Source organism: Pseudomonas shirazensis, from assembly GCF_014268785.2.
Lineage (GTDB): Bacteria > Pseudomonadota > Gammaproteobacteria > Pseudomonadales > Pseudomonadaceae > Aquipseudomonas > Aquipseudomonas shirazensis.
In genome coordinates this window covers 1-112107 of record NZ_JABWRD020000002.1, presented here as the reverse complement: position 1 = coordinate 112107, position 112107 = coordinate 1, and the positions used below count along the sequence as shown (strand labels likewise).

The window sequence follows — 112107 nt, the reverse complement described above, 5'->3', positions numbered from 1 at the left end:
CCTCGGCGGCAGCTACTGGCTGCCGGAGCAGGGCTTCCAGGTGTTGATGATCGACTATCGCGGTTATGGCCTGTCCGAAGGCAAGCCAAGCCTGCCTGAGGTGTACGAAGACATAGCTGCGGCCATGAGCTGGCTTGAACGGGCGCCTGAGGTGCAGGGCAAACCACTGGTGCTGCTGGGGCAGAGCCTGGGCGGAGCGATGGCGATTCATTACCTGGCGGGCCACCCTGAGCAGCGTCAGCGCTTCAGTGCGCTGGTGTTCGATGGTGTGCCGGCCAGTTATCGCTCGGTCGGGCGATACGCGCTGGGTACCGGTTGGCTGACCTGGCCGCTGCAGGTGCCGCTGTCATGGCTGGTGCCCGACGGCGACAGCGCGATCCGTTCGATCGAGCGCCTGGACAGCCCGCCGAAGTTGTTTTTCCACAGCATCGACGATGCCCTGGTGCCGCTGGAAAACGGTCTGGATTTGTACCGTCATGCGCCACCACCACGGGTGTTGCAACTGACCCGCGGCGGCCACGTGCAGACCTTTGCCGACCCGACCTGGCGCCAGGTGATGATCCGCTTCCTGGATGATCCGACCCATTTCAACGGCCTGCGGCGCTTGGCCGAAGTGCCTAATTTCCCTGATGAGAAGAACAAGCAATGAGTGAAGAACGCAACGCCATCCCGCTGATTCTGACCGGCGTCGGTAGCATCATCGTGACGGTAGGGGCCCTCTGGTATTACGGCTACCTGCATTTTGCCAAGCCTGAGGATGCCCTGTTGCTGCAGGACTTCACCATGCTCAAGACGGTGCCGGGCGAGGATTACAAGGTCTCGCTGGAGCCTGCGGCGCAGGTGGCGCAGTGCATGGATGGGGTGTTGGTATTGATCGATATGCAGCAGAAGGGCCTGACCGGTGTGCTGGTCGACAACCGCAAGCGTGCGGTGCGCTGTGTTGGCGAGGAGACGCCGCAGCAAGTGCAGTGAATCGCATTGGGGCCGCTGCTCGGCCCCAGCAACTCTGTCCCCGCCAAAGCAGGGCACAAAAAAACCGCGTGAGCCCAAAGGCTTCACGCGGTTTTTGTTTGTCGCGACGGGGCTGACACGCAGCCCCGCTCACAACCCTTACTGGTTGGCAGCAGTACGCGGCGCAACCGGCTGGTTGTCGTTGGAAATGGTTACTTCCACACGACGGTTCTGGGCACGGCCGGAGTTGCTGGTGTTGTCAGCAACCGGGTATTCCTTGCCATAGCCCTGCGAGACGATACGCGCTGGATCTACACCGGCACGTACCAGGGCCATGCGCACAGCGCCAGCACGACGCTCGGACAGGCTCTGGTTGTAGCTGGCCGAACCGACGCTGTCGGTGTAGCCCTCGACAATCACTTTACGCTCTGGGTTTTCAGCCAGGAACTGCGCCAGCTTGGTCACGTTCGGCAGGGCGCTGCTCTTCAGTTCAGCCTTGTTGAAGTCAAACAGCACGTCGCCGAAGGTCACCAGGGTGCCACGGTCGGTCTGTTTGGCGTTGAGGCTGTCCTGCAGCTTCTTGATCTGGGCGTCACGGGCATCCAGGCGAGCCTGGGCACGTTGCGCCGAAGCGTTTTTCAGCTCGCCTTCAGCAGCGCGCAGGGCGATGGTCTGCTTGGCGACTTCAACGCGCTGGCTGGTCAGGTAGGCCAGCTGGTCGACTTTCTTGGTGTCTTCGCGATCCATGTAGGCCTTGTCGGCCTTGTTCAGCCAATCCTGCGCGTCCTTGGTCTCAAGGGCGGCCAGTTTGGTCGACTGTGGATCGCTCTGCAGCGCCGAGAAGCTGGTGCGAGCAGACTCGAGGTTGGCGTTTGGATCATGCGAGCAAGCAGCAAGGCCAACACTCAGGGCCAGCAGGGCGGGGATCATGACGTAGTTGCGCATAGTGTTCTTCCTTTAATCAGTAACGAAGGCTGGGGGAGGCGGGCAGGCTTATTCAGCGCTGCGCAGGCCTTCCTCACGCAGTTCCTGGACGCCTTGGCGGGAGTCCTGCACGGCTTTTTGCGCTTTGGCAGCCTGTGCCTTGCGCTCTGCTACGCGGGCGTCCCACTCAGCCTGCTCGGCGAGCACCTTGGCTTCTTCGTACTTTTTGTCGTGCATGGCAATTTCAGCTTTCTTGAACTTGTCCTGCGCCGCTTTCATTTCCACTGCAGCGAACTCGGTACCGCCGGAGCTCACCGCCGCGTTGACCGCAGATTGGGTCACGGCGTACTGCTCGGTTGGCGGCTTGCCGGCGCAACCAGCGAGGACAAACGTGCTGCCCAGGGCCAGCGCGGCCAGTTTCAGGCCATGCATGCGGGTGAAGGATGTTGGCATAGTGCGGCTCTTCATGTTGGTCAGCTCCATTGGATCACTCCTGATGACAATGTCCGTGGCAGTCCATCGCTCGTTCCCTGACAGTGCGCGCTTCAGCTGAACTGTGCACTACCACTGTGTGCAGGGTTTTAGCGTGATGGCTATTGGCTCGGACTGGAGTGTTTTTCGAATAGTTCCGAAAAAAATAGCAAGCCGTTACAAGTATTTTCTGACTGAACGGTCAGCGAGAAACTGCGGAACTTTCAGCTCGCGAAGGGGTAGGGCAGGGTAACTGCGGCGGGGCGCACGGGCCCCCCCGCGGTCGTCAGCGCGTTATTTGGCAGGGTCTTGATCGGTGCTTGCGAGCGTCTGCAGATGCTGCCGCGACAGGGCCAGAAAGCGCGGCGTAGAGCCTACGTCTTCATACATGGGGTCGCCTTGCTCATCGGTGGCAATGACCTGCCGGCCCTGCACATAGGGAAAGCTCGCTTCAAGCTCTTCAAGGGCCGAGGCGACCAGTTCGCCGAGCAGTTCTTCGGCGGTGCGTTTGGGGAACATATCGATCAGCGCGGCCAGGCGCGCCTCCGATTCCAGGTCCAGATGCAGGATGTGGCTGGTTGGGCTCAGGCTGCCTGCGGCGTTCTGTTCCCAGTGTTGGGCGAGTTCGCGGATTTTCATGTTGACCTCTGTGCAGCTTGGATAGGGCGTGATGCCATGCACTGATTGGGAGTGACACTGCTCAACTTTAGTTGCTTTGGCTGTGCCAGGCTTGCCTTGAGCGCGCGGCTGTGGGCACTCTTGGGGCTGCTGGTTCCTGAATGGATGCGCGGAAGAGCCGCGCTGGAGAAAGGCCTGATGACCGATATCGATGTACGCTTGCGTGAGGATGTCCATCTGTTGGGGGAACTGCTGGGTGAAACCATTCGCCAGCAGCATGGCGATGCGTTTTTGCAGAAGATCGAAGCCATCCGCCACAGCGCCAAGGCTGACCGCCGCGGCGCGGCCGAGCAGCTCAGCTCGACCCTCGACGACCTCGCCGATGACGAGCTGTTGCCGGTGGCGCGGGCATTCAACCAGTTTCTCAACCTGGCCAACATCGCCGAGCAGTATCAGCTCATCCACCGCCGCGCTGCCGACCAGCCCGAGCCGTTCGAGAGCCGGGTTTTGCCCGAGCTGCTGGCCCGCCTGAAGCAGGAAGGGCACAGCGACGATGCCCTCGCCCGGCAATTGGCCAAGCTCGATATCCAACTGGTGCTGACCGCGCACCCAACCGAGGTCGCGCGGCGCACCCTGATCCAGAAATACGACGCCATCGCCGCGCAATTGGCCGTGCAGGATCACCGCGACCTGACCCCCGCCGAGCGCGAGCAGGTGCGCGACAAGCTGCGCCGATTGATCGCCGAGGCCTGGCACACCGAGGAAATCCGCCGCACCCGGCCGACCCCGGTGGACGAAGCCAAATGGGGCTTCGCAGTCATCGAACATTCACTGTGGCAGGCCGTGCCCAGCCATCTGCGCAAAGTCGACAAGGCGCTGTTTGAGGCAACCGGACTGCGCCTGCCGCTGGAGTCGGCGCCGGTCCGTTTCGCCTCGTGGATGGGCGGTGATCGTGATGGCAACCCCAACGTCACCGCCGCCGTGACCCGCGAGGTGCTGCTGCTGGCGCGCTGGATGGCAGCGGACCTGTTCCTGCGTGATATCGACAGCCTGGCCGCTGAACTGTCGATGCAGCAGGCCAGTGCTGAACTGCTCGAACAGGCAGGCGAGGGCGCTGAACCCTATCGCAGTGTTCTCAAGCAGCTACGCGAGCGCCTGCGTGCGACTCGCAGCTGGGCCCAGGCCGCACTGACCAGCAACCAACCACCTGGTGCCCAGGTGCTCAGCGACAACCGCCAACTGCTCGACCCGCTCGAGCTGTGCTACCGCTCGCTGCACGAGTGCGGCATGGGTGTGATTGCCGATGGCCCGCTGCTCGACTGCCTGCGCCGCGCCGTCACCTTTGGCTTGTTCCTGGTGCGCCTGGACGTGCGCCAGGACGCCGCTCGCCATCGCGATGCGATGAGCGAGATCACCGACTACCTCGGCCTTGGCCGTTATGCCGACTGGGATGAAGAGCAGCGCATCGAATTCCTCCAGGCTGAACTGAAAAATCGCCGGCCGTTGCTCCCGGCCCATTTCAAGCCCCAGGCCGAGACCGCCGAGGTCCTCGATACCTGCCGCGAGGTGGCCGCCGCGCCGGCTGCGTCACTTGGCTCTTACGTCATTTCCATGGCCGGCGCGGCGTCTGATGTGCTGGCCGTGCAACTGCTGCTCAAGGAAGCCGGCCTGACCCGGCCAATGCGCGTGGTGCCGTTGTTCGAGACCCTGGCCGACCTGGACAACGCCGGGCCGGTCATGCAGCGCCTGCTCGGCCTGCCGGGTTACCGCAGCGGCCTGCGCGGCCCTCAGGAAGTGATGATCGGTTACTCCGACTCGGCCAAGGACGCAGGCACCACGGCCGCGGCCTGGGCGCAGTATCGCGCCCAGGAAACCCTGGTGCAGATCTGCCGCGAGCATCAGGTCGAACTGCTGCTGTTCCACGGCCGAGGCGGCACCGTCGGCCGCGGCGGTGGCCCGGCCCATGCGGCGATCCTGTCGCAGCCACCCGGCTCGGTCGCCGGGCGCTTCCGTACCACTGAGCAGGGCGAGATGATCCGCTTCAAGTTCGGCTTGCCGGGCATCGCCGAGCAGAACCTCAACCTGTACCTGGCCGCCGTGCTCGAAGCCACCCTGCTGCCGCCACCGCCGCCTGAGCCGGCCTGGCGCGAGGTGATGGACCAACTCGCCGCCGATGGCGTCAAGGCCTACCGCGGGGTGGTGCGCGAGAACCCTGACTTCGTCGAGTACTTTCGCCAGTCGACTCCCGAGCAGGAGCTGGGCCGTCTGCCGCTGGGCAGTCGCCCGGCCAAGCGCCGCGCGGGCGGTATCGAAAGTCTACGGGCAATCCCATGGATCTTCGGTTGGACGCAGACACGGCTGATGCTGCCGGCCTGGCTCGGTTGGGAAAGCGCCCTGAACAACGCCTTGGCGCGCGGCCAGGGTGAGCTATTGGCGCAGATGCGCGAGCAGTGGCCGTTCTTCCGCACCCGTATCGACATGCTCGAGATGGTCCTGGCCAAGGCCGACGCGCAAATTGCCGAGGCCTACGACCAACGTCTAGTGCAACCCGAGCTGCTGCCATTGGGTGCGCACCTGCGCGACCTATTGTCGCAGTCATGCCAGGTGGTATTGGGCCTGACCGGGCAGCCGGTGCTACTCGCACACAGCCCTGAGACCCTCGAGTTCATTAGCCTGCGCAACACCTATCTGGACCCGCTGCATCGCCTTCAGGCCGAGCTGCTGGCGCGCTCACGCAGCCGTGAAGCCGCTCTGGACAGCCCGCTGGAGCAGGCGCTGCTGGTCACTGTGGCAGGGATTGCCGCCGGCCTGCGCAACACCGGTTAGGGCGCCACCAAAGGAGGCTCAGGTGGGCGGGGGCGGGCTATGATAGTGCACGGCGGAACAGGGTTGCACCGAGGGCAACCCTTGCCACGGCAGGTCGCAAGTGGCGGTTTATCGCAACTTTGGGACGCTTGTCTGGTCGCCGGGCGCTGTGTATCTTGATCAGCCTTTTGACCGATTTTCTGGTCGACACCTGATTTTCCGGACTTGGCCCTGACGCCGACTCCGTTGATTTGCATAAAAAAATATGAGGAGCACAAGATGCGCGTAATTCTGCTGGGAGCTCCCGGGGCCGGTAAAGGTACTCAGGCAAAATTCATCACCGAAAAGTTCTCGATCCCACAGATCTCCACCGGCGACATGTTGCGTGCCGCAGTGAAGGCTGGCACCCCTCTGGGCATCGAAGCCAAGGCGATCATGGACGCTGGCAAGCTGGTCTCCGACGAGCTGATCATCAACCTGGTCAAGGACCGTATCGCCCAGCCAGACTGCGCCAACGGTTTCCTCTTCGACGGCTTCCCGCGCACCATCCCGCAGGCTGAAGCGCTGGTCACTGCCGGCGTCGAGCTGGACGCTGTGGTCGAGATCGCCGTGGAAGACGAAGAGATCGTTCAGCGCATTGCTGGCCGTCGCGTCCATGAGGGCTCGGGTCGCGTCTACCACGTGGTCTACAACCCGCCGAAGGTTGCCGGCAAAGACGACGTGACTGGCGAAGATCTGGTCCAGCGTAAAGACGACACCGAAGAAACCGTGCGTCATCGCCTGTCGGTCTACCACGACCAGACCAAGCCATTGGTCAACTTCTACCAGAAGCTTGGTGCTGCCAATGGCAAGCCGAAGTACAGCCACATCGAAGGTGTCGGCTCGGTTGAAGCAATCACTGCCAAGGTCCTCGCAGCCCTGAGCTGATCGTTACCTTGCATAAGACAACGGCCCGCTTGCGGGCCGTTGTCGTTTATACTGGCGCTCTTTTTCTTGCGTCTGGAAACCCGTTCGATGACCACCTTGCTGGCCCTGGATACCGCCACCGAAGCCTGTTCCGTTGCATTGCTGCATGACGGCAAGGTCACCAGCCACTATGAGGTCATCCCGCGTCTGCACGCGCAAAAGCTGCTGCCGATGATCAAGCAGTTGCTGGCCGACGCGGGCGTGGCGCTGAGCGCTGTCGACGCCATCGCCTTCGGTCGCGGCCCTGGCGCCTTCACCGGCGTGCGCATTGCCATTGGCGTTGTCCAGGGCCTGGCCTTCGCTCTGGAGCGGCCGGTGCTGCCGGTTTCCAACCTCGCCGCGCTGGCCCAAGGCGTGTTGCGTGAGCGTGGCATCGCCCAGGTTGCCGCAGCGATCGATGCGCGCATGGATGAAGTCTACTGGGGCTGCTATCAGGCCACTGCTGGCGAGATGCGCCTGGTTGGCCGCGAAGCGGTGCTGCCGCCGGAGCGTGTAGCGCTGCCGGATGGCAGCAGCGGCGACTGGTTCGGCGCCGGCACTGGCTGGGCTTACCACGAGCGCCTGGCGGTACCGGTCAGCGCCATGGACACCAGCCTGCTGCCCAGCGCGCTCGATGTGCTGAGCCTGGCCGGATTTGCCTGGGCCCGCGGTGAAGCGGTCGCCGCCGACCAGGCGCAACCGGTTTATCTGCGCGATAACGTGGCCACGCCCAAGGCGGTTTAAGCGGCTGTTCGTCGGCTGCTTGCTTCTGCGCTAAACCTTTGGTGAGAACTGTGGTCCAGTTATCACAAGGGCATTAGCGATGGATCTCTGATGCTGCTAAATTGCCATCATTGATCCTGAGTGTTCATTTCATGCGTATCGACGGCTTTTCACCGCAGTCCTATCCGATCAAGCGCGCACCGCGCAAGGCACCGGTGCGTGACGAAGCAGTCGAAGATGCCGAGCTGATCGAAGAGTCCGAGGTCGCGCAGGAAACCCGCACTCGCCGCAGCGCGGGTGGCTTGCCCGCCCGCCAGCAGGACATGGTCTTCCCCCGCGCCCGCGACCGGCGCACTGCAACCGCTCTGGCCAGCTACATGGCGACTGCAGGATTCACCGATTGGGATATGGAAGTGTTGGGGCTTGATCTGTACATTTGATGGATGAAGCGATCGCCCCTACCGTACTTTCTTGGTTGCCCGTCCTGGAGCGAAAGCGCCTGGCGCGACTATCTCTACCCCGCCGATGCCCGCGTTACTGATTACCTCGCGCTGTACAGCCAGGTCTTCAACGCCGTCGAAGGCAATACCACCTTTTATGCCAGCCCGGCACTGTCCACGGTAGAACGCTGGGCGCAGATCATGCCGCCCGGCTTTCGCTTCACCGCCAAATTCCCGCGTGAAGTCAGCCATGGCGGTGATCTGCGTGAGCAACTTGAGGCAGCGTTGGCCTTTACTCGGCTGATGGCGCCGCTGGGTGGGCGGGTCGCGCCGTACTGGCTGCAGTTGCCGGCCACGTTTGGCCCTTCGCGGTTGCCCGAGCTTGCGTACTTTCTGCAAGAGATCGGCGTGCCGGTTGCAGTCGAGGTGCGTAACGACGCCTTTTTCGCTCGCGGCGAAGAGGAGCGGTCGCTCAATCGTCTGCTGCATGGCATGGGTGTCGAGCGCATTTGCCTGGACTCGCGTGCGTTGTTCAGCTGCGCCTCACGCGCGCCTGCCGTGTTGCATGCGCAGAGCAAGAAGCCTCGCGTACCGGCGCGTCCGGCTGCTTTCAGCCAGCACCCACAGGTGCGCTTCATCGGCCAGCCTGAAGTGATTGGCAACGAGCCGTTCCTGACGCCATGGGTGAGCAAGGTCGCCGAGTGGATCGAAGCCGGCCTGAGCCCTTATGTGTTTCTGCATACCTCCGACAACCAGCAGGCGGCGGCCTTGGCTCAGCATTTTCACCAGCGCTTGAGCGAGCGTCTGCCGGGGTTGCCAGCACTGGCGGAATTGCCACGAGCGCCTGAGGTCGAACAGCTGGGTCTACTCTGACCACTCGTCAATCTGCCGGAGCCTGTGATCATGGATGTACAAACCCTGCGAGCTGAGGCCTTCAAGGCGCTGCATGAGCGTGACGGTGCCTTTATCATGGCCAATCCCTGGGACGCCGGCTCGGCCAAACTCCTGGCCAGCATGGGCTTCGAAGCGCTGGCGAGCACCAGTGCCGGCCTTGCCTTCAGCCTCGGCCGCGCCGATGCCGAGGGTGCGCTGAGCCTGGACGATACCTTGCATAACGCCCGCGCCATCGTCGATGCGACCGCCTTGCCAGTCGCCGCCGACCTGGAAAACGGCTTTGGCGACTTGCCTGAAGACTGCGCCCAGGCGATCCTGCGCGCGGCCGAGGCGGGCCTGGTGGGCGGCTCGATCGAAGACGCCACTACCCGCAGCGATGCCCCCATCTATGACATGGGCCTGGCCGTGGAGCGGATCCGTGCCGCCGCCCAGGCCGCGCGTAGCCTGCCGTTCACCTTCACCCTGTGCGCCCGCGCGGAAAACCTGCTGCATGAGCGGATGGACCTCGACGACACCATCCTGCGCTTGCAGGCCTACGCCGAAGCGGGGGCCGATGTGCTCTACGCACCAGGCCTGCGCAGCGCCGACGAAGTGCGCGCGGTGGTGCAGGCGCTGGCACCCAAGCCGGTCAACGTGCTGATGGGCCTGGCTGGCGTGCCATTGAGCGTCAACCAGCTGCAGGACCTCGGCGTGCGCCGCATCAGCGTCGGCTCGTCACTGGCCCGCGCGGCCTTTGGCGCGCTGCAGCGGGCAGCGCTGGAAATCCGCGAGCAGGGCACCTTCAGCTACGCCGAGCAGAGCATGCCGTTTGCTCAGCTCAACGATCTGTTCCGTCGCTAAGTCTTGATGCGCTGGCTCGGTTGGCTGCTGTTCATCCTCTCTCTGGCGGCGGCGCAAGCCTGGTACCTGGGCTGGCGCCCGCCTGCCGCCTGGAACCCATGGGCAGCGCTCGACGTACGCCAGCCGCCGAACTGGTTGACCGCATACAAGCTGTCGCGGCTGCGCCAGGATCCAGTCCTGTGCGAACAAGCCCTGCAAAGCTCCGGCCTGCGTTATCGCGCCCAGGCCGACAGCCCAGCCAGCGCGCGCTGCCCGTTGAGCAATGTGTGGCGGGTTGAGGCAGGCCAGGCCCGCCTGAGTAGCAGTTTCCTCGCCACCTGCCCGCTGGCGGTGGCCTATGCCTTGTTCGAGACCCATGGCTTGCAGCCGGCCGCGCAGCGCGTGTTTGGCCAGCCGGTGACAAGGGTCGAGCACCTTGGCAGCTTTGCCTGTCGCAATGTGTACAACCGCAAGGAAGGGCGCCTGAGCCAGCATGCGACGGCCAACGCCCTCGATATCAGCGCTTTTCAGCTCAAGGATGGCCAGCGCATCGTGCTGGCGCAGGACTGGCAGGTTGGCGGGCAAAAGGCTGAGTTTCTGCGCGAGGTGCGCAAGGCTGCATGTGCCAGCTTCAGTACGGTACTAGGGCCGGATTACAACGCCGCTCACCACAATCACTTCCACTTTGATATGGGCGTCTGGCAGGTCTGCCGTTAGGCGTGTACGCGCACGTTGTTCAGCACCACCGGGCGTGCCCAGTGCATGTCGAACTCAAGGTCGTGCTGCTGCAGTGTCAGGGTCGGCTGATCGAACGGCTCCGGCGCCGGGTCGAGCAAGTCCATGTCGAATTCGGCAATCGGCAGGTACAGCGGGCGCGGCGCGGGTGCAGCGCCAGGCGTTGGCAGCAGCTGGCCCTGGTGCATGACGACCGGGCGTAACCAGCTGTTGTTGAGGTCCAGATCGCGCTGCTGCTCGATCATCTCAGCGGCGCTGAAAGGCTCGGGCGCAGGTTCGAGCAGTGCGGCTTCAAGCTCCGCCTTGGGCAGAAACAGCGGCTCGGGTGGCTTGACCTCGGTGTCGCTGACCTGACAGCTACGCTGTAGGTCGATCAATGCCAGGGCGCGGGCGCCGCCGGTGGGCTCACCACTGACTTGGTCATGCTGCTGCAACGCCTGGCTGACCGGGTCCACTTCGACAGCACTTTGGTCGGCCATCGCTCGGGCGAAGAAATCCTGCCACAGATGGCTGACGCCACCGAGTGCCTGGGTATTCTGCCGACCGTAGTTGCCGACAGGCGACAGGTAGGTCAAGCCGATGGGAAGAGTGTCTGTCATGGCAGTCGCGGCGGTTCAGCTCTGGCACAATAGCGGATACTGCGTGTATCGGCCGTGGCCGGGGTTTCATTAATTTTTTCGGGTGCAGGATCGGATGGTAGAGCAAGAGCAGGGCACGGGCATCACAGTCGAGGCGTTGGCGCCCGAGTACCAGGCCCAGGCGCAGCAGTGGGCTGCGCAACTGGGATTGCCGCTGAACGATGACAGCGCCGCGGTGGCGCTGCAGATCGGCGCCGGCGGCCTGCAACTGCAGCAGCTCGGGGCGCAGGCGCCAGGGCCGGTACGGGTCGACTTCGTCGAAGGTCAAGCCGCGCACCGGCGCCTGTTTGGCGGCGGCAGCGGGCAGATGATCGCCAAGGCGGTCGGAGTGGCCCAGGGCGTGCGCCCGCAGGTACTGGATGCCACTGCCGGCCTGGGCAAGGACGCCTTCGTGCTCGCCAGCCTCGGTTGCCAGCTGACCCTGATCGAGCGCCAGCCGCTGGTAGCCGCGTTGCTCGCCGACGGCCTGCAGCGCGCCCGCGACGACCATGAGGTCGGGCCCATCGTCGAGCGCATGCGCTTGCTGGTCGGCAACGCCATCGACACCATGCACGCCTGGCAAGGGGAGCCACCCCAGGTGATCTACCTCGACCCGATGTTTCCCCATCGAGAGAAGACCGCGCTGGTGAAAAAAGAGATGCGTGTGTTCCGCCCGCTGGTGGGCGACGACCTCGATGCTCCGGCGTTATTGGCTGCCGCGCTGGCACTGGCCAGCCATCGCGTAGTGGTCAAGCGCCCGCGCAAGGCGCCGATCATTGACGGGCCCAAGCCCAGCCACAGCCTGGAAGGCAAATCGAGCCGCTACGACATCTACCCGAAAAAAGCCCTCAAGGCCTAAGGCGCGTACGCCCGCACAAACAGCTCGACTACCTCGCGCACGTGCGCCTCGGCCTCTGCGCCTACCAACGGCGGCGCGCAACCGAGCAGCAAGCGGTAATCCGGCGCGCCCTTGATCAGGCAGAAGAAGTGCTCGGCGGCCCGCAACGGGCTGCCGATCGCGAGCAGGCCGCGCTCGGCGGCATTGCGCAGCAGCGCTTCCATCTCGGCAAGGATCAACTTCGGCCCGGCTTCATAGAAGTACTGGCCAAAGCCTGGGTCCTGGCTGCCCAGCGCCATGATCAGGCGGCTCAGCTTGACCGACTCGTCACTGCTGATCAGCGCATGGAAGTTACGCGCGATATTCAGCAGCACCTGGTCAATCGGCACTCCGGCGGGCAACTCGAAGATAAGCTCTGGCAGTTGGCTTTGGCAGGTCGCCATCACCGCCGAACCGAACAGGGTCTGCTTGTCGGTGAAATGGCTGTAGACCGTCAGTTTTGAAACACCTGCCGCCGTGGCGACCGCATCCATGCTGGTGTTGGCGTAGCCAAGGCTCAGGAATAGCGCTTTGGCAGCTTCAAGGATGGCCTCGCGTTTGGCCAGGTCCTTCGGCCGGCCAGGGCCGATGGGTGCGTCGTTTGGCATCAGGGTCTGCATCTTGGTGAACAGGAAGCCATCTTACCGGTTCAAAGGCGCTACGGCTGTAGCGGGCGATTAATCGTTGCTGGCCGAGCAAGCTCCGTTCGTCGATTCCATTGACCGACGCACAGATGAAGGTCTCTGAACAGATACCCATCGCTGGGAGCGAGGTACTGGTCCGGTCTGCCAATCCTGACGCCGAAGCCAAGCGCTAGGGTGCAGCGCCGCGCCGGTTCAACACCGGCGCGGGGCACAGTTCGGCTTTGGATTGGCGCATGACTGCCCGTTGTTCTGTAGGCGGCGCTCAAGTCACGCGCGATGAGGTGTACCGCAAGTCAAAGGGGGTTGGGATGGCGCGGCTGCCGATAATCGGGGTGACTGCCTGTAGCTACACAGTCGGCCCACATGCGGTGCAACTGAATGATGACAAAAATGCCCGTGCAGTGATAACAGCTGCCCAGGGGCTGCCGTTGATCCTGCCAATGTTTCCGGAGCTGCTGAACATCCCGGATATTCTCGATGCTGTGGATGGTCTGCTCTTTACCGGCTCACCGTCCAACATCGAACCCCATCATTATGACGGCCCCCCATGCCCACCCGGCACTCAGCTTGATGCTGCGCGCGACCATCTGACCCTGCGACTCTGGCCCGCCGCAGTCGAGGCAGGGGTGCCTGTGCTCGGCGTGTGTAGAGGGTTCCAGGAAATGAACGTGGCTTATGGCGGCACACTTGTTCAACAACTTCATCAGCCTGGTGTGGAGCACGAACCGCCGAGCAACGAACCGATCGAAAACCAGTATGCGCCGGCCCATCAGCTTACGGTAAGGCCGGGAGGTTTGCTGGAGGGGTTGGGATTCCCCGAAGTGATCGAGGTCAATTCGGTGCACGGACAGGGTATCGAGAGGGTCGGTAATGGACTGCGTATCGAAGCCGTGGCCAGAGATGGTCTGGTGGAGGCGTTGTCAGTACAGGGCAGTCGTTCGTTTGCTCTCGGCGTGCAGTGGCACCCAGAATGGCAGGTCATGTTCTATCCGCACTATCTTGCAATTTTCAAGGCATTCGGTATGGCCTGCCAGGCTCGCGTGGCACAACGACTCCGGCGATCGTAGTCGACCGTTTTTCGCTTTCGATCAATTTACCTACCGAACAGAGTTGAACAACGATGAATCGGCCGCTTGAAGCGTCGTCCAGGAGCAAGGGCTGCGCACGCAGCTATATACGCAAAGCCTGCTATCTGGGTGGCCCGGGTGAAGATTACGTCTGTGTGCGGTGCGGTGAGAGCCGACCAGTAGCTGATTGGCCAGACTTCTGGAAACGAAGCGCGCCCAGACTGACATCGCTCTGAACCTCGACGGTTGGCTATCGGTCACAGCGCCATGGCTATTCGGCACCTGGAGTAAGACATCATCGCAAGCGAATCCTCCTCACTCAAGCGAGTCATCAGCACACGGTTGTTGGTGTTTTTCATCCTCGGCGATGTGCTGGGGGCTGGCGTGTATGCACTTGCAGGCGCGATTGCTGACAGAGCCGGGGGAGCCATCTGGGCACCGCTGGGCATGGCGCTGTTTTTTGCCCTGCTAACGGCCGCGTCCTATGCCGAACTGGTCAGTAAATATCCTCGCGCTGGCGGTGCGGCTCTGTTCGCGCGGCAGGCGTTCGGATCACCGTTGCTGGCCTTTCTGGTCGGCTTCGCCATGCTGGCCGCCGGGGTCACCAGCGCTGCGGGCCTGGCGCTGGCGTTTGCTGGAGAGTACCTGCGGGTGTTCATAGACTGGCCAGCAGCAGTGCTTGCGCCCTTGTTTTTGTTGCTGATTGGGGTGCTGAACGCACGCGGTATCAAGGAGTCGCTGGGGGCCAACCTGGTCATGACCGTGGTTGAACTGAGTGGCCTTGTGCTGGTGATCGTTGCCGTCGCAGTGCTGGCCGGTCGGGGGCAGAGCGAGCCGGCCCGGTTGATCGATTTCGGCGGTAATGGGCCAGCGGGTGCGGTGCTGGGCGGAGCGTTGCTGGCGTTCTATTCCTATGTTGGTTTCGAAACGTCTGCCAACCTTGCTGAAGAGATCAAGGACGTAAGGCGCACGTATCCACGTGCCTTGTTCGCCGCACTGTTATTGGCCGGCGTGATTTATCTGGCCATCGGCGCCGGCGCTGCGCTGGTGATGCCGGTTCAGCAGCTGGTCGCGGCCAGCACGCCGTTGCTGGACATCGTTCACAGTGCCGAGCTGGGCGTGCCCGATGGGGTCTTCGCCCTGATAGCATTGGTGGCAGTGGCCAATGGCGCCTTGCTGACGATGATCATGGCCAGCCGACTGACCTTGGGCATGGCGCGTGATGGTTTGATACCGGGCCTGTTCGGCCGTGTACTGCACCGTCGCCGTACGCCGGGATATGCGATTGCGGCGACTACCGGACTGGCCGTCCTGCTGACGTTCACGGGTTCGCTGCAGGTCCTGGCGGAAACGGTCGTACTGTTGCTGTTGCTGGTGTTTCTGAGCACCAACGTGGCGGTTCTGGTGCTGAAGAAAGACAAAGTCGATGCGGAGCATTACGCGGTGCAACCGCTTGTGCCCGTACTGGCTATATTTTCTTGCTTGCTGCTGATGAGTCAGCAGCCTTGGCAGAACTGGCTCCGGGCAGGTGCATTGTTGGCGCTCGGTGCTGTGCTGTATGGCTTGACGAGTTTTGTGCGGCAGGCAGGTCGCGCGCGCATAGACGATCCAGAGGGCGGAATGCGGTGACCGACCAGCTTCCTTCGCACCGGTCTTGCTCCCGGAGGACCGCGCTGTACGGCCCATTCTGGGCCGCAGCTGCTGCCGCCCATCCAAGGCCGTCACCTCCCTTCGCAAGACCTGCGTTCGGCTCCTGAGTCGCCGGCGGATCAAGATCAAGAGTGGGGCCGCTATGCGGCCCCTGCTTTTGACTTTCGCTTTCGATCTTGATCTGCCTGCGTTCAGGGGCAAGACCGGAGTGAGGGACCCCCGTAGCGCAGCGAAGGGCCCGGAACCATCTACAAATAAACCGGCCAAGATCACCCTCTCCTGGTCGCAGACACGCGCTCCACCACAACAACTTTCTACCTTTCCCCGACTTCCCGCCATCGCACAGCTGATTTAATATACTCGCCAGTATAAATATTAGAAGCGCCTTACACGGACGGTCCCCCATCATGTTGCGTCATGCCTGGTCAATTGCTTTGCCCGCCGCTGCAGCCTTGCTGCTGGCCGCCTGTGGTCAGGAGACCGCGCCGCCTGCCGCGCCGCGTCCGGCCCTGGTGGTGCAGCCGCAGCCCGCCAGCGCTGTCGCCGACAGCTACCCTGGGGAAGTGCGCGCCCGCTTCGAGCCTGAGCTGGCCTTCCGCATTGGCGGCAAAGTCAGCAAGCGCCTGGTGGAAGAGGGCCAGCGGGTCAAGGCCGATCAGCCACTGGCCGAGCTCGACCCACAGGATGTACGCCTGCAATTGCAAGCCAACCGTGCCCAGCTTGCCGCCGCGCAGGCCAACCTGGCGCTGGTGCAGACCGAACGTGAGCGTTATCAGAAATTGCTCGACCGGCAGATGGTTAGCCGCTCGCAGTTCGACAACGCCGAAAACCTCTACCGCGCAGGCCTTGCCCGCCTCAAGCAGGCTCAGGCCGAAGCTGATGTGGCCGGCAACCAGGCCGACTATGCAGTGCTGCGTGCGCCGCAGGCGGGAGTGATTTCCAAGCGTCAGGTCGAGGTCGGCCAGGTCGTTGCAGCAGGGCAGACGGTGTTTACCCTGGCAGCAGATGGCGAACGTGAAGTGGTCATCGGCCTGCCTGAGCAGCAGTTCGCGCGCTTTGCCGTCGGCCAGCCCGTCAGTGTCGAACTGTGGTCGCAGCCCAATCAGCGTTACCCCGCGCGCATCCGCGAACTGTCCCCGGCAGCCGACCCGCGCTCGCGGACCTTTGCCGCACGCATCGCTTTTGGCTCGAGCAAGGCGCCGGCTGAGCTGGGCCAAAGCGCCCGAGTGTTCGTCGCCCATGAAGGCCAGCCGGCATTGGCGCTGCCGTTGTCGGCGGTGACCGCCGAGCAGGGCCAGGCCTACGTGTGGCGAGTTGACAAGGACAAACGCCTGCAGCGCGTTGCGGTGCGCCTGGGTGCCTATGGCGCCGACAGCGTGCCGGTGCTTGACGGGTTGGTCCCGGGCGACTGGATCGTCGCTGCCGGTGGTCATGTATTGCGCGAGGGCCAGCAGGTGCGGCCGGTCGACCGCAGTAATCGTGATGTGGATCTGGCGGCCAAGGAGTAAGTCCCGATGGGTTTCAACCTTTCCGCCTGGGCGCTGCGCAATCGCCAGATCGTACTGTTCCTGATGATCCTGCTGGCCGCGATTGGTGCGATGTCCTACACCAAGCTGGGGCAGAGCGAGGATCCGCCGTTTACCTTCAAGGCCATGGTCATCCGTACCATCTGGCCGGGTGCGAGCGCCGAAGAGGTGTCGCGCCAGGTTACCGAGCGCATCGAAAAGAAGCTGATGGAAACTGGCGAGTACGAAAAGATCGTGTCGTTCTCGCGCCCAGGCGAGTCGCAGGTCACCTTCATGGCGCGCGACTCGTTGCACTCCAAGGACATCCCCGAGCTGTGGTACCAGATCCGCAAGAAGGTCGCGGATATCCGCCATACCTTGCCGCCGGAGATCCAGGGGCCTTTCTTCAATGACGAGTTCGGTACAACCTTCGGCAATATCTATGCGTTGTCTGGCGAAGGCTTTGACTACGCCGTGCTCAAGGATTACGCCGACCGCATCCAGATCCAGCTGCAACGGGTCAAGGATGTGGGCAAGGTCGAGCTGATCGGTCTGCAGGATGAAAAGATCTGGATCGAGCTGTCCAACCTCAAGCTGGCTACCCTTGGCGTGCCGCTGGCCGCCGTGCAGCAGGCGCTGCAAGAGCAGAATGCGGTGAGCAGCGCGGGCTTCTTCGAGACCCCGAGCGAGCGCCTGCAACTGCGCGTCAGTGGCCGCTTCGACAGTGTCGAGCAGATCCGCCAATTCCCGATCCGGGTCGGCGAGCGCACCTTCCGTATCGGCGATGTCGCCGAGGTGCACCGTGGCTTCAATGACCCACCGGCGCCGCGCATGCGCTTCATGGGTGAAGACGCCATCGGCCTGGCCGTGGCGATGAAGGACGGCGGCGATATCCTGGTGCTGGGCAAGGCGCTGGAGGTCGAGTTCGCTCGGCTGGCGCACAACCTGCCGGCCGGCATGGAGCTGCGCAAGGTGTCCGACCAGCCGGCGGCGGTCAAGGCCGGGGTCGGCGAGTTCGTGCAAGTGCTGGTCGAAGCGTTGGTGATCGTGCTGCTGGTGAGCTTCTTCTCGCTCGGCCTGCGTACCGGGCTGGTGGTGGCGCTGGCGATTCCGCTGGTGCTGGCGATGACTTTTGCTGCCATGCACTACTTCGGCATCGGCTTGCACAAGATTTCCCTCGGCGCGCTGGTATTGGCCCTGGGTCTGTTGGTCGACGACGCGATCATTGCCGTGGAGATGATGGCGATCAAGATGGAGCAGGGCTACGACCGGCTCAAGGCGGCCAGTTACGCCTGGACCAGCACGGCGTTCCCAATGCTCACAGGCACCCTGATTACCGCGGCGGGCTTTTTGCCAATTGCCACCGCGGCCTCCAGTACAGGCGAATACACTCGCTCGATTTTCCAGGTGGTGACCATTGCCCTGCTGACCTCCTGGGTAGCAGCGGTACTGTTCGTGCCGTACCTGGGCGAGCGCTTGCTGCCAGATCTGGCCAAGCTGCATGCCGCTCGCGGCCACACTGACCCCTATGCGACGCCTTTTTACCAACGTGTGCGGCGAGTGGTGGAATGGTGCGTGCGCCGGCGCAAGACGGTGATCCTGCTGACCATCGCCGCGTTCGTCGGCAGCATCCTGCTGTTCCGTTTCGTGCCGCAGCAGTTCTTCCCGGCCTCGGGTCGGCCGGAGCTGATGATTGACCTCAAGCTGGCCGAAGGCGCCTCGCTGAGTAATTCCGCCGAACAGGTCAAGCGCCTCGAAGGCCTGCTCAAGAACCAGGACGGCATCGACAACTATGTGGCCTACATCGGCACCGGCTCGCCGCGCTTCTACCTGCCGCTGGACCAGCAGTTGCCGGCGGCCAGTTTTGCCCAGTTCGTGGTGCTGGCCAAATCCCTGGAAGATCGCGAGGCGCTGCGTAGCTGGTTGATCGCGACCCTGGATGAGCAGTTCCCGCAATTGCGCTCCCGCGTCACGCGCCTGGAAAACGGCCCGCCGGTAGGTTACCCGGTGCAGTTCCGGGTCACCGGCGAGCACATCGAGAAGGTCCGTGCGCTGGCTCGGGAAGTGGCGAGCAAGGTGCTGGAGAACCCGCACGTGGTCAACGTGCACCTGGACTGGGAAGAGCCGAGCAAGGCGGTGTTTCTGCAAATCGACCAGGAACGTGCGCGGGCGCTGGGGGTGAGCACTGCCCAGTTGGCGAGCTTCCTGCGCAGCTCGCTGACCGGCAGCTCGGTCAGCCAGTTCCGCGAAGACAACGAGCTGATCGAGATTCTGGTGCGGGGCACGGCCGAGGCGCGTGGCGACCTGGGTAACCTGGCAAGCCTCGCAGTGCCGACCGATAACGGCCAGAGCGTGGCGCTGTCGCAGGTGGCGACTCTTGAGTACGGCTTCGAGGAAGGCATTATCTGGCATCGCAATCGCCTGCCAACGGTAACCGTGCGCGCCGATATCTACGACAAGCAGCAGCCGGCGACGCTGGTCAAGCAGATCGAGCCATCGTTGCAGCAGCTGCGTGCCAGCTTGCCGGACGGCTATCTGCTTGAGGTCGGCGGCACTGTCGAGGACTCCGAGCGCGGGCAGAAGTCGGTCAATGCCGGCATGCCGCTGTTCATCGTGGTGGTGTTGAGCCTGTTGATGATCCAGCTGCGCAGCTTCTCGCGCACGGTGATGGTGTTCCTCACCGCACCGCTGGGGTTGATCGGGGTGACGTTGTTCCTGCTGATCTTCCGCCAGCCGTTCGGCTTCGTGGCCATGCTCGGCACCATTGCCCTGGCCGGGATGATCATGCGCAATTCGGTGATCCTGATCGATCAGATCGAGCAGGACATCGCCGCGGGCATGCAGCGCTGGCAAGCAATTATCGAGGCCACGGTGCGGCGCTTCCGGCCAATCGTTCTGACTGCACTGGCCGCCGTGCTGGCGATGATTCCGCTGTCACGCAGCGTGTTCTACGGGCCGATGGCGGTGGCGATCATGGGCGGTCTGATCGTCGCCACGGTGCTGACGCTGCTGTTCCTGCCGGCGCTATATGCGGCATGGTTCAAGGTCAGGAAGGAAGCGTAAGGGGCGCTGGGCGCACCTGCTGCCAATCTGCAGCAGGCGCGCCAGCGATGGGCCTCAGAGGGCGCCGAAGACCTTTTTGGCCAGGCTGGTAGCAGCCTGCGCCGGATTCTGGCGAATGCTCTGCTCTTGCTTGGCAATCATTTCGAACAGGCCATCAAGGGCCTTCTCGGTGACGTAGCTTTCGACGTTGGCGCTCTTGCTGCTGCCAAGGCCCAGGGCCGAGGCTTGACCGGCGAAGCTGTTGTACTGCTGGACCACGCCGACCTTGTCGGTGGCGGCCTTGACGATCGGCAGGAACTTGGCGCGGATCTGCTCGCGGCTGCTCTTGTTCAGGTACTGCGTGGCGGAGTCTTCACCGCCACTGAGGATGCCCTTGGCATCGGTGACGGTCATCTTCTTCACTGCATCGACGAGGATCGCCTGAGCCTGCGGCACGGCGGCTTCGGCGGCCTTGTTCATGCTGTCTTCCAGCGCTTGCACCTGGTCGCCCTTGCCAAACATCTTCATCGCCTTGGCGGCTTTGCCGAGGTTGCCTGGCAGCTCGATGCGCACGTCGGGATTGTTGCTGAAGCCACCGGGGGTGCCGAGTTGCTTGATCGCCACTTGGGCGCCTTGGGTGAGGGCGTCTTTCAGGCCGCCGGCAGCGTCCTGCTGGCTGAGGTCGCCGAGCGACAGGGCCAGCGCACTGGCGGACAACAGCAGGCCAGCGCAGAGGCCGCCGAAGCGCAGGGAGGAGCGAATCATGGATTATTCCTTATGACAGTGAATAGGTGCAGGGCTCAGCGAGCCGGGTCGACTTTGATCCGCAGCGGCTGCTGGTCGCTGCCGTCGAGCGCGACGCTGTGCTGTTCGGTGCTGATGAACAATAGTTGGCCTTGATACTCGATGCGGGCACTGACCGCGTAGCGGTGTCCCGGTTTGACCTGAGCCGGGTCGTAGCTCAGGTGGAACGGCAGCGGCACGTTGCCTTTGATCGGGCCGGCCTGGCTGGCCAGGGTCACGGCTGGGGCGTCCATCAGCGACACATCCTGCAAGCTGACGCTGAGAGTAGCGGCTGGCGGCAGGGCAATGCGCTGCAGGTACAACACTTCGCCATCAAGGCTGGCCTGTGGTGCCGGGCTGTTGCTGGAGCAGGCTGCAAGCAGAGAGGCGCAGCACAGCATAAAGAGCTTTTTCATGGATTCTCCGTAGTCCTGGGGTCGGCTTGTGACCAACCCCGGGGACTGTAGCGGATTTTCCTGCCAAGGTCGCGGCAGTCGCGGCCAAGAGTTTGCACTCAGGTGGGGATTTGCTCCACACCTTCTATTTCGCGGTGCAGCGCCACCTGGCGAATCGACAGGCGCAGCTCGGCCGACAGCACGCGCTTGGCCACACCCTCGGCCAGTTCGCCGAGCTTGTCGTGATGGCTGAGCTTGCCGTTGCCGGCGGGCCGCAGCACGCCTTGCTGGAGCAAGGTCTGGATGAAGTGGCGGAACAGGCTCTTGTCGAAGAACTCCGGTGCATTCAGGCCATGCAGGATCGACAGCCGCTGGGCCATTATCACACAGAGGTCTTCCAGTTCCTCGGCGGTCAGGGTCTGCTGGCCATTGTTGACCAAGAGCGAGGTCGCCATGTAATAGCGCTGCAGGGCCTGGGTGATGGTTCGCGAAAGCAGCGTCAGCAATACGAACGCACGCGAACTCGGTGCCGGGCGCAGGTAGACGCCGTTTTCCACCCGCAGCAGGCCTTGGGCAACCAGCGCGTCGAGCCAGTGATCGATGGTTTCGTCGAGTTGCTCGGGCGTCCAGCGCAGGAACAGCTCAGCTTGCAGGTACGGATACAGCGCCTTGACGTACTGGCCGATCAGCTCGCGGCTGATCCGTGAGCTGCTCTGGAAGAAGCTCGCCAGCAGCGCCGGCAGGGCAAAGATGTGCAGTACGTTGTTGCGGTAATAGGTCATCAGCACCGCGTTGGCTTCATCCAGATAGAGGATGCGGCCCATGGCATCGTTCTGCTCGGACAGCAGGTTCATGCCTTTGACGTGGCTGATCAAGGCCATGCCATCGCCCTCAGGCAGGGTGGTATGCGCCGAATAGGGCACTTCACGCAGCAAGCTCAGGTACAGGTCGAGCACCCGCACCAGCGCGCTTTCGTCGAGCGCGTGACGGCTGGTCGAGAGCAATGCCAGCGCGACCAGGTTGACCGGATTGACCGCCGCGGCTTCGTTGAGGTGGCGGGCCACGGTTTCGCCCAGGCGGTGGGTGGTGTCGTTCAACCAGGCCGGACGAAACTGCTCGCCGTGATCCTCTTCGCGCCAGCCTGGGCGCTGCTCATCGAGGAAGCCGGCCAGGCGGATCGGCTCGCCGAAGTTAACCGACACCTGGCCGTAGCGCTGCTTGAGCGCGCCGATGACCTTGAAGATGTCGAAGATGGATTCTTTTTTCTTGCTCGCCCCACGCAGCTCGCCCAGGTAGGTGCGGCCTTCAAGCACCCGCTCATAGCCGATGTACACCGGCACGAACACGATCGGTGTGCGCGACGAGCGCAGGAAACTGCGCAGAGTAATCGCCAGCATGCCGGTGCGTGGCTGCAGCATGCGCCCGGTGCGCGAGCGGCCGCCTTCGACGAAGTATTCGACCGGGAAGCCCTTGCTGAACAGTGTGTGCAAGTATTCGTTGAACACCGCGGTGTACAGCGGGTTGCCCTTGAACGTACGGCGCATGAAGAACGCCCCGCCACGGCGCAGCAGGCTGCCGATGACCGGCATGTTGAGGTTGATGCCCGCGGCTACGTGGGGTGGCGTCAGGCCGTTGCGAAACAGCAGGTAGGACAGCAGCAGGTAGTCGATGTGGCTGCGGTGGCAGGGCACATAGATCACCTCGTGGCCGGGAGCGATGCCTTGCACCTGCTCGATGTTGTTGACCTTGATGCCGTCGTAGATCTTGTTCCAGAACCAGCTCAGCACCACTTCAAGAAAGCGGATCGCGGTGTAGGTGTAGTCCGAGGCAATTTCGTTGCCGTAGCGCAGCGCTCGCGCCTCGGCTTTCGCCAGCGGAATCTGCTCGCGTTCTGCCTCCTCGGCGATGGCTTGACGCACCTGCTGGTCGTGGATCAGGCCTTTGACCAGGTTGCGCCGGTGCGAAATGTCCGGGCCGATGACCGCGCTCTTGAGGTTGCGAAAGTGCACGCGCATCAGGCGCTGGGCCATGCGTACGGTACGCGCATGGCCCTTGTTGTGCTCGACCAGCTCGCGCAGGTGGATCGGCGCCGAGAACTGCACGCGGGTCTTGCGCCCGAGCATGATGATAGTGAGCAAGCGACGCAGGCGTCCGGTTACCGCCCAGCTGTCGGCAAACAGCAGCTTCCATGGGCTCGATTCACTGGCCGGGGTCTGCCCCCAGAACACGCTGACCGGGATGATCTGTGCGTCTTCTTCGGCATGCTGGCTGACTGCTTCGACCAGCCGCTCCAGGGTCGGTGGCGCGCCGCGTTTGTCGTGGCGGCCGAGCCAGTCCGGCTCAGGGGTCAGATAGAAAAACGCCGCAGGCTCGTGCAGCGGGCCAACCACAACGGGCAACACTGGTCGCGGCAGCCCCGCTTTGGTGCATTCGCGGTCGAGCACCGCTAGGTCGGTCAGCGACGGCGAGGGCAGGGCATAGAACACCGGGCGGCTGCGGTCGAGCTTTAGGGTCAGCGATGACTGATTGATGGTCTCGGAGCGTACCCACAGGTAAAGCACGCGGCGCAGGGCGCCGAAGATCAGGCGGCGCAGGGGGGAACGGGTCATGTGATGTGTGGGCCCTGGGAAGAATTTCGGATCGATTTGCAGTCAGTGAGTCTGCCGTATCTGCGCAAGTTCAGCAAAAAACCGCATTCAACAGGCCTGTCATGAATTTTCTTTGTTCTCTGTCATATACTCGGTCCGCCCCTTGCAGGATATTTCAGCAAGCGGCGTCGGCACGGGGAAAACCCAGTGCCTGCAAGGCGATCTTCACAATAAAAAAACTGGAGTAGTTCAGATGTCGTCTCGTGAGACTGGGAATGTAAAGTGGTTCAACGATGCCAAGGGTTATGGCTTCATTCAGCGCGAAGATGGGGCCGATGTATTCGTCCACTATCGGGCGATTCGTGGTGAAGGGCATCGCTCGCTGGTCGAAGGGCAACAGGTTGAATACAACCTCACCCAAGGCCAGAAAGGTCTCCAGGCCGAGGATGTAGTGGGCCTGTAAGCGCTGGTTGGCAAGCCTCAAGCTGCAAGTTGACCGTGGAACTTGCAGCCTGATGCGATTGCTCCTGTTACATCCCTCTCGCAGTATTACTGCGTGCGCCAGGTGATTTCCTCTTCACCATCGGCGCTGATGCGGACCCAACGGTCGGCATCCTCTTCCCCGTGTTCTTCGCTCCAGCTGCCCGGTGCACAACGCACTTCGACGTTGAGTGCGGCAAAGGCTGCGCGTGCGCAGGCAATGTCGTCTTCCCACGGGGTCTGGTCGCTTTCCAGGTAGAGGCTGTTCCATTTCCCTACAGCCTTCGGTAACCAGGTCACCGGGATGTTACCGGCCTGGCATTTCCAGGTCAGGCCTTTCTGGGTCCATTCGGTGCACGGGCCCAAGGCCTCGACCAACCACTGGGCAATCTGCTTGTGGTCGACGTCGGTGTCCTTCAGGTAGATCTCGATATCAGGTTGACGCATAAAGGGCTCCGGTGTGCTCAGGATTGGCGCAGGAAATAGTCATAACGCATGGAAACGGTCACCTCGAACGGCGCGGCCTGGTCGATCACCAGCGCGCGCTTTTCAGCGCTTGCTCGCCAGCCGTGCGGGGTCATCGCCAGCAGGTCGGCGCGAGCCTTGGGTGCGGCCAGGCTGAGGCGAAACTCGAGGGTTTCGCTGTGAGCATGGACCATTCCCGCTGGCACCAGTGCCAGGTGTTTGTCGTCAGCATACGGACGCACTTCATCGTAAAGCACCTCGCGCAGTTCCATCAGGTGACCGCTGGTCGGGCCGACCCGCATCAGGCCGCCGCCGGGGCTGAGCAGGCGCAAGGCCTCCTGCCAGTCGAGCGGGCTGAAAACGCTGGCGATGAACTGGCAGCTGGCATCGGCCAGGGGTACGCGGGCCATGCTGGCGACCATCCAGGTCACCTGCGGCGCGCGCTTGCAGGCGCGTTTAACCGCTTCACGGGAAATATCCAGGGCGTAACCCTGGGCCGCCGGCAGGGCATTGGCGAGCTGCGCGGTGTAATAGCCTTCGCCGCAGCCGATATCCAGCCAGGCGCCGGGCTGGCGCTCGGCAGCCAGCTGCGCCAGGCGCTCGGCGACCGGTGCATAGTGGCCACCGTCGAGAAAGTCACGGCGGGCCTCGACCATCGCCTGATTGTCACCTGGATCACGGCTGTTCTTGTGCTGCACCGGCAACAGGTTCAGATAACCCTGGCGAGCACGGTCGAAGCGATGGCCGGCGCTGCACGCGACACCGTTTTCCAGCGCTGCCAGGGCCGCCTGGCAAAGAGGGCAGATGAGCATCAGGCGAGCAACCGCACCAGGGTCTGGTAGTAGATCTCGGTCAGCAGGTCGAGATCGCTGGCCAGGATGCGCTCGTCGACCTGGTGGATAGTGGCGTTGACCGGGCCGAGCTCGACCACCTGAGTACCCATGGTGGCGATGAAGCGGCCGTCGGAGGTGCCGCCGCTGGTCGATGGCTGGGTGTCGCGGTCGGTGACGGCCTTGATGCTGGCCGCTACCGCGTCGAGCAGTTCACCCGGCTCGGTGAGGAACGGCAGGCCCGACAGCGCCCAATCGATCGACCAGTCCAGCTGGTGCTTGTCGAGAATCGCCGCCACCCGCGCCTGCAGGCGTTCGACGGTCGACTCGGTGGAGAAACGGAAGTTGAACAGCGCAGTCAGGTCGCCAGGCACGACGTTGGTCGCGCCGGTGCCGGAATTGAGGTTGGAGATCTGGAAGCTGGTCGGCGGGAAGAACGCATTGCCTTCGTCCCAATGCTCTGCTGCCAGTTCGGCCAGCGCTGGCGCCGCCAGGTGGATCGGGTTGCGCGCCAGGTGCGGATAGGCAACGTGGCCCTGCTTGCCGCGTACGGTCAGCTTGGCACCGAGCGAGCCGCGGCGGCCGTTCTTGACCACGTCACCGAGCAAATTGGTGCTCGATGGCTCGCCGACGATGCACCAGTCGAGGCGCTCGTTGCGTGCGACCAGGCGCTCGACGACGGCTTTGGTGCCGTGATGGGCGGGGCCTTCTTCGTCGCTGGTGATGAGAAAGGCGACCTTGCCGCGGTGGTTGGGGTAGTCGTGCACAAAACGCTCGCTGGCCACCACCATCGATGCCAGGCTGCCCTTCATGTCGGCAGCGCCGCGGCCGCAGAGCATGCCGTCGGCATCGATCAGTGCCTGGAACGGCTCATGTTGCCACTGCTGCACCGGGCCGGTCGGGACCACGTCGGTGTGGCCGGCAAAACACAACACCGGGCCGTCCTTACTGCCATGGGTGGCCCAGAAGTTGTCGACGTCTTCGATGCGCATCGGTTCAAGCTGGAAGCCGACAGCGCCCAGGCGGTTCATCATCTGGGTCTGGCAGTCGGCATCGACCGGGGTCACCGAGGGACGACGGATCAGGTCGCAGGCCAGTTGAAGGGTAGGCGAGAGCTCGGCGGGGGCCGTCATGGGGAACTCCGGGGGCAAGGCAAGGACGAAAAAACAGGCGCGTTATCTTATATCAAATGCGCCCGCCGGGCACCTTCAGGGTGCCGGCGGGTGGCCTTTGTGGTCAGGCAGTCGAGGCTTGTGCGGCATTGCTTGCCGGTTTGGGCAGCGACGACAGGAAGGCCATGATCAGCGCGGCCAGATACGGCAGCGATTGCACCAGCAGCATGGCCACCCAGAAGCGCATGTCCGAACTCGGCAAGCCCTGCACCAGGTAGATGCCACCGGCAGCGCCCCACAGCAAGAGCATGATGAACAGCTCTTCGCGCGCCTCGGAAATCGCCACCAGCAAACCATGGCTGTCGGCGTTCTTCGGCGTGCGGAAGAACGGCATGCTGCTGGTGAAGAAACCGTACAGCACGGCCTTGGCAATCGTATGCGACAGCGCCAGCCCGGCCAGGGCAGCAGCGAAGGCGTCCTTGAGGTTAACGCCCACCGCACGACGGTAGAGGAACAGGATCTTGCCGACCTTGAAGAAGAACAGCGCCAGCGGCGGGATGGCAAAGATCATCAGCGGTGGATCGACCCGGTGCGGGACGATGATCATTGCTGCCGACCACAGCAGCGCACCGACGGTGAAGAAGATGTTCATGCCATCGGCGACCCACGGCAACCAGCCGGCGAGGAAGTGATAGCGCTGGCCGCGGGTCAGTTCACTGCCCTTGCCCTGCAGCAGGGCGCGGGCGTGGTGCTTGATGATCTGGATCGCGCCGTAGGCCCAGCGGAAGCGCTGCTTCTTGAAGTCGATGAAGGTGTCGGGCATCAGGCCCTTGCCGTAGCTGTTGTGCGCGTAGGCGGCAGACAAGCCTTTTTCGAACACGCGCAAGCCCAGCTCGGCGTCTTCGCAGATGCACCAGTCGGCCCAGCCGAGTTCTTCCAGCACCGAACGCCGGGTCATGGTCATGGTGCCGTGCTGGATGATCGCGTCACGGTCGTTGCGGGTGACCATGCCGATGTGGAAGAAGCCTTTGTATTCGCTGTAGCAGAGCTTCTTGAAGGCGCTTTCGTGCTGGTCGCGGTAGTCCTGCGGCGACTGCACCACGGCGATCTTCGGGTCGGCGAAGTGCGGCACCATGTGCTTGAGCCAGTTGCGGTCGACGCAGTAGTCCGAGTCGATCACGGCGATCACTTCGGCGTCCTTGGCCGTGTGCGGCAGCAGGTAGTTCAGCGCGCCGCCCTTGAAGCCGGCCAGCGGCGCAACGTGGAAGAACTTGAAGCGCTCACCGAGCAGTTCGCAGTGGGCCTTGAGCGGCTCCCACACGGCCGGGTCCTTTGTGTTGTTGTCGATCACCAGCACTTCATAGTCGGGGTAGTCGAGCGCGGCGAGGGCGTCGAGGGTCTGTTTGACCATCTCCGGTGGCTCGTTATAGCAGGGCACGTGCACCGACACTTTCGGCCGGTAGGCGCTGTCGCCCTGCACCGGCAGGAATTCGCGACGGCGCTTGGCCGTCCACACCGTTTCGGCCAGTTCATGGGCTTCGGTCATCAACACGATGAACACACCAATCGCCCCCAGCGCCAGCAGGAAACCGACGATCAGGCTGAACCAGGTGCTGTATTGCTGGCTGTAGTCGTAGGCGATCCACACCAGCACCGAGCCACAGAGGAAGGTAATGAAGGTGAGGAAGGTGCGCCCGCGTTGGCGTAGCGCCGAGCCATCGATCAGCAGGATGGTCAGGGCGAGCATCGCCAGCACCACCGAAGCGACCGCAAGGGCACGCCACTGCGGAATCGCCACCACCGGCCCTTCGAAGTTGAATTTCTGCTGGCGCTCGGCGTTGAACACGCCCCAGTAGGCGCCCACCGAGCCTTCATCGCTGGCCTTCCACGGTTGGTCGTAGGCTTCGATGACGAAGTAGTTGTAACCACGCCGGTTTAGGGTGTTGACCAGCGTGCGCAGGTAGATGGCCTGGTCGGCCTGGGTAGCATCGGCGCCGCCGCGCATGCGGCCGTTGCTCGGCCAGCCAACCTCCGACAGCAGCAGCGGTTTGCGCGGGAACTGCTGCTTGAGCTCACGGGCGCGATCAAGCACGAACTCGACCGAATCCTGCATTGGCACAAACTCCCAGTACGGCAGGATGTGCGCGGCGATCAGGTCGACGTGGGGTGCAAGCTCCGGGTTTTCTTTCCAGATATGCCACTGCTCACTGGTGGTCACCGGCACCTTGACCGCCGCGCGGACCCGATCCAGGTACTGAATCAGCGCCTCGGGGGTGACCTCCTTGCGGAACAGCGCCTCGTTGCCAACCACCACCCGCACCACGCTGCGCGAGCTGTTGGCCAGCTCGATGGCCTTGCTGATCTCGCGCTCGTTGCGCTCAAGGTCCGGACTGATCCAGATACCCAGGGTGACGCGCAGGCCGAATTCCTCAGCCAGCCGCGGGACTTCGGCCTGGGTGCCTTCGACGGTATAGATACGGATACTGTCGGTCAGTTTGCTCAACTGCTCGAGGTCCTGGCGCATCTCCTGCTCGCTCGGGTACTGGCCCTTTTGCGGGCTTTCACCCAGGCGAAACGGCGAGTAGGAGAAGCCGGAAATCTGCTCCGGCCAGGCCGGCGCGGACACCGGGCGGTTGATCAGCGCCCAGAACCCGGTGAACAGCGCGGCGATGACCAGCACCACTACCAGGTTGAGGCCGAATTTGCGTGATGACATAAGCGATTGTAGGTTCCGAAGAGGGGAGTGGGCGGGTGCCAGCTGGTGCTGCGTTCTACGCTTGGACAAGAAAGCAGCAGTGCCATTCGGCGCAGAGGATGTAGCTCTGGTCCCACTCGGTTGTCGTCCAAGTCTGACTCTCTGATCGGACATTAAAGCAGGATTGGCAGGTTTTTTACCAACTAACAGCGCCGTGCGGCCCGGCAACCCGCCAGCTGGCATATAATGCGCGCCGGTTTTTTGCGGATAGCGAGCATGAGCACAGAAGATCCACGCTTCGCCGGCGTTGCCCGTTTGTACGGCGACCAAGGCCTGCAACGCCTGCGCGACGCCCATGTGGCGGTGGTCGGCATCGGCGGGGTCGGCTCATGGGTGGCAGAGGCGCTGGCGCGCAGCGGTGTTGGCGAAATCAGCCTGTTTGACCTTGATGATGTCTGCGTGAGCAACACCAACCGCCAGGCGCATGCGCTGGAAGGCCAGGTAGGGCGGGCTAAAGTCGAGGTCATGGCCGAGCGTCTGCGGGCAATCAACCCGGCCTGCACAGTCCATGCAGTGGCAGACTTCGTCACCCGTGACAGCATGGTTGAGCACATCACCGAGCAGATGGACTGCGTCATCGATTGCATCGACAGCGTGATGGCCAAGGCGGCGTTGATTGCCTGGTGCCGGCGGCGCAAGATCGCCGTGGTCACCACCGGTGGCGCCGGCGGCCAGATTGACCCCACGCAGATCCAGATCGGCGACCTGAACAAGACCTTCAACGACCCGTTGGCCTCACGCGTGCGCTCGACCCTGCGCCGCGACTACAACTTCTCGCGCAACACCTCGCGCAATTACGGCGTGCCGTGCGTGTTCTCCAGCGAGCAGCTGCGTTATCCCAAGGGTGACGGCAGCGTTTGCCTGCAAAAGAGCTTTGTCGGTGAGGGCGTGCGCCTGGATTGTTCCGGCGGCTTTGGCGCGGTGATGATGGTCACCGCCACGTTCGGCATGGTGGCGGCGAGCAAAGCCATCGAAAAACTGGTGGCCGGTGCGCGCCGGCCGTCGGAGCGGGTGGTCGCGCCGGCGGCTGATCTGTAAGTAGCGGTCAGCGCTTCAGGCTTCGCTGGCGAGCTGCGCCATACGCTGCAGTACCGCATGCAGACCGTTGCTGCGCGACGGCGACAACTGGCGCTCAAGCCCCAGCTCGCTGAACCAGCCGCGTAGGTCGAGCTGGGCCAGCTCGGCGCTGGCCAGCCCTTGTACCCGCACCAGCAACAACGCCAGCAAACCGCGTAACAGACGCGCATCGCTAGTGGCCTTGAAACGCCATTGGCCGTCATCGACTACGGCCACCAACCAGACCAGGCTTTCACAGCCGTGGACACGGTTGCTTTCGGTTTTCTCGGCGTCATCCAGTGGCGCCAGGCGCTCCCCCCACTGCATCAGCAAGCGTGCGCGCTGTTCCCAGCCACGGGCTTCGGTGAAACACGCCAATGCCTCGCGGGCTTGTTCGGGCAGGCTCATCGCAGCAGCTCCAGGCCTTGATCCAGCGCTTCGAACAGGCGCGCCAGATCGTCACTGTCGTTATACAGCCCCAGCGACACGCGGATCGCGCCCTCAAGGCCGAGGCCTTTGAGCAGGGGCATTGCACAGTGATGACCGGCGCGCACGGCGATGCCTTGCTCGGTCAGCACATGGGCGATGTCGGCATTGTGTACGCCGTCGACGACAAAGCTGACCAGCGCGGTCTGTGGTGCGCCCAGTACGCGAACGCCCTCGCGCTCGGCCAGACCGCGCAGCAGGTGCTGGTGCAGGCTGGCTTCGTGGCGCTCGACTGCGTTGGCATCAAGGCTGGCCAGATAGTCCAGCGTGGCGCCCAGGCCAATCACGCCGGCAATCGGCGGCGTGCCGGCTTCGAAGCCGAGCGGCGCAGGACGAAAACTGGCGCTGTGGTAATCCGCCAGTTGGACCATCTCGCCGCCAAACTGCCAATGGCGCAACTGCTGCAGCGCGCGATGGCGGCCGTAGAGCACGCCGACGCCTTCCGGGCCGTACAGCTTGTGGCTGGAGAACACGTAGAAGTCGCAGCCCAGTTGTTGCACGTCGTGGCGTCCATGCACCACGCCCTGGGCGCCATCGACCACGGTCAACGCGCCTTGGGCGCGGGCATGGGCGAGCAGGGCTGGCAGCGGTTGCCAGGTGCCGAGCACATTCGACAGCTGGCTGACCGCCAGCAAGCGTGTACGCGGGCCGATCAGCTGCAGTGCCTGGTCAAGGTCAATCTGGCCTTGCGAGTTCACCGGCAATATCACCAGGCGCAGATTGCGCCGCTGCGCCAGCTGCTGCCAGGGCAACAGGTTGGCGTGGTGCTCCAGAGTACTGATGGCGATCTCGTCGCCGGCATTGAAGCCGTGCTCAAGGCCATAGGCGAGCAGGTTCAGCGCTGAGGTCGCGCCGTGGGTGAAAATGATCTGTTGCGCATCAGCGGCATTCAGCCAGGCAGCCACCTTGTCACGGCTGGCCTCGAACGCTTGTGTGGCCAACGCGCCCGGCAGGTGTTGCGCGCGGTGCACATTGGCGGCGCCATGGCCGTAGTAATGGCTCAAGGCATCCAGCAGGGCCTGCGGCTTTTGGGTGGTGGCGGCGCTGTCCAGGTAGGTCTGGTGCTGGCGTTGCAACGCGGCGATCGCGGGGAAGTCGGCGCGCCAGGGGGAGGGCTGAAACATGTTTGCGGGACCTGCAATGAAAATCGGGCCTGGCTTTACGCCAGACCCGATCTTATCACTTCGAACCTGATGGTTCTCAGTTGTGCGCGTGCAGCGCCTCGTTCAGCTCGATTGCCGACTTGTGCGTCTTGCACTCGACTGCGCCGTTGAGCGAGTTGCGACGGAACAGCAGGTCGGTCTGGCCGGCCAGATCACGGGCCTTGACAACCTTGACCAGTTCGTTGTTCTCGTCGAGCAGGTTCACCTTGGTGCCGGCCGTGATGTACAGGCCAGCTTCAACGGTGTTGCGGTCGCCCAGCGGGATACCGATACCGGCGTTGGCGCCGATCAAGCAGCCTTCGCCGACCTTGATGACGATGTTGCCGCCACCGGACAAGGTGCCCATGGTCGAGCAACCGCCGCCCAGGTCCGAACCCTTGCCGACGAAGACGCCCGCCGAGACGCGGCCTTCGATCATGCCCGGGCCTTCGGTGCCGGCGTTAAAGTTGACGAAGCCTTCGTGCATGATGGTGGTGCTTTCGCCAACATAGGCGCCCAGACGCACGCGCGCCGCATCGGCGATACGCACGCCGGCCGGGACCACGTAGTCGGTCATTTTCGGGAACTTGTCGACCGAGAACACTTCCAGCAGCTCGCCCTTCAGGCGTGCTTCCAGTTGCAGTTCGGCAAGCTCTGCCAGGTCGACCGCGCCACGGTTGGTCCAGGCTACGTTCGGCAGCAGCGGGAAAATGCCGGCCAGGCTCAGGCCGTGCGGCTTGACCAGGCGATGCGAGAGCAGGTGCAGCTTGAGGTAGGCCTCAGGCGTCGAGGTCAGTGCGCTGTCTTCGGCCAACAGGGTGGCGACCAGCGGCTTGTGGCTTTCTGCCAGGCGGGTCAGCAGCGCGTACTGGGTAGCGTCGACCGACTTGACCGCATCGGCCAGCTGGCCGGCCTGGGCATTGCTGAACGTGATGGCCTGGTTGCCGCCTTCATAGCCCAGCACCGGGGCGATGGCAGCGATCAGTTCGGCGCTCGGGTTGAGCAGTGGTTGTGCGTAGAACACTTCCAGCCAGGTGCCCTGACGGTTTTGGGTGCCGACACCGAAGGCCAGGCTGAACAAAGTAGTGGACATGCGATTACCTCTTGCGAATAGGTGGTGGCAGCGCTGTTGGGCTCAGCCCAGCGCAGCGGCGTACAGATCCGGCTTGAAGCCGACCAGGGTGCGTTCGCCAAGGTCGAGCACCGGGCGCTTGATCATCGACGGCTGGGCCAGCATCAATTCGACGGCCTTGGCCTGGTCAATGTCGGCTTTGCTGGCATCGTCGAGTTTGCGGAACGTGGTGCCGGCGCGGTTGAGCACAACCTGCCAGCCGTGCTCGTTGCACCAGCGGATCAGGCTGTCACGGTCGATGCCTTGGCTTTTATAGTCATGAAAGGCGTAGTCGATGGCGTGTTCTTCAAGCCAGCTACGGGCCTTTTTCATGGTGTCGCAGGCCTTGATGCCGTAGAGAGTGTAAGCCATTGAATTCAAAGGGTCCGGCGGGTTCACCCAAAACCTCCCCAATATCTCCCGTTGTTTAGTCGGCGGATTATGCGACATCGCTGGGGCTGGCGCCACGGCTGGCTGCCGAATGCCTGCGGTTAAGCGCGTTGAGTAGCATGCTGTTACATATTCTGCGGCAGCCTGCGACTATTGTGCAGCGGCAGATGGCCTTAACTCCCCGCTAACATATTGTTTCAATTGCGGTCCTAGCGCTGTGAGCGTTTCTCCAATTTGACAGGATTTTTTACCGATGCAGTCAGCCTATACCGTCCTCATCCTGCTGACGCTGGTAAGCGTGTCCAAGCTGGTCGGGCGCTTGATCCCGCTGCCGTTGCCGTTGGTACAGATCGCAGCAGGCGCATTATTGGCGTGGCCCAGCCTGGGCTTGCATGTGGCATTGGAGCCGGAGCTGTTCCTGTTTCTGTTCCTGCCGCCGCTGCTGTTCGCCGATGGCTGGCGTATCCCCAAGCGGGAGCTGTGGCGCATGCGCGGCCCGGTCATCGCCCTGGCCGTGGGGCTGGTGCTGTTTACCGTGGTCGGCGCCGGTTACTTCATTCATTGGCTGCTGCCGAGCATTCCGCTGCCGGTGGCGTTTGCCCTCGCCGCCGTGCTGTCGCCGACCGATGCAGTGGCCGTCTCGGCCATTGCCCAGGACCGACTGCCGACGCCGTTGATGCACATGCTTCAGGGCGAAGCCTTGCTCAATGATGCCTCGGGCCTGGTGACCTTCAAGTTCGCCCTGGCAGCGGCCATTACCGGGGTGTTTTCGCTCACCGACGCGAGCTTGTCGTTCGTACTGGTGGCCTTGGGAGGGCTGGCCGTTGGCGTGGCGTTGAGCTGGCTGGTCGGGCGGCTACGCGCGTGGATGATCACCCGCGGCTGGGATGATCCGGCTACCCATGTGGTGTTCATGCTGTTGCTGCCGTTCGCGGCCTATGTGCTGGCCGAGCGTCTTGGTGTGTCGGGCATCCTTTCGGCGGTAGCCGCAGGCATGATGCAGAGCTGGCTGGATCTGCTGCCGCGCCAGACCAGCACTCGGCTACTCAATCGCAGCGTCTGGTCTTTGCTTGAGTTCGCCTTCAACGGTTTGATCTTCTTGCTGCTGGGCCTGCAGTTGCCGGACATCATCAAGGCAGTGGTCAGCCACGAAACATCGCTGTGGCCGGCGCTCGCCTTCCGCTGCCTGGAAGTGCTGGCGATCTTTGCGGCGCTGATCGTGCTCCGGTTCATCTGGGTACAGAGCATCTGGCGGGCGATTGGCGTGGTACGCCGCTGGCGCGGCAAGCCTGAACTGGTGTTGCTGCCGACTGCACGTTCCTGCTGGCTGTTGACCTTGGGCGGCGTGCGCGGTGCGGTGACCTTGGCGGGCGTGATGTCGGTGCCGTTGTTGATCGGTGCCGGGGAGGCGTTCCCGCAACGCGACTTGCTGATCTTTATTGCCGCCGGGGTGATTCTGTTGTCGTTGCTCAGTGCATGCATTGCTTTGCCGCTGCTCTTGCGCGGCATTACCCAGAGCCCGGATGAGCGCTTGCAGCAGGAAGTGCGGGAGGCGTGGCGGCTTACCGCAGAGGCAGCGATCCATGCCCTCGAAGCCGAGGAGGTGGTCGATGCCAACGCTGCTCAGGATGCGGCTCAGGCAACCTTGGCGGTCGAGCTCAAGGCGCGGCTGATGGCCGAGTATCGCGATGAACTGGCCAGCTACAATGACAGCGCCGAAGCCCGTGAGCTGGCGCACCAGATGGACTTGCTCGAGCGGCGCCTGCGTTTGCGTGCGCTGCGTGCCCAGCGCCTGGAACTCTATAGCCTGCATCGCCAGCACCTGGTAGGTGATGAGGTCGTGCGCCAGGTGCTGGGCGATCTGGACATGAGCGAGGCCAACCTTGGACAGGTTCGCTAGGTTCAGTCGTGCGGGTAGGCCAGGCGCATCAGCTCAAGGTCCTTTTCGCTGAGCTGGTGGTTGCGTGCGATTTCAAAATCGCCAATGGTCTGCCATTGCGCGACGGCATAATGCATGATCGACAACGGGTCGTAAGCGGTTTTTATCATGGCTGTATCAGTCTGCACCTCCAGATACTGCTGGTACACATCCTGTGCAGTCCAGCCAGCGCCTTGGAGCGTGGCGATGAGCGCCTGTTCGTTCCACGGGATATTGGCATCAGGGTGGGTGTGTTCGTGCTGTAGTCCGAGGGCGTGGCCGAACTCATGCAGCACTGTACATTCAAACCACTCTTCGCCGGGAGCGACGTTCAGGCACATGGTCTCATCGGTATGGGCCAGCGCATCGGTGCCGAAGTCTGATTCATTGTGCAGGACATCCTTGCCGGTCAGAACCCTGATCTGGGCATTGGCATCGTTGTCTTCGGCCAGATCCAATTCCAGATTCGCCTCGGACAGGTCAGTCCACTGGCTCGCCAGCTCGAAAATTGCCATTTTCAGGCTTCGATCAGGTGAGCCCATGAAAGAGATCCACAGCGTGCGGCCCGGCTCCCACAAGTGCGTGTGTTTGACGAGGCCGCGTTTGTGTCGCCCGCCACTACTTACGCCTCTGTTGCGTGGGTTTTCGGCGATCGCCAGGTCGTAGGAGAGCTGCTCTGGGATGCGGTTGCGGCAACAAGGCCGGGAATCGATGATCATCGGGAAAGCTCCTGGTCAATTGATGGACCACGAGCTTCGCCGATCGGCTATGCAGCTGTGCCTTACATATATCAGCTTGTAACTGGCTCAGCGGCGTTCAAGGAAGCGCTGGATACGCGACGCCGCCTCGATGCACTCATCCAATGGTGCGACCAAGGCCATGCGCACACGGCCTGCGCCTGGGTTGACGCCGTCGACTTCGCGGGACAGGTATGAACCCGGCACCACGGTGACATGTTCAGCTTCGAACAGATCGCGTGTGAAGTCAGCATCGCAACCCGGCACCTTGGCCCACAGGTAGAAGCTGCCGTCGGGCCGCTGCACGTTCATAACGGGCTGGAGAATCTCCAGCACGGCGTCGTACTTGGCCCGGTACTGGTCGCGGTTGGCCCGCACGTGGGTTTCGTCCTGCCAGGCGGCCACGCTGGCCAGCTGGGTTTGTACGGGCATGGCGCAGCCGTGATAGGTGCGGTACAGCAAAAACGGCTTGATGATCTGCGCATCGCCCGCGACAAAGCCTGAGCGCAGGCCGGGCAGGTTGGAGCGCTTGGACAGGCTGTGGAACACCACGCAGCGCTTGAAGTCGCTGCGACCCAGCTCGGCGCAGGCGGTGAGCAGGCCCGGCGGCGGGTTTTCTTCGTCGAAGTACAGCTCGCTGTAGCATTCGTCGGAGGCAATCACGAAGTCATGCTCGTCGGCCAGGGCGATCAGCTTTTTCAGCGTGTCCAGCGGCACCAGCGCGCCGGTCGGGTTGCCTGGCGAGCACAGGAACAGGATCTGGCAGCGTTGCCAGGTCTCGGCCGACACTGCGTCGAAGTCAGGGTTGAAACCGTTGTCTTCCAGGCACGGCAGGTAGTGCGGGGTGGCACCGGCCAGCAGCGCTGCACCTTCGTAGATCTGGTAGAACGGGTTGGGGCTGATCACCAGGCCATCGTCGGCGCGGTTGACCACCGCCTGGGTGAATGCAAACAGGGCCTCGCGGGTACCGTTGACCGGCAGGATGTGACGGTCAGCGTCAAGCCAGCCGCCGGGCACATTGAAGCGGCGCTGGCACCACTGGCCAATCGCCTGGCGCAGGGCCGGCAAGCCCAGCGTGCTTGGATACACCGCCAGCTTGTCAAGGTTGTCTGCCAGGGCCTTGGCTACAAAGGCCGGCGACTCGTGCTTGGGTTCGCCGATCGACAGGGCAATGGCACGTTTGTCAGCGGCGGGCTGCACGCTGCCGAGCAGGGCGCGCAGCTTCTCGAACGGGTAGGGCTGCAGCTGGGTCATGGCTTGGTTCATCGGCACGAGGTCTCGTCAATCATCTAGATAGTCAGGCGGGCAGGGCTGTTGTCGCTGCCTTGGCTGGGCTGCAACTGCTGGACCAGCGCTTCTTGCAGGCGGCTGCACAGTTGCGGGTCGGACAGCGGCTGGTTGTTGGCGTCGGTAATGAAGAACACGTCTTCGACCCGCTCGCCGAGAGTGGCGATCTTGGCGTTTTGCAGCGACAGGTCGAACTCGAGGAAGATCCGCCCGATCCGTGCCAGCAGGCCAGGCCGGTCGGGAGCCGTGATCTCGAGAATGGTCACCGCGCGCTGGGCATCATTGAGGATGGTCACCTGCGGCGCAAAGGTGAAGTGCTTGAGCTGACGCGGGACTCGCCGCTGGATGATGGTCGGGTAGTCTTCCGGGTTGCGCAAGGCTTCGGTCAAACCGTCGCGAATCTGCTTGACCCGCTGCGGATTGTCGCCGATCGAGCCGCCGTCGTTGTCCAGCACGATGTAGGTGTCGAGGGTGAACTGGCTGCTCGAAGTGATGATGCGCGCGTCGTGGATGTTCAGGTTCAGCTGCGACATCGCCGCCACTGTCACGGCAAAGAAGTCGTGCTGGTCGGGCGCATAGATGAAGATCTGCGTGCCACCTTCGAATTCGCGCTGGGTGGTTTCCTTGATCAGCACCAGCGGGCCGCCGTCAGCCGGCTGCTGCAGGATTGCATCGCTGTGCCAGGCGACGTCGGCGGCGGTGTGCTTGAGGAAGTAGTCGTCACCCAGTTGCGACCAGAGCTGCTCGACGTCGTCCGGGTCGGTGCCTTCGCGGATCAGGATGTCCAGCGCAGCGCTTTGTGTCTGGCGGATCTGCTCTTCGCGGTCTAGCGGGTTTTCCAGGCCGCGGCGCAGGGCACGCTTGGTCTCGCTGTAAAGCTGGCGCAGCAGGCTGGCGCGCCAGGAGTTCCACAGCGTCGGGTTGGTCGCGTTGATGTCGGCAACGGTCAGTACGTAGAGATAGTCGAGGCGCGTTTCATCGCCGACGTGCAGGGCAAAATCATTGATCACCTGCGGGTCGGAGAGGTCCTTGCGCTGGGCCGTGGTCGACATCATCAGGTGGTTGCGCACCAGCCAGACGATCAGCCGAGTGTCCCAGGTTGGCAGCTGGTGGCGTTCGCCGAACGCCTGCGCATCGACTGCGCCGAGCTCGGAGTGGTCGCCCTGACGGCCCTTGCCGATGTCGTGATAGAGCCCGGCCAGGTAGATCAGCTCGGGTTTGGGCAGACGGCCCATGAGCTTGCTGGCCAGCGGGAATTTCTCTGATACCGGGGTGTACTGCAATTTGCGCAGGTGCTTGATTAGGTTGAGCGTATGCGCATCGACCGTATAGATGTGGAACAGGTCATGCTGCATCTGCCCGACGATCAGGCCGAACTCGGGCAGGTAACGGCCAAGAATGCCGTAGCGGTTCATCCGGCGCAGGTTTCTGTGGATGCCGATCTCGCACTTGAACAGCTCGATGAACAGGCTGGTGTTGCGGATATCGTTGCGAAAGTCATCGTCGATCAAGTGCCGATGGGCGCGCAGCATGCGCACGGTATCGGCGCGCACGCCCTTGATTTCGGGGTGCTGGGCCATCAGCACGAACATCTCGAGCATGGCAAACGGGGTGCGCTTGAACACGTTCTGATGGGCGGCCTCGATGTAGCCATCATGCAGCCGGAAGCGGGCGTTGAGCGGCTGGGTGGTGCCGCTGTCTTCGTCCGCCAGAATCACTTCTTCGAAATGCTGGATGATCAGGTCGCAGAGCTGGCTGATGCTCATCACCACCCGATAGTACTGCTGCATGAACTGCTCGATGGCACGCTTGGGATTTTCGTCGCTGAAGCCGAGCAAGGCGGCGATGCTGCGCTGGTGATCGAACAGCAGGCGGTCTTCGGCGCGGCCGGCGAGCATGTGCAGGGCATAGCGCACCCGCCAGACAAAGGCCTGGGACGATGCCAACAGTTCGTTTTCGCTCTCCAGCAAAAAGCCTTCGCCGGCCAGGGCGTGCAGGTTCAAGGTGCCGTACTGGCGGCGCGCGACCCAAAGCACGGTCTGGATATCACGCAGGCCGCCGGGCGATCCCTTGACGTTGGGTTCGAGGTTGTATTCGGTGTCGTTGTACTTGTGGTGGCGGGCCTTGAGTTCGGCGCGCTTGGCCAGGAAGAACTCCTTGCTCGGCCACAAGTGCGAGGTACTGGTGGCCTCGAGCATGCGCTGACGCAGGGCTTCGGGGCCGCAAATGGTGCGGCTTTCCATCAGGTTGGTGATCACCGTCAGGTCGGCGCGGGCCTGCTCGACGCACTCGTCGACACTGCGCACGCTCTGGCCGACTTCAAGGCCGATGTCCCAGAGCAGGGTCAGTAGCTGTTCGATGGCGTCGCGATACTGCTCGTGCTGGGCGCCGTCGAGCAGAATCAGCAGGTCGATGTCCGAGTACGGGTGCAGTTCGCCGCGGCCATAGCCGCCCACTGCGATCAGGGCGATCGTTTCGGGTGGTTGCCAGTCGAACTGGCTCCAGGCCTGTTGCAGGATGTTGTCGACGAACCAGGCGCGATCTTCGATCAGCCGGCGGATGTCACGGCCTTCGCGAAAGCGCCGATCGAGTACCTCGCGGGCCAGGCGGATAGCCTTCTTGAAGGCTGCGATGGGGCTTGCCTTGAGCGCCAGTTCCGCCTGGAACTGGCCGCGGTCGAACAGCTCGGGATCCACCTGGGGCATCGAGTCGCTTTCCTGAAAGTGTTAGGCCGACGTGCGGGGGATGGTGTCGTCTTTGCGCAGGGTGAAGATCTCGTAACCGGTCGCGGTAACCACCAGGGTGTGCTCCCACTGCGCCGACAGCTTGCGGTCCTTGGTGATGGCCGTCCAGCCGTCGCCCAGTACCTTGGTGTCGGCCTTGCCCTGGTTGATCATCGGCTCGATGGTGAAGGTCATGCCTTCCTTGAGCTCCATGCCAGTGCCGGCTCGGCCGTAGTGCAGGATCTGCGGTTCTTCATGGAAAACCTTGCCGATGCCGTGACCGCAGAACTCGCGCACCACCGAAAAACCGTTCTTCTCGGCGTGCTTCTGGATCACTTCGCCGATGTCGCCCAGGCGGCAGCCCGGCTTGACCAGCTCGATTGCCTTGTACATGCATTCCTGGGTGACCTTGGACAGGCGCTCGGCCCACACCGGCACGGTGCCGACATGGAACATGCGGCTGGTATCGCCATGGTAGCCGTCCTTGATCACGGTCACGTCGATGTTCAGCGTGTCGCCATCCTTCAATGGCTTGTCGTTGGGGATGCCATGGCAGACCACGTGATTGATCGAGGTGCAGATCGACTTCGGGTAGCCTTTATAGTTGAGCGGGGCCGGGATGGCCTGCTGAATGTTGACGATGTAGTCGTGGCACAGGCGGTCGAGCGCTTCGGTGGTAACGCCGGGCTTGACGTGTGGCTCGATCATCTCCAGTACTTCAGCGGCCAGGCGGCCGGCGATGCGCATCTTTTCGATGTCTTCTGCAGTCTTGATGGTAACGGTCATTGACAGGCTCTCTACGGCGCCGTGCAGGGCGCGAACAAACGGGAAAGGCCGGATTCTACCAGAGCGAGGCGCCCATCTGTCGGCAGAAAGGCCCGCTGGCGGCTCTCTATATGAGGCATTTTGGCGCGATTGCGGGCCCGCTGCAAAAAGCACTGACGGACGCGATAGGATTGCAGTTCCGTCAGCGCCGAGTCTGTGGTATAAAGTGCGCCGCTTTCGGGGACGACCTCGACTGCCTTAACCCACACACGTGTCGACACGATGACCTGGGTGCCCCGACCGCTTCGGCGACGTGGGTTGGTCATTGGGATACGTGGAGGCCCAACCCGACTTATCAAGGAACAATCATGTCCCAAGTCAATATGCGCGATATGCTGAAGGCCGGTGTGCACTTCGGTCACCAGACCCGTTACTGGAACCCGAAAATGGGTAAATACATTTTCGGCGCGCGTAACAAGATTCACATCATCAACCTGGAAAAAACCCTGCCGATGTTCAACGACGCTCTGTCGTTCGTCGAGCGCCTGGCCCAGGGCAAAAACAAGATCCTGTTCGTCGGCACCAAGCGTTCCGCCGGCAAACTGGTCGCCGAGCACGCTGCTCGCAGTGGTTCGCCATACGTCGACCACCGCTGGTTGGGCGGCATGCTGACCAACTACAAGACCATCCGCGCTTCGATCAAGCGTCTGCGTGATCTTGAAGTCCAGGCTGAAGACGGTACCTTCGCCAAGCTGACCAAGAAAGAAGCTCTGATGCGTTCGCGCGATCTGGAGAAACTGGACCGCAGCCTGGGTGGTATCAAGGACATGGGCGGTCTGCCTGACGCACTGTTCGTCATCGACGTTGATCACGAGCGCATCGCGATCACCGAAGCCAACAAGCTGGGCATCCCGGTTATCGGCGTTGTCGATACCAACAGCAGCCCGGAAGGTGTTGATTACATCATCCCAGGCAACGATGACGCCATCCGCGCAATCGAGCTGTACATGGCTTCGATGGCTGACGCTATCATCCGCGGCCGCAACCATGTTGCTGGCGGCACCGAAGTCTATGTTGAAGAAGCGGCGGCACCAGCTGCTGAGTAATTGACGCCTGGCGTCTACTTGGCACGCGAAAAGGGGGCTTGGCCCCCTTTTTGCCACCTGAAATCCTCCTGTCAGCAATACCGCCGCATGATGACCTCCTGCTGGCAACAAGACAGTGGATTAGCAGAATTGAACGCCCGTGAAGAGCGGGTGGAATGGTTGAAAAACTTTCCAAGAGGATTTTGAAATGGCAGCAATTACTGCAGCGCTGGTCAAAGAACTGCGCGAGCGTACCGGCGAAGGCATGATGGATTGCAAGAAAGCCCTGGAAAAGGCTGACGGCGATATCGAAAAAGCCATTGACGACATGCGTGCCTCCGGCGCCATCAAGGCCGCCAAAAAGGCTGGCAACGTTGCCGCTGAAGGCGCTATCGCCATCAAGGCCGACGACAAGTCCGCCGTCCTGCTGGAAGTGAACTCGCAGACCGACTTCCTGGCTCTGCAAGATGACTTCAAAAACTTCGTTGCTGAAAGCGTGGAACAGGCTTTCAACGACAAGCTGACCGACGCTGCCCCGCTGATCGCTGCGCGCGAATCGGCGCGTGAAGCACTGGTCGCCAAGGTTGGTGAGAACGTCAACATCCGTCGCCTGGTGCGCGTTGAGGGTGACGTTGTTGGTGCCTACCTGCACGGCAACAAGATCGGTGTTGCGGTTGTTCTGAAGGGCGGCGATGTTCAGCTGGCCAAAGAAATCGCCATGCACGTTGCTGCGTCGAACCCTGAGTTCCTCGATTCGTCGGAAATCTCCGCCGAGGCCATCGAGCGCGAGAAGGCTGTCTTCCTGCAGCTGAACGCTGACAAGATCGCCGGCAAGCCGGAAAACATCGTTGAGAACATGATCAACGGTCGTATCACCAAGTTCAAAGCCGAAGCCTCGCTGAAAGAGCAAGCTTTCGTCATGAACCCGGAGATCAAAGTCGGCGAACTGGCCAAGAAGGCCGGTGCTGAAATCGTTTCCTTCACCTACTTCAAAGTAGGCGAAGGCATCGAGAAGCCGGTCGACAACTTCGCTGAAGAAGTTGCCGCCCAGCTGGCTGCTGCCAAGCAGTAAGACAGCCTCGTCTGTCGCCCCAAAGAGGCTGCCCGCTCACGCGCGCAGCCTCTTTGTCAAACCGGCACCAGGTTTATCCGGCCTGGTACCGCTGGCGCTGAAGCAGCGCCACGCTACAGTTAGCTGGCTGTAACCCAGCCCGCGCAGAATTTTCTTAAAAACGCCGCAGGAGAGACTCGCAATGGCTCAGCAGGTGAGTGGTCGCCAACCTCGCTATAAACGCATTTTGCTCAAACTTAGCGGCGAGGCCCTGATGGGCTCGGAAGAGTTCGGGATCGACCCGAAAGTGTTGGACCGCATGGCCCTCGAAGTGGGTCAGCTGGTCGGCATCGGTGTCCAGGTGGGTCTGGTCATCGGCGGCGGCAACCTGTTCCGCGGTGCAGCGCTCAGCGCCGCCGGCATGGATCGGGTTACCGGCGACCACATGGGCATGCTCGCCACGGTGATGAATGGCCTGGCCATGCGCGACGCCCTTGAGCGTTCGAACATCCCGGCACTGGTCATGTCGGCCATCTCCATGGTCGGCGTCACCGACCATTACGATCGTCGCAAAGCTATTCGCCACCTCAACTCCGGGGATGTGGTAATTTTCTCCGCCGGTACCGGCAACCCGTTCTTCACCACCGACTCCGCAGCCTGCCTGCGCGGCATCGAAATCGATGCAGATGTGGTGCTGAAGGCGACCAAGGTCGACGGTGTGTACACTGCCGATCCATTCAAGGACCCGCACGCCGAGAAGTTCGATCGCCTCACCTATGATGAGGTTCTGGATCGCAAGCTGGGTGTGATGGACCTGACCGCAATCTGTCTGTGCCGCGACCACAAGATGCCATTGCGTGTATTCAACATGAACAAGCCTGGCGCCCTGCTGAATATCGTGGTGGGTGGCGCTGAAGGTACTTTGATCGAGGAAGGCCAAGCATGATCAACGAAATCAAGAAAGATGCTCAGGAACGTATGACCAAGTCGCTGGAATCGCTCCAGCATGCGTTCAGCCGCATCCGCACCGGTGTTGCTCACCCAAGCATTCTCGAAGGCGTGATGGTGCCGTACTACGGCGCGGATACGCCGATCAAGCAAGTGGCCAGCATCACAGTCAAGGATTCGCGCACCCTGCAGGTCGTTGCTTTCGAGCGCAACATGCTCAGCGCGGTCGACAAGGCTATCGGTAGCGCAGGCCTCAACCTGAACCCGACCAACCTGGGCGAGCTGCTGCTGATCACCATGCCAGCGCTTACCGAAGAAACCCGCAAGGGCTTCACCAAGCAGGCCCGTGAAGCTGCTGAAGATGGCCGTGTCGCCGTGCGCAACATCCGTCGTGATGCGCTCAGCCAGCTCAAGGACCTGGTCAAAGAAAAGGAAATCAGCGAAGACGAAGAGCGTCGTGCGGCTGATGACATCCAGAAGCTGACCGACAAGTTCGTCGCGGATATCGAAACTGCCGTGAAGGCGAAGGAAAAGGACCTGATGGCCGTCTGAGGCCAGGTTTCTCTTCATGGAAAAGACCAAGCAAGCGGCGCCGTCAGGGGTGCCGCGCCACGTCGCGATCATCATGGACGGCAACAATCGCTGGGCGAAGAAGCGTCTGCTGCCCGGTGTTGCCGGGCATAAAGCTGGCGTGGATGCTGTGCGCGCGGTGATTGAGGTATGTGCCGAGGCGGGTGTCGAAGTCCTGACCCTGTTCGCATTCTCCAGTGAAAACTGGCAGCGCCCGGCCGATGAGGTCGGCGCGTTGATGGAGTTGTTTTTCACAGCCTTGCGCCGCGAGGCCCGGCGCCTCAATGACAATAACATCAGCCTGCGCATCATCGGTGATCGCAGCCGCTTTCATCCGGAGCTGCAGGCCGCCATGCGCGAGGCCGAAGCGGCAACCGCCGGCAGCAATCGCTTCATCCTGCAGGTCGCTGCCAATTATGGTGGTCAGTGGGATATCGCCCAGGCAGCGCAACGGCTGGCCCGTGAGGTTCAGGCTGGGCATCTGCGCCCGGACGACATCACTCCGGGGTTGCTGCAGGCCTGTCTGTCGACCGGCGACCTGCCGCTGCCTGACTTGTGTATTCGTACCGGCGGCGAGCATCGCATCAGCAACTTCCTGCTGTGGCAGCTGGCTTACGCCGAGCTGTATTTCTCCGACCTGTTCTGGCCGGACTTCAAACACGAGGCCATGCGTACCGCGCTGGCCGATTTCGCTTCGCGCCAACGCCGCTTTGGGAAAACCAGCGAGCAGGTCGAGGCTGGAGCTCGTGCTTAATGCTTAAACAACGCATCATTACTGCGCTGATCCTGCTGCCGATTGCACTGGCTGGATTCTTTCTTCTGCAGGGCGGCGACTTCGCCCTGTTCATCGGCTGTGTGGTCACCTTGGGCGCCTGGGAATGGGCGCGTCTGGCCGGCTTGATGGCTCAATCAATGCGCATCGCTTATGCCGCTGTGGTGGCTGCGGCGTTGATGCTGCTGTACCTGTTGCCCGAACTGGCGCCTTGGGTGCTCGGCGCAGCGGTGATCTGGTGGGGGTTGGCGACCTGGCTGGTGCTGACCTACCCGCGCAGTAGCGAACTGTGGTCGAGTGCCGCCTGCCGCCTGCTGATCGGCTTGCTGGTGCTGCTGCCGGCCTGGCAAGGCCTGGTGTTGCTCAAGCACTGGCCGCTGGGTAACTTCCTGATTCTCTCGGTGATGGTGCTGGTGTGGTCTGCCGACATCGGTGCGTACTTCTCCGGTCGCGCGTTCGGCAAGCGCAAGCTGGCCCCTCACGTCAGCCCCGGCAAGAGCTGGGAAGGCGTGTATGGCGGCCTTGGCGTCAGCCTGCTGATCGCCTTGGGCGTAGGCCTGGTGCGTGACTGGAGCATCGGCCAACTGCTGCTGGGCCTGCTGGGTGCGGTAGTGGTGGTGATGGCTTCGGTGGTGGGTGACCTCACTGAAAGCATGTTCAAACGCCGCGAAGGCATCAAGGACAGCAGCAACCTGCTGCCGGGCCATGGCGGTGTGCTTGACCGCATCGACAGCCTGACCGCTGCCATCCCGATGTTCGCCGTGCTGCTGTGGGCCGCTGAATGGGGTGTCATGTGAGCCGTAGGCAACGGATCACGGTGCTTGGCGCTACCGGTTCGATTGGTCTGAGCACGCTTGACGTGATTGGCCGTCACCCAGAGCGCTACCAAGTATTTGCTCTCAGCGGTTATTCCCAGGTCGAGCAGCTGCTGGCGCTGTGTTTGCGCCATAGCCCAGCGTTTGCTGTGGTACCAAGCGCTGACGCTGCGCTGCGCCTGCGTGCGGATCTGGCGGCGGCGGGCAGTGCTACCGAGGTGCTCGAAGGCGAGGCCGGCCTTTGTCAGGTGGCTGCAGCCAGCGAAGTCGACGCGGTAATGGCTGCGATCGTCGGTGCTGCTGGCTTGCGTCCAACCCTGGCGGCGGTTGAGGCCGGCAAGAAGGTTCTGCTCGCCAACAAGGAAGCGCTGGTTATGTCCGGCGCGTTGTTCATGGACGCAGTACGGCGCAGTGGCGCGGTGTTGCTGCCGATCGACAGCGAGCACAATGCCATTTTCCAATGTTTGCCCGGCGATTATGCGCGTGGTCTGGGTGCAGTTGGCGTGCGCCGCATCTTGCTGACGGCCTCCGGCGGGCCGTTCCGCGAAACGCCATCGGCGCAGCTTGAAGCAGTCACGCCCGAGCAGGCCTGTGCCCATCCCAACTGGTCGATGGGGCGCAAGATTTCGGTCGACTCGGCGAGCATGATGAACAAGGGCCTCGAGCTGATCGAGGCTTGCTGGCTGTTCGATGCTGCTCCAGCTCAGGTCGAAGTCGTGGTGCATCCGCAAAGCGTGATCCACTCATTGGTGGATTACGTCGATGGTTCGGTGCTCGCCCAATTGGGTAATCCGGACATGCGCACGCCGATTGCCAATGCGCTGGCCTGGCCAGAGCGGATCGACTCCGGCGTTGCCCCGCTTGACCTGTTTGCCATCGCCCGGCTGGATTTTCAGGCGCCCGATCCGCAACGCTTCCCCTGCCTGCGTCTGGCGCGTCAGGCGGCAGAAGCCGGCCACAGCGCACCTGCGGTACTCAATGCGGCCAATGAAGTGGCAGTTGAGGCATTCTTGCAGCGGCGTATCCGCTTCCCGGAGATCGCGGGTATGATCGAGCAGGTGCTCGAACAGGAGCCAGTTGTGCCACTGACGTCGCTGGATGCGGTGTTTGCTGCCGACCAGCGCGCGCGGGAGCTGTCCCGGGAATGGCTGCGGCGGAACGGCCGCTGATGCGTGCTCGCTCCAGGGTTGTCCTGAACGTCTTTCGGAGATGGATATGACTGCGCTCTACATGATCATCGGTACCCTGGTTGCGTTGGGCGTGCTGGTCACCTTCCACGAATTTGGTCATTTCTGGGTTGCGCGCCGTTGCGGGGTCAAGGTGCTGCGTTTCTCGGTAGGCTTCGGCACCCCGCTGCTGCGCTGGCACGACCGGCATGGCACGGAATTCGTGGTTGCGGCCATTCCGCTGGGCGGTTACGTGAAGATGCTCGACGAACGCGAGGGCGAAGTGCCGCCGGCGCTGATCGAGCAGTCGTTCAATCGCAAGCCGGTCGGCCAGCGCATCGCCATTGTCGCCGCGGGGCCGATCGCCAACTTCCTCCTGGCAATCGTGTTCTTCTGGCTGCTGGCCATGCTTGGCACCCAGCAGGTACGGCCGGTCATCGGTGCGGTCGAGGCGGGTAGCCTGGCCGCCAGTGCCGGCCTCGCTGCTGGCCAGGAAATCGTCTCGGTGGACGGCAAGGCGACCAATGGCTGGTCTGCGGTCAACCTGCAACTGGTGCGCCGCCTTGGCGAGAGCGGCACCCTGCGCGTGGGTGTGCTGGCCGAGGGCAGCACTGCCGAGAGGCAACACGAGATCAACTTGAACCAGTGGCTGCGCGGGGCGGATGAACCCGACCCGATCCAGTCGCTGGGTCTGCGCCCGTGGCGCCCGGTGATTGCCCCGGTACTGGCCGAAATCGACCCGAACGGGCCGGCGGCGGCAGCGGGGCTGAAAACCGGTGACAAGCTGCTGAGCCTGGATGGCATTGCCCTCAACGACTGGCAACAAGTGGTCGATAGCGTGCGTGCCCGCCCAGAGGCCAAGGTGCAGCTGCGGATCGAGCGCGATGCTGCAGTGCTGGATGTTGCGGTAACCCTGGCGCGCAAAGGCGAAGGCCAGGCCTCCGGTGGTTACCTCGGGGCAGGGGTCAAAGGTGGCGAATGGCCGGCGACGATGCTGCGCGAAGTCAGCTATGGGCCGCTGGCCGCGATGGGCGAAGGCCTGACGCGGACCTGGAACATGAGCATTCTGACCCTTGAGTCGTTGAAGAAAATGCTGTTCGGCGAGCTCTCGGTAAAAAACTTGAGCGGACCGATAACCATTGCTAAAGTGGCGGGCGCTTCAGCCCAGTCGGGCGTTGGGGATTTCCTGAATTTCCTGGCCTACCTGAGCATAAGCCTGGGGGTTCTGAACCTGCTGCCCATTCCAGTACTGGATGGGGGGCATCTGTTGTTCTACCTGATCGAGTTGGCACGCGGCCGTCCGCTGTCGGATCGGGTGCAAGGTTGGGGGGTCCAGATCGGTATAAGTTTGGTCATAGGGGTGATGTTGCTCGCCCTGATCAACGATCTGGGTCGACTATAAAGCTTCGCTCAATTGCAAACCTGCCGCCTTTTTGCGGCGGGTTGTTTATTGCCAGTTGGAATAAAAGGACTTCATGAAACGTCTGCTGCTAACTGCGGTCCTCTCCGCACTGATGATCGCTGAAGTTCACGCTGAGTCCTTCACCATCTCCGATATCCGCGTCAACGGCCTGCAGCGGGTTTCCGCCGGCAGCGTGTTCGGCGCACTGCCTCTGAACGTGGGCGATCAGGCTGACGACCGTCGCCTGGTGGATTCCACCCGCTCGCTGTTCAAGACTGGCTTCTTCCAGGATATCCAGCTGAGCCGCGACGGCAACGTCTTGATCATCAATGTGGTCGAGCGTCCGTCGGTAGCCAGCATCGAGATCGAAGGCAACAAGGCGATCAGCACTGAAGACCTGATGAAAGGTCTAAAGCAGTCTGGTCTGGCCGAAGGCGAGATCTTCCAGCGCGCCACCCTCGAGGGTGTGCGTAACGAACTGCAACGTCAGTACGTGGCCCAGGGCCGCTACTCGGCCGAGGTCGAAGCTGAAGTCGTGCCACAGCCGCGTAACCGGGTTGGCCTGAAGATCAACATCAACGAAGGCACGGTTGCCGCGATCCAGCACATCAACGTGGTGGGCAACACCGTGTTCGATGATGACGAGCTCGGCCAGCTGTTCGAGCTGAAAACCACCAACTGGTTGTCGTTCTTCAAGAACGACGACAAGTATGCCCGCGAAAAACTCTCCGGTGACCTCGAGCGTCTGCGCTCCTACTACCTGGACCGCGGCTACATCAACATGGACATCGCTTCTACCCAGGTGTCGATCACCCCGGACAAGAAGCACGTCTACATCACCGTCAACATCAATGAAGGTGAGAAGTACACCGTTCGTGACGTGAAGCTGTCCGGTGACCTCAAGGTTCCGGAAGACCAGGTCCAGTCGCTGCTGCTGGTGCAGCCAGGCCAGGTCTTCTCGCGCAAAGTGATGACCACCACGTCCGACCTGATCACCCGTCGTCTGGGTAACGAAGGCTATACCTTCGCCAACGTCAACGGCGTGCCGCAGGCGCACGATGAAGACCACACCGTCGACATCATGTTCGTGGTCGATCCGGGCAAGCGTGCCTACGTCAACCGCATCAACTACCGCGGCAACACCAAGACCGAAGATGAAGTGCTGCGTCGCGAAATGCGCCAGATGGAAGGCGGCTGGGCTTCGACCTACCTGATCGACCAGTCCAAGACTCGCCTTGAGCGTCTGGGCTTCTTCAAGGAAGTCAACGTCGAGACCCCGCCTGTGCCGGGTACCGATGACCAGGTCGACGTCAACTACAGCGTTGAAGAGCAGGCCTCCGGTTCGATCACCGCCAGCGTCGGTTTCGCCCAGAGCGCCGGCCTGATCCTCGGTGGTTCGATCAGCCAGACCAACTTCCTCGGTACCGGTAACAAGGTTTCGATCGGCCTGACCCGCAGCGAATACCAGACCCGCTACAACTTTGGCTTCGTTGACCCCTACTGGACTGCCGATGGCGTCAGCCTGGGTTACAACGCCTTCTACCGCAGCACCGACTACGACGACCTCGACGTCGACGTGGCCAGCTATGCAGTAGACAGCCTGGGTGCCGGTGTCAGCGTCGGTTACCCGATCAGCGAGACATCGCGTCTGACCTACGGCCTGAGCGTGCAGCAGGACAAGCTGAAGACCGGTCGCTACACCGTTGACGAGATCTTCGACTTCGTCGACAAAGAGGGCGACAACTTCCTTAACTTCAAGGCGTCTGTCGGCTGGTCCGAATCGACCCTGAACAAAGGTGTACTGGCTACCCGTGGTCATTCCCAGAGCCTGACCCTGGAAAGCACCGTGCCGGGCAGCGACCTGTCGTTCTACAAACTGGACTACCGTGGCCAGCTGTTCAAGCCGCTGTCCAACGATTACACCCTGCGTCTGCACACTGAGCTGGGTTACGGTGACGGTTATGGCAGCACCTCTGGTCTGCCGTTCTACGAGAACTACTACGCCGGTGGTTTCAACTCGGTACGTGGCTTCAAGGACAACACCCTCGGCCCGCGCAGTACGCCGAGCAAGGGTAACCGTCCGGGTACCGCGGCTGACCCCGATCAGGATCCGTTGGCCTTCGGTGGCAACGTGCTGGTGCAGGGTGGTGTCGAGTTGCTGTTCCCGCTGCCGTTCGTCAAGGACCAGCGCTCGCTGCGCACCTCCGTGTTCTGGGACGTGGGTAACGTGTTCGACACCAACTGCGGTTCCAAGCCTGATTGCACCAAGGTCGGCTTCTCGGACATGGCCAGTTCGGTTGGCCTGGGCGTAACCTGGATCACTGCGCTGGGCCCGTTGAGCTTCAGTTTGGCAATGCCGATCAAGAAGCCGGCAGAAGCCGAAACCCAGGTGTTCCAATTCTCTCTGGGGCAGACCTTCTAAGGTCGGCCCCGTGCTAAACGACAACGGATTCTCCAGGAGTGCATCGTGCGTAAGTTGACCCAACTGGCCTTCGTGGCTGCGGCGCTGGTCGCCACCCCCGCTTTCGCCGAAATGAAAGTGGCTGTGCTGAACTATCAGATGGCACTGCTCGAGTCGGACGCCGCCAAGCGTTACGCCGTCGATGCCGAGAAGAAGTTCGGCCCGCAACTGACCAAGCTCAAGGGCCTGGAAAGCAGCGCCAAAGGCATCCAGGACCGTCTGCTCAAAGGCGGCGACAAGATGCAGCAGCAAGAGCGTGAGCGTCTTGAGCTCGAGTTCAAGCAAAAAGCCCGTGACTTCCAGTTCCAGTCCAAGGAACTCAACGAAGCCAAGGCCGTTGCCGACCGTGACATGCTCAAGCAGCTCAAGCCGAAGCTGGACGGTGCTGTTGAAGAAGTGATCAAGAAAGGCGGCTTTGACCTGGTGCTCGAGCGCGGCGCAGTGATCGATGTCAAACCGCAGTACGACATCACTCGCCAAGTCATCGAGCGCATGAACCAAGCCCGTTGATATGACCGTGACCATGACGCTCGGCCAATTGGCCGAGGCGCTCGGCGCTACCCTCAAGGGGCCCGAGGCGCTGCAGATTACCGGGCTGGCCACCTTGCAGGAGGCCGGTCCCGGGCAATTGAGCTTTCTCGCCAACCCGCAGTACCGCAAGTACCTGGACAATTCCCAGGCTTCTGCGGTTCTGCTCAAGGCAGCAGACGCCGAAGGCTTCGCCGGCAACGCCCTGATCGTCGCCGACCCGTATCTGGCTTACGCGCGCATCTCTCACCTGTTTGATCCAAAGCCCAAGGCTGTAGCGGGGATTCACCCCAGCGCCGTGGTTGCTGATGACGCTCAGGTCGATGCCGATGCCAGCATTGGGCCGTTTGCGGTGATCGAGAGCGGTGCGCGCATCGCTGCCAATGTCACCGTGGGTGCGCACTGCTTCATTGGTGCGCGCTGTGTGATTGGCGAAGGCGGCTGGCTGGCCCCGCGGGTCACGCTGTATCACGACGTGACCATTGGTGCGCGGGTGACGATTCAGTCCGGTGCGGTAATCGGCGGCGAGGGCTTCGGCTTTGCCAACGAGAAGGGCGTCTGGCGCAAGATTGCCCAGATCGGCGGTGTGAGCATCGGTGATGATGTCGAGATCGGCGTCAATACTGCGGTAGACCGCGGTGCATTGGCGGATACCCAGATCGGCAACGGGGTCAAGCTCGACAACCAGATCCAGATCGCGCACAACGTGCAGATTGGCGATCACACGGCTATGGCCGCGTGTGTCGGCATCTCTGGCAGCACCCGCATTGGCAAGCATTGCACCATTGCTGGCGGTGTCGGCATGGTTGGCCATATCGATGTCTGCGACAACGTGTTCGTCTCCGGCATGACCATGGTTACCCGTTCGATCACCGAGCCGGGTGCCTATTCTTCCGGCACGGCCATGCAGCCGCTGGGCGATTGGCGCAAAAGTGCGGCGCGGATTCGCCAGCTCGACGATATGGCCAAGCGCCTGCAGCAGATGGAAAAACGCTTCGAGACCGTGACCTCAGGTGGCCAGCCGACATCAGAAGGCTGATACCATTTCCTGAGCCAAGAGTGATCCGTTGCTAGCTGGCTCCTCTATTGGATTGCTAAAGGAGCGTGTGGTCAGCACCTGCGCTCCCTATTCTTACTACAGGCTTCCCCCCGAAATGATGGACATCAACGAGATTCGCGAATACCTGCCTCACCGTTACCCGTTCCTGCTGGTGGACCGGGTCACGGAGCTGGACTTCGAGGCCCAGAGCATTCGTGCCTACAAGAATGTCAGCATCAACGAGCCGTTCTTCAATGGCCACTTCCCGGCCCACCCGATCATGCCAGGCGTGCTGATCATCGAAGCCATGGCCCAGGCGGCCGGGATTCTCGGGTTCAAGATGCTCGATGCCAAGCCGGCAGACGGCACGCTGTACTACTTTGTTGGCTCCGACAAGCTACGCTTCCGTCAGCCAGTGTTGCCAGGCGACCAGTTGGTCCTCGAAGCCAAGTTCCTCAGCCGCAAGAGCATGATCTGGAAGTTTGAGTGCCGTGCCCTGGTTGACGGCAAGCCGGTATGCTCGGCGCAGATTACCTGTGCGGAACGCTCCCTATGAATTCAATTGATCCGCGGGCTATCGTCGATCCTTCTGCCAGACTGGCGGACGGTGTCGAGGTGGGCCCCTGGTCGATCATTGGTCCCGATGTCGAAATCGGGGAGGGCACAGTAATCGGCCCACATGTGGTACTCAAAGGGCCGACCCGGATCGGCAAGAACAACCGTATCTACCAGTTTTCCTCGATTGGCGAAGACACCCCTGACCTCAAGTACAAGGGTGAAGCGACGCGTCTGGTGATCGGCGACCACAACGTGATCCGCGAAGGCGTGACCATTCACCGCGGGACCGTTCAGGACCGTGCCGAAACCACCCTCGGCGATCACAATTTGATCATGGCCTATGCCCACATTGGCCATGACAGCGTGATCGGCAACAATTGCATTCTGGTCAACAACACTGCGCTGGCTGGCCATGTGCATGTGGGCGACTGGGCAATTCTGTCTGGTTACACCCTGGTTCATCAGTACTGCCATATCGGCGCTCACGCGTTTTCGGGCATGGGCACCGCGATCGGCAAGGATGTACCCGCGTTTGTCACTGTATTTGGCAGCCCGGCCGAAGCCCGCAGCATGAACTTCGAAGGCATGCGTCGGCGTGGATTCAGCGATGAAGTCATCCTCGCGCTGCGCAAGGCCTACAAAATGGTCTATCGCCAGGGCCTGACGGCTGACGAGGCTATTAACGAGTTGCAGGAGTTAGCTGCATTGCACCCTGAGGTCGAGCTGTTCCGTGCCTCCATCCAGAGCTCCGCTCGCGGCATCACCCGCTGATATGAGTGAGCTTTGTGTAGCGTTGGTCGCAGGTGAGGCCAGCGGCGATATCCTTGGCTCCGGTTTGATGCGCGCACTCAAGGCGCGCCATCCCGGTGTGCGCTTTATCGGTGTCGGCGGCCCGTTGATGGAGGCTGAGGGCATGCAGTCCTACTTCCCTATGGAGCGCCTGGCAGTGATGGGTCTGGTTGAGGTGCTCGGGCGTCTGCGTGAGCTGCTCAAGCGACGCAAACTGCTGATCGAGACCCTGCTTGACGAGAAGCCCGATGTGTTCATCGGCATCGATGCACCCGACTTCACCCTCAATATCGAACTGAAACTGCGCCAGCACGGCATCAAGACCGTGCACTACGTCAGCCCGTCGGTCTGGGCCTGGCGGCAGAAGCGGGTGCTGAAGATCCGCGAAGGCTGCGACCTGATGCTGACCCTGCTGCCATTCGAGGCGCGCTTCTATGAAGAGCAGGGTGTACCGGTGCGCTTTGTCGGCCATCCGCTGGCCGATACGATTCCGCTGGAGGCTGACCGTCAAGCCGCTCGTGCCGAGCTGGGCCTGCCCGCCGGGCCGCTGGTGGCATTGATGCCCGGCAGCCGCGGCGGCGAAGTCGGCCGGCTGGGTGCGCTGTTCCTGGAGGCCGCCGAGCGTTTGCAGCAGTTGATCCCGGGTGTGCGGTTCGTCTTGCCTTGCGCCAACCAGACCCGCCGTGAGCAGATCGAGCAGATGCTGGCAGGTCGCGACCTGCCGCTGACTCTGCTCGATGGTCAGTCGCATCAGGCACTGGCCGCCTGCGATGCAGTGCTGATTGCGTCGGGTACCGCTACGCTGGAAGCGATGCTGTACAAGCGGCCAATGGTTGTCGCCTATCGCCTGGCGCCGCTGACCTACTGGATTCTCAAGCGCATGGTCAAAAGCCCCTACGTGTCGCTGCCCAATCTGTTGGCGCAGCGCATGTTGGTGCCGGAACTGCTGCAGGACGCCGCCACCAGCGAGGCCCTGGCGCAGACCCTGGCACCGTTGCTTGCCGATGGCCAGCATCAGACTGACAGCTTTGATCAGATTCACCGCACCCTCCGTCGTGACGCCTCGAACCAGGCAGCGGACGCAGTGCTGGCCTTGTTGGAGCAACGCTAGATGCAGCTGGGACTGGATTTCAACTTGGTCGAAGAACTCGTCGCAGGCGTCGATGAAGTTGGCCGCGGGCCACTCTGCGGTGCGGTGGTCACGGCAGCGGTGATCCTCGATCCACGGCGGCCGATCCTCGGCTTGAACGACTCCAAGAAGCTCACCGAAGCCAGGCGCGAAGCGTTGTTCGACGAAATCTGCGAAAAAGCCCTGAGCTTTTGCATTGCGCGAGCTGAGGTTGATGAAATCGACCGGTTGAACATTCTCCATGCCACCATGCTGGCCATGCAGCGCGCGGTCGAGGGCTTGAGCATCACGCCCAAGCTTGCCTTGATCGACGGCAATCGCTGCCCGGTGCTGGCTGTACCATCCGCCCCAGTGGTGCAGGGCGACGCCAAGGTGCCTGCGATCGCTGCCGCGTCGATCCTGGCCAAGGTCACCCGCGACCGCGAGATGAGCGCCTTCGAGTTGATCTACCCCGGCTACGGCATGGGTGGTCACAAAGGCTATCCGACCCCCGTGCACCTTGAGGCACTTGCCCGGCTTGGGCCTACGCCGATCCACCGGCGCTCCTTCGCGCCGGTGCGGGTGGCCTGGGAAGCCCGCGCGGGCGTGCCTACCTCACTGATCTGATCGCCTGCGCGGGTCGCGCTGCGACCCTGCAGGCCGTCACGTGGCGCCGCAGCCGTTCACATTTGCGGTACAATCCCGCGCTTGTCCGCTGCTCTGCTATAGGCCCTTACATGTCGGTTTCTTTCGTTCACCTTCGTGTGCACTCCGAATTCTCCCTGGTCGATGGCCTGGTGCGGATCAAGCCGCTGGCCAAGGCCTTGGCCGGACTGAACATGCCGGCAGTGGCGATTACCGACCAGAGCAACATGTGCTCGTTGGTGAAGTTCTACAAGAACGCGATGGGCAACGGCATCAAGCCGATTTGCGGCGCCGATTTGTGGCTGGCCGGGGCTGATCCGGAAGCGCCATTGTCGCGTATCTGCTTCCTGGCGATGAACCCCAAGGGTTATCGCAACCTCACCGAATTGATTTCGCGCGGCTGGGTCGACGGCCAGCGCAATGGCTTGGTGGTCATCCAGCGCGACTGGATAGCCCCGGCCAGCGAAGGCTTGATCGCGCTGTCTGCCGCCCGCGAAGGGGATATCGGCATGGCCCTGCTCAGCGGCCGCAGCGCAGAGGCCGAAGCCTTGCTGCGCGACTGGCTGGGCATGTTCCCCGGGCGCTTCTACGTCGAGCTGCAGCGCACCAATCGCCCTGGCGATGAAGACTACCTGCACGCCGCTGTAGCCCTGGCTGACCGGGTTGGCGCGCCGCTGGTCGCGACCAACGATGTGCGCTTCATCAAGCAGACCGATTTTGACGCCCACGAAACCCGCGTCTGCATCGGTGAGGGCTGGACCCTCGACGACCCGCGCCGACCGCGCCTGTACAGTGATCAGCAATACCTGAAAAGCCAGGAAGAGATGGTCGAGCTGTTCAGCGACCTGCCCGACGCCGTGGCCAACACGGTGGAAATCGCCAAGCGCTGCAACATCGAGGTGCAACTGGGCAAGCACTTCCTGCCCGACTTCCCGACGCCCAATGGCATGGGCATCGATGACTACCTGCGCCACGTTTCCCACGAGGGCCTGGAAGAACGCCTGACGGTGATCCTGCCCAAGGACACTACCGAGGACTACGAGGCCAAGCGTCAGGTCTATCTGGACCGGCTCAAGTTCGAGCTGGATATCATTATCCAAATGGGCTTCCCCGGTTACTTCCTGATCGTTATGGACTTCATCAAGTGGGCCAAGAACAACGGCGTACCGGTCGGCCCTGGCCGTGGTTCGGGTGCCGGTTCGCTGGTCGCCTACGTGTTGAAGATCACCGACCTGGACCCGCTGGCCTACGACCTGCTGTTCGAGCGCTTCCTCAACCCTGAGCGGGTATCGATGCCCGACTTCGACGTCGACTTCTGCATGGATGGCCGCGATCGAGTCATCGAGTACGTCGCCGACGCCTACGGGCGTAACGCGGTAAGCCAGATCATCACCTTTGGCACCATGGCTGCGAAAGCGGTGGTGCGCGATGTGGCGCGGGTGCAGGGCAAGTCCTACGGGCTGGCTGATCGTCTGTCTAAGATGATCCCGTTCGAAGTCGGCATGACCCTGGAAAAGGCCTACGAGCAGGAGGAGGTGCTGCGCGACTTCCTCAAGAGCGATGAGGATGGCCGCGAGATCTGGGACATGGCCCTCAAGCTCGAGGGCGTCTGTCGCGGTACCGGCAAGCACGCGGGTGGTGTGGTTATCGCACCGACCAAGCTCACCGACTTTTCGCCGATCGCCTGTGACGAAGAGGGCGGCGGCCTGGTAACCCAGTTCGACAAGGACGACGTCGAGGCGGCGGGGCTGGTCAAGTTCGACTTCCTCGGCCTGCGCACCCTGACCATCATCAAGTGGGCGATGGAGACCATCAACCGCGAGCAGGCCAAGGAAGGCTTGCCCGATCTGAACATCGACTTCATCCCGCTGGACGACAAGAAAACCTACGAGCTGCTGCAGAAGGCCGAGACCACTGCGGTATTCCAGCTCGAGTCGCGCGGTATGAAAGAGCTGATCAAAAAGCTCAAGCCCGACTGCCTGGAAGACCTTATCGCATTGGTGGCGTTGTTCCGCCCAGGCCCACTGCAGTCGGGCATGGTTGATGACTTCATCAACCGTAAACACGGCCGCGCCGAGCTGGCCTACCCACACCCGGACTACCAGTACGAAGGCCTGCAGCCTGTATTGGCACCGACCTACGGCATCATCCTGTATCAGGAACAGGTGATGCAGATCGCCCAGGTCATGGCCGGCTACACCCTCGGCGGTGCTGACATGCTGCGCCGGGCGATGGGTAAGAAAAAGCCCGAAGAGATGGCCAAGCAGCGTGGCGGCTTCATCGAGGGGTGTGCCAACAACGGCATCAGTGCGGATCTGGCCGGTAACATCTTCGACCTGGTAGAAAAATTCGCCGGCTACGGCTTCAACAAGTCGCACTCGGCCGCCTACGGCCTGGTTTCTTATCAGACCGCCTGGCTCAAGACGCACTACCCGGCGCCGTTCATGGCGGCGGTGCTTTCTGCGGATATGCACAACACCGACAAGGTGGTGGTGCTCATCGAAGAAGTGCGCACCATGAAACTGCGCCTTGACGCCCCGGATGTGAACGCCTCCGAGTTCAAGTTCACAGTCGACGACGATGGCCGCATCATTTATGGCCTGGGCGCGATCAAAGGTGTAGGTGAAGGGCCAGTGGAGGCCATTGTCGAGGCGCGCAGTGCCGGTGGGCCGTTCAAGGATCTGTTCGACTTCTGTGAGCGCATCGACCTCAAGCGGGTCAACAAGCGTACTCTCGATGCACTGATCCGCAGCGGTGCGCTGGATCGCCTCGGGCCGCACTTTCACGACGAGATCAAGGCCTACCAGGCCAACATCGACCGCAACCGGGCAGCGCTGATGTCGGCGCTCGAAGAGGCAGTGAAGTCGGCCGAGCAGACCGCGCGGACCGCCGATAGCGGCCACATCGACCTGTTTGGCGGGCTGTTCGTCGAAGCGGATGTCGACGTTTATGCCAACCACCGCAAGGCGCGCGAGCTGACCCTCAAAGAGCGCTTGAAAGGTGAAAAGGACACGCTGGGGCTGTACCTGACCGGCCACCCGATCGACGAGTACGAAGGCGAAATCCGCCGCTTCGCCCGCCAGCGGATCATCGACCTGAAACCGTCGCGCGAAGTGCAGACGGTGGCCGGGATGATCATTGCCTTGCGCGTGATGAAGAACAAGAAGGGTGACAAGATGGGCTTCGTCACCCTCGATGACCGCTCCGGACGCATCGAAGCCTCGCTGTTCGCAGACTCGTTCATGGCCGCCCAGGCACTGTTGCAGAACGATGCCATGGTCGTGGTCGAGGGCGAGGTCAGTAACGATGATTTCTCTGGCGGTCTGCGCCTGCGCGTCAAGCAGGTGATGACCATGGAAGATGCGCGCACGCGGCTGGCCGAGAGTCTGCGCCTGAAGGTCGCCCATGATGCACTCAAGGGTGACCGCCTGCGCTGGCTGGGTGAGCTGATCACCCGCCACCGTGGCGGGTGCCCGATCACCCTTGAATACACCGGTAACGACGCCAAGGCCATGCTGCAGTTTGGTAATGACTGGGCGATCGACCCGGCGGACGGGCTGATTCAAGCCCTGCGTGACCAGTTCGGGCGTGAGAACGTCTTCCTGCAATACCGCTAATGCGATGAATTTTTAATCTCGACCTGAATGCGCCTGATCCTTTAAGGTAGGGCGCCAAACGGATCAACCGGCCGGCCGCCTGGCCGTAGACCCAAGACGGATGCCTATGAACCCGAATTTCCTCGATTTCGAACAGCCGATTGCCGACCTGCAAGCCAAGATTGAAGAGCTGCGTCTGGTTGGCAATGACAACTCGCTGAACATCAGCGATGAGATTGCCCGTCTGCAAGACAAGAGCAGCACCCTCACCGAAAGCATCTTCAGCAATCTGACCAGCTGGCAGATCGCGCGTCTGGCACGTCACCCGCGCCGGCCGTACACATTGGACTACCTGCAGCACATCTTCACCGAGTTCGAAGAGCTGCACGGCGACCGCCACTTCTCCGACGACGCCGCCATTGTTGGCGGTACTGCGCGTCTGGACGGCAAGCCAGTGATGGTCATCGGTCACCAGAAAGGCCGCGAAGTGCGCGAGAAGGTGCGTCGCAACTTCGGCATGCCGCGTCCGGAAGGCTACCGCAAGGCCTGCCGTCTGATGGAAATGGCCGAGCGCTTCAAGATGCCGATCCTGACCTTCATCGATACCCCGGGTGCCTACCCAGGCATCGACGCCGAAGAGCGCAACCAGAGCGAGGCTATTGCCTGGAACCTGCGTGTCATGGCGCGGCTGAAAACCCCGATCATCGCCACCGTGATTGGCGAAGGTGGTTCGGGCGGCGCGCTGGCCATTGGTGTCTGTGACCAGTTGAACATGCTGCAGTACTCGACCTATGCGGTGATCTCGCCGGAAGGTTGTGCTTCGATCCTGTGGAAAACCGCCGACAAGGCTGCCGATGCAGCCGAAGCGATGGGCATCACTGCCGAGCGCCTGAAGAGCCTGAATATCGTCGACAAAGTGATCGAGGAGCCGCTGGGCGGCGCCCATCGTGATCCAGTCAAGGTTTCGCAAACCATTCGTGGCGAGCTGATTCAGCAGCTGGATATGCTCAGTGGACTGGACCATGACACACTGCTCAAGCGTCGTTATGACCGCCTGATGAGCTACGGTCTCTGATCTGAGTTGATGCCGTCGGGGTCGCGTAGCGACCCCAGCTTCTCAGTGAGGCATACATGATCGACCTCACCCACAGCCTTTCCCCCTGGCAGCACGCTCCCGTGTGGTATGTCGCCCTCTCCGGCGGCCTCGACTCCAGCGTCCTCCTGCACCTTCTCGCTGACTACACTCGCCACCACCACACGCCCCCCCTGCGTGCCATCCACATCCACCACGGCCTGCAAGCCGCCGCCGACAGCTGGCCAGCCCATTGCCAATCCCTGTGCGACAAGCTCGCCATCGAACTGCAGGTCATCCACGTCACGGTCGCGCCCGGCGCCAGCCTCGAGCAAGCCGCGCGCAATGCTCGCTATCACGCCTTTGCCGACATTCTGCGCCCCGGTGAGGTCCTGTTCACCGGACAGCACCGCGACGATCAGGCTGAAACCCTTCTGTTCAGGCTATTGCGCGGCGCCGGCTTGCGTGGCCTGGCGGCAATGCCAGCAGCCAGGCCGCTTGGCCAGGGGCAGCTGGTCAGGCCATTGCTGGCCCTGTCGCGGCAACAATTGCACAGCTATGCCGAGCAGTCCCAACTGCGCTGGATAGAAGACCCGAGCAATGCCGACACCCACTACGCCCGTAATTTTCTGCGCGGCGAGGTTTTTCCGCTGCTGCACCAGCGCTGGCCGCAAGCCAGCCAAAGCCTGGCGCGCAGTGCCGATCATCTGGGCGAAGCGCTGAGCCTGCTCAACGAGCTGGCCGCTGACGACCTGGCGCTGGCAGGGCAGGGCGCTCCAAGCCAATGGGCCGGGCTGGACTCACTCGCTCTGGAAGCGCTCAAGGCACTCTCGCCCGCCCGTCAGCGCAATGCTTTGCAGTACTGGTTAAGCACTCGCACGCGGTTGCCGGATAGCCGCCATTGGGTCGGTTGGGAAGCGTTACGCGACGCCGCCGATGACGCGCAACCCATCTGGCGCCTGGCCGACGGCCAGTTGCAACGCAGCCACGGCCGCATCTGGTGGCTCAGCGGCGATTGGCTGGCCGCCCCTTCAGGCGAGCATGCCTGGCCGGATCATGGCCGGCCGCTAGAGTTGCCGGGCAACGGCCGCGTATGCCTGTGCGGTACGTTGCCGCAGGCAGCTCTGCGGATTGCCTATCGTCAGGGCGGTGAACGGCTGGCGCTGCCTGGCCGCGGCCACCGCGACCTCAAGCGCTTGCTCAACGAACATCAGGTGCCACACTTCATTCGACCAAGGCTGCCGCTGCTGTGGCAGGGCGAGCGCCTGCTGGCGGTGGCCACCCTGCCGCAACTGGCCCAGGGCGACTGTACCTTGGAGTGGCAGATGCCGAGCAACGCGCAAGGTTTGAGCTGAGGATTAGATTCCGGTAGACTACCCTCCCTTCTTGATACAACTTCTGTGGCTTCATCGAAAACACAGCAGTTGCCGATTACCAAGCAGTTTTTTGCTGGGCTGATTTCCTAAAATGACGAGCGAGCTCCATGCCGGGTATGCACCTGGTCTGTACAGACGCGGCAGTTTTTCGAGATGCACTGTGATTGACGCAGGTGATCGGGGGCTTCGGCCTTCCTTCGCTTTCTCCGGCGGCGCTAGCCGCTTTAACGCAGACTTCTAGGGTTTTTCATGACGCGCTACATATTCGTCACGGGCGGTGTTGTTTCTTCATTGGGGAAAGGCATTGCCTCGGCTTCCCTGGCGGCCATCCTGGAAGCGCGGGGGCTTAAGGTCACCATGCTCAAACTGGATCCGTACATCAACGTCGATCCAGGCACCATGAGCCCGTTCCAGCATGGTGAGGTGTTCGTCACCCATGACGGCGCCGAAACCGACCTTGATCTGGGCCATTATGAGCGGTTCATCCGCACCACAATGACCCAGAACAACAACTTCACCACTGGCCGTGTCTACGAGCACGTGCTGCGCAAAGAGCGCCGTGGTGATTACCTGGGCGCGACCATTCAGGTCATCCCGCACATCACCGACGAAATCAAGCGCCGCATCATCAAAGGGGCTGGCGACGCTGACGTGGCCCTGGTCGAAATCGGCGGCACGGTCGGCGACATCGAGTCGCAGCCGTTCCTCGAGGCGATCCGCCAGTTGCGCTTCGAAGTCGGCGCCAAGCGCGCGATGCTGATGCACCTGACGCTGGTGCCGTACATCGCCACCGCTGGCGAGACCAAGACCAAGCCAACCCAGCACTCGGTCAAGGAACTGCGCTCGATCGGCCTGCAGCCTGACGTGCTGGTGTGCCGCTCCGATCACCCGATCGACAACTCGTCGCGCCGCAAGATCGCCCAGTTCACCAACGTTGAAGAACGAGCGGTGATCGCGCTGGAAGACGCCGACACTATCTACAAGATCCCGGGCATCCTGCATGCACAGGGTCTGGACGACTTCGTTACCGAGCGCTTTGGCCTGCAGTGCGACAGCGCTGACCTGTCCGAGTGGGACAAGGTGGTCGACGCCAAGCTCAACCCTGAGCATGAAGTCACCATCGCCATGGTCGGCAAGTACATGGAGTTGCTGGATGCGTACAAGTCGCTGATCGAAGCGATGAGCCACGCCGGTATCCAGAATCGCACCAAGGTCAACCTGCGTTACATCGACTCCGAAGACATCGAGAACCAGGGCACCAGCCTGCTCGAAGGTGCTGATGCCATTCTGGTCCCGGGCGGCTTCGGTCTGCGCGGTGTCGAAGGCAAGATCAAGGCGGTCCAGTTCGCTCGCGAGAACAAGGTGCCGTACCTGGGTATCTGCCTGGGCATGCAGGTTGCCGTGATCGAGTTCGCCCGTAACGTAATGGGCTGGGCTGACGCCAACTCCACCGAGTTCGACCGCAACAGCGAGCACCCGGTGGTGGGTCTGATCACAGAGTGGGCCGACAACACCGGTTCCGTCGAAACCCGTACCGAAGCCTCCGATCTGGGCGGCACCATGCGTCTGGGCGCCCAGGAATGCCAGCTGATCGGCAACTCCAAGGTCCACGATTGCTATGGCAAGGACGTGATCGTCGAGCGTCACCGCCACCGCTACGAGGTCAACAACAACCTGCTGCCGCAGATGATTGAAGCTGGCCTGCAGATTTCCGGGCGTTCCGGTGACGGCGCGTTGGTCGAAGTGGTCGAGTCGAAGGACCATCCGTGGTTCGTTGCTTGCCAGTTCCACCCCGAGTTCACTTCCACCCCGCGTGACGGTCATCCGCTGTTCAGCGGCTTCGTCAAGGCGGCACTGGTCCAGAAGAACAAGGCCTGATCCATGACCCAGAAGATCATTCGCGTCGGTAACATCGAGATCGCCAACGACAAGCCGTTCGTTCTGTTCGGTGGCATGAACGTGCTGGAATCGCGCGATCTTGCCATGAAGGTTTGCGAAGAGTACGTGCGGGTTACCGAAAAGCTCGGTATCCCTTACGTGTTCAAGGCCAGTTTCGACAAGGCCAACCGCTCTTCGGTCAGCTCCTACCGCGGCCCGGGCATGGAAGCAGGGCTGAAGATCTTTGAAGAGATCAAACAGACCTTCAACGTGCCGGTCATCACCGACGTGCACGAGCCGTATCAGGCTGCACCGGTTGCCGAAGTCTGCGACATCATCCAGTTGCCGGCCTTCCTCTCGCGTCAGACCGATCTGGTCGTGGCGATGGCCAAGACCGGCGCAGTGATCAACATCAAGAAAGCCCAGTTCCTTGCACCTCAGGAGATGAAACACATCCTGGCCAAGTGCGTCGAGGCGGGTAACGATCAGTTGATCCTGTGCGAACGTGGCTCGAGCTTCGGCTACAACAACCTGGTTGTGGACATGCTCGGCTTTGGCCTGATGAAGCAGTTCGAGTACCCGGTGTTTTTCGACGTGACCCATGCCCTGCAGATGCCGGGCGGTCGTTCCGATTCCGCCGGCGGCCGCCGTGCCCAGGTCACCGACCTGGCCAAGGCTGGCATGAGCCAGGGTCTGGCCGGGTTGTTCCTGGAAGCACACCCGGACCCGGACAATGCCAAATGCGATGGTCCATGCGCCCTGCGCCTGGACAAACTGGAGCCATTCCTGGCCCAGCTCAAGCAATTGGACGACCTGGTGAAAAGTTTTCCGACGGTAGAAACCGCGTAACACTCATTTCTCGGGTAAAGTACCGCCCGTTCTACCCCTGACCCTCGGGTCAGGGGCTCCCCTTCGCCAGGTCTGCCCTCTGCATGTTCGCCTGGTGAAAGGCTCGAATTCCCTAAGCTGCGTTGTTTTCGTCAATTCTGGAGTGCTTACAACAATGGCAAAGATCGTCGACATCAAAGGTCGTGAAGTTCTCGATTCGCGTGGCAACCCCACCGTGGAAGCCGATGTACTGCTCGACAACGGCATCATCGGCAGCGCTTGCGCGCCGTCCGGTGCTTCCACCGGCTCGCGCGAAGCGCTGGAGCTGCGTGATGGCGACAAGAGCCGTTACATGGGCAAGGGCGTACTCAAAGCCGTTGCCAACATCAACGGCCCGATCCGCGACCTGCTGCTGGGCAAGGACCCGGTTGACCAGAAAGCCCTCGACCGCGCCATGATCGAACTGGACGGCACCGAGAACAAGGCCAAGCTGGGCGCCAACGCTATCCTCGCCGTGTCGCTGGCAGCTGCCAAAGCCGCCGCACAGGACCAGGACCTGCCGCTGTACGCGCACATTGCCAACCTCAATGGCACTCCAGGCCAGTACTCCATGCCGGTACCGATGATGAACATCATCAACGGCGGCGAGCACGCCGACAACAACGTCGACATTCAAGAGTTCATGGTCCAGCCGGTTGGCGCCAAGACTTTCTCCGACGGCCTGCGCATGGGCACCGAAATCTTCCATCACCTCAAAGCAGTGCTCAAGGCCCGTGGCCTGAACACCGCGGTCGGTGACGAAGGTGGTTTCGCACCAAACCTGGCCTCCAACGAAGACGCTCTGGCAGCCATCGCCGAAGCCGTTGCCAACGCTGGCTACAAGCTGGGCACCGATGTCACCCTGGCCCTGGACTGCGCTGCCAGCGAATTCTACGAAGACGGCAAGTACAACTTGTCCGGTGAAGGCAAGTCGTTCGACTCCGAAGGCTTTGCCGAGTACCTCAAAGGCCTGACCGAGCGCTTCCCGATCATCTCCATCGAAGACGGTCTGGACGAGTCCGACTGGGCTGGCTGGAAGATCCTCACCGACAAGATCGGCGAGAAGATCCAGCTGGTTGGCGACGACCTTTTCGTCACCAACACCAAGATCCTCAAGGAAGGCATCGACAAGAGCATCGGTAACTCGATCCTGATCAAGTTCAACCAGATCGGCTCGCTGACCGAAACCCTCGAAGCCATCCAGATGGCCAAGGCTGCCGGCTACACCGCAGTGATTTCGCATCGCTCCGGCGAAACCGAAGACTCGACCATCGCTGACCTGGCTGTCGGCACTGCCGCTGGCCAGATCAAGACTGGCTCGCTGTGCCGTTCCGACCGCGTCTCCAAGTACAACCAGCTGCTGCGCATCGAAGAGCAACTGGGCGCCAAGGCGGTGTACCGTGGTCGCGACGAGTTTCGCGGCTAAGCAAGAGATGGTAAAAAGGCAGCTGCCGAGGCTGTCTGAGCGTTCTTACTGAGCTTTCAGACACCTCCTACGGGTTTCTGTCAACGAAGCCTGGCCTCGGCCAGGCTTCGTGCTATCGGAAGCCCCGCAGCGGCGGCCTTTTAATCCTGGATACTTTGATGCGCAGTCCTTATTGGTTGTTTCTCATCTTGCTCCTGTTGCTGGGTGGCCTGCAGTACCGCCTTTGGGTGGGCAGTGGCAGCCTGGCGCAAGTGACCGAGCTCAAGCAGCAGATCGACGAACAGCACGCCGAAAACGAACGGCTGCTGGAGCGTAATCGTGTGCTCGACGCAGAAGTCATGGAGTTGAAGAAAGGTATGGAGACCGTCGAGGAACGGGCCCGTCACGAATTGGGCATGGTCAAAGAGGGCGAAACCCTCTTCCAGTTGCCACAGAAATGACCGCGCCACTTCCGGCCTTCTGGGCCGTGATCCCCGCTGCCGGGGTCGGTGCGCGCATGGCTGCCGACCGTCCCAAGCAATACCTGCAGTTGGGCGGGCGGACGATTATCGAGCATAGCCTCGACTGTTTTCTAGGCCATCCCACGCTCAAAGGGGTGGTGGTCAGCATTGCTGCCGACGATCCGTACTGGCCAGGCCTGGCCTGCGCCAACGATGCGCGTATCCAGCGTGCTGCCGGCGGGCGCGAGCGGGCCGACTCAGTGCTCAATGCCTTGTTGCTGCTGCACGCTCAAGGCGCGGCAGATGGCGACTGGGTGCTGGTACACGACGCCGCACGGCCGAACCTGGCTCGCAGTGACCTCGACCGGTTGCTGGCGGAACTGGCTGACGATGCGGTGGGCGGCTTGCTTGCAGTGCCGGCCCGCGACACCCTCAAGCGAGCCGACAGCAATGGCCGGGTCAGCGCCACGGTTGACCGCAGCACCATCTGGCAAGCCTTCACGCCGCAGATGTTCCGCCTCGGTGCCCTGCACCGGGCACTGGCCGAATGCCTGGTGTCCGATGTGACGGTGACCGACGAGGCGTCGGCGATGGAGTGGTCGGGATTGGCCCCGCGCCTGGTGGAAGGGCGCAGCGACAACATCAAGGTTACCCGCCCCGAAGATCTGGAGTGGCTACGCCAGCGTTGGTCAGCACGCGGCTGACACCTCAGGCACTGCCTGCGTATTCCGGCAACTGTCCAAGCTCCGCCTTCAAGTAATCCACCAGCCTTCTGACCTTGGGCGAGAGATGCCGTTGTTGCGGATACAGCGCCCACACCGCGGTATTGGGCGGCTGATGCGTTTCGAGCAGCGATACCAGTGCGCCGCTACGCAAGTGCTCCTGCACGTAATAGTCCGGCAACTGACACAATCCAATCCCTTGCAGTGCGGCATCCAGTACTGCCTGACCACTGTTGCAGCGCCAGTTGCCCTGCACCCGCTGGCTCAGTTCACGACCTTCCTGTTTCAACGCCCAGACATCACTGCTGCCAATCAGGCAGTTGTGCCGGGCAAGCTCCGACAGACTGTGCGGCCGACCATAACGCTCCAGATAAGCCGGCGAGGCGCACAGGTACATCTGTCGTGGTGCCAGGCGCGTGGCGATCAGCCGTGAGTCCTGCAGGCGGCCCAGGCGGATCGCCAGGTCCATGCCCTCGTGGAGCAGGTCCAGGGTGCGATTGCTCAACTCGACCTCGACCCGCAGCTGCGGGTACTGGGTCATGAAGCGCGTCACCAGTGGCACGATGAAGCGCTCGCCATAGGCCACCGCGCAGGTCATGCGCAGCAGCCCCTTGGGCTCGCTGGCAAGGTCGCCCATCGCCCGCAGCGCCTCCTCGTGGCCATCCTGCAAGCGCTGGCAGTGCTGCAGGAAAGTCTGCCCGGCCTCGCTCAAGGTTACCCGGCGGGTGCTGCGGTAGAGCAAGCGGGTCTGCAAGCGTTCTTCGAGGCGAGCGATTTGGCGGCTGACATGCGAGGACGATACGCCCAGGCGCTCCGCCGCGGCGGTGAATTGGCCAAGCTCGGCCACGGCCACGAATTCATCGATGCCTTCCCAGCGATTGATCATCGATTATCCCTGTATGGCAATAATGTTTTGTCTTGGTCAGGATTATTAATCAAAGTGCGCTGAATTACACTGGATGGATTGCCCACCACTCGCTGGAGATCCCTGATGATCAAGTCCCGTGCTGCCGTAGCCTTCGAGGCCAACAAACCGCTGGAAATCGTTGAAGTCGATGTCGCCATGCCCAAGGCCGGTGAAGTGCTGGTGCGCATCGTTGCCAGCGGTGTCTGCCATACCGACGCCTACACCCTGTCGGGCGCTGATCCGGAAGGCATCTTCCCGTCGATTCTCGGCCATGAAGGTGGCGGTATTGTCGAGGCAGTAGGCGAGGGCGTGACCTCGGTTGCCGTAGGCGATCATGTGATCCCGCTGTACACCCCCGAGTGTGGCCAGTGCAAGTTCTGCCGTTCTGGCAAGACCAACCTGTGCCAGGCAATCCGTGCGACCCAGGGTAAAGGCCTGATGCCTGATGGCACTACGCGCTTCTCCTACAAGGGCCAGCAACTGTTCCACTACATGGGCACCTCGACGTTCTCCGAGTACACCGTGTTGCCGGAAATATCCGTGGCCAAGATCCAGAAAGAAGCGCCATTGGAAAAAGTCTGCCTGCTCGGCTGTGGCGTGACCACCGGCATCGGCGCCGTGCTCAATACCGCCAAGGTCAAAGAAGGCGACACCGTGGCCATCTTCGGCCTGGGCGGTATCGGCCTGTCGGCGATCATCGGTGCGGCCAAGGCCAAGGCCGGGCGCATCATCGCCGTCGATATCAATCCGAGCAAATTCGAGATCGCCCGCCAGTTGGGTGCCACCGACTGCATCAATCCGAAGGACTATGACCGGCCTATCCAGGAAGTCATCGTCGACCTCACCGATGGCGGTGTGGATTACTCGTTCGAGTGCGTCGGCAACGTGCAACTGATGCGAGCGGCGCTGGAATGCTGCCACAAGGGCTGGGGCGAGTCGGTGATCATCGGCGTGGCCGGTGCCGGCCAGGAAATCGCCACCCGTCCGTTCCAACTGGTGACCGGGCGCGTCTGGCGCGGTTCGGCGTTCGGTGGCGTGCGTGGTCGCAGCGAACTGCCAAGCTACGTCGAAATGTCGCAGCAGGGCGAGATCCCGCTGGATACCTTCATCACCCACACCATGGGCCTGGAAGACATCAACAAAGCCTTCGACCTGATGCACGAAGGTAAAAGCATCCGCAGCGTGATCCACTTCTGAGGTCAGCCATGAGCCTGGAAAACATCTCCTGCCAGAAAAGCTTCGGCGGCTGGCACAAGCGTTACCGGCATCAGTCCAAGGTGCTCGGCTGCGACATGGTATTTGCCGTTTACCTGCCGCCGCAGGCCGAACAGGGTGCCAAGCTGCCGGTGCTGTACTGGCTGAGCGGCCTGACCTGCAACGACGAGAACTTCATGCAAAAAGCTGGCGCCCAACGCCTGGCTGCCGAGCTGGGGCTGATCATCGTTGCACCCGACACCAGCCCGCGGGGCGAGCAGGTGCCGGCTGATCCGGACGGCGCATGGGATTTCGGCCTCGGCGCAGGTTTCTACCTGAATGCCACTCAGCAGCCCTGGGCGCAGCATTACCGCATGCATGATTACGTAGTCGAGGAGCTGCCCGCGCTGGTCGAGGCGCACTTCCCGGCGTCGGGTCAACGCAGCATCAGCGGCCACTCCATGGGCGGCCACGGTGCGCTGGTGTGCGCCTTGCGCAACCCTGGCCGCTATCAGTCGGTGTCGGCGTTTTCGCCGATCTGCAACCCGATGGACTGCCCGTGGGGCGAGAAGGCGTTCTCCCGTTATCTGGGCGAAGACCGCGCCCGCTGGCGCGAGTGGGATGCCAGCTTGCTGTTGGCCGAAACCCCGGTCGGGCAATGCCCGCCGTTGCTGATCGAGCAGGGTGATCGGGATGATTTCCTCGCCACCCAGCTCAAACCCGAGGCGCTCGAGCAGGCCGCACGCAAGGCTGGCCATACGCTGACCTTGCGCCTGCAGCCTGGCTACGATCACAGCTACTACTTCATTGCCAGCTTCATCGATGACCACCTGCGCCACCACGCCGCTGCGCTGGGCAGCCTGTAACTGTGGTCAGGGCCGCACTGCGGCCCAACAACTGCGCCCAAGCCTGTGCAAAGCAGGTAGAATCCCGCCCTGACTTTATCAGGGCGTTTTTCTATGCGTATTGGCCATGGCTACGATGTGCACCGGTTTACCGACGGTGATTTCATTACCTTGGGTGGGGTGCAGATTCCTCACAAATACGGCCTGCTGGCCCATTCCGATGGCGACGTAGTGCTGCATGCACTGAGCGACGCCTTGCTCGGCGCCGCTGCGCTGGGTGACATCGGCAAGCACTTTCCGGATACCGACCCGCAGTTCAAGGGCGCCGACAGCCGCGTGCTGTTGCGCCACGTGCTGGCAGTGGTCCATGCCAAAGGCTGGAAGGTCGGCAACGTCGACGCCACCATTGTTGCCCAGGCGCCGAAAATGGCCCCGCATATCGAAACCATGCGCCAGTTGATCGCCGCCGACCTGCAAGTCGAGCTCGACCAGGTCAACGTCAAGGCTACCACCACCGAGAAGCTCGGTTTCACTGGCCGTGAGGAAGGGATCGCCGTGCATGCGGTAGCCCTGCTGCTGGCGCTATGACCGAATTGGAACTGCTCGGGCCACGCGCTTCGGGTGAAGCGCTGGGCAGTGCTGTGCTCAAGGCAGTCGCGGAAGACTTCCAGGTCGATGAAGTGCTCGACATTCCGCTGACCGGGCAGGGTGAACACCTCTGGCTGTGGGTCGAGAAGCGCGACCTCAACACCGAAGAAGCCGCCCGCCGCTTGGCCCGCGCCGCCGGTGTGCCGCTGCGCGCGATCAGCTATGCCGGCCTCAAGGACCGTCAGGCGTTGACCCGTCAGTGGTTCAGCCTGCACCTGCCGGGCAAGGCCGACCCTGACCTGAGTCGCGCCGAAGACGACACCCTGCGCATCCTCAAGCGCGACCGGCACCTGCGCAAACTGCAGCGCGGCGCGCATTCGGCCAACGGTTTCACTCTGCGCCTGACAGCGCTGACGGCTGACCATGCCGCGCTGGATGCGCGCTTGCAGCAGCTCAAGGCCCAGGGCGTGCCCAACTACTTCGGTAGCCAGCGCTTCGGCCATGGCGGCGGCAATGTCCAGGATGCGCAGAGCTGGGCCGAGCGTGCCGCCCTGCCCGAGCAGCGTAATGTGCGTTCGCGGCTGCTCTCGGCCGGGCGCAGCTACGTGTTCAATAGGGTGTTGGCAGCGCGGGTCGCCGACGGCAGCTGGCAGCGTGCCCAGATCGGCGACCTGCTGGCGTTCACCGACAGCCGCAGCTTCTTCCCGGCAGGCGAGGCCGAGTGCACCGACCCGCGCCTGGCCATTCTCGACCTGCACCCGACCGGTCCGCTGTGGGGGGAGGGGCCTACGCCAACCACCGGCGCCACCGCCGAACTGGAGTCCGCTGTCGGTGCACAACATGCTGCATTGGGACATTGGCTGGCGCGGGCGGGCATGAGTCACGAACGGCGCATCCTGCGGCTCCCTATTGGCGGCCTGACGTGGCATTATCCCGAGCCTGATATCCTGCAACTGGAATTCGTCCTGCCGGCCGGATGCTTCGCCACCGTTGTGGTGCGCGAGCTAGTCGATCTGGTGCCGGTAGGGCAGACGGACAGCCCATGCGTATTCTGATTTCCAACGACGACGGTGTTACAGCCCCGGGCCTCGCCGCGCTGCATGCAGCGCTGGCGGACTATGCCGAGTGCGCGGTGATCGCCCCGGACCAAGACAAGAGTGGCGCCGGCAGTTCGCTGACGCTGGACCGGCCACTGCATCCGCAGGTTCTGGCCAATGGCTTCATCAGCCTCAATGGCACGCCCACCGATTGTGTCCACCTGGGGCTCAACGGGCTGTTGCCGCAAACGCCGGAGATGGTCGTCTCGGGGATCAACCTGGGCGCCAATCTGGGCGATGACGTGCTGTATTCCGGCACCGTCGCCGCTGCGCTGGAAGGGCGTTTTCTAGGTGGCACCTCGCTGGCGTTCTCGCTGGTGTCGCGCCAGCCCGACAACCTGCCCGCTGCCGCCCATATTGCCCGGCGCCTGGTCGAGGCGCAGTCGCGCCTGCAGTTGCCGCCGCGCACCGTGCTCAACGTCAATATCCCCAACCTGCCGCTGGAGCATATCCGCGGTATTCAGGTCACCCGGCTCGGCCATCGTGCACGTGCGGCGGCGCCCACCAAGATGGTCAACCCGCGCGGCAAGGAAGGCTACTGGATCGCCGTGGCCGGGGACGCCGAGGATGGCGGCCCGGGTACCGACTTCCATGCCGTGATGCAGGGCTATGTGTCGATCACCCCGCTTCAGCTTGACCGCACCTTCAACGATGCTTTCGACCAGCTCAGCGGCTGGCTGGAGGGCGTGCTCTGATGCGCGAACAGGACGATCTGCAACGCCGCGGAATTGGCATGACCTCGCAACGTACCCGCGAACGGCTGATCCAGCGTCTGACCGAAGAAGGCGTATCCAACCCCAAGGTGCTTGACGTGATCCGCCGTACGCCGCGCCATCTGTTCGTCGATGAAGCGTTGGCGCACCGCGCCTACGAAGACACGGCGCTGCCGATCGGGCACAACCAGACCATTTCCCAGCCGTTCATGGTTGCGCACATGAGCGAGCTGCTGCTCGAGGCCGGCCCTTTGGACAAGGTGCTGGAAATCGGCACTGGCTCGGGATACCAGACGGCGGTGCTGGCGCAGTTGGTCGAGAGAGTGTTCTCGGTAGAGCGGATCAAGGTCCTGCAGGACCGAGCCAAGGAGCGGCTGCTCGAACTCAACCTGCGCAACGTCGTGTTCCGCTGGGGTGACGGCTGCGATGGCTGGCAGGCGCTGGCGCCTTACAACGGCATCATCGTGACGGCCGTGGCGCCAGAGGTGCCGCAAGCGCTGCTCGATCAACTGGCGCCTGGCGGGCGCCTGGTGATCCCGGTTGGCCCCGCTGGCGAGCAACAGCAGCTGTTGATGATCGTCCGTGAAGAGCATGGCTTCTCTCGACGAGTCATGGGTACGGTACGCTTTGTGCCGCTGCTCAATGGCCCGCTGGCCTGAGTCACAGGGAATATTTGCAGCTGCAACGAATTCCTGTGGCGTGGACCTGTCTATGTGGCGGGCGAGTGCTGAAAAAACCGCGCACGTCCTGAAAGACTTTTGATGTTTTGCCTGCGCGCCCACACTTCAGTGGGCTCGGTTATAATTGCAACATTATTGCATTTTGTTTAGTCGGTTTTCGGCACCATGAGGGGAGCGCGGGTGGGTCACACAATCAGTCTGCAGCGCAAGGATCGGTCGTTTTTCAAGCTCCTGATGGTGGCACTGGCCATGGGCACGCTGCTGACGGGCTGTTCCAGTACCGGCTCGAGCAGCGCCCGGGTGGTGGACCGCAACAACGCAGCGCCCAAGCGGCCGACCGTGACCACTGGTCAATACATCGTCAAACCGGGCGACACGATGTTCTCGATCGCCTTCCGCTACGGCTGGGACTACAAGGAGCTGGCCGCGCGCAACAACATTCCGGCGCCTTACACCATTCGCCCTGGTCAGCCGATCCGCTTCAACAGTGGTTCGACCGGTAGTACCACCGTGGTTTCCAGCCCTTCGTCTTCGAGCAAGACCACCGTTACCCGGCGCCCGGTGGGCACACCTGTACCGTCCGTCAGTGGTGGCAAGGTGATAACCAGCGCTCCATCGAGCACCACCACGACCGTCACCACAGTCCCCGCCGCAGAGCGTACGGCTGGCGGCTGGACATGGCCCGCCAACGGCGTATTAATTGGAAAATTTGCTTCAAACGGTAGTTTGAATAAAGGCATTGATATCGCCGGTGATTTGGGACAGCCTGTTTTTGCTGCGTCTGGTGGTGCAGTGGTATACGCCGGGAGTGGATTAAGGGGCTACGGCGAACTGATCATCATCAAACACAGCGATACCTACGTCAGTGCTTACGGTCACAACCGCAGGCTTTTGGTACGGGAAGGGCAGCAGGTCAAGGCAGGGCAGGCTATTGCTGAAATGGGGTCCACGGGCACTGACCGGGTGAAACTGCATTTTGAAATCCGCCGTCAGGGCAAACCCGTCGATCCGCTCCAGTTCTTGCCACGTCGTTGAATGTTGCACCCGGCCTGTTCCTTGGATGTAGAGGGGACAGGCTCCAGCGCTGCCACGGAATCAGGTGCCGCTAGAGTCTGAGTTCGAACTCAGCAAAGGACTATAACAATGGCTCTCAGCAAAGAAGTGCCGGAGTTTGACATCGACGATGACCTTCTCCTGATGGAGACCGGCATCGTTTTGGAAACGGATGTGGTGTCAGACGAACCTGCTGTATCTGCGGTTCGGACCAAGGCCAAATCGGCCTCATCGCTCAAACAGCACAAGTACATCGACTATACTCGGGCACTCGATGCGACTCAGCTGTACCTCAATGAGATCGGCTTCTCGCCGTTGCTCTCTCCCGAAGAAGAAGTGCATTTCGCACGGCTTTCGCAAAAAGGCGACCCTGCAGGTCGCAAGCGCATGATCGAAAGCAACCTGCGTCTGGTTGTGAAAATCGCCCGTCGTTACGTCAATCGCGGCCTGTCGCTGCTCGATTTGATCGAAGAAGGCAACCTTGGCTTGATTCGCGCGGTAGAGAAATTCGACCCAGAGCGCGGCTTTCGCTTCTCCACCTATGCCACCTGGTGGATTCGTCAGACCATCGAACGCGCCATCATGAACCAGACGCGCACCATTCGCCTGCCGATCCATGTGGTCAAGGAACTCAACGTCTACCTGCGCGCTGCGCGTGAGCTGACGCAAAAGCTCGATCACGAGCCGTCCCCCGAAGAAATCGCCAACTTGCTTGAGAAGCCGGTTGCCGAGGTTAAACGCATGCTTGGGCTCAACGAGCGGGTCTCTTCGGTCGATGTTTCCCTGGGGCCTGACTCCGACAAGACCCTGCTCGATACCCTTACCGATGATCGCCCGACCGACCCATGCGAACTGCTGCAGGACGATGACCTGTCGCAAAGCATCGATCAGTGGCTGGGTGAGCTGACCGACAAGCAGCGTGAAGTGGTGGTACGCCGCTTTGGCCTGCGCGGCCACGAAAGCAGCACCCTTGAGGATGTCGGCCTGGAGATTGGCCTGACCCGTGAGCGGGTTCGGCAGATTCAGGTCGAGGGGCTCAAGCGTCTGCGCGAGATTCTCGAGAAGAACGGTCTGTCCAGCGAGTCGCTGTTCCAGTAGCGTGACTGCGTCGAACAACGCCCCGATTTGTCGGGGCGTTTTTTTCGCCTTGAGAATGTTGTAGTTGCCACCCTTGTTGCAGCTAACGTACGAGATTGCTTACGGCCAGCGTAGGAAATTGGCCTATGGGTAAGTAAATCATTGTCGTTTTCAGTAGTGATAAATTCGTAACTAGCTGATAAATAAAGAATTATCAGGCATGTGGAAATATGTCCGCTGTAACAATCAGAGAAATCTCCACGTTGTCTGTTCCGCTGAAATCGCTAGTATCTGAACTGTGCCAACGGACAGGCACAGGCTTTCAGGATGAAGGCCAAGGACATCGCAGGACGCGATTCATCAGGATGATGTACAGGGACAAGCAGGGACTACGGAAAAAAATGTGGGCGGGTCATACCGCCCCTTTTTTTGCCTGCGATTTGAGCTCGCGGTTCTCGCCAGGCACAAAAAAAGCGACCCGAGGGCCGCTTTGTTCGAACCAGATGCGCCAAGCGTATCAGCGTTCCAGATCAGCAATCTTGCCAGGTTTGCCATCCCACTCTTCAGCCTCGGCCATGGCATCTTTGCGCTCGGTGATGTTCGGCCAGATTTCCGCCAGCTCGGCGTTCAACTCGATGAAGTTCTCCATGCCGGCAGGCACTTCGTCTTCCGAGAAAATCGCCTGTGCCGGGCACTCTGGCTCGCACAGCGCGCAGTCGATGCACTCGTCCGGATGAATGACCAGGAAGTTCGGGCCTTCATAGAAGCAGTCCACCGGACACACTTCCACACAGTCGGTGTATTTGCACTTGATGCAGTTGTCGGTGACGACGAAGGTCATTCTAATTTTCTCCTCAGGCAACGGCTGCATGCCCTTCCTTGCAGGGCAGCACGGTTCACAGGTATGTGGCTGCAGGCCAGGCTAATAACCTGCAGCACCAGCAAACCGCGCGGGATTCTACCAGCTTGCGCAGGCAGCCGTTATAACAGGTTCTTCAGTTGATATAGCATTTCGATAGCTTGGCGCGGGGTCATGCCATCCAGGTCGAGCTTGCCCAACTTGTCGATGGCAGGATGCGGCAGGCTGGCAAACAAGTCGCTCTGGTGCGGGACATGCGGGTCAGGCACAACTTTACCTGGGCTGGTTACAGCCTCGCCAGGCAGGCTGGCAGTTTCCAGTCGGCTCAGGTGCTCGCGTGCACGTTGAATCACCGGGCCGGGTACGCCGGCCAGTTGCGCCACCGCCAGGCCGTAACTCTGGCTGGCAGGGCCTGGCAGGACGTGGTGCAGGAAGACAATGCGTTCGTTGTGCTCGGTGGCGTTCAGATGCACGTTGGCCACCAGCGGCTGGCTCTCGGGCAGTACCGTCAATTCGAAGTAATGCGTGGCGAACAGGGTATAGGCGCGCAGTTGCGCCAGGCGCTCGGCGGCGGCCCAGGCCAGCGACAGGCCGTCGAAGGTGCTGGTGCCACGGCCGACTTCATCCATCAGCACCAGGCTGCGGTCGGTCGCGTTATGCAGGATGTTGGCAGTCTCGCTCATCTCGACCATGAAGGTCGAACGGCCGCCGGCCAGATCATCACTGGAGCCGATACGGGTGAAGATGCGGTCGACCAGCGACAGCTCGCAGCGCACCGCCGGGACGAAACTGCCAATGTGCGCCATCAGCACGATCAGTGCGGTCTGGCGCATGTAGGTCGATTTACCGCCCATGTTCGGGCCGGTGATGATCAGCATGCGCGTGCTGTCGTCCAGGCCCAGGTCGTTGGCCACGAACGGCGTGGTCAACACCTGCTCGACCACGGGGTGGCGGCCTTGCTCGATACGCAGGCAGGGCTCGTCAACAAAGCTTGGGCAGTTCAGGTCGAGGGTCAGAGCGCGCTCGGCGAGGTTGCTCAGCACGTCCAGCTCGGCCAGTGCTGCGGCGCTGTCCTGCAGCGGCGCGAGGTGACCGATCAAGTTTTCCAGCAGCGCATCGTAGAGCATCTTCTCGCGCGCCAGAGCCCGGCTCTTGGCCGACAGCGCCTTGTCTTCGAAGGCTTTCAGTTCTGGCGTGATGAAGCGCTCGGCGCCCTTGAGGGTCTGCCGACGGATGTAGTCGGCAGGCGCTTGTTCGGCCTGCTTGCTGGGCAGCTCGATGAAGTAACCATGCACCCGGTTGTAGCCCACCTTGAGGTTGGGCAGGCCGGTGCGGGCTTTTTCCCGCACTTCCAGGTCGATCAGGAACTGGCCGGCGTTTTCGCTCATGGCCAGCAACTCGTCGAGCTCGCTGTCGTAGCCGGTCTTGAGCACACCACCGTCGCGGATTACCGCCGGCGGGTTGTCGATAATGGCTCGCTCGAGCAGGCTGGCCAGCTCCGGGTAAGTGCCGGTGATTGCCGCCAAGCGGGCCAGGTGCGGCGCCTCCAGGTCAGCCATGGCATTTTGCAGCTCAGGCAGGGCGGCGAGGGCGTCGCGCAGTCGCGCCAGGTCGCGCGGACGGGCGTTACGCAGGCCGATCCGGGCCAGGATCCGCTCCAGGTCGCCAATCTCTTTGAGTTGCGGCTGCAGCTTTTCATAGCGATAGCCGTCGAGCAGGCAGCGGATCGATTCCTGACGCGCTTGCAGCACCTTCTGGTCGCGCAGCGGACGGTTCAGCCAACGGCTCAGCAGGCGGCTGGCCATGGCGGTCTGGCAACGGTCGATGACCGATTGCAGAGTGTTGTCGCGGCCGCCGGCCAGGTTGATGTCCAGCTCCAGATTGCGCCGACTGGCGCCATCGAGGATCACCGTGTCGTCCATGCGCTCGTGGCGCAGGCTGCGCAAGTGCGGCAGGGTGGTGCGCTGGGTTTCCTTGGCGTAGGTCAGCAGGCAGCCTGCGGCACCGATCGCCAGGGTCAGCTTGTCGCAACCAAAGCCCTTGAGGTCCTTGGTCGCGAACTGCTGGCACAGGCCCTTGCGCGCCGAATCGCGGTCGAAGTCCCACGGGGCACGGCGCCGGCAACCGCGGCGCTTCTCGGCCGGCAGGTCGCGTGGCCAGTCATCCGGGATCAGCAGCTCGACCGGGTTGATCCGCTCAAGCTCGGCCAGCAGATTTTCCCAGCCTTTGATTTCCTGCACGCTGAAGTTGCCGCTGGTAATGTCCAGCACGGCCAGGCCGAACAGCCGCTCATCGCCGAGCACGGCGGCAATCAGGTTGTCGCGGCGCTCATCGAGCAGCGCCTCGTCGCTCACCGTGCCAGGAGTGATGATACGCACCACCTGACGCTCGACCGGGCCCTTGCTGGTCGCCGGATCACCGATCTGCTCGCAGATCACCACCGACTCGCCGAGCTTGACCAGCTTGGCCAGGTAGCCCTCGGCCGAATGGAACGGTATCCCGCACATCGGGATCGACTGGCCGGCCGACTGACCGCGCGCGGTCAAGGTGATGTCCAGCAGCTTGGCGGCTTTCTTCGCGTCTTCGTAGAAGATCTCGTAGAAATCGCCCATGCGGTAGAACATCAACTGGTCCGGGTGCTGATTTTTCAGCCGCCAGTACTGTTGCATCATTGGAGTGTGCGCGGAGAGGTCAGACATTCGGGGCCTTACAGCGTGATTCGGTGGGCGATTTTGAAACCGGCAATGTTACAGACTTTTGCCCAGCGATGCAGGGACGATACGCCATTGGATTGCCGCGCTCTGCCAAGCGCTGGCTGGCCCGTGCGCTGCCGCATCAATTGCATTTGCGCACAACTCGTTGCATTATGCGGCTTATGCAAAAACGCAACGTAGCCTCCGTACTCAAGACCTTGCTCGACCGCCACGGCCTGTCTCCGACGGAGCTGCACCGGCGCACGGGCGTTCCCCAATCCACGCTTTCGCGGATTCTCAGCGAAAAGATCGTTGATCCGTCAGACAAACACGTCTCCAAAATCGCCGAGTATTTCGGCGTCAGCACCGACCAGTTACGTGGCCGCGCCGAACTCGGCGATTCGCGTGAAGCGGCGCAGCCGGCTCATGGTCATGCCGACATGAGCGATATCAGCCTGTGGGACGACGAAACCCCCGTCGAGGACGACGAGGTCAGCGTGCCCTTTCTTCGCGAGGTCGAGTTGGCAGCAGGATCAGGAAGATTCGTCATCGAAGAGAGCGAGCGTGCGCGCCTGCGTTTTGGCAAGCGCAGCCTGCGCCACAATGGCGTCCAGTTCGACAACGCGAAGTGCGTGACCGTACGCGGTAACAGCATGCTGCCGGTGCTGCGTGATGGCGCCACGGTAGGGGTCAATACCGGTAAATGTGCGATCGGCGATATCGTCGATGGCGACCTCTATGCCATCAATCACAACGGCCAGTTACGTGTGAAGCAGGTATATCGCCTGCCAACCGGCATCCGCCTGCGCAGCTTCAACCGCGATGAGCACCCCGACGAGGACTACACCTTCCAGCAGATGCAGGATGAGCAGATCAGCCTGCTGGGCCACGTCTTCTGGTGGGGGATGTACGCCCGCTGAGTGAATATCGTCAGAACAAACCCGCTTCGGCGGGTTTTTTTTCGCCTGCAGAAAAGTCCTACAGCCAGCGTGATGCATGGCCCTCATGCATATCAGCAAATCCTCATGTGAAAACCTATGAATAAATGCATTGACTGCATATGCATATGCGCATAACGTGTTTCTCAAGCCGGGCAGAAACCGGTTGTTGCAAAGGCAGCGATGAACAGGCCTCAACTGTTCAGAGGGTTGGCAACTGGCCCGGGTGTGCAGCGTAAAGCACCACGAACAGTTTTCCGGCGGGCAGGCGGCCGCGGTCGGAGTGAACAGTTTTGGACATGACCGCAGGTGTCACCAGTAGTGGCCTGCGGTTGACCACGCATTACTGAAAAGCCGGCGATGGCGGGCTTTTTGGAATGCTGAGTTGAAGCGTAAACCGACCTGTCGACAGTCGTCGGCGGGCATCACACAGGAGACAGGGCAGTGACGAACGAGCAACAAGCGTTACTGGAAATGCCGCTCTGGCTGGTAATCGTCCTAGCGTTGCTGGGCGGTGTTTCCGGCGAAATGTGGCGGGCCGACAAGGCTGGAGCAAAAGGCTGGTCGCTGGTGCGCCGGCTGGCGCTGCGTTCCGGGGCATGCATGATCTGTGGCGTGTCGACGGTGATGCTGCTGTACGCCAGCGGCATGTCGATCTGGAGCGCCAGCGCCTTTGGCTGCCTGACGGCGATGGCGGGAGCAGATGTTGCCATCGGCCTTTATGAGCGCTGGGCAGCCAAGCGGCTTGGGCTGCGCGACGGCGCGCGGGCAGATGTGCGAGAGGAGCCCTGAACATGAGCGAACTGACAACCTTACACGCGGCAGTAACCGCAACCATTCGTGAGGCGATACCGGAACTTGCGTCAGTCGATGCATATTCATCTGTAGGAAACAGCACGGCATTACCCGCACTGCGCCATGGCGTGGTGCGCATGACGGCCGATCCTGCCCCCCGCGACGGGCGCTCGGTGCTGCTCGCCAGTTTCGAGGCGGACATTACCGCCGCGGATAGCGCCCAGGCCGAGGCGCGCCTGCAGGGCAGCCTCCTGGCAGCGCAATTGATCGACGTGCTGCGCCAGCAGTTCTGGGAGCTGGATTTCGTCGAAGCGAGCCGCAATGTCGAGGCTCAGTTCGACGGCAGTGGCTGGACGGTGCGCTGGGACCAGCCGGTGCTGCTCGGCGAGCCACGCTGGGATTGGCCCGACCAGCCGCCTGGGCAGTTGATGCTGGGGATCAGCCCGGAAACCGGCCCTGGCAACGAGGGCAATTACTTCCCTGCACAGGAGCTGTCATGAGTTACTCAAGTTCAATGCACGACCGCATGTTGGCCTGCCTGGTCATCCCTTGCCGCGTCGTGGCGGTGGACCCTGCCGCTGCGCGGGTACGGGTCTCGGATGGCAGCGGCTGGAGCAGCGCCTGGTTGCGCTGGCATGCACTGGCGGCAGGCCAGGCCCGCCACTGGCGCGCGCCAAGTATTGGCGAGCAGGGTGTGCTGTTGAGTCCCAGCGGCGAGCCGGCTCAGGGCACGTTTTTCCCGGGACTGTATGGCAATGCCGGGAGCCCACCAGATAACCGTGACCACCTTGAAGTGTGGCATTTCGCCGATGGCGGCTCACTCGCCTACGACTGGCAAGCTCGGCGCTACGACATCCACTTGCCGACCGGTAACGCCAGCATCCGGGTCGGGGCCAGCACGCTGCAGGTCAGCGACGGCGCCATCAGCCTTGACGCAGCGGCGATCACCTTCACCGGTAGCGTCTCGATCAAGGGCCCGCTGGTGGTCAGCGGCGATATCAATGGTGGCGGCCAGATCATCGACACGGCCGGCAATACGGCCAATCACAAACATTAACAGACCCGCCGATGCGGGTTTTTTTCTGTCAGGAGACTGCTATGCAAACCTGCCCATGGGGCTCGGCCATCGCTGTCCGGTGCTCGCCTGGAGGTGCGCCATGATCGGTATGGACCGGCGCACCGGCCAGCCGTTGGCCGGCATCGCCCACCTGCGTCAATCGATTGAAGACATCCTTTCTACTCCCCTGGGCAGCCGCCGCATGCGCCCGGAATACGGCAGCCAATTGCGCCGCTACGTCGACCTGCCGGTCAACGAGGGTTGGAAAAGCGCAGTCCAAGCTGAAGTCGCCCGTGCCCTGGGGCGTTGGGAACCGCGTTTGCAATTGGAGCGAGTCAAGGTGATTGCGGTAATCGGCGGTCAGGTCAGCATGAGCCTGCGTGGCCGCTACCTGGGCGCTGATGCCACGCTCGAGGTGCAGGTATGAGCCAAGTCGACCTGGCCCGGTTGCCAGCACCTCAGTTGCTCGAAGATCTCGATTACGAGGCCTTGTATCAGGCTGATCTGCAGACCTTTCGCGCCCATCTGGGGGACGCTTGGACCGCACAGCTTGAAAGTGACCCGGTCTGCAAGCTGCTGGAGGTCGGGGCCTACCGCAAATTGCTCAACCGGGCACGCATCAACGACGCGGCCAAGGCACTGCTGTTGGCTTACGCCCAAGGCAGCGACCTCGACCAATTAGCGGCCAATGTCAGCCTGCAGCGTTTACTCATCCAGACTGAAGACCGGACTCAGGTACCGCCGCTCGAGGCACTGTTCGAGTCTGACGCGGCACTGCGCGAGCGGGTGCAGTTGGTCTACGAGGGGCTCACCACTGCCGGGCCGCGCAACAGTTACATCCTGCACGCTCGCAACGCCTCGGGGCTGGTCGCTGACTCGACCGCCGAGAGCCCGTCGCCCGCGGTCGTCGATGTCACTGTGTTGAGCCTGGAGGGCAACGGTGTAGCAGATGCGCAGTTGCTGGCCCAGGTGGCCGCGTACCTCAATGACGATGACATTCGCCCGGTAGCCGACCGCGTCAGCGTGCGTAGTGCCGAGGTCTTGCCGTACCGCATTGATGCCACCCTTTACATCGCTGACAGCGGCCCTGAGTCGGAGGCGGTGCTCGCCGAGTGCCGTCGTCGGCTGCAAGCCTGGATCAACCCGCGTCGACGCCTGGGCGTCGAAGTTGCACGCTCCGGGATCGATGCACAGCTGCACATTGGCGGGGTCAGTCGGGTTGAACTCAGCGGCTGGGCCGACATCCGCCCGAGCAAGTCCCAGGCTGCGTGGTGCACGGGCTTCGATCTGAAGCGGGGCGGCTGATATGGACAGCCTGCTGCCGCTCAACCGCACCGCGCTGGAATGCGCCATCGAAGCCGCAGGCGATGAAGACCTCAAGGTCGACTTGCGCCTGCTCTACAGCCCCGAAAACTGCCCGCCGCACTTGCTCTATCAACTTGCCTGGGCCTGGTCGGTCGACCGCTGGGACGACAGTTGGAGCGACCCGATCAAACGCTCGGTGATTCGCTCGTCGTTCTTCGTACATGCCCACAAAGGCACCCTTGGCGCACTTCGGCGTGTGGTCGAGCCGTTTGGCTACCTGATTGAAGTGGAGGAGTGGTGGCAGGCCAAGCCGGCTGCTGCGCCTGGAACCTTCGCTTTGAAGATTGGCGTTTCCGATGCGGGCATCAGTGAGCAGACGTATGCCGAGTTGTCGGCGCTGATTGATGACGCCAAGCCTGTCAGCCGGCACCTGACAGGTCTGGTGATAAGTCTTGAAAGCCGCGGCGCGCTGCACTTGGGCTGCGCCATTCAGGACGGCGACGAGCTGGATGTCTTTCCGCCCGCCTCATCGGTCATTGCGGTCACCGGCACCATCGGTCGTGGTGGTCGCGAACATTCAATTGATATCTTGGACATTGCTCATGGTTGATCAGAATTCACAGTTCTACGCCATTCTCACTAATGTGGGCGCGGCGAAACAGGCTAATGCCGATGCGTTGGGCATCGCTTGGAAGATTACTCAACTGGGGGTGGGAGATGCCAACGGCAACGATCCAACTCCAAACGCGACCCAGGTCAGCCTAATCAACGAGTGGCGACGTGCGCCGTTGAATCAACTCAAGGTAGATGACAAGAACAGTGCGGTTATCGTCGCCGAGCAGGTGATTCCTGCCGAGGTGGGTGGGCACTGGATTCGCGAAATTGCCCTATACGATGCGGATGGCGACATGGTCGCTGTGGCAAATTGTGCACCGACCTACAAGCCGCTCCTAAGTCAAGGCTCGGGACGTACCCAAGTGGTGCGGATGAACCTGGTGGTGAGTAGTGCCAGCAACGTCCAGTTGAAGATTGATCCTAGCGTGGTACTTGCCACTCGGGAGTGGGTCACCGAGGAATTGGCGAGGCAGGATTTCAAGCATTCGGTGGTAGCGGCCACCACGGCAAACATCGTCCTCGGCGGCCTGCAGACGGTCGACGGGGTGGCGTTGCTGCCCGGCAACCGTGTGTTGGTCAAGAATCAGACCGCGGCGAAGGACAACGGGCTGTATAGCGTGGCTGCCGGGGCCTGGACCCGGTCTGCAGACACGGATACCAGCGCTAAGGTGACGCCGGGGCTTTCGGTGCACGTGGAGAAAGGTACGGCCAACGGCGATAGCATTTGGCAGTTGGTCACTGATGCCCTGATTTCCCTCGGCGTTTCGGGCTTGAGTTTTGAGATGGTGTTTGGCCGCACCGGTGTTGCTGCCGGTACTTACCGTAGCGTTACGGTCGACAAGAACGGTCACGTCACGGCTGCAGCCAATCCAACCACGGTGGCTGGCTACGGTCTGACGGACGTGTACACCAAAGCTGAGGTCACTGCCGCGCTCGCGCTCAAGGCTGCGTTGGACAGCCCGCTCTTCACTGGGAACCCACGGGTACCCACAGTTGCGCCTGAGTCCAATGACTACAGTTCGGTTAACACTTACTGGGCGCGCCGTATGGTGGCGCAATTCAACGCTCAATATGGTCTTGGCCATACCACCAGCGGCGCCATACCTGCGACTAAAGAGGAATTAAACAGCCTGCCGTCTGGCAACTACTACTATCCCTCAGTGATATCGCCATACCCTCTGCTCGTATTCGTACAGCGTATGGCGTACGCCACTAATCGTGGGTTCGAGATTGCCAACTATCCCTACCAAAAGCGGATTTTAGGGCGGGTAAGTAACAACGATGGAACCTGGCAGGAGCCGTTCGAGCTGGCGAATCTGGAAAGCCCAGGGTTTACAGGTATTCCGACAGGGCCAACTGCAGCCAAGGGTTCAAACACGCTGCAGATCGCCAACACCGCATTCGTCCAAACTGCTATTGCCGCCGTAGTCGATTCAGCACCGGGTACGCTCGACACGCTCAAGAAACTAGCCGCATCGTTGGCCAATGACCCCAACTTTGCCACCACGACGACAAGCGCACTGGCAAGCAAAGCAAACAAAGGCACCACGTTGGGCGGATATGGCATTGTCGATGCGCTGCCACTGTTTACCAGCGTCCCGACGGATATCGCGTCGGTGGTCAAAAGTTCGGTGATCTATCAGAACCCGTCAAATGGGCATCAGAATGCCTTGGGCGTGGCGGCAGGCTGCGTGCTGACAATAAGTGTCGAGAACGGCTCCGGATTTCAGCTCTACGGACGCGACGAAAGTTTGCTGTTCCGAGGCCATACCGGCAACGAGTACAAGCCGGTTCGCAAGGTCTTTCACTCTGGCAACTTTGATCCCGATGCGAAAGCCGATAAAGCAACCACGTTGGCAGGCTACGGCATCGCCGATGCGTTGGTGGTCAAGAACAATTACGCAAGCAGGCAGCAGCCGCAATTGGCGTCACCTACCGCAGGGATAGGCTCGTTGGATGTGGGCCTTGTGATGCGCGAAGCTCAGGAAGTAGGTGCGGCCCAGGTTACCGACGAATACGCGCCGGGGATTGGGTTTTACTGGGCGGCTCGCAAGGCGGGTCGATTGATCATGGACGCCGCCGGAGTCTTGAAGTGGAGCGGCAACCCGCTACTGACAGGGACGATCGCCACTCAAACCGAGGTCAACCAGGGGGCTACTGAAATTGCGGTAGTAACGCCCAAACGAATGCGTTTTGGCTTTGCCGCGAGCATGACGTCAAACGGTTACCTGATTTTGCCAACTTGGCTAGGTGGTTTTGTTTTTCAATGGGGCACGGTGCCGTCTTCTGCTGTTGCGGGTACTCAGAAAAACTTCGTGATCCCGTTTCCCACCAAGTGCCTGAGCATGGTGGGTTCGCCTTGGGGCAATCTTTCGTCAGCCTTTGAGGCAGCAGAGTTCTGGGGAGCCACAGAATCAACGTTCTTCAGCGCCAACTCGGCGGCCCAGACTAATTCCTACTTTGCAATCGGATACTGATCTATGAAACGGCTTTACAGCATGAGTACGGGTATGTGCTACCTCGTAGGCATCCATAAGGCAATTCCTGAAGATGCTGTGGAAATCTCCGATGACTGCTTTGATTCGGTGATAGGCAACCCTGAGCCTGGCAAGCTCCGAAGCCATGATGAGCAGGGGCTGCCAATACTGATTGACCCGCCGCCGCTTACACAGGAACAGCAGGCAGAGCAAGAGCGGCAATGGCGCGATGCTGAACTGGCTACGCGGCAGTGGCTGCGCGACCGTCACCGCGACGAGCAGGACCTTGAGCGCGAAACCACCCTGCCAGCCGACCAGTTCGCCGAACTACTGGGCTACCTGCAGGATCTGCGCGACTGGCCCCAGTCAGATCAATTTCCCGTCGTCGAGCACAGGCCGGTCGCGCCGCCCTGGATCGCCGACCAATCCCAATAACGCCCCGCACCGACGGGGCGTTTTCTTTTCTGCTGTACCCCTAATGGCCTCGCTGACGCGGGGCCTTTTCATATCTGGAGAATTTATGTCTGGCTTCTTTCACGGCGTTACCGTAACAAACGTCGACACCGGCGCGCGCACGATCGCTTTGCCGTCGTCCTCGATCATTGGTTTGGTCGATACCTTCACCCCGGCGCCAGCGCTTACCGCTCAGCCCAATGACCTGATGCTGATCACCAGCGAGCGCGAGGCGATTGCCGCGTTTGGCCCTGACGCGGCGATCACCAAGGCTTGCCAAGCCGTCTTTACCCGTGCCAAGGCGGTGATTGTCGCCTGCGGGGTGGCCAAGCTTGAGGACGCGGCCGAGCAGACCTCGGCGATCATCGGCGGCACCTTGGCGGACGGCAAGCGGACCGGCCTGCAGGCACTTCTCGACGGCAAAAGCCGCTTCAACGCCCAGCCGCGTCTGCTGGTTACCCCCAAGCACAGCGCGACCCAGGCGGTCGCTACTGCCCTGGTGGCGCTGGCTGACAAGCTGCGCGCAATTGCCATCATCGACGGCCCCAACACCACCGATGAAGCGGTCATCGCCTACGCCGGCGAGTTCGGCGCCAAGCGCTCCTATATGGTCGATCCGGGTGTGCAGTACTGGGACACCAGCAAAAACGCCACGGTCGACGCGCCTGGCTCGGCGTATGTGGCCGGGCTGTTCGCCTGGACCGACGCGGAGTACGGCTTCTGGGCCTCGCCATCGAACAAGGAATTCGTCGGTATCACCGGCACCGGTCGCCCGATCGAATTCCTCGACGGTGACGAAACCTGCCGAGCCAACCTGCTCAACAACGCCAACATCGCCACCATCATTCGCGACGACGGCTTCCGCCTGTGGGGCAACCGCACCTTGTCGGCCGACGCGAAGTGGGCCTTCGTCACCCGTGTGCGGACCATGGATATCGTCATGGACGCGATCCTCTATGGCCACAAATGGGCGGTCGATCGCGCCATTACCGCGACCTACGTCAAGGACGTCACCGAGGGCCTGCAGGCGTTCATGCGCGACCTGAAGAACCAGGGCGCGATCATCAATTTCGAGGTGTTCGCCGACCCTGAGCTGAACACTGCCAGCCAGCTCGAGCAGGGCAAGGTGTACTGGAACATCCGCTTCACCGACGTCCCACCTGCTGAAAACCCCAACTTCCGCGTTGAAGTCACCAACCAGTGGCTGACCGAAGTCCTTGATTCCGTCGCTTAAGGAGCGCATCAACATGGCAATGATTCCCGAAACCCTGGCCAACCTGAACCTGTTCGTCGATGGCGTCAGCTTCCAGGGCGATGTACCCAGCCTGACCCTGCCCAAGCTCACCCTGAAAATGGAAGAGCACCGCCCAGGCGGCATGGACATTCCGGTCGAAATGGACCAAGGCATGGAGAAACAGGAGGCGGCGTTCACCACCACCGGCGTGCGCCGCGACGCCCTCAAGTTCTTCGGCCTGGCCGATGGCAGTGGCTTCAACGGCACCTTCCGCGGCGCCTTCAAAGGCCTCAAGGGCAAGATCAATCCGGTGGTGGTGACCCTGCGCGGCGCCCTCAAGGAAGTCGATATGGGCGACTGGAAGTCCGGTGACAAAGCTGAAATCAAGCACAGCGTGGCCGTGACCTACTACAAGCTCGAAGTCGATGGCCGACTGGTCTACGAGATCGATGCGCTGGGTATGAAGCGCGTGATCAATGGTGTCGATCAACTGACTGCGCAACGCATTGCGCTCGGCCTTTAAGGAGAAGCCCATGGCTCAAGCAAAAAAACTGCCGCAATGGCTGACCCTGAGCGCTGAACGCGTCAGCGTGCAGCTGTCCCGGCCCAGCCAGGCCAATGGCGTCCAGGTCGATAGCCTGTCGTTGCGCGCACCCACCGTGCGCGATATCCGCAACGCCCAGGCGGGCGGCGCCAATGATGACGAACAGCGTGAACTGAACCTGTTCGCCTCGCTGGCCGAGGTCGGTATCAAGGACCTCGAAGGCCTCGCCCTGAAAGACTACAGCCGTCTGCAGGCGGGCTATTTTCGCCTGGTGCAAGACGACGAACTTTGACCCGGCCCGGCACAAGGCCGCTGCCAAGCGGCTGGCCAAGGAGCTGAACTTTTCCGCGAGCGAAATCATGACCATGCCGTACAGCGACATGGTCTGGTGGCTTTCGGAATGAGCAGGAGTAAGCCATGGCAGAGACAATAGGGCCATTCAACCTGGGGCTCAGCGTCAACTTCAGCCCGCCGTTGGGGGCTGAAGTTGACGCGCTGCGCATCAGCATCGATCTGTTACGCAAGCAAATGGATACCACCCGGCTCGGTCTGATCATCGGTGCATGGACCGGTGTCCGGCCTGTGCTTGAACCGGGGCATCTAACCGGCAATTCGACCGAGCCGAATCATTTGCAAGGGCCAGGCGCACAGCGTCTGACGCTAGCGCCTGTGAACGATCAGCTGGGTCGCCTGCATCAAAACTTGACCCGGCTGGACCAGGTGATATCCGGCCTGATCTGGGTCAAGCGGCAGGATCAGCCAGCGCAGTGGCGCGCGCCTTTGAAATATCCCCTTGGGACGAGTGCCTCACCCGTGCCAGAGCAGCGCTTCGCTGCGGGGACGGAGCATCTGGTGACGCTCAAGGGAGAGGATGCTGAAAAAGCCGGGAGCCAGGCGGCGCCTGCGGCAGGCGCAAATAACAAAGCTGGGATGCTCGCAACGCTTGCGGCAGCTGCCACCATTCTTGCCAGCGCAAGCTATAAAGTGAGCCAACAAGCTTCCGCATCTGGACGATTGCGGGCGTTCAAGGCTGTGAGTGACGTTTTCGGTGCAGGTGTGGTTGGCGCTACGCTCACTGGTGGCAAGGCATTGGTCACAGGTGAGGATGGCAAGGAGAAGGTCGAGGGGGTTGCTGCGGCAGCGGGGGGATTAGGCGGGATGCTAACCGCAACAGCACTCGCAAACGCCTTTTCCAGAAACAAGCGACTTCAACGGTATGCGCCGGTGATCGGCGGCTTCGTCGGCGACATCCTGGGTGGGCTGGCAGGCGGCAAGTTGCATGATTTTTTCCAGGACGAGCCAAAGCCGACCGCATCGAATGCGTCCTCAGTTGCGCAAGCAGGTGAAGCGGGATCCGCGCCAAGCTCTGCAGGTTCGGGGCAACCGGAGCAACAAACACGCGATAAGAGAATTGAATCGGATGCGCCGTCATCGACAGTTGAATTTATCGGTATAGGCCGGTCATTCAATCCAGCGGCAGCGACAGTTTTCCCTCTGCCGCCAGTCAATGGCTGGTCCGCCGCTTCATTGGCCCCTTCATACGTACAGGCTGGAGGGGCAAGCTTTTTCAGTGCTGCGCCAGGTCTTTTGCGGACTGGCTCTACCACGGTCGGCTCCAGCTCACCTCTCCTCCAGCCACGCAAAGCCTGGAAAGGAATTCCAGGCCTGACACTGCTGGACACCACCCTTCAACTCGCCGACACCTACAGCAGCGATGTCACGCCTGTGCAGAAGCTCGAAGGCTATGGCACCGCTCTGGGCGGCTTGGGCGGAGGCTTGGCCGGCGCTGCAGCGGGCGCTGCAATCGGCTCGGTGGTGCCAGTGATTGGTACCGCCATCGGCGGGCTGGTTGGCGGCGTGCTTGGGAGCATGGGTGGCGAGCAGGTTGGCGGCTGGTTGGCCAGGCTCGTGACCTCAGACACGCCCCCAGCAGAGCAGGCTGCGGCCCATCGCGAATCCGACCCGGCGACATCACCTGGAGACGCGTGCCAATCGTTGGCCGAGTGTACCAAGCAGCCAACGCTGTCGACCGGTCCCGCACAGACCGCGCCAACAGCACCCACCCCCATGATCAATCAGCAATTCACCTTTACCGCCAACATGCCGGTCACCTTCAACAACAGCCTCAATGACCCCAGCACACTGCTCCAGCTGGAGGCGATAGCCCGTGGTCAGCTGGAAGAGCTGATGCGTCAGGCCCGCGCAGTGCAGATGTTTGAAACACCCCACGTTTCAATTTGAGGACCACTCATGAACTATCAGGAACAGCTGCAGGCTGGCCTGCACGCGCTGGTCAAGGCGGGCGAAGCGGGGCGTCGGCGGGCCGACGCCATGCTCGAGCCGATGGATCAGGCCATCGACCATGTACAAGGCGCCGTCGCCAGCCTGGAGGGTCTGCCGGTAGTGGGGCCGGCGATCGGTGCGCGCCTGCAACGCAGCTTGCGCGCAATCACCTCGGCCCAGGCCAAGGTGGCCAAGGTCATCGACAAATACGATCAGACCCTCAGCGTGGTGCGCCAGGTGCGTGATCGCCTCGGCACCTTCGCCGAGCAAGTGGACAAAGCCGGGGCCGCGGTTCGTCGGGTGGTGGGGGGAGTGCGCGCGGCAGTTACCGGCGCCCTCTCGACCCTGGGCTTCGCCCCCGATAGCACCCCGGCAGCGGAGGCGGTCAAGCCGTTTGCGCACCTGCTGGTGCTGCAACCGCTCAAGCCCGGTGCCGCAGCGTACTACTTCAATCTGGATACTGCCGCCTTCGACCAACTGCGGCGTCAGACTCGCTTTCGCTGGGCAGGTCAGGAACGCCTCAGCCGCGCCAGCGCGCAACAGGCGGTGGGCCTCGGCGAAGAGACCATCAATATCCGTGGGGCGATCTTCCCTACTTTCAAAGGCGGGCTCGGCCAGTTGCAGGCACTGCGCAGCATCGGTCGGCAATTGCTGCCGCTGTCGTTGATCAGCGGGTACGGCGAGGTGCTTGGCAACTGGTGCCTGACCAGCGTTGAAGAAGAGCAGAGCAGCCTGCTGGCCGGCGGAATCCCGCGTAAACAAACCTTCTCACTGGAGTTCATCAGCTATGGGCAAGACCTGCATGACGTCTGAGGGTGACGTGCTCGACAGCCTCTGCCAGCACTATTACGGCCACCTCAACGGCAGCGTCGAGGCAGTTCTGGCGGCCAACTACGGCCTGGCAGATGAGACCCAGCCGTTTGCCGGCGGGGTGCTGATCAGTTTGCCCGACCTCCAGCACGCCGCTGCCGGCACAACGGTCCAGTTGTGGGACTGACCCTGCTTCGGAGCCACCCCATGCAACCACAGTTTCGTATCGTTGCCGACGGTAACGACATCACCACGCTGATCAACCAGCGCCTGCTACTGCTGCGCACCAGCGACAAGCCGGGCATGCAGTCAGATGATTTCGAACTGCGTATCGACGCCCGCGACGGCGCACTTGCATTACCTTCGCGAGGCGCCTCGATCGAGGTTCATCTCGGCTATGGCGGGCAACCGCTGACCCGGCTTGGGCGCTTTACGGTCGATGAAGTCGAGCTGTCCGGCCCGCCTGACACGCTCGTCATCCGCGGCAAGGCCAGCGACCTCTGCGGCAGCGGCAAGACCACCCGCAGCGGCAGTTGGGAAGCGCTGCCGCTGCAAAGGATCGTCAGTGAAATTGCTGCGCGTAACGGCTGGCAGGCGGTGTGCCCGCTGACCGTACTGGTCGCGCGGGTCGACCAGTACGCGGAGTCTGATCTGGCCTTCATCACGCGTCTGGCGCGGCTCTACGATTGCACCGCCAAACTTGCCAACGGCCAGTTGCTGGTGCTGCCTCGCCAGGCTGGCAAGAGCGCCAGCGGCAAGCCGCTTGGCGTGGTCACGCTTGACCGCAGCATGGTCAGCAAATGGCAGCTCCGCCTGGATGACCAGCAGACCCACAAGGCCGTGCGTACCCGTCACCAGGACCCTGCCAGCGGCGCGCTGCAGGTGGTCGAGCTGGCCAACAGCGCGGTGACGCCGGGCGACCAGCCGGTGCATACCGACCGCCACGTCTACCCCAATCGCGCCGCTGCCGAACAGGCCGCCAGGGCGCGGCTGGCCAGCTTCAACCGTGGCACCGCCAGCCTGCGCCTGGAGATGGCCGGACGAACCGATCTGTTTGCCGAGCGCAGCATCGAAACCAGCGGCTTCTGCGCCGGGCTGGACGGGCTGTACCTGATCGATTCGGTTGAACAGCTGTTCACCAACAGCGGTTGGCAGACCACGGTGCACTGCAATGGAGGCAGCCAGGGCAAATCCAACAATAAGGGCGTCGCGCCGCGGCGAGGCACGGCTATCAAGGTCTGAACAACGTGTGCGCGGCTCATCGTTGCGGCTCAAGCCCAGGACCTCGTCCTGGGCTTTTTTTGTTAAACAAGGAGGTGCAGCATGCTTACCGAAGGCCAACTCAGCCAGATATTTCCCCTCGCCGGCCAGCGGGTCGGCACCTTTCTCGCAGCGCTCAACGAAGCTTTGCCGCGTTGGCAAATCGATCATCCCAGGCGCATCGCGGCGTTTCTCGCACAGATCGGCCATGAATCCGGCCAACTGCGCTATGTGAAGGAGCTGGGTGGCGATCGCTACCTCTCCCGTTACGACACCGGCAGCCTTGCGCGGCGTCTGGGTAATACGCCGCAGGCCGACGGTGATGGCCAGCTGTACTGCGGTCGCGGCCTGATTCAGATCACCGGCCGTAACAGTTATCAGGCCTGTAGCCGGGCCCTGTTTGACGATGAGCGCTTGCTGGCGCAGCCGCAGCTGCTCGAACAGCCGCGCTGGGCCTGCGAGTCGGCGGCCTGGTTCTGGCATTCACGCGGGCTCAACGCGCTGGCGGATCGCGGCGAGTTCAACCGCATCACCCGTCTTGTCAATGGCGGCCTGAATGGCCTGGACGATCGCCTGGCGCTGTGGGCGCGAGCACGCGAGGTGCTCTGTTGAGCCGCGGCTGGCTGTGGCTCTGCCTGCTGCTAATGCTTGCGTGCGCTGCGCTGGCCTGGCAGGTCCAGGGTTGGCGCTATGGCCGGCAATTGGCCGAGCAGGCGGGCAGCCATGCACAACAGATGCGTCAGCAAGCCGAGACGCTTGCCGGCCAACTGCTGGCCGAGCGGGCTTTACAGCGTGACCTGCAGCAGCGTCTACAGGCCAGCGAATCGCGATATTTTCAGGAGCTTACCAATGCCCAACAAACTCAGGCTCGCCTGCGTGATCGGCTTGCCACTGCTGATCTGCGGTTGTCGGTCCTGGTCGAGCGCGACAGCGCTTGCGCCACTGTGCCCGCCGCCGGCGCCCCCGGCAGCGTGGATCATGGCGCCGTACGCGCCCGACTTGAGTCAGCGCATGCTCGACGAATTATCGCCATCACCGATTTCGGCGACCGCGGATTGATCACATTGCGTGCCTGCCAGGACTACGTCCGCGAACTCACACGCTGACCCCTTGTCTGACCTTCTCAGGGTGATAGGGTAGGGCGCATTCCCGTCAGGAGCCGACCATGGACCCGATCACCGTTCTTTCAAGCAGTCTGGGCGAGCACCTGCAGCAGCTCAATGCGCAGGTCACCACCGCCGAATCTTGCACCGGTGGCGGCATCGCCGAGGCCATCACGCGGGTTGCCGGCAGTTCGGCGTGGTTCGAGGCCGGCTACGTGACCTATTCCAACAGCCAGAAGACTCGCCAGTTGGGCGTGCCAGCGCAGTTGTTCGAGCAGGTCGGCGCGGTTAGCCGCGAGGTGGTCGAAGCGATGGTGCGGGGCGCGCAAGCAGGCAGTGGCGCGCGCTTTGCCGTGGCCGTCAGCGGTGTTGCCGGCCCCGGCGGCGGTTCAGCAGAGAAACCGGTCGGCACCGTCTGGCTGGCCTGGGCGGATGGCGACCGCGTCAGCACTATGCGCAAGCACTTTACCGGCGACCGTGAAGCGGTGCGCCGACAAACGGTGATCGCCGCGCTAGACGGCTTGTTACAGCTTGGCACCGAGTAAATTGCCAACAGGGGTTTGCTCAGGCGCGTTGCTGTGGAATAATACTGGCTACTTATACAGTTATTCGGGCCGTCAGGGCCAGTCGATCACGTGAGGATTTCAATGGACGACAACAAGAAGCGCGCCTTGGCTGCGGCCCTGGGTCAAATCGAACGTCAATTCGGTAAAGGCGCGGTCATGCGCATGGGCGATCAGGATCGCCAGGGCATGCCTGCTATTTCCACCGGCTCGCTGGGCCTGGACATCGCGCTGGGCATTGGCGGTCTGCCGAAAGGCCGTATCGTCGAAATCTACGGCCCAGAGTCTTCGGGTAAAACCACGCTGACCCTGTCGGTCATCGCTGAAGCGCAAAAAGCCGGCGCCACCTGCGCCTTCGTCGATGCCGAGCACGCGCTGGATCCAGAGTACGCTGGCAAGCTGGGCGTCAACGTCGAAGACTTGCTGGTCTCGCAGCCTGACACCGGCGAGCAAGCGCTGGAAATTACCGACATGCTGGTACGTTCCAACGCAGTAGACGTGATCATCATCGACTCCGTGGCAGCGCTGGTACCCAAGGCTGAAATCGAAGGCGAAATGGGTGACATGCACGTGGGTCTGCAGGCTCGTCTGATGTCTCAGGCACTGCGCAAGATCACCGGTAACATCAAGAACGCCAACTGCCTGGTCATCTTCATCAACCAGATCCGGATGAAGATCGGCGTGATGTTCGGCAGCCCTGAAACCACCACCGGTGGTAACGCGCTGAAGTTCTACGCTTCGGTACGTCTGGACATTCGCCGTACCGGCGCGGTCAAGGAAGGCGACGAAGTGGTCGGCAGCGAAACCCGCGTCAAGATCGTCAAGAACAAGGTTTCGCCGCCGTTCCGTCAGGCCGAATTCCAGATTCTGTACGGTAAGGGTATCTACCGTAACGGCGAGATCATCGACCTGGGCGTTGCCCACGGCATGATCGAGAAATCCGGTGCCTGGTACGCTTACCAGGGCAACAAGATCGGTCAGGGCAAGGCCAACGCTGCCAAGTACCTGCAAGACAACCCGGCCGTTGGTGCAGACCTCGAGAAGCAGATCCGCGACAAGCTGCTCAACCTGGGTGCTGTTGCCGCAGCCGGCAAAGCAGCCGCTGCTGCCGAGCCAGCGGGTGCCGACGCCGACGCAGAAGCTTGACCCATGCCCGCCGTACTCGACACCCCGGTTGCGGTTCGGCGGACAGCCATGGACCTGCTCGCGCGCCGCGAGCATGGTCGCGTGGAGCTGACGCGCAAGTTGCGTCAGCGCGGTGCTACAGATGACCTGATCGAGCCTGCGCTCGATCGGCTCACCGAAGACGGCTTACTCAGTGAAGCCCGTTATCTCGAGAGTTTCATAGCCTATCGTTCCAACGCCGGTTATGGCCCTGCACGTATTCGTGAAGAGCTTACCCAGCGTGGCCTCAACCGTGCTGATGTCGAGCAGGCCCTGCGTGACAGCGGGGTGAACTGGGCTTCACGGTTGCAGGATGTCTGGCAGCGCAAGTTTGCCGGGCAGCTCCCTCATGATCCGCGCACTCGCGCACAGCAAACCCGCTTTCTGGTCTACCGTGGCTTTGCCATGGACATGGTCGGCCGCCTGTTGAACGGCCGAGACCTGGACGACTACTGAATCTCCCTGGTCAACTGGCTTTCAGCGCTTGGCGAGCTCGTTGAGTGGTTTGAATCGGCTCTGGCCTGGCCCAGTTTTCGCTAAGGTTGATAAAGTCGATCAGCTCCCGCAAGCGTCCCTGGTCACGCCCGGTGAAGGCGAAGGTGAGCCGGGTCAGATGATCAAAGCTACCCACTTCGTGTTCTGCGCTGGCATCGGCTTGCTGCTGGAATGTGCCGCTCAGGCGTAGATCGGCAAATGCCTCCTGGGCGTCGAACAGTGCGGCCTCGCTGAGCGGGTTATGCATGCGAATGACGAATTGATTCTTCAGCCAGCGGCTGGAGTGGTAGTTGTTGTAGAACTGGGTGATCTCTTCCACCGCCTCGTCAGCGCTGTGCACCAGCCGCACCAACTTCAGGTCACGGGGCAGAATGTAGTGGTTCTCTTCAAGTTGCCGGCTGATAAACGCCAGGCAATCTCGCCAGAACGTCCCTCCGGGAGAGTCCAGCAGCACCACCGGCACCAATGGGCTTTTGCCGGTCTGGATCAGGGTCAGGACTTCCAGTGCCTCATCGAGCGTGCCGAAGCCGCCGGGGCAGAGCACCAAACCGTCCGCTTCCTTGACGAAGAACAGCTTGCGGATGAAGAAGAAGTGGAACGGCAGCAGTTTGTCGGTGCCATCGACGGTGGCATTGGCGTGTTGCTCGAAGGGCAGGGTGATATTGAATCCCAGGCTGTTCTCGGTGCCGGCACCCTCGTGCGCCGCAGCCATGATGCCGCCGCCGGCACCGGTGATCACCATCAGCTCATTGCGCGTCAGGCAGGCACCCAGCTCGCGGGCGAGTGCGTACATCGGGTGCTCCAGCGGCGTGCGCGCGGAGCCGAAGACCGTGACTTTGCGCCGACCACGGTAGCGCTCGAGGGTGCGGAAGGCGTGGTCGAGTTCGCGCAGGGCCTGCAGGGTGATCTTGGCGTTCCAGCGGTTGCTGTCGTCCTGTGCCATGCGCAGCACTGTCAGCATCATGTCGCGGTAGAGCGGTAGGTTGGCGCTGTTGGGAGCCACCTGTTGTAGCTGTAGGTCGATGTTGCTCAGATCGATGCCGCTGTCCTTGAAGTGGGTCAACAGAAGCTCGTTGGCTTGGTAGGGCATACAACTCCTCCTTGTGCAGCAGGACCTTCAGTGCCGGTTTCTGCCAGGCGGCGCATGGGCCGGGCTTGGCAAAATGGCACAAGGGCTGAATAACAATTTAGACGTTGTGGCGTGATCGTGCAGGAGCAGTCCGCTGGTCGGGGCGCGATCCACTGCCAGGGCGATGCTGTTCACTTGAAGTGCGGGGCAGTCACTTGCAACCAGCAGCACAGCGCCAGGCGCGGGAGGTGGCCAGATGCATCGTTTGGTTATCGAAGTCGACCAGCAGCTATACCGGCTGCTGGAAAACGCTGCGCGCGCGCATCACTGGAGTCTGGAAGTCGAGTGCCGGCGCCGGTTGGGCGGCGCAGAAGGGCACTCGCGGTATCTGCAGGCGTTGCTGGCAGAGTTGCGCGCCGAAGACGAGCAGCGGCGCGCCAAGTGAGGCCGTCAGCAGCAGGCGATCACTTCTTCTTGTTGCCGGCCGTGCAGCTGGCAGCATCAAAGGCCTGGTCCATGACCGGACTGTTGCTCTTGTACACCGTGAAGCGGTAAACCAGCACCGCGCCTTTGGACAGCAACTGACGGTAGCCATTGTTGCGGCAGACGCTGTCACCCAGTTGGCTGCGCACCTGCTGCGGGTTGCTCTGCATGCGCTCGGCATGCTCCTGGCGTACGCTCAGGTGGTTGATCAGCGCTTTGCCTTCAACGGTGTAACCCTGATCGAGGATGTCTTCGTTGATAGCGCGAGGGGTGCCGACGCTGCTTTCCTTGGCGACCTTCTGCAACAACTGAGTCAGCTCATACTCTTGCTTGGACGCGGCCTGGGCTGCGAGGGGCAACATGAGCAGCAGGCTCAAGGTCGGGACGATAACACGCAGCATGGATCTCTCCTGATTCAATGACTGGCGCTTTGACCGGCACCTGCGGCTGGCGTTCCGTTGGCGCCGGGTGATCGATTATAAAGCGCGCAGGCGCTGCACGGCAAAACAGCGCTGCTCTGATAGACTGGCGCCTTCGATTTGTGCCGAGTTGTTGAAGTGATCATCGTTAACCTGTCCTGCGGCGTGGCCTCGTGAGCCACGCGGTGGCGCGGCTGCGCGCCGAGCGCCTGGCCCGTAGCGTCAAACCCTTTGTCGCCCGTGGTTCGCGCGCGGTGCGCTGCGCCCACTGCCGGGTCATTGCCAGTCACTGCCTGTGTGCGCTGAAGCCTACCGTCACGGCCGAGGCGGGGGTGTGCTTGCTGATGCATGACACCGAGCCGTTGAAACCGACCAACACCGGTTGGTTGATCGCTGATTTGATCGAAGACACCTCGGCCTTCGGCTGGCAGCGCACGGCAGTCGATCCCGCTTTGCTGGCGCTGCTGGAGCAGCCGCAGTGGCAACCCTACATCGTTTTCCCCGGCGAGTTCGTCGCTGAGCAGCGGGTCGTCAATGAGGTCAGCCTGCCGCCCGGCAAGCGTCCGCTGTTCATCCTGCTCGATGCAACCTGGACCGAAGCGCGCAAGATGTTCCGTAAAAGCCCCTATCTGGACCGCTTCCCGGTGCTCAGTCTCGAAGCCGAACAGATGTCGCGCTACCGCCTGCGCCGTTCCAAGCGCGATGATCACTTCTGCACTGCCGAAGTAGCGGCGATGTGTCTGGAGCTGGCGGGTGACGTGCGTGCGGCGCAAGCACTGGATGCCTATCTGGACGTGTTCAGCCTGCATTACCTGAGCGCCAAGCGGCATTTGCCGCTGGACCTGCAGGATGAACCGCATCTGCGCTTGCATACCTTCCTATAGTCCAAGGGGCAGCCGGCCGGGTTTGCGTCATAATGACGAGCACCGTGCCCCGGCACAGAACAGGATCGATTGATCGATGGCCACTTACGAAATCCTCATCGCTGATGACCACCCGCTGTTTCGCAGCGCCTTGCGCCAGGCGGTCACGCTGGGCCTGGGCCCGGACGTGCGGCTGGTCGAGGTGGCGAGCATCGCCGAGCTGGAAACCCACCTCAGCGACAAGTCCGACTGGGATCTGGTCCTGCTCGACCTGAACATGCCAGGCGCTTATGGCTTCTCCGGCCTGGTTCTGCTGCGCGGGCAGTATCCGCAGATTCCGGTAGTGATGGTCTCGGCCCAGGAAGAAGCGGCGGTGGTGGTCAAGTCGCGCGAGTTTGGCGCCAGTGGCTTCATTCCCAAGTCGAGCACCCTCGAGCAGATCCAGGACGCCGTGCAAAAAGTTCTTGATGGTGAGGTGTGGTGGCCGCCACAGGCCTTCGAGAAAGTCGATGTTTCGGCCGAAGCCAAAGCCGCCAGTGAAGGCCTGGCAAGCCTCACGCCGCAGCAGTTCAGGGTGCTTACCATGGTTTGCGAAGGTTTGCTGAACAAGCAGATTGCATACGAACTGAGCGTCTCCGAGGCGACCATCAAGGCCCACGTCACGGCGATCTTCCGCAAGCTCGGCGTGCGTACCCGGACACAGGCCGCGCTGCTGCTGCAACAGCTTGAATCGGTTGCCAGCAATTAAAACTTGCGGCTTCACGCTTTTTTGACCCGGCTCCGGCTAGCCTTCTGGCCTTTTTCTCGTGAAGTGACACCCATGTCGCCATTCAAAGGCCAGACCGGCCTTAAACGTATCTTCAACGCCGCCGGCTATTCGCTGGATGGGCTGCGCGCGGCATTCAAAGGCGAAGCGGCCTTTCGCCAACTGGTGCTGCTCAATGTGGTGCTGGTGCCAACTGCCTTCTGGCTGCCGGTCAGCCGCGCCGAGCGGGCCATCATGATTGCCGTGTGCATGCTCGGGCTGATCGTCGAGCTGTTCAATTCGGCGATTGAAGCGGCCATCGACCGCATCTCGCTGGACCGCCACCCGCTGTCGAAAAACGCCAAGGACATGGGTAGCGCTGCCCAGTTCGTGTCGCTGCTGATGGTGGCGCTGGTCTGGGGCGTGATCCTGCTCTAGGCAATCGGCGGCAGTACGATCTCGTCGCTGCGACGCACACCGGCGGTGAAGTTGCGGCACAGTTCAAGAAACTCGCGCATGGCTGAGGTCTGGTACTTCTGCTTGTGCCAGATGAAGTAGAACTGCCGCGACAGATCCAGCTCCGGTGTTTCCACGGCGACCAGGCTGCCACGGCGAAATGCATCGCGCAGGGCCAGTCGCGAGATACAACCAATACCCAGGCCGGACTCGACCGCGCGCTTGATCGCTTCGGTGTGTTCAAGCTCAAGGCGGATGTTCAGGTTTGCGCGGTGGTGGCGCATTTCCTGATCGAACGTCAGCCGCGTGCCCGAGCCCTGCTCGCGCAGGATCCATGCCTCCTGGGACAGTGTGGCAATGTCTGCCCGGCCAGCCTTGGCCAGTGGATGCTGCGGTGCGCAGAACACCACCAGCTCGTCCTCGACCCACGGTTGCACCTCAAGGTCGGGGTGATTGCAGTCACCTTCGATCAGACCCAGGTCAATTTCGTAGTGGGCAACCTGTTGCACAATGTGCGCAGTGTTCTGTACATGCAGTTTGACCTGGCTCTCCGGATGCATCTGCATGAAGCTGCCGATCAGCAAGGTTGCCAGGTAATTGCCGATGGTCAGGGTTGCCCCCACCGACAGCGAGCCGAAACCGGACTTGCCGTTGAGCAGGTCTTCGATTTCCTTGGCCTGATCGAGCAGAGCCACTGCCTGGGGCAGCAATTGGTGGCCCAGTGCATTGAGGCTCAGGCGTTTGCCGGCGCGGTCGAACAACTGGCAGCTAGACTGGCGCTCCAGTTCGGTCACCGAAGTACTGGCCGCCGACTGCGACAAGGCCAGTACGCCGGCGGCTTTGGACACGCTCTGGTGCTGGGCTACCGCGACAAAAACCTGCAGTTGGCGAAGTGTAAAACGCATATCTATATAACCGATAAGACATATCTTGATAATCAACTTAACAGATATCGTCGCTGCCCCTAAACTATTGCGTAACTGTGCGCTTGGTCCGCGCTGCGTCTTTCTTCAGGAGCCACCTTAGATGAGCAACATGAACCACGAACGTGTCCTCAGTGTTCACCACTGGAATGACACCCTGTTCAGCTTCAAGTGCACCCGCGATCCGGGCCTGCGCTTCGAGAACGGTCAGTTCGTGATGATCGGTCTGCAGCAAGAAACCGGCCGTCCGCTCATGCGCGCCTATTCGATTGCTTCGCCGAACTGGGAAGAGCATCTGGAGTTCTTCAGCATCAAGGTGCCGGATGGCCCGCTGACCTCGCAGCTGCAGCACCTCAAGGAAGGCGATGAGATCATCATCAGCAAGAAGCCTACCGGCACCCTGGTACTGGATGACCTGAACCCGGGCAAGCACCTGTACCTGCTCAGCACCGGCACTGGCCTGGCGCCGTTCATGAGCGTCATTCAGGACCCGGAAACCTACGAGCGCTTTGAAAAAGTGATCCTGGTTCACGGTGTGCGCTACGTGAATGAAGTCGCCTACCGCGAGTTCATCACCGAGCACCTGCCGCAGAACGAGTTCTTCGGTGAGGCGGTACGTGAGAAGCTGATCTACTACCCAACCGTTACCCGCGAGCCGTTTGAAAACGAAGGCCGCCTGACCGATCTGATGCGCAGCGGCAAGCTGTTCAGCGACATTGGCCTGCCACCGATCAATCCACAAGACGATCGTGCGATGATCTGCGGTAGCCCAAGCATGCTCGACGAAACCAGCGAAGTGCTCGACAGCTTCGGTCTGAAGGTGTCGGCGCGGATGCGCGAGCCGGGTGACTACCTGATCGAGCGCGCTTTCGTCGAGAAGTAAGGCGAGCGCGACAAAAAACGCAGACCGAGGTCTGCGTTTTTTTATGCCTGCGATTTGCCCGGTGGCCGCCTGCGGTCAGCTGTCGAGGGTGACTTCCAGCACTTGGATCCGGTCCAGTTGCGGGTAGTGCCAGCGTACCTGTACATCCCAGAACTTGACCCCGTAGACGCGCTCCGGTGGCGGTACCTGGTAGGCCGGGCGCGGGTCTTGGGCCAGACACTGCTCAATCAGCTCAACCAGCGGCTCACCCAGGCGCAGCGCGTGCTCACGGGCTTGCAGCAAGGCCGCGTCAGCCCAGGCCACGCTGATCGGTGCAGGCGCCGCGCTGGCCATCAGGTTGATCGCATCGCTGACGCAATCTGCGTAGGGCACGTACGGCTTGATATCCAGCACTGGCGTGCCGTCGAGCAGGTCGATCCCGGACAGCAACAAGCGCCCAGGTTCTACCCCCTCCAGGCGCACCACTGACTGGCCGATACCGTTGGGCCGATGCGTGGCGCGGGTGGCGAACACGCCCATGCTCTTGTTGCCGCCCAGGCGGGGAGGGCGGACCTTGAGCCGTGGCTTGTCTTCCAGCGCCTGGTGAAACAGAAACAGCAGCCAGACATGGCTGACCTGCTCCAGGCCTGCCACCGCATCACCCTGATCGAACGGCGGCAACAGCTCGAGCACGCCACGCGCCGCCGGTGCCAGATGAGGCTGGCGGGGGATGGCGAACTTCTCCTTGAAGCAGGAGCGGACAATGCCAACCGGCGCAACGCTATGCTGCATGCTCACTCAGCCGTGCACGCGCTGGGTCAGGCCCTTGAGGAAATTGCGCAGCAGTTGGTCGCCGCACGGGCGGTAATTGTCATGGCCAGCCTTGCGGAAGAGGGCGCTCAGCTCTGGCTTGGTCACCGGGAAGTCGACCGACTTCAGAATCGCGTGCATGTCGTCTTCTTTAAGCTCAAAGGCGACCCGCAGTTTTTTCAGGACGGCGTTGTTGGTCACCGGTACTTCGATCGGCTGCGGTGGGCGCGACTCGTCGCGGCCGCGTCGATGGATCACCAGGCCATCGAGGAAGTGCGCCATGACTGCGTCCGGGCAACGCACATAGCCTTCCTCTTCTTCTTTCTTCATGTAGCTTGCGACTTCGTCGGCGGACACCGTGAGGCCGGACAGGCCGACGATCTCGATGATCTTGGCGTCATTGACCTTGAGCATGTAGCGCAGGCTGCGCAGGACGTCATTGTGGTTCATTGTTGCAAATCCTGTTCAAAGCCGCGCCGAGCTGGCGCGGCGGTATTCCTTAGAAACGTTCGGTTGCGGCTACGTAGCGCCATTGGCCCAGCGGCAGCTTGCCCATCGATACACCACCGACGCGGATGCGGCGCATGCTGACGATCTCCAGCTTCAGGCTGGCGCACAGGTCGCTGATATCGCCGCGCTGCGGATTCTTCACAACCATGCGCAGGTGGGTTTCGTTCTGCCAGCTGGCCTTGGCCTTGGGCAGTTCGCGATCATTGCGCGACACGCCACGGGCAAGCCGCTCAAAGGCTTGTGGGGTGGCTTCGCCGCGCACCTCGATGATGAATTCCTGTTCGAGCTTGCGCAGGTCGCGTTCAATCTTGCCGCTGACTTTCCAGTCCTGGGTGAACAACTGCAAGCCGCTGACGCCGCGCTCCAGCGGCGCCATGCAGGTCAGCCGGGTGAAGTGGCTGTGCAACGGGCGCACATCCTGGCTGTGGGCTTCGCTGAGGGTGTCCATGACCATGCTCGCGCGGGCACTCTCCGGGTCCATCCCGGCGGGTTGATTGAGCAGCAAGGTCACCAGTGCCGGCGCCTCGGCGCGGGCCCCTGGCAGCAGTGCGACCTGCTGGCCCTCGACTTTGAACTGGGGCTGCTCGACGACCACGCCATCCACCGTCACCCAGCCGCCTTCGATGTACTGCTCGGCCTCGCGGCGGGAGCAGCCGAGTTGCTCGATGAGGCGTTTGGACAGGCGTACGGGTTCAGACATGGAGACGATTCGCTAAAGGCAGATTAAGACCTGCCATTGTACCTGCCCGCGCGTTGTTGGGGGCCGGGAATCTGCTGCTTTAACGGTGTTTGTCAGCACCGTGGTCGCCACTGCGGTCGCGCAGACGAAGGTGCAGCAAGGGATACGGCTGACCGAGACCGTCCTGCTCCGAGCGTCCGATAATTGCAAAGCCCTCGTGCAGGTAGAAGCCCAGCGCCTGCGGGTTCTGCTCGTTGACGTCCAGATGGTCGGCGTTCAGTTCGCTGATGGCATGGCGCAGCAGGCGCTTGCCGACGCCCTTGCCGCGGTGCTCGGGGTCGACGAAGAGCATGGCGACCTGACCATTGGCGACCCCGGCGAAGCCGAGAATGCGCTGACGCGCGTCCTTGCAGCAGATCAGCATGACCGCATCGAGGTACTTGGCCAGGATGTGATCGCGCAGCAGCACGATGTAGGCATCCGGGAGAAAGTCGTGGGTGGCACGGACCGAAGCTTCCCAGACGCGGATCAGTTCCGGGTAGTCGCTGGCGCGAGGGGTTTGCAGGGTGAACAGGGCGGGCATCGCGGCAGTCTCTGGTGCTGATTGCAGAACCATAGATGCTTAGCGCAGGCTTTGCTGGTTGGGGCCGCAATGCGGCCCCAAGCAATCGTCAGACCGGCTCGGCCCACATGTCGTATTCATCGGCATCCACGATCCGGCAACGGACCTTGTCGCCCGGCTTGAAGCCATGGTCGCCATCGATGAAGACGCTACCGTCGATCTCTGGGGCATCGAAGAAGCTGCGGCCAACCGAGCCTTGTTCTTCGACTTCGTCGATCAACACTTCGATCTCACGACCGATGCGCAGTTGCAGGCGGGCGGCACTGATCGCTTGCTGATGGGCCATGAAGCGGTCCCAGCGGTCCTGTTTGATGTCGTCCGGCACTTCATCCAGGCCCAGGTCGTTGGCCGGCGCGCCTTCGACCGGCGAGTACTGGAAGCAGCCGACGCGGTCGAGCTGAGCTTCGGTCAGCCAGTCGAGCAGGTACTGGAAGTCTTCTTCGGTCTCGCCCGGGAAGCCGACAATGAACGTTGAGCGGATCACCAGCTCAGGGCACTGCTCGCGCCAGTTCTTGATCCGCGCCAGGGTGCGGTCTTCGAACGCCGGGCGCTTCATCGACTTGAGCACTTTCGGGCTAGCATGCTGGAACGGGATGTCCAGGTACGGCAGCAGCTTGCCAGCGGCCATCAGCGGAATCACGTCGTCGACGTTCGGGTATGGATACACGTAGTGCAGACGCACCCAAACGCCCAGGCTGCTCAGCGCTTCGCACAGCTCGAGCATGCGTGTCTTGACCGGGCGGCCGTTCCAGAAATCGGTCTTGTACTTGACATCGACGCCGTAGGCGCTGGTGTCCTGGGAGATCACCAGCAGCTCCTTGACCCCGGCCTTGACCAAGCGCTCGGCCTCGCTCAGCACGTCACCTACCGGGCGGCTGACCAGCTTGCCGCGCATCGACGGGATGATGCAGAAGCTGCAGCTGTGGTTACAGCCTTCGGAGATCTTCAGGTAAGCGTAATGACGCGGGGTCAGCTTGACGCCTTGCGGTGGCACCAGGTCGATCAGCGGATTGTGGTCCTGGCGCGGTGGCACGACTTCATGCACGGCGTTGACCACCTGCTCGTACTGCTGCGGACCGGTGACCGACAGCACGCTTGGGTGCACGTCTCGAATGTTGCCCTCGGCGACGCCCATGCAGCCGGTAACGATGACCTTGCCATTGGCTTTGATCGCTTCGCCGATCACTTCCAGCGACTCGGCCTTGGCGCTGTCGATGAAGCCGCAGGTGTTGACCACCACGACGTCGGCGTCCTCGTAGGTCGGCACGACTTCATAGCCTTCCATGCGCAGCTGGGTGAGGATGCGTTCGGAGTCGACCAGAGCCTTGGGGCAGCCGAGCGAAACGAATCCTACCTTGGGCACGGTAGAAGCAGGGGTGGTGGACATAGCTAACCTCGGTATTGAATGCGGCTGCAGCGCCGGTGGCGCAGCAATCGTGACGGGCGCTAGCGGCGCCTCTGATCAAAAAGTGCGCAATTCTAGCGAGCACAAGGTCGCTTGACCAGCAGAAATACGACGAACGCTGCGCTATGCTTCGCGCCATTGCAGCGAGGTCCATGTTGGACCTGGTTGCGGGTTCGAATTCTATCGGTCCGATGTGGCCGTCTGCGGGAGTGGTCGATGGTTCAGGCAAGCAGTCACGCCCAAGCGGGGCAAGGGGTAGCGCGCCCGATTGGCCTGCTGGTGGCAGCTGTTGGGGTGGTCTATGGCGATATCGGCACCAGCCCGCTTTATACGCTCAAGGAAGTGTTTTCCGGCGGCTACGGGGTGCCGGTCAACCATGATGGTGTGCTCGGCATCCTGTCGTTGATCTTCTGGTCACTGATCTGGGTGGTTTCATTCAAGTATGTGACGTTCATTCTGCGTGCCGACAACCAGGGCGAGGGCGGCATCATGGCCCTCACCGCGTTGGCCACGCGGGCATCAGCGCCTTACCCGAAACTGCGCATCGTCATGATCGGCTGCGGCCTGGTCGGTGCGTCGCTGTTCTATGGCGACAGCTTGATCACCCCGGCGGTATCGGTGTTGTCGGCGGTCGAGGGCATGGGGCTGGCGTTCGACGGCATTGACCACTGGGTGGTACCGATCGCCGTGGTGGTGCTGGTGGCGCTGTTTCTGGTGCAAAAGCACGGTACGGCCAAGATCGGCATCCTGTTCGGGCCGGTGATGGTGCTCTGGTTCGCGGTGCTGGCGCTGCTCGGCCTGCATGGCATCGTGCAGAGCCCGGAGGTGATCAAGGCGCTGAACCCGGCCTGGGCGGTCAACTTCTTCGTGGTGCATCCGGGCATGGGTGTGGCCATTCTCGGCGCGGTGGTGCTGGCGCTGACTGGCGCCGAGGCGCTGTATGCCGACATGGGCCACTTTGGCCGCAAACCGATTGCCCGCGCCTGGTTCATCCTGGTGCTGCCGGCCCTGGTGCTGAACTACTTCGGGCAGGGCGCGTTGCTGCTGCAAGACCCTGAAGCGGCGCGCAATCCGTTCTATCTGCTGGCGCCGAGCTGGGCGCTGTTGCCGTTGGTCGGCTTGTCCACCCTGGCCACGGTGATCGCTTCCCAAGCCGTGATTTCTGGAGCTTTCTCGTTGACGCGCCAGGCGATTCAGCTCGGTTATATCCCGCGCATGCAGATCCAGCACACCTCCAGCGACGAGCAGGGGCAGATCTACATTGGTGCGGTGAACTGGGCGCTGATGATCGGCGTTGTGCTGCTGGTGATCGGCTTTGAATCATCCGGCGCGCTGGCTGCGGCTTACGGCGTAGCGGTGACCGGTACCATGCTGATGACCACACTGCTGGTGGCGACGGTGATGCTGTTGTTGTGGAAATGGCCGCCACTGCTGGCAGTGCCGATCCTGATCGGCTTCCTGTTGGTCGATGGGCTGTTCTTTGCCGCCAACCTGCCCAAAGTAGTGCAGGGCGGCGCCTTCCCGGTATTGGCAGCGATTGCCTTGCTGTTGTTGATGACGACCTGGAAGCGCGGCAAGCAGATCCTCGTGGAGCGCATTGACGAAGCCGCGCTGCCGCTGCCGATCTTCATCAGCAGCATCCGCGTGCAGCCGCCGCATCGGGTCGAGGGCACTGCGGTGTTTTTGACCGCGCGGCCAGACGCCGTGCCTCATGCGCTGTTGCACAACATGCTGCATAACCAGGTTCTGCATCGTCAGGTGGTGTTGTTGACGGTAGTCAGCGAAGACCGGCCGCGGGTGCCGGAGCAAGAGCGCTTCGAGGTCGAAGCCTATGGCGACGGGTTCTTCCGGGTGCTGCTGCACTTTGGCTTCATGGACGAGCCTGACGTGCCGCAGGCACTGCGCTTGTGCCATCTGGACGAACTGGACTTCAGCCCGATGCGCACCACCTACTTCCTCAGCCGCGAGACTGTGATCGCCTCACGCCTGGAAGGCATGGCGCGCTGGCGCGGGGCGTTGTTCGCATTCTTGCTGAAGAACGCCAACGGCAACCTGCGCTTTTTCAACCTGCCGTTGAACCGGGTGATCGAACTGGGCACTCAGGTCGAGATTTAAGTAACCGGGGCCGCAATGCGGCCCCGGTTACTACTCAGTTCTGTTCAGCTACGTTGGTTTTGCCCTGGCGCGTCTCGATCTCGCCGATCAGGCGCTTGGCCAGTGCCGGGTAGTTCTCATCGAAGTGGTGGCCACCCGGCAGTTTCAGGCGCTCGCCAACGGCCGTGTGCTCGGTGCAGCCGCTCTCGTCGGCTTCTTCGACGCCATAGATGCACACGACCTTGGCCGCAGGCATACGGGCCATTTCCGGGCCGGTCGGTGCTTCCTGACCTTCCTTGCCCAGCCAGCCTTCGACTTCGATCTCGAAACTGCCGCTGCGGGCAAACGCCAGCAGGATCACCGCATCCACGCGCTGCTGATCTTCTGCTGGCAGGCGGTTGTAGATCGCCGGCAGTACGTCGGCGCCGAACGAATAGCCGGTCAGGACAAAGCGCTTGGTGCCCCACTTTTGCCGGTAGTGCTGCATCAGTTCGGACAAGTCGATGGCGCTTTGTTCCGGGGTCTTGTGCTGCCAGTAATAGCGCAGCGTGTCGATGCCGACCACCGGATAGCCGAGTTTGGCCATTTCGCCTGCTACATCGCGGTCAAGGTCGCGCCAGCCCCCGTCACCAGAAAGGAACAGGGTTACGGTATCAGTGGTTTGCCCGGCAGGCACTTCCACCACCGGGATGCTCAGCGCGTTGCCGTCGTGGCCGACCAGAACCTGGGTCAGCTGACCCTTGAGCAGCTGCGGCAGATGGATGTCGTAGTCGCTGATGCTGGTTTCGGCGTTGCTTTGATCACGGACGAAGGCGGCGCTGGCGTCATCCGGGTTGTCGTTCCAGGCGACATTCCAGTAGCCATGGGCAGCGCTTTTCGGTAGTGCCGGGCAGCCGGGTTGCTCAAGCTTGAAGTCGACCGAGATGGCGCGGGCCTTGTCATCGGTCTGGCTGGACAGCCAGCGCCAGGCTTGCGCTGCGCCAGGGCCGATGCCGGCAACCACGGTCGGTGCGCCGCCCAGATGGCTGATGGCCTGATCCAGCGCCTGTTGCTGCTTGGCGCAATCGGCAGGTGGCAGGGTCACCTGTACCAGTTGCGCTTCGCCGGCCTGGCTCAGGTCGAGCAGTTGCTTGTCGCTGAGCGCCTGATCTTCAGGCACGCCAATCGCTACGCGGGTTTTGACGGTGACTGCAGGTGTGGCTAGAACCAGGCTGCTGCCATCGGGCAGGGTCAGGTGCTCGACCTGAGCCTCCGGCGTCGGCCGGGTCCACAACCAGAACCACACGGCGGCACCCGCCAGGGCAAGCAACAAAGCGATCAACAGGTAGTGCCAATAGCGTCGAATCATCAGCGTTTCACCAATCCAGTCAGGCCGCCAGCGATCAGGGCGGCAGTGTCAGCCAATGCCACCAGCGGGTCCAGCCCGGCTGGCACGGCCATGTAACGAGGTTCCCAGTCTGGCTGGAACTTATCCTTGAAACGGCGCAGCCCCTGGAAGTTGTACAGCTGCTCGCCGCGCTGGAACACCAGCGAACCCAGGCGCTGGGTCAGCGGTGCGCCACGTCGCGGCTGCAGGCCGGAGAGCGGGACCATGCCCAGGCTGAAACGCCCGTAGCCATGGTTTTTGTAGTGCAGGATCAAGCCGATCATCATGAACTCCATGGTCAGCTTCGGCGCTTCAGGGTGCGCGCGCATCAAGTCGAGGCTGGCCAGCTCCAGGCTGTGTGTCTCGAGCAGGTTGGCGAACGCCACCGGGCGACCCTGGAAGCGGATCAGGGCGATGCGGAAGTGCTGCAGGTAGTCCGGGCTGAAACGGCCCAGCGAAAAGCCTTTCTCGCGCACGTTCTTGCCGCTGAGCCAGGCGTCCGAGATTTCCTTGAGCTCGTCCAGTGGTGCTTGGCCAGGTTCGTGTACTTCCAGGCTCAAGCCGTCGCGGCCACCGCGGTTCCAGGTGTAGCGCAGGTCTTTCATCTCCTTGCCTTTGGCTTCCAGATCGAAGCGGCGCAGATCAACCCGCGCTTCTTCGCCAAGCTTGAGCGCGGTCAGGCCGATGTCCATATAGAAAGGCAGGTTCTCGGCGCGTACCTGGTAGAACACCGGGCGGGCATGGTGCACGTCGCACAGGTCACGGAACTGCCAGATCATCTCGGCGCGCTCCTGGGCAGGGCCAATCGGGTCGTACAGTGCGACCAGGCTACGGCCACGGCGGGCATACATGATGAAGGCGTTGTCGTTGGGGTGGAACAGCAGCGCCTTGTCGCCGGTCAGGGCCAGGCCGCCGTCTGGTTGATCGGATGCCAGGAGGATCTGCCGGGCCCGCTCCAGTTCATCGGCGGTCGGCAGATGGATCACCGGCCGCGCCGTGCGCAGCAACCAGGTCAGGGCGACGAACACCAGCAGCACCGCGCTGCCCATGGCGGCGCGCAGGCCGCGTGGGGCGTCGGCATCGAGAGTGAACTGCCACCACAGCTGATGGCTATAGGGCACGTCCTGATAAGCGAACAGCAGCAGCCAGATCGAGGCGCCGATAACGCAGGCACTGGCTACCAGATACACCGGCGAAAACGGCAGCTCGAGCAGGCGGCTCGGCCGGTAGAACGAGCGTCGGAACACCGCCAGCAGGACTGCGGTGAACGTCAGCACGCAAGCTTCTTCCCAGTCGAAGCCTTTCAGCAGCGACAGCAGCGCGCCCACCAACAGCAAAACCGTGGTCAGCAACCAGGCAGCGGACAGACGTCGGCGCAGGCCCTGGGCCAGCAGCAGGCAAAGCACGCCGATCAGGCTGGCACCGAAGTGCGAGGCGTCGATCAGCCGGTGCGGTACCAGAAAGCCCATGTGTTCGAGGCGCGTGTCGATCTCCGGTGTGGCGCCGGAAAACAGCAGCACCACGCCGGACAGAAACACCAGAATCGCCAGCACTGGTGCAGCCAGCCCGGAAGCGGCCTTCAGTGCCTGCTGGGCGAACAGCAAGCGGCGGGCTTCGTTGGCCAGCAGCAGAACGCAGGCCAGCAGCAGCGGCAACACCACATAGATCAAGCGGTATAACAATAAGGCTGCGGCCAGTGGGGCCGCGCCAAGCTGGTCGGCAAAAGCGGCCAGCAAGATCGCTTCAAACACACCAACGCCACCCGGCACATGGCTGAGCACGCCCGCTACCAGTGCCAGCAGGTACACCAGCACAAACGCACCAAACGGCGGCGCCTCAGGCAGCAGTAGATACAAAACAGTGGCGGCAGCCGCAACATCAAGTGCGGTGATCAGCAGTTGCAGGCCGGTCAGGCGCGCGCCGGGCAGGCGCAGCGTGCGCCGACCGAGCTTGACCAGCAGGCTGTCAGCCAGCGGCTGCTCGGCCAACCGGCGCCGATAGAGGCCGGCGACCAGCAGTGCACTCAGCATCAGTACCGCAATGGCGATAACCGCCAATACGCCGGTCGGCATGCGCAAGGCGGTTGCTGCCGCAGGCAAGTTGCTCAGCGTTGCCAATGCTGCCAAAGGGGGCAGGGCGCAGCCCAGCGACAGGCTGGCGAATACCGTCATCCGTGCCACTTCACCGGCACCCAGACCATGGCGGGCATACAGCCGATAACGCACCGAGCCACCCGACAGTATCGACAGGCCAATGGCATTACCAATGGCGAACGCACTGAAACCGCCCAGCACCAGGGTTGCGGCTGGCAGCTTAACGGCGGCGTAGCGGCTGGCAGACCATTCATAACCAAGCAGGATCACGAAGCCGGCCACGGTCGCTAGCAATGCAGCGAGCATGGCCTGCTTAGGCACGCTGAGAATGGCGTCGTGCAGCGCATAGATATCCAGCTCACTGAGCAGGTGACGACACGCAATCAAGGCCATGCCGAACAACAGCAGGGTCAGTACCAGAACGATCGGTTGCCGATACCGGCTCAGCCGCTCGAGCCAGGGCAGGCGTTGGGCAGCCACCGGCAGCGTCGCGGTGAGTGGCGTCTGGGGATCAGGGGTATGGGCGGTCATGAGTTGCCTCGGGCCAACAGCGCGAGGTGGGAGAAAGGTGCGGCCAAGTGGAAGTCCCTTAGGAAAACGTATCCGGATATTACTCCTGCCGGAGGCGCTTGCAGCGGTCCGACGGGGTTAAAGATAGTTCATCCATTAGGGCTGGCGAGGGTGTGGCAAAAGGCGAGGGCAGGCTGATCGGGGATTTTCAGAACCCCAGAAACAACAAACCCCGCACTGTTTAAAACAGTGCGGGGTTTGTTCTGACGATTTGGTTGCGGGAGCCGGATTTGAACCGACGACCTTCGGGTTATGAGCCCGACGAGCTACCA

The 112107-nt window shown here is 62.1% G+C and carries 108 protein-coding genes (1 of these 108 only partly in view); 75 read left to right on the top strand and 33 right to left on the bottom strand.

What is annotated here, in order from left to right:
• Positions 1-649, top strand: the 3' portion of a protein-coding gene (locus HU736_RS11790; RefSeq protein WP_103436294.1) for an alpha/beta hydrolase. The gene continues 263 nt to the left of window position 1, outside the view; 649 of the gene's 912 nt are visible here — the last part of the coding sequence; the start codon falls outside the window, past its left edge; the stop codon is at positions 647-649.
• A complete protein-coding gene (locus HU736_RS11785; RefSeq protein ID WP_103436295.1) occupies positions 646-972 on the top strand; it encodes a PA3694 family proteiin in 327 nt (108 codons plus the stop codon). The genes HU736_RS11790 and HU736_RS11785 overlap by 4 nt, the downstream gene beginning before the upstream one ends.
• A 138-nt stretch (positions 973-1110) precedes the next feature.
• Here HU736_RS11785 and lptF read toward each other — a convergent pair whose 3' ends face one another.
• The 3 genes from lptF to HU736_RS11770 all read right to left on the bottom strand — a co-directional run bounded on the left by lptF (position 1111) and on the right by HU736_RS11770 (position 2985).
• Entirely contained in the window at positions 1111-1896 is a 786-nt protein-coding gene (lptF, locus tag HU736_RS11780) for a lipotoxin F family OmpA-related lipoprotein LptF (protein WP_101317166.1), read from the bottom strand.
• A 48-nt stretch (positions 1897-1944) separates the two neighbouring features.
• The gene (locus tag HU736_RS11775; protein WP_103436296.1) at positions 1945-2358 is read right to left on the bottom strand and encodes a DUF4398 domain-containing protein; all 414 of its coding nucleotides are present in this window, start codon (positions 2356-2358) and stop codon (positions 1945-1947) included.
• Between the two features lie 282 nt (positions 2359-2640).
• A complete protein-coding gene (locus tag HU736_RS11770; protein ID WP_103436297.1) occupies positions 2641-2985 on the bottom strand; it encodes a pilin assembly protein in 345 nt (114 codons plus the stop codon).
• Positions 2986-3162: 177 nt separating this feature from the next.
• On the opposite strand from HU736_RS11770, the gene ppc reads away from it, so the two are divergent.
• From ppc to HU736_RS11735, 7 genes are all read left to right on the top strand, one after another.
• Positions 3163-5790, top strand: a complete 2628-nt coding sequence (gene ppc, locus HU736_RS11765; RefSeq protein WP_101317173.1) for a phosphoenolpyruvate carboxylase — start codon at positions 3163-3165, stop codon at positions 5788-5790.
• A 258-nt stretch (positions 5791-6048) separates the two neighbouring features.
• On the top strand, positions 6049-6696 hold the full coding sequence (adk, locus tag HU736_RS11760; protein WP_101317175.1) for an adenylate kinase: 648 nt from the start codon (positions 6049-6051) through the stop codon (positions 6694-6696).
• Between the two features lie 87 nt (positions 6697-6783).
• Positions 6784-7458: a tRNA (adenosine(37)-N6)-threonylcarbamoyltransferase complex dimerization subunit type 1 TsaB gene (tsaB, locus tag HU736_RS11755; protein WP_103436300.1), complete on the top strand. Its 675-nt coding sequence runs from the start codon at positions 6784-6786 to the stop codon at positions 7456-7458.
• A 131-nt stretch (positions 7459-7589) separates the two neighbouring features.
• A complete protein-coding gene (locus HU736_RS11750) occupies positions 7590-7877 on the top strand; it encodes a hypothetical protein (RefSeq protein WP_101317179.1) in 288 nt (95 codons plus the stop codon).
• Between the two features lie 3 nt (positions 7878-7880).
• The gene (locus tag HU736_RS11745; RefSeq protein WP_186697648.1) at positions 7881-8750 is read left to right on the top strand and encodes a DUF72 domain-containing protein; all 870 of its coding nucleotides are present in this window, start codon (positions 7881-7883) and stop codon (positions 8748-8750) included.
• 30 nt (positions 8751-8780) lie between these two features.
• Complete coding sequence (locus tag HU736_RS11740) at positions 8781-9611, top strand: isocitrate lyase/PEP mutase family protein (RefSeq protein WP_186697650.1); 831 nt, start codon at positions 8781-8783, stop codon at positions 9609-9611.
• Between the two features lie 6 nt (positions 9612-9617).
• The gene (locus HU736_RS11735; protein ID WP_186697652.1) at positions 9618-10307 is read left to right on the top strand and encodes an extensin-like domain-containing protein; all 690 of its coding nucleotides are present in this window, start codon (positions 9618-9620) and stop codon (positions 10305-10307) included.
• On the opposite strand, the gene HU736_RS11730 is transcribed toward HU736_RS11735, so the two are convergent.
• Positions 10304-10924 (bottom strand): energy transducer TonB, encoded by a 621-nt coding sequence (locus HU736_RS11730; RefSeq protein ID WP_186697654.1) that lies wholly within the window; start codon positions 10922-10924, stop codon positions 10304-10306. The two genes, HU736_RS11735 and HU736_RS11730, sit on opposite strands and share 4 nt — an antisense overlap.
• 94 nt (positions 10925-11018) lie before the next feature.
• On the opposite strand from HU736_RS11730, the gene HU736_RS11725 reads away from it, so the two are divergent.
• Entirely contained in the window at positions 11019-11801 is a 783-nt protein-coding gene (locus HU736_RS11725) for a class I SAM-dependent methyltransferase (protein WP_186697656.1), read from the top strand.
• Here the strand turns inward: HU736_RS11725 and HU736_RS11720 are convergent.
• Complete coding sequence (locus HU736_RS11720) at positions 11798-12439, bottom strand: TetR/AcrR family transcriptional regulator (protein ID WP_103436305.1); 642 nt, start codon at positions 12437-12439, stop codon at positions 11798-11800. The genes HU736_RS11725 and HU736_RS11720 overlap by 4 nt on opposite strands.
• 332 nt (positions 12440-12771) lie before the next feature.
• Between HU736_RS11720 and HU736_RS11715 the strand changes: the two genes are divergently transcribed.
• The 4 genes from HU736_RS11715 (at position 12772) to HU736_RS11700 (ending at position 19748) form a co-directional block, all read left to right on the top strand.
• The gene (locus HU736_RS11715; RefSeq protein ID WP_186697879.1) at positions 12772-13530 is read left to right on the top strand and encodes a gamma-glutamyl-gamma-aminobutyrate hydrolase family protein; all 759 of its coding nucleotides are present in this window, start codon (positions 12772-12774) and stop codon (positions 13528-13530) included.
• A 294-nt stretch (positions 13531-13824) separates the two neighbouring features.
• Positions 13825-15159 carry an APC family permease gene (locus HU736_RS11710; RefSeq protein ID WP_186697882.1) on the top strand — a complete coding sequence of 445 codons (1335 nt, stop codon included), beginning with the start codon at positions 13825-13827 and terminating at the stop codon, positions 15157-15159.
• Positions 15160-15587: 428 nt separating this feature from the next.
• Positions 15588-16688 carry an efflux RND transporter periplasmic adaptor subunit gene (locus HU736_RS11705; protein ID WP_186697657.1) on the top strand — a complete coding sequence of 367 codons (1101 nt, stop codon included), beginning with the start codon at positions 15588-15590 and terminating at the stop codon, positions 16686-16688.
• A gap of 6 nt (positions 16689-16694) precedes the next feature.
• A complete protein-coding gene (locus HU736_RS11700; protein ID WP_186697659.1) occupies positions 16695-19748 on the top strand; it encodes an efflux RND transporter permease subunit in 3054 nt (1017 codons plus the stop codon).
• A gap of 54 nt (positions 19749-19802) precedes the next feature.
• Here HU736_RS11700 and HU736_RS11695 read toward each other — a convergent pair whose 3' ends face one another.
• The 3 genes from HU736_RS11695 to plsB form a co-directional block, all read right to left on the bottom strand.
• Positions 19803-20492 carry a DUF4197 domain-containing protein gene (locus HU736_RS11695; protein ID WP_186697661.1) on the bottom strand — a complete coding sequence of 230 codons (690 nt, stop codon included), beginning with the start codon at positions 20490-20492 and terminating at the stop codon, positions 19803-19805.
• A 35-nt stretch (positions 20493-20527) separates the two neighbouring features.
• Positions 20528-20926, bottom strand: a complete 399-nt coding sequence (locus HU736_RS11690) for a YbaY family lipoprotein (RefSeq protein WP_186697663.1) — start codon at positions 20924-20926, stop codon at positions 20528-20530.
• Between the two features lie 98 nt (positions 20927-21024).
• Positions 21025-23514 (bottom strand): glycerol-3-phosphate 1-O-acyltransferase PlsB, encoded by a 2490-nt coding sequence (gene plsB, locus HU736_RS11685; protein WP_186697665.1) that lies wholly within the window; start codon positions 23512-23514, stop codon positions 21025-21027.
• Positions 23515-23746: 232 nt separating this feature from the next.
• Here plsB and HU736_RS11680 point away from each other — a divergent pair, with 232 nt between their 5' ends.
• Positions 23747-23956, top strand: coding sequence for a cold-shock protein (locus HU736_RS11680; RefSeq protein WP_101317205.1), 210 nt, complete (start codon positions 23747-23749; stop codon positions 23954-23956).
• A gap of 86 nt (positions 23957-24042) precedes the next feature.
• Here HU736_RS11680 and HU736_RS11675 read toward each other — a convergent pair whose 3' ends face one another.
• The 4 genes from HU736_RS11675 to HU736_RS11660 all read right to left on the bottom strand — a co-directional run bounded on the left by HU736_RS11675 (position 24043) and on the right by HU736_RS11660 (position 29096).
• Entirely contained in the window at positions 24043-24420 is a 378-nt protein-coding gene (locus HU736_RS11675) for a hypothetical protein (protein ID WP_101317207.1), read from the bottom strand.
• Positions 24421-24437: 17 nt separating this feature from the next.
• A complete protein-coding gene (locus tag HU736_RS11670) occupies positions 24438-25250 on the bottom strand; it encodes a putative RNA methyltransferase (RefSeq protein ID WP_186697667.1) in 813 nt (270 codons plus the stop codon).
• On the bottom strand, positions 25250-26401 hold the full coding sequence (dapE, locus tag HU736_RS11665) for a succinyl-diaminopimelate desuccinylase (protein ID WP_186697669.1): 1152 nt from the start codon (positions 26399-26401) through the stop codon (positions 25250-25252). Before dapE ends, HU736_RS11670 begins: the two co-directional genes overlap by 1 nt.
• A 103-nt stretch (positions 26402-26504) precedes the next feature.
• Positions 26505-29096 (bottom strand): glycosyltransferase, encoded by a 2592-nt coding sequence (locus tag HU736_RS11660; protein ID WP_103436314.1) that lies wholly within the window; start codon positions 29094-29096, stop codon positions 26505-26507.
• A gap of 255 nt (positions 29097-29351) precedes the next feature.
• Here HU736_RS11660 and tcdA point away from each other — a divergent pair, with 255 nt between their 5' ends.
• Entirely contained in the window at positions 29352-30173 is an 822-nt protein-coding gene (gene tcdA / locus HU736_RS11655; RefSeq protein ID WP_186697672.1) for a tRNA cyclic N6-threonylcarbamoyladenosine(37) synthase TcdA, read from the top strand.
• Between the two features lie 15 nt (positions 30174-30188).
• On the opposite strand, the gene HU736_RS11650 is transcribed toward tcdA, so the two are convergent.
• The 4 genes from HU736_RS11650 to HU736_RS11635 form a co-directional block, all read right to left on the bottom strand.
• Positions 30189-30599 carry a SufE family protein gene (locus HU736_RS11650; protein ID WP_186697674.1) on the bottom strand — a complete coding sequence of 137 codons (411 nt, stop codon included), beginning with the start codon at positions 30597-30599 and terminating at the stop codon, positions 30189-30191.
• Positions 30596-31801 (bottom strand): cysteine desulfurase, encoded by a 1206-nt coding sequence (locus tag HU736_RS11645; RefSeq protein ID WP_186697676.1) that lies wholly within the window; start codon positions 31799-31801, stop codon positions 30596-30598. Before HU736_RS11645 ends, HU736_RS11650 begins: the two co-directional genes overlap by 4 nt.
• Before the next feature lie 76 nt (positions 31802-31877).
• Positions 31878-32912 (bottom strand): 2,3,4,5-tetrahydropyridine-2,6-dicarboxylate N-succinyltransferase, encoded by a 1035-nt coding sequence (dapD, locus tag HU736_RS11640; protein ID WP_103436318.1) that lies wholly within the window; start codon positions 32910-32912, stop codon positions 31878-31880.
• Between the two features lie 42 nt (positions 32913-32954).
• On the bottom strand, positions 32955-33302 hold the full coding sequence (locus HU736_RS11635) for an ArsC family reductase (RefSeq protein ID WP_101317223.1): 348 nt from the start codon (positions 33300-33302) through the stop codon (positions 32955-32957).
• A 271-nt stretch (positions 33303-33573) separates the two neighbouring features.
• Here HU736_RS11635 and HU736_RS11630 point away from each other — a divergent pair, with 271 nt between their 5' ends.
• On the top strand, positions 33574-35220 hold the full coding sequence (locus HU736_RS11630) for a Na+/H+ antiporter (protein WP_186697678.1): 1647 nt from the start codon (positions 33574-33576) through the stop codon (positions 35218-35220).
• 2 nt (positions 35221-35222) lie between these two features.
• Here the strand turns inward: HU736_RS11630 and HU736_RS11625 are convergent, their stop codons facing one another.
• The 4 genes from HU736_RS11625 to map form a co-directional block, all read right to left on the bottom strand.
• On the bottom strand, positions 35223-35957 hold the full coding sequence (locus HU736_RS11625) for a M12 family metallopeptidase (RefSeq protein WP_103436320.1): 735 nt from the start codon (positions 35955-35957) through the stop codon (positions 35223-35225).
• A gap of 87 nt (positions 35958-36044) precedes the next feature.
• On the bottom strand, positions 36045-37241 hold the full coding sequence (gene dapC, locus HU736_RS11620) for a succinyldiaminopimelate transaminase (RefSeq protein WP_186697680.1): 1197 nt from the start codon (positions 37239-37241) through the stop codon (positions 36045-36047).
• Between the two features lie 23 nt (positions 37242-37264).
• Positions 37265-39967, bottom strand: coding sequence for a [protein-PII] uridylyltransferase (locus tag HU736_RS11615; RefSeq protein WP_103436322.1), 2703 nt, complete (start codon positions 39965-39967; stop codon positions 37265-37267).
• 21 nt (positions 39968-39988) lie between these two features.
• Positions 39989-40771, bottom strand: a complete 783-nt coding sequence (map, locus tag HU736_RS11610) for a type I methionyl aminopeptidase (RefSeq protein WP_103436323.1) — start codon at positions 40769-40771, stop codon at positions 39989-39991.
• 347 nt (positions 40772-41118) lie between these two features.
• Between map and rpsB the strand changes: the two genes are divergently transcribed.
• From rpsB to ispD, 23 genes are all read left to right on the top strand, one after another.
• Positions 41119-41856 carry a 30S ribosomal protein S2 gene (rpsB, locus tag HU736_RS11605; protein ID WP_101317236.1) on the top strand — a complete coding sequence of 246 codons (738 nt, stop codon included), beginning with the start codon at positions 41119-41121 and terminating at the stop codon, positions 41854-41856.
• A gap of 187 nt (positions 41857-42043) precedes the next feature.
• On the top strand, positions 42044-42907 hold the full coding sequence (gene tsf, locus HU736_RS11600; RefSeq protein ID WP_101317239.1) for a translation elongation factor Ts: 864 nt from the start codon (positions 42044-42046) through the stop codon (positions 42905-42907).
• Positions 42908-43088: 181 nt separating this feature from the next.
• Positions 43089-43832, top strand: coding sequence for a UMP kinase (gene pyrH, locus HU736_RS11595; protein ID WP_101317241.1), 744 nt, complete (start codon positions 43089-43091; stop codon positions 43830-43832).
• Positions 43829-44386: a ribosome recycling factor gene (gene frr, locus HU736_RS11590; RefSeq protein WP_101317243.1), complete on the top strand. Its 558-nt coding sequence runs from the start codon at positions 43829-43831 to the stop codon at positions 44384-44386. Before pyrH ends, frr begins: the two co-directional genes overlap by 4 nt.
• Positions 44387-44402: 16 nt before the next feature.
• The gene (gene uppS, locus HU736_RS11585; RefSeq protein WP_103436325.1) at positions 44403-45158 is read left to right on the top strand and encodes a polyprenyl diphosphate synthase; all 756 of its coding nucleotides are present in this window, start codon (positions 44403-44405) and stop codon (positions 45156-45158) included.
• Entirely contained in the window at positions 45158-45973 is an 816-nt protein-coding gene (locus HU736_RS11580; protein WP_186697682.1) for a phosphatidate cytidylyltransferase, read from the top strand. Before uppS ends, HU736_RS11580 begins: the two co-directional genes overlap by 1 nt.
• Positions 45970-47160, top strand: coding sequence for a 1-deoxy-D-xylulose-5-phosphate reductoisomerase (gene ispC, locus HU736_RS11575; RefSeq protein WP_103436327.1), 1191 nt, complete (start codon positions 45970-45972; stop codon positions 47158-47160). Before HU736_RS11580 ends, ispC begins: the two co-directional genes overlap by 4 nt.
• Positions 47161-47206: 46 nt before the next feature.
• Positions 47207-48559, top strand: coding sequence for a sigma E protease regulator RseP (rseP, locus tag HU736_RS11570; protein ID WP_186697685.1), 1353 nt, complete (start codon positions 47207-47209; stop codon positions 48557-48559).
• A 73-nt stretch (positions 48560-48632) separates the two neighbouring features.
• Positions 48633-50981: an outer membrane protein assembly factor BamA gene (bamA, locus tag HU736_RS11565; protein WP_101317252.1), complete on the top strand. Its 2349-nt coding sequence runs from the start codon at positions 48633-48635 to the stop codon at positions 50979-50981.
• 45 nt (positions 50982-51026) lie between these two features.
• Positions 51027-51530 carry an OmpH/Skp family outer membrane protein gene (locus HU736_RS11560; protein ID WP_101317254.1) on the top strand — a complete coding sequence of 168 codons (504 nt, stop codon included), beginning with the start codon at positions 51027-51029 and terminating at the stop codon, positions 51528-51530.
• 1 nt (position 51531) lies between these two features.
• Positions 51532-52587, top strand: coding sequence for a UDP-3-O-(3-hydroxymyristoyl)glucosamine N-acyltransferase (gene lpxD / locus HU736_RS11555; RefSeq protein ID WP_186697687.1), 1056 nt, complete (start codon positions 51532-51534; stop codon positions 52585-52587).
• A gap of 115 nt (positions 52588-52702) precedes the next feature.
• The gene (fabZ, locus tag HU736_RS11550) at positions 52703-53143 is read left to right on the top strand and encodes a 3-hydroxyacyl-ACP dehydratase FabZ (RefSeq protein WP_101317259.1); all 441 of its coding nucleotides are present in this window, start codon (positions 52703-52705) and stop codon (positions 53141-53143) included.
• Complete coding sequence (lpxA, locus tag HU736_RS11545) at positions 53140-53916, top strand: acyl-ACP--UDP-N-acetylglucosamine O-acyltransferase (RefSeq protein ID WP_101317262.1); 777 nt, start codon at positions 53140-53142, stop codon at positions 53914-53916. The genes fabZ and lpxA overlap by 4 nt, the downstream gene beginning before the upstream one ends.
• Position 53917: 1 nt before the next feature.
• Complete coding sequence (gene lpxB / locus HU736_RS11540) at positions 53918-55045, top strand: lipid-A-disaccharide synthase (RefSeq protein ID WP_103436330.1); 1128 nt, start codon at positions 53918-53920, stop codon at positions 55043-55045.
• On the top strand, positions 55046-55669 hold the full coding sequence (rnhB, locus tag HU736_RS11535; RefSeq protein ID WP_101317266.1) for a ribonuclease HII: 624 nt from the start codon (positions 55046-55048) through the stop codon (positions 55667-55669).
• Between the two features lie 110 nt (positions 55670-55779).
• A complete protein-coding gene (gene dnaE, locus HU736_RS11530; RefSeq protein ID WP_181088545.1) occupies positions 55780-59304 on the top strand; it encodes a DNA polymerase III subunit alpha in 3525 nt (1174 codons plus the stop codon).
• A gap of 106 nt (positions 59305-59410) precedes the next feature.
• Positions 59411-60358 (top strand): acetyl-CoA carboxylase carboxyltransferase subunit alpha, encoded by a 948-nt coding sequence (locus HU736_RS11525; RefSeq protein WP_103436333.1) that lies wholly within the window; start codon positions 59411-59413, stop codon positions 60356-60358.
• A 56-nt stretch (positions 60359-60414) separates the two neighbouring features.
• A complete protein-coding gene (gene tilS / locus HU736_RS11520) occupies positions 60415-61710 on the top strand; it encodes a tRNA lysidine(34) synthetase TilS (protein WP_186697689.1) in 1296 nt (431 codons plus the stop codon).
• A gap of 270 nt (positions 61711-61980) precedes the next feature.
• A complete protein-coding gene (pyrG, locus tag HU736_RS11515) occupies positions 61981-63609 on the top strand; it encodes a CTP synthase (protein WP_101317274.1) in 1629 nt (542 codons plus the stop codon).
• 3 nt (positions 63610-63612) lie between these two features.
• Positions 63613-64458: a 3-deoxy-8-phosphooctulonate synthase gene (gene kdsA, locus HU736_RS11510; protein ID WP_103436335.1), complete on the top strand. Its 846-nt coding sequence runs from the start codon at positions 63613-63615 to the stop codon at positions 64456-64458.
• Between the two features lie 154 nt (positions 64459-64612).
• The gene (eno, locus tag HU736_RS11505; RefSeq protein ID WP_101317278.1) at positions 64613-65902 is read left to right on the top strand and encodes a phosphopyruvate hydratase; all 1290 of its coding nucleotides are present in this window, start codon (positions 64613-64615) and stop codon (positions 65900-65902) included.
• 158 nt (positions 65903-66060) lie between these two features.
• Positions 66061-66342 (top strand): cell division protein FtsB, encoded by a 282-nt coding sequence (gene ftsB, locus HU736_RS11500; RefSeq protein WP_101317280.1) that lies wholly within the window; start codon positions 66061-66063, stop codon positions 66340-66342.
• Positions 66339-67046: a 2-C-methyl-D-erythritol 4-phosphate cytidylyltransferase gene (gene ispD, locus HU736_RS11495; protein ID WP_103436336.1), complete on the top strand. Its 708-nt coding sequence runs from the start codon at positions 66339-66341 to the stop codon at positions 67044-67046. Before ftsB ends, ispD begins: the two co-directional genes overlap by 4 nt.
• 4 nt (positions 67047-67050) lie before the next feature.
• On the opposite strand, the gene HU736_RS11490 is transcribed toward ispD, so the two are convergent.
• Positions 67051-67947 (bottom strand): LysR substrate-binding domain-containing protein, encoded by an 897-nt coding sequence (locus HU736_RS11490; protein ID WP_181003837.1) that lies wholly within the window; start codon positions 67945-67947, stop codon positions 67051-67053.
• Positions 67948-68055: 108 nt separating this feature from the next.
• Here HU736_RS11490 and HU736_RS11485 point away from each other — a divergent pair, with 108 nt between their 5' ends.
• From HU736_RS11485 to rpoS, 8 genes are all read left to right on the top strand, one after another.
• Positions 68056-69168, top strand: coding sequence for an S-(hydroxymethyl)glutathione dehydrogenase/class III alcohol dehydrogenase (locus HU736_RS11485; protein ID WP_103436338.1), 1113 nt, complete (start codon positions 68056-68058; stop codon positions 69166-69168).
• 8 nt (positions 69169-69176) lie between these two features.
• Complete coding sequence (gene fghA / locus HU736_RS11480) at positions 69177-70031, top strand: S-formylglutathione hydrolase (protein WP_186697692.1); 855 nt, start codon at positions 69177-69179, stop codon at positions 70029-70031.
• A gap of 93 nt (positions 70032-70124) precedes the next feature.
• The gene (gene ispF, locus HU736_RS11475; RefSeq protein WP_103436340.1) at positions 70125-70598 is read left to right on the top strand and encodes a 2-C-methyl-D-erythritol 2,4-cyclodiphosphate synthase; all 474 of its coding nucleotides are present in this window, start codon (positions 70125-70127) and stop codon (positions 70596-70598) included.
• Positions 70595-71653, top strand: a complete 1059-nt coding sequence (gene truD, locus HU736_RS11470; RefSeq protein WP_186697694.1) for a tRNA pseudouridine(13) synthase TruD — start codon at positions 70595-70597, stop codon at positions 71651-71653. The genes ispF and truD overlap by 4 nt, the downstream gene beginning before the upstream one ends.
• Positions 71641-72390, top strand: coding sequence for a 5'/3'-nucleotidase SurE (gene surE, locus HU736_RS11465; protein WP_103436342.1), 750 nt, complete (start codon positions 71641-71643; stop codon positions 72388-72390). The genes truD and surE overlap by 13 nt, the downstream gene beginning before the upstream one ends.
• A 38-nt stretch (positions 72391-72428) precedes the next feature.
• A complete protein-coding gene (locus HU736_RS11460; protein WP_178080818.1) occupies positions 72429-73067 on the top strand; it encodes a protein-L-isoaspartate(D-aspartate) O-methyltransferase in 639 nt (212 codons plus the stop codon).
• Positions 73068-73268: 201 nt separating this feature from the next.
• The gene (locus tag HU736_RS11455) at positions 73269-74123 is read left to right on the top strand and encodes a peptidoglycan DD-metalloendopeptidase family protein (protein WP_186697696.1); all 855 of its coding nucleotides are present in this window, start codon (positions 73269-73271) and stop codon (positions 74121-74123) included.
• A gap of 108 nt (positions 74124-74231) precedes the next feature.
• Positions 74232-75239, top strand: a complete 1008-nt coding sequence (rpoS, locus tag HU736_RS11450) for an RNA polymerase sigma factor RpoS (protein WP_101317301.1) — start codon at positions 74232-74234, stop codon at positions 75237-75239.
• A 496-nt stretch (positions 75240-75735) separates the two neighbouring features.
• Here rpoS and fdxA read toward each other — a convergent pair whose 3' ends face one another.
• Entirely contained in the window at positions 75736-76059 is a 324-nt protein-coding gene (fdxA, locus tag HU736_RS11445; protein ID WP_103436344.1) for a ferredoxin FdxA, read from the bottom strand.
• A 140-nt stretch (positions 76060-76199) separates the two neighbouring features.
• Positions 76200-78776: a DNA mismatch repair protein MutS gene (mutS, locus tag HU736_RS11440; protein WP_186697697.1), complete on the bottom strand. Its 2577-nt coding sequence runs from the start codon at positions 78774-78776 to the stop codon at positions 76200-76202.
• Between the two features lie 176 nt (positions 78777-78952).
• On the opposite strand from mutS, the gene HU736_RS11435 reads away from it, so the two are divergent.
• The 21 genes from HU736_RS11435 to recX all read left to right on the top strand — a co-directional run bounded on the left by HU736_RS11435 (position 78953) and on the right by recX (position 95827).
• The gene (locus tag HU736_RS11435; RefSeq protein WP_103436346.1) at positions 78953-79690 is read left to right on the top strand and encodes a LexA family transcriptional regulator; all 738 of its coding nucleotides are present in this window, start codon (positions 78953-78955) and stop codon (positions 79688-79690) included.
• A 462-nt stretch (positions 79691-80152) separates the two neighbouring features.
• Positions 80153-80500, top strand: a complete 348-nt coding sequence (locus HU736_RS11430; RefSeq protein WP_101317309.1) for a phage holin family protein — start codon at positions 80153-80155, stop codon at positions 80498-80500.
• Positions 80501-80502: 2 nt separating this feature from the next.
• The gene (locus HU736_RS11425; RefSeq protein WP_181088539.1) at positions 80503-81003 is read left to right on the top strand and encodes a hypothetical protein; all 501 of its coding nucleotides are present in this window, start codon (positions 80503-80505) and stop codon (positions 81001-81003) included.
• Positions 81000-81560 (top strand): phage baseplate assembly protein V, encoded by a 561-nt coding sequence (locus HU736_RS11420; protein WP_186697699.1) that lies wholly within the window; start codon positions 81000-81002, stop codon positions 81558-81560. The genes HU736_RS11425 and HU736_RS11420 overlap by 4 nt, the downstream gene beginning before the upstream one ends.
• A gap of 100 nt (positions 81561-81660) precedes the next feature.
• Positions 81661-81987, top strand: coding sequence for a GPW/gp25 family protein (locus HU736_RS11415; RefSeq protein ID WP_186697701.1), 327 nt, complete (start codon positions 81661-81663; stop codon positions 81985-81987).
• The gene (locus tag HU736_RS11410; RefSeq protein ID WP_186697703.1) at positions 81984-82865 is read left to right on the top strand and encodes a baseplate assembly protein; all 882 of its coding nucleotides are present in this window, start codon (positions 81984-81986) and stop codon (positions 82863-82865) included. The genes HU736_RS11415 and HU736_RS11410 overlap by 4 nt, the downstream gene beginning before the upstream one ends.
• A 1-nt stretch (position 82866) precedes the next feature.
• Positions 82867-83475: a phage tail protein I gene (locus HU736_RS11405; RefSeq protein ID WP_186697705.1), complete on the top strand. Its 609-nt coding sequence runs from the start codon at positions 82867-82869 to the stop codon at positions 83473-83475.
• Positions 83468-85957 (top strand): phage tail protein, encoded by a 2490-nt coding sequence (locus HU736_RS22190; protein WP_186697708.1) that lies wholly within the window; start codon positions 83468-83470, stop codon positions 85955-85957. Before HU736_RS11405 ends, HU736_RS22190 begins: the two co-directional genes overlap by 8 nt.
• A gap of 3 nt (positions 85958-85960) precedes the next feature.
• A complete protein-coding gene (locus HU736_RS11395) occupies positions 85961-86392 on the top strand; it encodes a tail fiber assembly protein (protein WP_186697710.1) in 432 nt (143 codons plus the stop codon).
• A gap of 85 nt (positions 86393-86477) precedes the next feature.
• Complete coding sequence (locus tag HU736_RS11390) at positions 86478-87644, top strand: phage tail sheath subtilisin-like domain-containing protein (protein ID WP_186697712.1); 1167 nt, start codon at positions 86478-86480, stop codon at positions 87642-87644.
• A gap of 13 nt (positions 87645-87657) precedes the next feature.
• Positions 87658-88167 carry a phage major tail tube protein gene (locus tag HU736_RS11385; protein WP_186697714.1) on the top strand — a complete coding sequence of 170 codons (510 nt, stop codon included), beginning with the start codon at positions 87658-87660 and terminating at the stop codon, positions 88165-88167.
• Between the two features lie 10 nt (positions 88168-88177).
• Positions 88178-88480 carry a phage tail assembly protein gene (locus HU736_RS11380; protein WP_101317330.1) on the top strand — a complete coding sequence of 101 codons (303 nt, stop codon included), beginning with the start codon at positions 88178-88180 and terminating at the stop codon, positions 88478-88480.
• 125 nt (positions 88481-88605) lie between these two features.
• Positions 88606-90429: a hypothetical protein gene (locus HU736_RS11375; protein WP_186697717.1), complete on the top strand. Its 1824-nt coding sequence runs from the start codon at positions 88606-88608 to the stop codon at positions 90427-90429.
• 9 nt (positions 90430-90438) lie between these two features.
• Positions 90439-91284 carry a phage tail protein gene (locus HU736_RS11370; RefSeq protein ID WP_186697719.1) on the top strand — a complete coding sequence of 282 codons (846 nt, stop codon included), beginning with the start codon at positions 90439-90441 and terminating at the stop codon, positions 91282-91284.
• The gene (locus HU736_RS11365) at positions 91259-91468 is read left to right on the top strand and encodes a tail protein X (protein ID WP_186697721.1); all 210 of its coding nucleotides are present in this window, start codon (positions 91259-91261) and stop codon (positions 91466-91468) included. Before HU736_RS11370 ends, HU736_RS11365 begins: the two co-directional genes overlap by 26 nt.
• Before the next feature lie 20 nt (positions 91469-91488).
• Positions 91489-92523 carry a phage late control D family protein gene (locus HU736_RS11360; RefSeq protein WP_186697723.1) on the top strand — a complete coding sequence of 345 codons (1035 nt, stop codon included), beginning with the start codon at positions 91489-91491 and terminating at the stop codon, positions 92521-92523.
• An 81-nt stretch (positions 92524-92604) separates the two neighbouring features.
• A complete protein-coding gene (locus tag HU736_RS11355; RefSeq protein ID WP_186697725.1) occupies positions 92605-93153 on the top strand; it encodes a glycoside hydrolase family 19 protein in 549 nt (182 codons plus the stop codon).
• Positions 93150-93647: a lysis system i-spanin subunit Rz gene (locus HU736_RS11350; protein ID WP_371411567.1), complete on the top strand. Its 498-nt coding sequence runs from the start codon at positions 93150-93152 to the stop codon at positions 93645-93647. Before HU736_RS11355 ends, HU736_RS11350 begins: the two co-directional genes overlap by 4 nt.
• A gap of 59 nt (positions 93648-93706) precedes the next feature.
• Positions 93707-94189 carry a CinA family protein gene (locus tag HU736_RS11345; RefSeq protein WP_186697727.1) on the top strand — a complete coding sequence of 161 codons (483 nt, stop codon included), beginning with the start codon at positions 93707-93709 and terminating at the stop codon, positions 94187-94189.
• A 102-nt stretch (positions 94190-94291) separates the two neighbouring features.
• Positions 94292-95353, top strand: a complete 1062-nt coding sequence (gene recA, locus HU736_RS11340; protein ID WP_101317346.1) for a recombinase RecA — start codon at positions 94292-94294, stop codon at positions 95351-95353.
• 3 nt (positions 95354-95356) lie between these two features.
• Positions 95357-95827: a recombination regulator RecX gene (gene recX / locus HU736_RS11335; protein ID WP_101317349.1), complete on the top strand. Its 471-nt coding sequence runs from the start codon at positions 95357-95359 to the stop codon at positions 95825-95827.
• Between the two features lie 10 nt (positions 95828-95837).
• Here the strand turns inward: recX and HU736_RS11330 are convergent, their stop codons facing one another.
• On the bottom strand, positions 95838-96956 hold the full coding sequence (locus tag HU736_RS11330) for an LOG family protein (RefSeq protein ID WP_103436350.1): 1119 nt from the start codon (positions 96954-96956) through the stop codon (positions 95838-95840).
• A gap of 235 nt (positions 96957-97191) precedes the next feature.
• Between HU736_RS11330 and HU736_RS11325 the strand changes: the two genes are divergently transcribed.
• A complete protein-coding gene (locus HU736_RS11325) occupies positions 97192-97380 on the top strand; it encodes a hypothetical protein (RefSeq protein WP_101317353.1) in 189 nt (62 codons plus the stop codon).
• Between the two features lie 19 nt (positions 97381-97399).
• Here HU736_RS11325 and HU736_RS11320 read toward each other — a convergent pair whose 3' ends face one another.
• Positions 97400-97819 (bottom strand): quorum-sensing-regulated virulence factor family protein, encoded by a 420-nt coding sequence (locus tag HU736_RS11320; protein WP_103436351.1) that lies wholly within the window; start codon positions 97817-97819, stop codon positions 97400-97402.
• Between the two features lie 191 nt (positions 97820-98010).
• On the opposite strand from HU736_RS11320, the gene HU736_RS11315 reads away from it, so the two are divergent.
• From HU736_RS11315 to HU736_RS11305, 3 genes are all read left to right on the top strand, one after another.
• On the top strand, positions 98011-98721 hold the full coding sequence (locus HU736_RS11315) for a tRNA-uridine aminocarboxypropyltransferase (RefSeq protein WP_103436352.1): 711 nt from the start codon (positions 98011-98013) through the stop codon (positions 98719-98721).
• A gap of 76 nt (positions 98722-98797) precedes the next feature.
• Positions 98798-99448: a response regulator transcription factor ErdR gene (gene erdR / locus HU736_RS11310; RefSeq protein ID WP_103436353.1), complete on the top strand. Its 651-nt coding sequence runs from the start codon at positions 98798-98800 to the stop codon at positions 99446-99448.
• 72 nt (positions 99449-99520) lie between these two features.
• Entirely contained in the window at positions 99521-99883 is a 363-nt protein-coding gene (locus tag HU736_RS11305) for a diacylglycerol kinase (RefSeq protein ID WP_101317361.1), read from the top strand.
• Here the strand turns inward: HU736_RS11305 and finR are convergent.
• On the bottom strand, positions 99880-100806 hold the full coding sequence (gene finR / locus HU736_RS11300; RefSeq protein WP_101317363.1) for a LysR family transcriptional regulator FinR: 927 nt from the start codon (positions 100804-100806) through the stop codon (positions 99880-99882). The genes HU736_RS11305 and finR overlap by 4 nt on opposite strands.
• Positions 100807-100927: 121 nt before the next feature.
• On the opposite strand from finR, the gene fpr reads away from it, so the two are divergent.
• Complete coding sequence (gene fpr, locus HU736_RS11295; RefSeq protein ID WP_103436354.1) at positions 100928-101707, top strand: ferredoxin-NADP reductase; 780 nt, start codon at positions 100928-100930, stop codon at positions 101705-101707.
• Between the two features lie 75 nt (positions 101708-101782).
• Here the strand turns inward: fpr and tsaA are convergent, their stop codons facing one another.
• The 5 genes from tsaA to rimO form a co-directional block, all read right to left on the bottom strand.
• Positions 101783-102478, bottom strand: coding sequence for a tRNA (N6-threonylcarbamoyladenosine(37)-N6)-methyltransferase TrmO (gene tsaA / locus HU736_RS11290; RefSeq protein WP_186697729.1), 696 nt, complete (start codon positions 102476-102478; stop codon positions 101783-101785).
• A 6-nt stretch (positions 102479-102484) separates the two neighbouring features.
• On the bottom strand, positions 102485-102946 hold the full coding sequence (locus tag HU736_RS11285) for a YehS family protein (RefSeq protein ID WP_103436355.1): 462 nt from the start codon (positions 102944-102946) through the stop codon (positions 102485-102487).
• Between the two features lie 49 nt (positions 102947-102995).
• Positions 102996-103706, bottom strand: a complete 711-nt coding sequence (locus HU736_RS11280; protein WP_186697731.1) for an rRNA pseudouridine synthase — start codon at positions 103704-103706, stop codon at positions 102996-102998.
• Positions 103707-103785: 79 nt separating this feature from the next.
• The gene (locus HU736_RS11275; RefSeq protein WP_103436357.1) at positions 103786-104268 is read right to left on the bottom strand and encodes a GNAT family N-acetyltransferase; all 483 of its coding nucleotides are present in this window, start codon (positions 104266-104268) and stop codon (positions 103786-103788) included.
• A gap of 88 nt (positions 104269-104356) precedes the next feature.
• On the bottom strand, positions 104357-105694 hold the full coding sequence (rimO, locus tag HU736_RS11270) for a 30S ribosomal protein S12 methylthiotransferase RimO (RefSeq protein ID WP_101317375.1): 1338 nt from the start codon (positions 105692-105694) through the stop codon (positions 104357-104359).
• Between the two features lie 234 nt (positions 105695-105928).
• On the opposite strand from rimO, the gene HU736_RS11265 reads away from it, so the two are divergent.
• Complete coding sequence (locus HU736_RS11265) at positions 105929-107827, top strand: potassium transporter Kup (protein ID WP_150570872.1); 1899 nt, start codon at positions 105929-105931, stop codon at positions 107825-107827.
• A gap of 34 nt (positions 107828-107861) precedes the next feature.
• Here HU736_RS11265 and HU736_RS11260 read toward each other — a convergent pair whose 3' ends face one another.
• Together HU736_RS11260 and mprF are read right to left on the bottom strand one after the other, a co-directional pair.
• Positions 107862-109154: a virulence factor family protein gene (locus tag HU736_RS11260; RefSeq protein ID WP_186697734.1), complete on the bottom strand. Its 1293-nt coding sequence runs from the start codon at positions 109152-109154 to the stop codon at positions 107862-107864.
• Complete coding sequence (gene mprF, locus HU736_RS11255; protein WP_186697736.1) at positions 109154-111796, bottom strand: bifunctional lysylphosphatidylglycerol flippase/synthetase MprF; 2643 nt, start codon at positions 111794-111796, stop codon at positions 109154-109156. The genes HU736_RS11260 and mprF overlap by 1 nt, the downstream gene beginning before the upstream one ends.
• Between the last annotated feature and the right edge of the window lie 311 nt (positions 111797-112107).

Excerpts from the sequence above, each read along its gene's own strand:
- HU736_RS11785 (WP_103436295.1), top strand. The coding sequence starts at position 646 with ATGAGTGAAGAACGCAACGCCATCCCGCTGATTCTGACCGGCGTCGGT.
- lptF (WP_101317166.1), bottom strand. The coding sequence starts at position 1,896 with ATGCGCAACTACGTCATGATCCCCGCCCTGCTGGCCCTGAGTGTTGGC.
- HU736_RS11775 (WP_103436296.1), bottom strand. The coding sequence starts at position 2,358 with ATGGAGCTGACCAACATGAAGAGCCGCACTATGCCAACATCCTTCACC.
- HU736_RS11770 (WP_103436297.1), bottom strand. The coding sequence starts at position 2,985 with ATGAAAATCCGCGAACTCGCCCAACACTGGGAACAGAACGCCGCAGGC.
- ppc (WP_101317173.1), top strand. The coding sequence starts at position 3,163 with ATGACCGATATCGATGTACGCTTGCGTGAGGATGTCCATCTGTTGGGG.
- adk (WP_101317175.1), top strand. The coding sequence starts at position 6,049 with ATGCGCGTAATTCTGCTGGGAGCTCCCGGGGCCGGTAAAGGTACTCAG.
- tsaB (WP_103436300.1), top strand. The coding sequence starts at position 6,784 with ATGACCACCTTGCTGGCCCTGGATACCGCCACCGAAGCCTGTTCCGTT.
- HU736_RS11750 (WP_101317179.1), top strand. The coding sequence starts at position 7,590 with ATGCGTATCGACGGCTTTTCACCGCAGTCCTATCCGATCAAGCGCGCA.
- HU736_RS11745 (WP_186697648.1), top strand. The coding sequence starts at position 7,881 with ATGAAGCGATCGCCCCTACCGTACTTTCTTGGTTGCCCGTCCTGGAGC.
- HU736_RS11740 (WP_186697650.1), top strand. The coding sequence starts at position 8,781 with ATGGATGTACAAACCCTGCGAGCTGAGGCCTTCAAGGCGCTGCATGAG.
- HU736_RS11735 (WP_186697652.1), top strand. The coding sequence starts at position 9,618 with ATGCGCTGGCTCGGTTGGCTGCTGTTCATCCTCTCTCTGGCGGCGGCG.
- HU736_RS11730 (WP_186697654.1), bottom strand. The coding sequence starts at position 10,924 with ATGACAGACACTCTTCCCATCGGCTTGACCTACCTGTCGCCTGTCGGC.
- HU736_RS11725 (WP_186697656.1), top strand. The coding sequence starts at position 11,019 with ATGGTAGAGCAAGAGCAGGGCACGGGCATCACAGTCGAGGCGTTGGCG.
- HU736_RS11720 (WP_103436305.1), bottom strand. The coding sequence starts at position 12,439 with ATGCAGACCCTGATGCCAAACGACGCACCCATCGGCCCTGGCCGGCCG.
- HU736_RS11715 (WP_186697879.1), top strand. The coding sequence starts at position 12,772 with ATGGCGCGGCTGCCGATAATCGGGGTGACTGCCTGTAGCTACACAGTC.
- HU736_RS11705 (WP_186697657.1), top strand. The coding sequence starts at position 15,588 with ATGTTGCGTCATGCCTGGTCAATTGCTTTGCCCGCCGCTGCAGCCTTG.
- HU736_RS11700 (WP_186697659.1), top strand. The coding sequence starts at position 16,695 with ATGGGTTTCAACCTTTCCGCCTGGGCGCTGCGCAATCGCCAGATCGTA.
- HU736_RS11695 (WP_186697661.1), bottom strand. The coding sequence starts at position 20,492 with ATGATTCGCTCCTCCCTGCGCTTCGGCGGCCTCTGCGCTGGCCTGCTG.
- HU736_RS11690 (WP_186697663.1), bottom strand. The coding sequence starts at position 20,926 with ATGAAAAAGCTCTTTATGCTGTGCTGCGCCTCTCTGCTTGCAGCCTGC.
- plsB (WP_186697665.1), bottom strand. The coding sequence starts at position 23,514 with ATGACCCGTTCCCCCCTGCGCCGCCTGATCTTCGGCGCCCTGCGCCGC.
- HU736_RS11680 (WP_101317205.1), top strand. The coding sequence starts at position 23,747 with ATGTCGTCTCGTGAGACTGGGAATGTAAAGTGGTTCAACGATGCCAAG.
- HU736_RS11675 (WP_101317207.1), bottom strand. The coding sequence starts at position 24,420 with ATGCGTCAACCTGATATCGAGATCTACCTGAAGGACACCGACGTCGAC.
- HU736_RS11670 (WP_186697667.1), bottom strand. The coding sequence starts at position 25,250 with ATGCTCATCTGCCCTCTTTGCCAGGCGGCCCTGGCAGCGCTGGAAAAC.
- dapE (WP_186697669.1), bottom strand. The coding sequence starts at position 26,401 with ATGACGGCCCCCGCCGAGCTCTCGCCTACCCTTCAACTGGCCTGCGAC.
- HU736_RS11660 (WP_103436314.1), bottom strand. The coding sequence starts at position 29,096 with ATGTCATCACGCAAATTCGGCCTCAACCTGGTAGTGGTGCTGGTCATC.
- tcdA (WP_186697672.1), top strand. The coding sequence starts at position 29,352 with ATGAGCACAGAAGATCCACGCTTCGCCGGCGTTGCCCGTTTGTACGGC.
- HU736_RS11650 (WP_186697674.1), bottom strand. The coding sequence starts at position 30,599 with ATGAGCCTGCCCGAACAAGCCCGCGAGGCATTGGCGTGTTTCACCGAA.
- HU736_RS11645 (WP_186697676.1), bottom strand. The coding sequence starts at position 31,801 with ATGTTTCAGCCCTCCCCCTGGCGCGCCGACTTCCCCGCGATCGCCGCG.
- dapD (WP_103436318.1), bottom strand. The coding sequence starts at position 32,912 with ATGTCCACTACTTTGTTCAGCCTGGCCTTCGGTGTCGGCACCCAAAAC.
- HU736_RS11635 (WP_101317223.1), bottom strand. The coding sequence starts at position 33,302 with ATGGCTTACACTCTCTACGGCATCAAGGCCTGCGACACCATGAAAAAG.
- HU736_RS11630 (WP_186697678.1), top strand. The coding sequence starts at position 33,574 with ATGCAGTCAGCCTATACCGTCCTCATCCTGCTGACGCTGGTAAGCGTG.
- HU736_RS11625 (WP_103436320.1), bottom strand. The coding sequence starts at position 35,957 with ATGATCATCGATTCCCGGCCTTGTTGCCGCAACCGCATCCCAGAGCAG.
- dapC (WP_186697680.1), bottom strand. The coding sequence starts at position 37,241 with ATGAACCAAGCCATGACCCAGCTGCAGCCCTACCCGTTCGAGAAGCTG.
- HU736_RS11615 (WP_103436322.1), bottom strand. The coding sequence starts at position 39,967 with ATGCCCCAGGTGGATCCCGAGCTGTTCGACCGCGGCCAGTTCCAGGCG.
- map (WP_103436323.1), bottom strand. The coding sequence starts at position 40,771 with ATGACCGTTACCATCAAGACTGCAGAAGACATCGAAAAGATGCGCATC.
- rpsB (WP_101317236.1), top strand. The coding sequence starts at position 41,119 with ATGTCCCAAGTCAATATGCGCGATATGCTGAAGGCCGGTGTGCACTTC.
- tsf (WP_101317239.1), top strand. The coding sequence starts at position 42,044 with ATGGCAGCAATTACTGCAGCGCTGGTCAAAGAACTGCGCGAGCGTACC.
- pyrH (WP_101317241.1), top strand. The coding sequence starts at position 43,089 with ATGGCTCAGCAGGTGAGTGGTCGCCAACCTCGCTATAAACGCATTTTG.
- frr (WP_101317243.1), top strand. The coding sequence starts at position 43,829 with ATGATCAACGAAATCAAGAAAGATGCTCAGGAACGTATGACCAAGTCG.
- uppS (WP_103436325.1), top strand. The coding sequence starts at position 44,403 with ATGGAAAAGACCAAGCAAGCGGCGCCGTCAGGGGTGCCGCGCCACGTC.
- HU736_RS11580 (WP_186697682.1), top strand. The coding sequence starts at position 45,158 with ATGCTTAAACAACGCATCATTACTGCGCTGATCCTGCTGCCGATTGCA.
- rseP (WP_186697685.1), top strand. The coding sequence starts at position 47,207 with ATGACTGCGCTCTACATGATCATCGGTACCCTGGTTGCGTTGGGCGTG.
- bamA (WP_101317252.1), top strand. The coding sequence starts at position 48,633 with ATGAAACGTCTGCTGCTAACTGCGGTCCTCTCCGCACTGATGATCGCT.
- lpxD (WP_186697687.1), top strand. The coding sequence starts at position 51,532 with ATGACCGTGACCATGACGCTCGGCCAATTGGCCGAGGCGCTCGGCGCT.
- fabZ (WP_101317259.1), top strand. The coding sequence starts at position 52,703 with ATGATGGACATCAACGAGATTCGCGAATACCTGCCTCACCGTTACCCG.
- lpxA (WP_101317262.1), top strand. The coding sequence starts at position 53,140 with ATGAATTCAATTGATCCGCGGGCTATCGTCGATCCTTCTGCCAGACTG.
- lpxB (WP_103436330.1), top strand. The coding sequence starts at position 53,918 with ATGAGTGAGCTTTGTGTAGCGTTGGTCGCAGGTGAGGCCAGCGGCGAT.
- rnhB (WP_101317266.1), top strand. The coding sequence starts at position 55,046 with ATGCAGCTGGGACTGGATTTCAACTTGGTCGAAGAACTCGTCGCAGGC.
- dnaE (WP_181088545.1), top strand. The coding sequence starts at position 55,780 with ATGTCGGTTTCTTTCGTTCACCTTCGTGTGCACTCCGAATTCTCCCTG.
- HU736_RS11525 (WP_103436333.1), top strand. The coding sequence starts at position 59,411 with ATGAACCCGAATTTCCTCGATTTCGAACAGCCGATTGCCGACCTGCAA.
- tilS (WP_186697689.1), top strand. The coding sequence starts at position 60,415 with ATGATCGACCTCACCCACAGCCTTTCCCCCTGGCAGCACGCTCCCGTG.
- pyrG (WP_101317274.1), top strand. The coding sequence starts at position 61,981 with ATGACGCGCTACATATTCGTCACGGGCGGTGTTGTTTCTTCATTGGGG.
- kdsA (WP_103436335.1), top strand. The coding sequence starts at position 63,613 with ATGACCCAGAAGATCATTCGCGTCGGTAACATCGAGATCGCCAACGAC.
- eno (WP_101317278.1), top strand. The coding sequence starts at position 64,613 with ATGGCAAAGATCGTCGACATCAAAGGTCGTGAAGTTCTCGATTCGCGT.
- ftsB (WP_101317280.1), top strand. The coding sequence starts at position 66,061 with ATGCGCAGTCCTTATTGGTTGTTTCTCATCTTGCTCCTGTTGCTGGGT.
- ispD (WP_103436336.1), top strand. The coding sequence starts at position 66,339 with ATGACCGCGCCACTTCCGGCCTTCTGGGCCGTGATCCCCGCTGCCGGG.
- HU736_RS11485 (WP_103436338.1), top strand. The coding sequence starts at position 68,056 with ATGATCAAGTCCCGTGCTGCCGTAGCCTTCGAGGCCAACAAACCGCTG.
- fghA (WP_186697692.1), top strand. The coding sequence starts at position 69,177 with ATGAGCCTGGAAAACATCTCCTGCCAGAAAAGCTTCGGCGGCTGGCAC.
- ispF (WP_103436340.1), top strand. The coding sequence starts at position 70,125 with ATGCGTATTGGCCATGGCTACGATGTGCACCGGTTTACCGACGGTGAT.
- truD (WP_186697694.1), top strand. The coding sequence starts at position 70,595 with ATGACCGAATTGGAACTGCTCGGGCCACGCGCTTCGGGTGAAGCGCTG.
- surE (WP_103436342.1), top strand. The coding sequence starts at position 71,641 with ATGCGTATTCTGATTTCCAACGACGACGGTGTTACAGCCCCGGGCCTC.
- HU736_RS11460 (WP_178080818.1), top strand. The coding sequence starts at position 72,429 with ATGACCTCGCAACGTACCCGCGAACGGCTGATCCAGCGTCTGACCGAA.
- rpoS (WP_101317301.1), top strand. The coding sequence starts at position 74,232 with ATGGCTCTCAGCAAAGAAGTGCCGGAGTTTGACATCGACGATGACCTT.
- fdxA (WP_103436344.1), bottom strand. The coding sequence starts at position 76,059 with ATGACCTTCGTCGTCACCGACAACTGCATCAAGTGCAAATACACCGAC.
- mutS (WP_186697697.1), bottom strand. The coding sequence starts at position 78,776 with ATGTCTGACCTCTCCGCGCACACTCCAATGATGCAACAGTACTGGCGG.
- HU736_RS11435 (WP_103436346.1), top strand. The coding sequence starts at position 78,953 with ATGCAAAAACGCAACGTAGCCTCCGTACTCAAGACCTTGCTCGACCGC.
- HU736_RS11425 (WP_181088539.1), top strand. The coding sequence starts at position 80,503 with ATGAGCGAACTGACAACCTTACACGCGGCAGTAACCGCAACCATTCGT.
- HU736_RS11420 (WP_186697699.1), top strand. The coding sequence starts at position 81,000 with ATGAGTTACTCAAGTTCAATGCACGACCGCATGTTGGCCTGCCTGGTC.
- HU736_RS11415 (WP_186697701.1), top strand. The coding sequence starts at position 81,661 with ATGATCGGTATGGACCGGCGCACCGGCCAGCCGTTGGCCGGCATCGCC.
- HU736_RS11410 (WP_186697703.1), top strand. The coding sequence starts at position 81,984 with ATGAGCCAAGTCGACCTGGCCCGGTTGCCAGCACCTCAGTTGCTCGAA.
- HU736_RS11405 (WP_186697705.1), top strand. The coding sequence starts at position 82,867 with ATGGACAGCCTGCTGCCGCTCAACCGCACCGCGCTGGAATGCGCCATC.
- HU736_RS22190 (WP_186697708.1), top strand. The coding sequence starts at position 83,468 with ATGGTTGATCAGAATTCACAGTTCTACGCCATTCTCACTAATGTGGGC.
- HU736_RS11395 (WP_186697710.1), top strand. The coding sequence starts at position 85,961 with ATGAAACGGCTTTACAGCATGAGTACGGGTATGTGCTACCTCGTAGGC.
- HU736_RS11390 (WP_186697712.1), top strand. The coding sequence starts at position 86,478 with ATGTCTGGCTTCTTTCACGGCGTTACCGTAACAAACGTCGACACCGGC.
- HU736_RS11385 (WP_186697714.1), top strand. The coding sequence starts at position 87,658 with ATGGCAATGATTCCCGAAACCCTGGCCAACCTGAACCTGTTCGTCGAT.
- HU736_RS11380 (WP_101317330.1), top strand. The coding sequence starts at position 88,178 with ATGGCTCAAGCAAAAAAACTGCCGCAATGGCTGACCCTGAGCGCTGAA.
- HU736_RS11375 (WP_186697717.1), top strand. The coding sequence starts at position 88,606 with ATGGCAGAGACAATAGGGCCATTCAACCTGGGGCTCAGCGTCAACTTC.
- HU736_RS11370 (WP_186697719.1), top strand. The coding sequence starts at position 90,439 with ATGAACTATCAGGAACAGCTGCAGGCTGGCCTGCACGCGCTGGTCAAG.
- HU736_RS11365 (WP_186697721.1), top strand. The coding sequence starts at position 91,259 with ATGGGCAAGACCTGCATGACGTCTGAGGGTGACGTGCTCGACAGCCTC.
- HU736_RS11360 (WP_186697723.1), top strand. The coding sequence starts at position 91,489 with ATGCAACCACAGTTTCGTATCGTTGCCGACGGTAACGACATCACCACG.
- HU736_RS11355 (WP_186697725.1), top strand. The coding sequence starts at position 92,605 with ATGCTTACCGAAGGCCAACTCAGCCAGATATTTCCCCTCGCCGGCCAG.
- HU736_RS11345 (WP_186697727.1), top strand. The coding sequence starts at position 93,707 with ATGGACCCGATCACCGTTCTTTCAAGCAGTCTGGGCGAGCACCTGCAG.
- recA (WP_101317346.1), top strand. The coding sequence starts at position 94,292 with ATGGACGACAACAAGAAGCGCGCCTTGGCTGCGGCCCTGGGTCAAATC.
- recX (WP_101317349.1), top strand. The coding sequence starts at position 95,357 with ATGCCCGCCGTACTCGACACCCCGGTTGCGGTTCGGCGGACAGCCATG.
- HU736_RS11330 (WP_103436350.1), bottom strand. The coding sequence starts at position 96,956 with ATGCCCTACCAAGCCAACGAGCTTCTGTTGACCCACTTCAAGGACAGC.
- HU736_RS11325 (WP_101317353.1), top strand. The coding sequence starts at position 97,192 with ATGCATCGTTTGGTTATCGAAGTCGACCAGCAGCTATACCGGCTGCTG.
- HU736_RS11320 (WP_103436351.1), bottom strand. The coding sequence starts at position 97,819 with ATGCTGCGTGTTATCGTCCCGACCTTGAGCCTGCTGCTCATGTTGCCC.
- erdR (WP_103436353.1), top strand. The coding sequence starts at position 98,798 with ATGGCCACTTACGAAATCCTCATCGCTGATGACCACCCGCTGTTTCGC.
- HU736_RS11305 (WP_101317361.1), top strand. The coding sequence starts at position 99,521 with ATGTCGCCATTCAAAGGCCAGACCGGCCTTAAACGTATCTTCAACGCC.
- finR (WP_101317363.1), bottom strand. The coding sequence starts at position 100,806 with ATGCGTTTTACACTTCGCCAACTGCAGGTTTTTGTCGCGGTAGCCCAG.
- fpr (WP_103436354.1), top strand. The coding sequence starts at position 100,928 with ATGAGCAACATGAACCACGAACGTGTCCTCAGTGTTCACCACTGGAAT.
- tsaA (WP_186697729.1), bottom strand. The coding sequence starts at position 102,478 with ATGCAGCATAGCGTTGCGCCGGTTGGCATTGTCCGCTCCTGCTTCAAG.
- HU736_RS11285 (WP_103436355.1), bottom strand. The coding sequence starts at position 102,946 with ATGAACCACAATGACGTCCTGCGCAGCCTGCGCTACATGCTCAAGGTC.
- HU736_RS11280 (WP_186697731.1), bottom strand. The coding sequence starts at position 103,706 with ATGTCTGAACCCGTACGCCTGTCCAAACGCCTCATCGAGCAACTCGGC.
- HU736_RS11275 (WP_103436357.1), bottom strand. The coding sequence starts at position 104,268 with ATGCCCGCCCTGTTCACCCTGCAAACCCCTCGCGCCAGCGACTACCCG.
- rimO (WP_101317375.1), bottom strand. The coding sequence starts at position 105,694 with ATGTCCACCACCCCTGCTTCTACCGTGCCCAAGGTAGGATTCGTTTCG.
- HU736_RS11265 (WP_150570872.1), top strand. The coding sequence starts at position 105,929 with ATGGTTCAGGCAAGCAGTCACGCCCAAGCGGGGCAAGGGGTAGCGCGC.
- HU736_RS11260 (WP_186697734.1), bottom strand. The coding sequence starts at position 109,154 with ATGATTCGACGCTATTGGCACTACCTGTTGATCGCTTTGTTGCTTGCC.
- mprF (WP_186697736.1), bottom strand. The coding sequence starts at position 111,796 with ATGACCGCCCATACCCCTGATCCCCAGACGCCACTCACCGCGACGCTG.